Here is a 115,343-nt window from a genome sequence, read left to right as displayed (position 1 = left end):
GCTGTAAAAATGTTTTGAGCGAAGATCGGCAGCGAACACGCAAGCATCAGGCACAACAGGGTAAGTTTCTTTTTCATTAATAATCAATTGTTTAGTGGCCGAAGCCGGTTAATAAATCTTCGCAATTAACGAAAAAAACATTACCACGATTTTAACTGAAGACCTTGGAATCGGACGCAAAAAAACATCAGAAAAATGGCCATTTTCTTAGCATTTAAATTTACAACATCATAATTTCCAGAAAAAATGAACGAAATGAACTGGAATAAATTACCGGCAATTAAGCCACTAAACAAACAGTTAAAAAGGGAGTTAATTATTAGTTTAGTGCCATAAATCTTTAAAGAATATTAGCTGACATTTTAATGACACTACAATATTAAAAAGATTAAACAAGATAGCTCTAAAGCATAAATCAGCGCGTAAATTCACCTGCTTTTATCATTTAACAAATGAAATTAATCCTCTCCATATTATTAATAGGCCTGTCAGCCGCTGGTATTGCCCAGGAGTTACCTGCAACTCACTATAAAATTTACAGCATATCGGCTCAAAAGATAGTCTCACCTAATGATATTATTAATGACATGGCCAATGCCGACGTTCTTTTTTTTGGCGAAGAGCATAACGATTCAACGGCACATTACCTTGAATTGAGCTTGTTCAAAAAGCTATCTGAAAAATACCCGCAAAAAATCGCACTGTCAATGGAGATGTTTCAAACCGACTGCCAACTTGTGTTAAATGAATACCTTGCCGGACTTATCCGCGAAAAAAACCTGATTACCGATGCGCGTACCTGGCCCAACTACAAGGATTACAAACCAATGGTTGAACTGGCTAAAAGCAACCACCTGCCTGTAATAGCTGCCAATGCCCCTACCCGTTACACTAATATGGTTACGCGTGGAGGCCTTGATATTTTAAAGCAGCTGGATACCCAGGCCAAAGGCTATCTTGCCCCCTTACCTATTGATACTGCCACGGGCGCTTACTATGATAAATTTGCTAAAATAATGGGAGGCCATGCGTCGATGCCAGGCATGCAGATCTATCAGTCACAAAATTTATGGGATGCTACGATGGGTTGGTCAATAGCAAAATTTATGAAAAGCCATTCGGGCTTCAAAATTCTACAACTAAACGGCGGCTTTCACAGCGAGGAGAAACTGGGCGCTGTAGCCCAATTAAAAAGATATGCACCGAAAGCACGCATACTTAATATTGCCACCTATGCCGATGACAGCTTTGACAATCCCGATTGGAGTAAATTTGCAGACATGGCCGACTATATTATCCTAACCGATCCTAAATTGCCAAAAACCTTTTAGTAGTTCATGGTTGATAGTTCATGGATCATAGCCACATAGAGCGAAAAACTATGATCCATGAACTAAATTGCATTAGGCTTTTTTAGCCAGCAAATCGCGGATTTCTGTAAGTAATACTTCCTCCTTAGTTGGTTCCGGTGGTGCTGCGGGAGCGGCTTCTTCGTTTTTCTTCAGTGAATTGATACCCTTTACAATTAAAAAGATACAGAATGCCACAATGATAAAATCAATTATGTTATTGATAAACAAACCGTAATTGATAGCCGTTTCCGGAGTTTTATCAACCGCGGGCTTAAGTACATATTTAAGGTCTTTAAAATCGATACCACCGGTTAGCATCCCTATTGGTGGCATAATGATATCATTTACTAACGATGTAACAATTTTGCCGAACGCAGCGCCGATGATAACACCTACAGCAAGGTCAACCACGTTGCCCCGCATTGCAAATTCTTTAAACTCTTTTACTATTGCCATAAATTAAAGTTTGGTTACTTAAAGTTAATAATATTACACAAACAATCTATTTATATAGTTTTTTTGTTGCGAGCAAAACAATTGGCATGCCTAAAACATTTAACAACTTTATAGCAGATACCTCAAGTAATTTTTAGTTAATATTAATTTGATGTATTTTTGGCTACATCTTAAATATGCTTAAACAGAACCTTCAACAAAAACTTTTACAAAAACTTTCACCGCAGCAAATACAATTTATAAAATTGCTGCAGGTACCTACTGTATCCCTCGATACCCGGATAAAAGAAGAACTGGAAGAAAATCCGGCACTTGAAGATCTGAGCCTTACCAACCTGAACGAACCCGAAGAACAATATCCCGACCGTGATCCCGACGATGACAACTTCAACAGCGACGAGGAAAAGGGCGAGATGGATGAATTTAATATAGACGACTACCTGCAGGAGGATAACCTTAATGATTATGGCTCGCGCTATGATCAAAACGGCGATGACGAGGATGAGCGCAAAGAAATTCCCATTGCTGTACAAAGTTCATTTTTTGAAAGCCTGCAGGCCCAGTTAGATTTGCTGCCCCTGAGTGATAAAGATTTCATGATTGGCAAGCAAATTATAGGTAGCCTTGATGATGACGGCTATCTGCGCCGCCCTATTATGTCACTTACCGATGATCTGGCATTTTCGCAAAACGTACTTGCCGAAGATGATGAAGTGGAGGACATGCTGAAAGTGATACAGGGTTTTGATCCTCCGGGCGTAGGCGCACGCAGCTTACAGGAGTGCCTGTTGATCCAGCTTCGCAAAAAAGACGTGAACGATCCAATCATCAAAAAAGCGATACAGGTTGTTGAGCACTATCTGGATGAGTTTACCCGTAAACATTATGATAAGCTTGAAAAATCGCTGAACATGAACTCAACCGAGCTGCGTGGCGTGGTTAATGAAATACTAAAACTTAACCCAAAGCCTGGCGACTCAAACGAGATCAACACCAAGCAAATGCAGGTGATACCTGATTTCCATATCACCAATAACGATGGTACGCTTATACTTACCCTTAACTCAAAAAACGCACCGGAGCTTAGGGTAAGCCGCTCTTACCAGGAAATGTTTCAGCATTATGATAAGGCATCGCAAAAAGATAAAAAACTGAAAGAAGCAGTTCAGTTTGTAAAACAAAAGCTTGATTCGGCCAAGTGGTTCATTGATGCCATTAAACAGCGTCAACAAACGCTGCTTAAAACCATGAATGCCATAATGCAATATCAGTACGAGTTTTTCCTCTCCGGCGATGATAAAAATCTGAAACCGATGATCCTGAAAGATATCGCCGACCGTATTGGCATGGATATCTCGACAGTATCGCGCGTAGCCAACTCTAAATATGTACAAACTGAGTTTGGCACCTTCCTGTTAAAATCATTCTTCTCCGAAGCCATCCAAACCGAAAGCGGCGAAGAAGTATCCAACAAAGAGGTTAAAAAGATACTGGAAGAGCATATCGGCAAAGAAGATAAACGCCACCCGCTTGCCGACGAAAAATTGACCGAGATCCTTAAAGATGCCGGCTATAACATAGCCCGCCGCACCGTAGCAAAATACCGCGAGCAAATGAATATCCCGGTAGCGAGGTTAAGGAAGGAGTTGTAGGTTAGAGATTGGAGGTTAGTAATTAGAGGTTAGAAGCTCATTCTTTTAAAAAGCAAAAGCCTTACGAGATAAACTTGTAAGGCTTTTGCTTTAACATTTCTTCTAAACCGTCATTGCGAGGCACGAAGCAATCCCCGACTTACAGAGTAGCTATTCAAGTCCGCCCTGTATAGTTCGCGATTGCTTCGTTCCTCGCAATGACGATTTTCATTAAAAAATAAAAAGCTTTAAAAACTGAGTTTTTAAAGCTTTTTATTTTTAGTGCTTTTTAAACTTAAACATTCACAGCACAAAGTTCACGAACCTTGGCTACTACAAAATCAACTTCTTCTTTAGTGTTATACTTTGAAAACGAGAAACGAACAGATGGCCTCGATGAGCTTGCGCCAATGGCAGTTAACACATGCGAGCCAATATCACTGCCCGAGCTGCAAGCACTACCACCAGAAGCCGAGATACCGGCAATATCAAGGTTAAATAACAGCATATCGCTCATTTCCATTTCGGGGAACGAAACGTTTAATACCGTATATAAACTTTTGTCAGCATCGGTTTCACCGTTAAAGCTTACACCCGGAACATTAGCAATCATTTGTTCCATCATATAAGATTTTAAGCCCTGGATATGATTTTGATGCTGCTCCATTTCGCTGTAAGCCATTTCGAGCGCTTTAGCTAATCCAACTATACCGTAAATATTTTCGGTACCACCGCGCATATTGCGCTCCTGGGCTCCGCCATAAATAAACGGTTTTATCTTTATTTTATGGTTAATGTGCAGGAAACCAACTCCTTTAGGACCATGCAATTTATGAGCGGCGCAAACCAGGAAATGAGCTTTAAGTTTGCTCAGGTCATGCTGATAATGCCCCATGGTTTGCACAGTATCACAATGATAAATAGCGTTGTATGTTTCACACAGATCGCCCACGCGTTCCATATCTGATAACGTACCTATTTCGTTATTGGCATGCATTAATGAAACAAAACTGCGTTCGTTTTCTTTCAATAACGTTTCCAGGTGATCATAATCAATTGTACCCTTGCTATCAATATTTACAAAACTCAGTTTAATCAAACCCGATTTCTCCATGGCTTCCAGTGTATGGAGCACTGCGTGATGCTCGGTATGGCTGGTGATGGCATGAGTAATGTTATGATCAATGATACCACACCTGATGGCCGTATTATCGGCTTCGGTACCACTCGATGTAAAAAAGATTTCGGCCGGCGAGGTATGCAGTAAACCAGCAATGGTTTTACGCGAACGCTCAATTAAGGTACGGGCTTCCCTGCCGTGAGCATGTATTGACGACGGATTACCAAACTGGTTTTCCATCACCTTATACATCTCCTTCATTACATCAGGGTCAAGGGGTGTAGTGGCGGCATTATCAAAATAAACGCGCATTCTTTTTAAATTTATAAATTAATGGATCAGTAACTTTAAAACACATGCCCGGTATTATTATACAAGCAAGCAACCAACGGTATTTACCGCCGGTTGCCTGTTATTTTTTAATACCAGTAAAAATTAACCTTTCAGTTGTAAGATCTCCTTAATATCAGCGATGATCTTATTGGCCAAACCGTTTGCCACGGTTTCAGAATTGCCTTCGGAGTAGATCCTGATAATGGGCTCGGTGTTTGACCTCCGCAAATGTACCCATTCTTTATCAAATTCTATTTTTAAGCCGTCAATTGTTGAGTGCGGCTGTTTGCTGTATTTCTGTTCTACCTTGCTCAAAAGGGCGTCTATGTCCATTTCGGGCGTTAAAGTGATCTTGTTTTTTGAAATAAAATAACCCGGATATGACGCACGCAAACTTGAAACCGACTTGCCGTATTTTGCCAAATGGGTTAAAAACAACGCAATACCAACTAAAGCGTCACGACCGTAATGTGACTCGGGATAAATAACACCACCGTTGCCTTCACCGCCAATGATAGCGTTAACTGCTTTCATCTGGTTTACAACGTTCACCTCTCCTACCGCAGCTGCATGGTATTCGCCGCCTGCTTTTTCAGTAACATCGCGCAGTGCACGGGTTGATGAAAGATTAGAAACAGTATTGCCTACATTGTTTTTTAATACATAGTCGGCTACAGCAACAAGGGTATATTCTTCGCCAAACATGTTGCCATCTTCACAAACAAAACAAAGACGGTCAACATCAGGATCAACAGCTATACCTAAATCTGCGCGTTTGCTTACCACTTCTTTTGATAATGCAATCAGGTTTTCGGGAAGCGGTTCTGGATTGTGAGGAAAATTTCCATCTGGTTCACAATATAATTCATGAACGGTTTCAACACCTAAAGCTTTCAACAAGGCAGGCACAAAAATACCGCCTGTAGAGTTTACACAATCTATTACTATTTTAAAGTCGGCTTTTTTGATGGCTTCAACATCAACCAACGGCAACGCCAATACAAGGTCAACATGTTTTTGTAGCCAGGTATCATCGTGGGTAACTTTACCCAGATCATTTACATCGGCATATTTAAAATCACTGTTCTCGGCAATTTCAAGTACCTCTTTGCCATCGGCATCACTTATAAACTCACCATTGGCATTCAGGAGCTTAAGGGCATTCCATTGTTTTGGGTTATGACTTGCAGTAAGGATAATACCCCCAGCAGCCTTTTCGCCGGTAACAGCAACCTCAACAGTTGGTGTGGTTGATAAACCAAGATCAACAACATCAATACCCAAACCCTGTAGTGTACCAATAACCAGGTTATTTACCATGGCACCCGATAAACGGGCATCACGGCCAACTACAATCTTTTTAATCCCTGATTTCTTTACAGCCCATGAACCGTAGGCCGAAGTAAATTTTACAATATCAAGCGGGGTTAAACCGTCGCCAACAGCGCCACCTATTGTGCCGCGTATACCTGAAATAGATTTAATTAAAGTCAAAATGCGATGTTTTTGGTGTGGTAAAAGTAAAAAATATAAGATACAAATGATATTGTTTTAAGTAATTGCGCAAACGCTTGCACACAAGGTTGTAGTTAGTTTATTGTTTGTTGCCACTGAATATCGCTGTTTCAATTGTCATTCCAACGCATTATTTTATGCTTAACGGGATAATACACGACCTAAGTATTAAAACTCGCAAGGTTTTTTTAACCGATTTAATAACTTTGAAAATTAAGTAAACAAACACCTATAGTAAAAACAATGCCCGACTACCTTTTAAATCTCGACCGGCATTTATTTTATTTCATTAACCACGACCTGTCCAATTCGTTTTTCGACTGGATAATGCCTTTGCTGCGCAATCCCAAATTCTGGATCCCGCTTTATATTTTCATTATCGCTTTTTGTTTATGGCGATACAGAAAAATTGGCGCTATCATTATTTTACTATTGGCAGCATCAGCAGGTGTAGCTGATTTTAGCAGCGGCGTTCTCATAAAACATACTGTACAACGCCTCCGCCCCTGCCGTGATCCGATAGTATCAGTTACCGACATCAGTCGCGTACCCTGTGGTAGCGGCTACAGTTTTCCGTCCACCCATGCCTCTGATCATTTTGCCATGGCCATATTTTTATGTTTTGTATTTGGCCGTAAGTGGAAATGGATCTGGCTTTGGGCCATTTTGTGGGCAGGGAGTATCTGCTTTGCCCAGGTATACGTTGGTGTACACTTCCCGATAGATGTATTGTGTGGTGCTCTATATGGTGCTCTTGTGGGATGGCTGCTTTCATTATTGTTTAAAAAATTACAACCTGCCTTTTAATGGGATACTGGAAAATTCTGCTGCTGTTTTTTGCTGCCTTTTTTGGCGGTACTTCTGTATTTTTATTTAAGGGCGATAATCACAAAACGCTGAAACTGGTGCTATCATTCAGCGGCGCTTATCTATTTGGTATTACTGTTTTACACCTAATACCCGATGCTTATCATGGCAATGATAACTATGTAGGTGTATTCATATTAATCGGCTTCTTGTTTCAGATAGTACTTGAACAATTTTCGGACGGGATTGAACATGGCCACATGCACAAACATCCGCATGACTTGGCGGTTTTCCCTATCGGCATTATGGCCAGCCTTTGTCTGCATGCGTTTTTAGAAGGCATGCCACTTGCCCAGGGCAACCAGGATCAATTGGTTTACGGCATTGCCCTGCATCATATTCCTGCCGCTTTTGCATTAGCTACAGTTTTGCTCACCAACAAACAGGGCAAAAACAAAACTATTTTCTTTGTTGCCATCTTTGCGATAATGGCTCCTGCCGGATATTTTTTCAGTGATGCACTAAGCAGCGGAAACATCGGCAATCTGCAGCATTATTTTAACAGAATCATGGGCGTAGTTATCGGGATCTTCCTGCATATTTCAACCACGATACTTTTTGAATCAAGCGCCGATCATCGTTTTAATATGCGTAAGATGATGGCAGTGCTGGCCGGTGTTGCTATTGCATTGCTGGGATTTTTGAAGGAGTTGTAGCCCCCCGGCCCCCTAAAGGGGGAGTTACCGTCAAGACAGAGTCTAAATAATTGACGTTTTAAAATCCCCTCTTGAGAGGGGGGGGGCGGTGGAATACGAGCGAATGCTGAGGTGTGTTTCATCGGTATGCCTTCTAAACCATTAAACACACCCCTCCGCCCCTCTCTAGAGGGGAATCGCACTACCCCGGCTTTTTGTTATCCCTATTTATATATAATAAAAAAGGCGCGCCTGTATCTCACCCCAGGCGCACCGGTTACCAAATATTATGGTAATCATCAACTAAACACCGGATTCATGTTTGGAATGCTCCGGAATATTGTAGTTATGCCAACTCCAAACATCTGCGCATCTGAAATTTGCACATCTAATTATTTCACATAAAAGCTTCCTCCAAGCCTGATATCTTCAGATGAACTGCCTATCATCACCTTAAATTCACCAGGCTCAACAACCTGTTTCATCTGGCGGTTCCAAAGCATCAGCTCCTTGTTATCTATCTTAAACTGAACAGTACCACTCTCGCCGGGTTTAAGGCTAATTCGTTTAAACCCTTTGAGTGATTTTACAGGAGTAGTTACACTGGCTATTACATCGCGTAAATAAAGCTGCACTACTTCTTCCCCCTCAACTTTACCAGTGTTTTTAATATTAACGCTAACGTTTGCGGAACCATTAAGCGGAATCTGCGGTTGAGCAATTTTCAGGTTTGAATATTCAAATGAGGTATAACTTAAGCCGTGCCCAAATGGAAACAGCGCCGAAGTATCCTGATCAACATATACGTGTCTTGAGGTTGGCTTATGATCATAATAAAAAGGAACCTGTCCTACCGACCGCGGAAAGGTCATCGGTAGTTTACCAGAGGGATTTACTTTACCCAATAACACGTCGGCGATAGCGAATCCGCCCGTTTCGCCTAAAAACCATGATTCTATAATAGCAGGGATTTTTTTGGCGACCCAGTTAATGCATAGCGGTCTGCCGTTAAACAGCACCACTACCGTTGGCTTCCCGGTTTTATAAACGGCTTCAATCAGACGGCTTTGCTGTTTGTTGAGGTCGAGATTGGCGCGGTCTTTACCCTCGCCTACTTCGTTGATATCCTCGCCCAAAACAACCACTGCAACATCCGATTGCTTAACTGTACTTACAGCCTTTTCAAGGTATTCGTTTTGTTTTATGGTTGATGTATCCGATGTATAACCTATTTCAAATTTGATATTCAGGTTATTACCGGCTTTCTGCTTCAAGGCATCCAATATCGCTACGCCCTTACCCATTTTATTAGCATAACCACCCAGGTATGTGCTTTCGGCCAACGGCCCGACAACCGCCACAGAATGCACATCGGGCCCAAGTGGCAGTATGTTATTTTCATTTTTCAGCAGACAGATACCCTCCTGTGCCAATTTCAAGGCAATCGCACGGCTCTCTTCGGTATGATTTACTTTTTTCAGCAGATCGATATCAATATAAGGATGATCGAATAAACCCAGCATAAACTTTGCCCGCAACACGTTTGACACCGCCCGATTCAGATCTGCCATGGATAGTTTTTTGCTTGCCAGTGCTTTATTCATAGCCGCATGGAAAGGCACATGCGGAAAATCATAAAACTGCATATCCATCCCGGCAGTAAAGGTTTGGGCAAGTGCATCCGCCGCGTCTGTTGCTATCTGGTGGTTATTGAGCGACATTTTGATGGCGCCCAGGTCAGACAAAACAAAACCTTTAAAACCCCATTCACCGCGCAGCACATCTTTCAGTAACCATTTATTATCTACACAGGGAATACCATCAATTTCGCTGTAAGCGGCCATCATACCCATGGCGCCACCTTCTTTAACAGCTTTCTCAAATACATATAAAAAAGACGACCGGGCTTCCCTCTCACCCATATTAACCGGAGCAGTATTACTGCCTGCCTCAGGGATCCCGTGTACGGCAAAGTGTTTTGGTTCAGATAAAACGGTATTATGATCACTCAGCTTACTACCCTGCAAGCCTTTTACCATGGCCACACCATTAGCTGCCGATAGAAAAGGATCTTCGCCGTAGGTTTCTTCAACCCGACCCCAGCGCGGGTCGCGCGGGAGGCAAAGTACCGGGCCTAATACCATAGCTACACCATGAGCACGCATCTCCGTTGCTATGATACGGCCAGCCTTATGCACATTCGTGGTATCCCAGGCGCCGGCAAGCGCCATCGGGCTCGGGAAGGTTGTGCTGCCCAAACCTTCATAACCATGTAGCCCTTCTTCAATAAAAAGTACCGGGATACCCAAGCGTGTTTTCTCAACAGCATAGCGTTGGATCTGATTGCTTACGTCGGCGGTTAAAGGATACAGGTCATGAACAGAGCCAATACCTTCGGTGCCGATATTGATTTTTGCACTATCCGACATGGAAACCGCGTCATGGCCCTGCATATTGGCTACCTCGTGCCCCCAGTACATATCCAGCTGACGGATCTTCTCGGTAGTTGTCATCCGGCCAAGTAAATCGGCAACGCGCTTTTCAACCGGCAGCGATGCATCCTTGTATGGAGGCTTAGCAATAGGTTTAGGGGTATTAAATGAACATAAAATCGTTACTAAAAGAACCGATACATAGGCGTTCTTTTGCTTCATAAATTTATAATTGGTATGTTATTAATGCCGGGACAATCGATTGTTTATTTGAACAAACCAATCCGTCCCGGTTTGTCAGAAGCTAAAACTATGCGCGAAAAATAATAAGTGATTAATAAAACATTAACAGCAGGGGCAATCTGCCATTAATGTTAATTAAATTTGATGAAAGGGCTTAGAAAGCTGTTTAAATCGGCATGTCCTTCGGGAGACGCAATTATGCGTCTCTACAAAAAACAACAGTGCCGCTTTATAACGCTATTTTTTTACCGGTGGAGGCACATCGGCTGTCAAAGGCACTTGCTTACGCAACATTTTGGCTGCATAACCGGTTAAATATAAGTAATAATCATTTGGAATATCGTCCTCAAATGTAACAAAAGTGCTTAAGCCTACCGGTGGATTTTTTGATACTTTAAGGATAGCCGTTCCTTCGTCAACTTCGTCAAACATAGCTACATACAACATTTCGGCGCCGCTGTTGATGGCACCGTTTATCTGTTTCCAATAAAAGTGGCCTCGGTTGCGCGGAATCTGGTTTTGTTTGGCCCGCGGGTTCATATTGTGCCAGCTAAAGCCTGGAAAAACTGTAGGTACATAATCAACCTTATTTTCTTTACACCAGGCAATATCCTCGGCAATACGGTTCTGAAAGGCAGGATACGCCTCTTCATTAAAACGGCCTACAAACCAGGGGTGAACAATATCAACCTTACGCAGCAGATCATGCAGATGCGGATCATTTTCGGTGTCGTTACCAAAATCCCGCCAGTAGGTTGGCACGCCGAGCAATATAGCGCAACCACCATAAACCGGGTCATTCTTTAAAAAATCAATGATCTTTTCACCTTCAGTTAAACCATAACGGCGATGGTCATTAAAACCTATCCCCCATATAGCAACCAGTGGTTTGCCATTGTGATACAGCCAGGTTTGATTATTACCCCGGTTGGTAACTTTCATGCTATCGATAAGATGTTTCCAATCCTTGATCACCAGCGAATCGCCTCCCGCGTTCATGCCCGACAGATCATACATTACTGTAATTGCCCTGTGATATTTCTGCGCATATTTGAGCGCATTACCTAAAACCACATCATTATGATGTTTACCCGCACCACGTTGCACATCGCCAATAAAACGCTGTACAAAAACACCATCTACACCGTATTGCTGCATCCATTTAAAATGGGTTTCGGTTGACGAAGCATCATATGAACTGTATAGGTAAGCATCACTGCCATCGGCCAGTTTAAACGGCGATTTATAGGTTTTAGGATATTCGCTCACATCGGGCCACAGGTCGATATTGGTATAACCCGGCTCAAACTTACCATGCGAAACATAGTGGTTCCACCAGCGGTTGCCGCCATCGCCAGCCGCATTGAACCAGCCCTGGTAACCGGCCATAACCAAACCTTTATAACTTTTAAATGCCGATGTTTTACTGTGCCTTAGCTGCGCGTTGGCAACGGCGCACAGCAGTAGCAGCAAGATGCTAAAAACGTGTTTTTTCATCAGGATAGAATTTTAATATGTGTTGATTTTTTGCTTAGATCAGATGCCCCAGTTTTTATTTGGTTTAGGTCCCATTTCCAATTCAAGCGTACCGCCGGCCATAAGTTGCTCATGGGTAAAAAGCGGTATGTTAAGCACCTGACCGTTAAATTTAGCGCTTTGGATATATTTGTTTACTACCGAGCAATTGTTAGCTACCAGTTTAAACTGCTTGCCATTTTGCAGGTTAATGGTAACCTTGCTGAACACCGGGCTCCCTATGGTATAAACAGGTTTGCCGGGCGTAATAGGATAAAAACCCATTGACGAGAACACCACAAAGGCCGACATACCACCGCCATCCTCATCTCCTGGAATCCCAAAGATGTTATCCTTATACCAAACATCAAGCAGGAACCTTACACGTTTTTGTGTTTTCCATGGTGCGCCTGCGAAATTGTACAAATACGGTATATGGAAACTCGGCTCGTTACCCATCGAATATTGGCCAACTAAGCCCGTAGCATCAGGAAATTTTGCCCAAAACTGGTATTTACTGCGGTCGAGACTTTCGCGGAACAGTTGATCCAGGCGTGCCTGGAATTTATCCTGGCCCCCCATCAGGTTTGCCAGACCGGGAATATCATGCTGTACCTGCCACAGGTAAGTCCAGCCGTTGTTTTCGTCATAAAACTCGCGACCACCTAAGCCGCCATCAAACTTAGGATCGATATCAATCCAGTTACCGTCTTTGTCTTTAGGGATAAACATTTGCTTATCATTATTCCAAAGGTTTTTATAGTTAAGCGCGCGTTTGGCAAAGGTTTGCTCATCACTTGTTTTTTTCAGCTCACCTGCTAACTGACCAACAGCCCAATCGTCATAACTACCACCAAGAGTAACCGCTACAGCCTGGCGTTTTTCAAAACCATGTACCAGGCTTACAGTTTCTTTCTCGCCTTTTTTCAAAGCAGGAAAATATCCGTTGGTATGGTAAAAGTCATCCAGTTCGCATTTGGGGCCATTTTCCCATGGCAGCATGGTGGCTTCGTTGGCATTTTTCAGGATCCCTTCATAGGCCTTGTCTACATCAAAACCGCGGATGCCTTTGCGGTAATCATCCAAAAACATTACTGTAGAGTGAAAGCCATTCATACAAGGGTTATCACCAAATAATACAGGAAAAGTTGGCATCCAGCCGCTTTGCTCGTACTGGTTAACATACGAGTTCAGCATATCCGACTCCAGCTTAGGGTTCAGGATAGTGTGGAGCGGGTGCAGGGCCAAATAAGTATCCCAAACCCAATCATCAACATAAAACGGGCGACTACTTTCGTGTACTTTTTTGTCGTAACCGCTGTAATAGTGGCCATCCTCGTTAATATCAACCATACGCTCGTTACAACGATACAAAGCAGTATAAAACGAGCGGCGTTGTGCCACAGTACCGCCTTCGGTTTCAATTTGACCAACCACTTTTGCCCATGTTGCTTTGGCTGCCTGCTTGAGTGTTTCAAAATCGGCACTGCCAAATTCATCGTTAAAGTTTTGTTTAGCCTGTTGAGGGCTTACGTATGAAATGGCGTATTTAAACTCAATTACATCCGGAGTACCGGCGGCAAATGTAATGTATGATTTAAGGTCTTTCCCATCGGCGGTGCTTTGTTTAACCAGGGCATTATCTTTTACTGTGCCAGTGGTACCTTTAGCATTAAACTTACCGTATACATAAACTTTGATATCGTCATGATAGGTTTCAAAACCGGTTAATTCATTCCCACCGGTAAACGTAAAATTAGCTGCGCCATCGTTATACAATCCAAACAAAATGCTTTTAGCAGCACTTTTAGCCGGAAAAGTAAATTTATAATCCCCAACCTTTTTACCCGGCGCGAACTCTACGGTGATGTCCTTATCAATCAGGAAAGTTGAATAATACCACGGACGGGTAACTTCCAGATCATGATCATAGGTCATTCTTTCATTCCACGAAGCAGGGGTAATTGTGTTATTATCCGGCTTAACCGAAAACACCTCTCCCAAACGGTGCGATACCACATTGAGCGGAAAGCTGGAGATCTGATCGTCAATATAATCATGACGTACAGGCAGCATCCTGATCATCTGGTTAGGTAGATGCGTTGTTGGGCGGGTTGGCTCAAGCAGCGCTCCCACATTACCAATATGCGGATCGATGTATTGAAGGGCGCCTTCGTCTTTTGTTTGAGCAGATACTGTCACACTGACACACAAACTACTAATACCGAGTACCGTGGATAAAATCAGTGGTTTAAACAACCTGGGAAGTGGGCTTAACATGGATATTAATTTATATTGATATACTGATTAACGTTTTATGCTGACTCTGTAAAAATACAAGCGCCAGATTTATTAATTGGCAATACTCCCAGAAAAATCACCTTTGACATCGCCGACACGAGGCACCTACGGAGCCTTAATATTCTCTTTACATGATCTTCTATAAACACGAAACTCCTACGGAGTTGGATTTTTTTAACTCCGTAGGAGTTTCGTGTTTATAGCAAAAGGTAGTCCGACGTAAGGCTCCGTAGGTGCTTCGTGTTTATCAAATTGATTAACTGGTAATAACCCCAAAATTGCTTGTACAACTTAATTAATCATTAAAAATTGATTAATTACTCCAATAAACATCTATTGTAACAGATTTATTCAAGAATTGAATGAAAATCGCGTTCAAAAGCTTCGCCGTAAATTGCTTTATATTCCTTGTTAAAATTCTCGAACGTGTTTTTTGCTAAAGAGTGCTTACCGATATGCGCCAGCGATTTGCACTTCAATATCATGGCCTCCTCATTTACCGGGTCAAAATAAAAAATATCATTTGCCAGTTTGATCAAAAATTCAGGATCATCAGTAACCTTTATCGAATTAGCAAACTGGATGTATGAGTCGGTGATCTCATTAGACACTTCCGACTTGAAAACGTCGAGCCATTCGTACTCAATATTCGACAGGAAATTCCCCCGCTGGGTGATATATGTAAGCTGGATTATTCTCTGTTTATTGAGTTTACTTTTGTTAGATACAATATTGAGGTAATTATGATAATCAACTTGAATTTCGTTATAATCTATCTCTATTTTCCAGTAGCCGGTATCTTTTGACAAGTGACAATGGCCCATTTTATCCAACAGTGATTTTAACTTGGCTATGTTCACTGAACGGTTATTGCGTGCGCTTTTCTCTGATTTATCAAACCAAAGTATCTCATTTAACTTTTCAGAACTCACTCCCCTGTCAAACTTCACCGAATACATGAGGATTACCAGAAACAACTCTTTCAATAAAGGCGTAAAGTACTTGGTGATCTCGTTACCGTCGGGTGTAAACAATTGCAGATCGCCAAATAAAAATATGCCATTTTTATTGGCATGCAGGCGGCTTTCATTTTCCTCTTTAGTCTCGGATGCAACCAGTTCCTGCGTTTCATTAACAGGTGTTATTTCAGCTACAACTTTTTGAGGCTCCGGCAGCGTTTGTAAAGCGGCTTTTTTGCGGCGGTTAATAACAACCACCCATATTCCTAAACCTACAACACAACCGCCAACTATCCATAGCAAATAACCGATATGGCTCTCTGACAAAATATTGATAGCAATTGGCTCGGGCGGACTAAGCAGTGAGTAAACCTTGACACGGGTATGGTCATTTTCTTTAAACAGCGTTACCGATAAAAATTTTGCGCTATGCGGTAGATAATACAAATCGGCATAGGCGCTTACATCGTGGAATTGAAACGGGATGGTATCGCCAACCATTTCGTAGGCAGACCTATCTAACGAGCCTTTTATAAGCTGCAGGCTTGAGTTAAATTTATGTTGCGGGAAAATCAAGCCGTAATAACTTTTGTCTTTTGAGTTGATGACAAGCGAATTAGCGAAAACAAAATCCTCGCCTTTTACATCGATATTGAAAAGCTTTTTAAAGCTTCGGTCCTTAACCGTATAGCGAACCATATCATACAGGTTACGCGGGTTCACGATCTGCTGGCCCGACGCACTACCATAACCGCCAATTACATAAACGGTATCGCCGGTTGCATTAGCTCCTAACCCGGCCAAATAACGAGGAGTAAAAGTATCCCCTTTAAATTTTACCTTTTCCCATTGTTTAGTGTTCAGGCTAAACCTGCGAACGCTGTCTTTATAAATCAACTGCCCGTAGCCGCCTATGGTATAAATGGCTGTATCGGTTTTGTTAAAAAACTTATTAAGATGCCCGTTATTAGTTGCAATATTAGTATAACCTTTATCCCATTTGCCGGTAACAAAATCAAACGTTCCAACGGCTGTTTGATCCATAAACAGGTAGTACAGCTTGTTATTAGCATATAATGCCTGGTCGCCAGGAACAAGCTTTTGCCGACCGGAACTGTATGCTTTGCTTTTTAACTGAGGTATTTTGTTGATGGAATAGGTAACCAATGAATCAGCCGTGATGACAAATACGTCCTCGTTTGCAGCATCAAAAGCTAAACTGGCATCTCCCGGAACCGTAAACTCCTTTTCCAGCTGCCAGTTGCGGTGACGGGCCTTAATCCAAAGCGGGTTATTAACCGAACCATTGTTTTTGTTCTCGATTTCGTTGGCTACGCTCCCATCCCACTCATTAAGAGGCCAGTTAGCTATTTGCTCTGTATTTTGTAGTACGCGTACATCGCGCAATTTAAACGGCGGTACATCTGTAGTTTGAAACTGCTTATAAGCATTAGCACCAAATAGCAGCTTATAGTTTGAACTTGCTTTTAAATGAATACCCGTTTCACTTAAAGACTGATTACCAGACACAACGGATATCTTATCGTTTTTATAATCAATCTGGATCTTTAAATTATTCCAGTGTTCAAAAAGCAGTTTATCATCAATATTGAAAGATATTTTTGAAAGACGTTCGCCAACAATGATCTTAAAATGCCTGGTATTAGCCTGGTTATCATACACTAAGTCGACGTTTTGATTATCGTCACCTATCAGCCGTAAAATATAACCGAAATAAATAACCCTGTTAGGTAAAAAAGACAGATCAAAAGAAACCTCAAATTTATCTTTAGGCGATAGGTTTTTCAGCGCAAGATCCAGCCCGGTACGTTTATCCTGTACAACCTCATGACTATAGAACCCCAACCCGTACGATTGCGCACGAGCGGGCGACATGAACAGAAAATTCAATAAAACAGTAACAATTATCCCCGGTAAAAAAAATCTCATGTTGATAAGTACACCCAAAGCATTACAACTCACGTACCGCCCGGTATTTATAATTAGGCCCCAATCCAGTGCTTTTTAATTGGCTCGATTGGCTAAAATTACGATAAATACAGTTTAGTTTCAAGGATTATGACATTATAATCCTACGCTTCACAAAGCTATTTAAGCTTCAATCATTTAGTGAACTTATACTTAGTGTACAATACAATTTAATATTAATTTGGAAGCGGAATTTCGTAACCGGTTGCTTTCAAAATAAATTCAACAATGGGTGTTGGATTAGGTAAACTGTGTGGATGATGCTTAAAGCCCGGCTTATGAATTACCGTGATTGAACCTCCAAGCGCTTTCACCTTTTGCTCAAATAACAAGGTATTTTTTGAAGGATCAACAGCCTCATCATCATCTGCCGAAAGATGCAGCATAGGGAACTTCCCTTTCACAATTTGCGGTACTTTATCAATTGGGCTTGCTTTCAATGTGCTTATTTGATTCAAGGAAGTTAAATTGAAGTCCTTTTTTAAAATAGCCGAATCGGGCCAGTACTTCAAATCGAGCAAGGCATTATCGGCATAGGTGCAGGCTACTTTATCAGGATTGGCAGCCGCCCAATTGTATATGTAAATGCCTCCCCTGCTCATGCCCTCAAGCACAGCCTTTTTACCCAGGCCGGCTTTGGTAAGCATTTTATAAAAATCGTTCCAGTAACCTATTGCTTCGTTATTACCCAATAGCTCCGCCACGTCGCAATAAACAATGTGGAAGCCCCGCTCTAAAAGCGCGATATCGGTCTGCGGTTCATGTCCCCAAAAGCGCGCACGCCATACCCAAGGATGGCCTTTAGCAGCCCATTTTGGCTTTACAACTTTACAATCGCGGTTATCAAAAGTAAATTCGGCACAAGGGTAGCCGTAAAAATTGCTTTCCTTAAACTGCTGGTTCATGCTGCTAAAAACATCGTAGTTGCTATCGCGGGGCTGCACAACCGCATCATATAACCTTTTGGCGGTCATGGCAGTACCCTCCAAATTGGGGTGGATCTTATCGGGCATCCAGCTTTCGCGATTAACAAACATGGAGCGCATATCAATCACCTCTAAATGTTCGTCATAGGCTACGTTTCTAAGTTTGGGAATGATGTTGTTAACAATCACCTTATCATATATCTGATTAGTATCAGCCTGAAAAGATGGAATAGGCAACAACAACACAATACGCGGATGCGAAGGCAATTGAGCAAATGACCGGATCAGGTCGTGATAATCTTTTTCATATTCATCCAGATGTACCCGGTTCACAAGCTTGGCATCGTTACCTCCCAGGTCAATAAACACCACATCGGGTTTGCTTTGCAGGGCCTGTTGATAGGCCTTGGTGTTCCAATAAGAAAGATCACCTTTGCGCAAAAGCGTAGCGCTGCTTACCCCAAAGTTGCTAACCGAATAGTTTTTACCCAAAAGCCTTTGCAGTTCTGCCGGATATGATTGCGTAGCAGGATCGGGCAAGGTAGCTCCATAGGTAATACTTGCGCCTGTGCAGGTTATCCTTGTTATCGCATTCGCGCCGTTGATCAGGCAAAAAGCTATCAGTATAATCAGTATCCTTTTCATGATTTAGCGTTTTTTAGTCATATCGATAACATCAGCAAGGCGGCTTGCAGGCGTAACTTTCAGATTAGTAAGCTTTCCGCCAACCACTTTACCTTCAACCGTGGTTTTGTAAGGTGCATTCAATTTAAAATCGGCGTTCCAGCCTGCGGGCCACGCAGGCAACAGCATGATCTTTTTGCCTTCTACCTGCATCAGCATTAATTGCAGGCCATTTTCGCCGTTCCCGCCGTTATCTTCATCGGGCATATAATCATTACCTTTATCCCAAAACGCTGGGAATTTCAGGCCCGCATCTTTTCGGGTTAGGGCGAAGCTGGTATAATCCTTAGCCACTTCGGCATCGCCAATCATAGCAGCCTGTATCGGATCCTGCACCCAACAGCCTTTAGAACGTTGTTTACGGGCATTGAAGGTATTAACAGCCACATCCAAACCGGGCTTACCTAAACCATAAAGTCTGAACGGATAAATAGCATACAACTCCGGATTTTCACTATTGAATGATTTAGCGGTTTGCGGGCCGGTATATGGCAGCAAAACGGTTTTGCCATCATGATTGGCAGTTGGCAATGGCGGCAATTCATCGTAGAATTTGCGCCAGTGCTGTTTTGTCTGCTCATCTGCAATGGTTGGCGGCAGGGCTATCATCCGGCTTATTACGGCATGTAATCCGGCAATATCCGGCGCAGGGTTATGAACCTTCCAAAACATTTCTATCGAATTATCAGGATCGAGCAGGAGCTTACCTGTACTATCGCGCTTGAAATGTTCGTCAAAAAACTGTAACCCGGCCTTAGCAACCGGCAGCAGCATTTTTTTGGCAAAACCGGTATCGCCGGTGTATTCGTAATAATCAAGCATCATCATGCTTAGTTCCAGTATAGGGGTAAAATAGTGATTGGTGTAATTGGCCTTAACTTCGGGCCCCATGTAGTTTAAGCCACCCCAAAAAGGGGCTGTTTCGGCAAAGTAAGCACCGTTATGTTTATAAAATCCATTAACCTGTTTGGCATTGGCCGGTAAAATATTGGCATACATCCTGAACAGCGGCAACATCATATCAAAATCGCCGGCCATAAGGCGCGGCCAGTACATAGGCCGGGTATTTTGAAACCAATACTGTCCGCCCCATGACCGGTAATCGGCATTGGCATTTTTCGCCGGGGCATCTACTACGAAAATGGAGCCATTGAACTTAATGGGATAAGCCCCCCTTCCCGCGCAAGCGGTAACAAAACGTTGCAGAATGTATCCCTGTGTAACTTTCTCGGCCAGATCATCGCCGGTCACAAATACATTGCTCCGGCTCCAGAATTGCTGCCACCATTTTTGATGAGCTAAACGCGTTTGTTCAAGGTTTAACTCATCAATAGTATTTACTTTGGGCTCCAGTTTGCCAAGCCATTGGCTCCCGCTTCCGGCTATGGCTGTTAATGGATAAATAGAAATTACCTGAGAGGTTACTTTGCCCGACTTTAGGGTAATGTCATCCTGGTTGGATAACCCCTCCCCTTTAATTATCGCCCCAAAAGTTAGATTAGCCAGATGTGCATCGGTAGTTGGCGAATTATGGTGATACCAGGCTATCCGGTTTTTTTGTCTGTTCAGCACCGTATCTGTTTTACCAGCGCGCCAATTTTCGAGCTTTACATTAACTGTAGCAGCGCTGATACTTTTGGTTTCTACCCTGATAACCGGATGGTTTGCATCAACCCAGATCCTGTATTGTACGGCAGATTTTCCTTCCCCTAACTGTGCCTGGATTTCGCCACTGCGGAGTTTTAAGATCTGTTTAAATGGCTCGTTGTTTTTTAAAGTACCGGGGTTTACCGATACTCTTATTGCTCCAAGTTTCATCAGTACCCCACCCTGCTTCATCCAGTCGTCCTTTTCGGCATCAAGCTCGCCACCCCAAGCATCTGTTTTGCTAATGTAAAAAACCAGATCACCATTTTTCTCGAACCACACATTCAGGCCGATATCTCCGTTTCCTAAGGGCATCGACTGTGCCGACGTTGGGCCGGGTGTATCCCATTCAACATTGTAATGATCCAATTGCGTGTTAACTGCAGATTGCGCCCGGCATAGTGTAGTAGTAAAGGCAAGGAGCAGCGTTGTGAGTGTTAACCCAACTTTTTTTGTATTCATAGGTTTATTTAACAGATGATGTACACCTGCATTTATCGGTTAATTGATGATGCAAATAAATTACTGCAACTTAATAAAAGATTAAAAAAGCATTAACTGCAAAAAATTATTACAATCGATTGTGAAAAGCATCTGACAAACAAATTCTTGTATCTTAGTTAAATGCATATTGAACGCTTTGCACCGGGCGAAATATTGAAGCCATTTATAAGGCAGTACGTTTTTGTTGAAACAACAGAAGAACTTACCAATCGCATTTTACCAGATACAGCATTGGTTATGGCTATCAGGTACGGCGGAAATATCAGTGATGTTACCGGGTTAAACACCAATCAACTTCCCTCCTCGCTCATCACCGGATTGAAGAAATCGCCCAGGTTAATTAACTACGGTTCCGCTACAAGTAACATGCTTATCTTATTTAAAGCAGCCGGAGCAGCAGCCTTTTTTAAGCACCCTCTTCATGAATTATTTGAGGCGAGTGTGCCGCTCGATAATTTCATCGCTCCGGATAAATTAACCTTACTTCAGGAACAGCTTGCGCAAGTAGATGGAAATCAACAACGGGTAGCTATCGTTGAGCGATTTCTGGTTCAACATGTTCAAACTTACAAGCAGGATCAACTGATCATATCAGCCCTGCAAAAAATCCGGTTATCTAAAGGGCAGATCAGGATCAGGGAACTTGCCGATGCGCATTGCCTTAGCCAGGACGCATTCGAAAAACGCTTCAGGCGGGTTGTTGGCACCTCTCCTAAACAATTTGCGAGTATTGTTAAAATCAAATCGATAGTTGATAACAAGACACAAAACGGTTCCCTTACACAAGTAGCCCTGAATGCGGGTTACTTTGACCAGCCACATTTTAATAAGGAATTTAAATTGTTCACAGGCTTAAGCCCTGCCGATTTCTTCAAAATACCACGGGCATGGTAAATCAATGATTTTTTACAAGTATTAGGTTTTAATTGTCCTGATTTTTGAAGAAAAACAAGGATAATCATGAAACAGATATTTATTGACCAATTTATTGTTCCGGCAATTGCCCAACAGGAATTTAAAGAACGGATGAAGGTCAACCGGGATTTTATAAAAAAGCTCGACGGCTTTGTTGAAGACAAGGCGTATGAACGTCATGACGAGCGAGGCAATCTAATTTGCATCACAACTGCCATTTGGGAAAACGAATATGTTTTACAAAAAGCAAAAGAAGCTGTTCAGCAGCTATATCAGCAACAGGGTTTTGATATGAAAGCCATGCTTCAAAGGTTACACATCAGCATGGAAAGGAACACATATCAGGCAATTACTGATTAAGGTTACTCTTTTTCACAGCCAAGGTGCCACGCCTAACGCCAAAGTTGCCTTCGAGATCGGTTCCTTCAATAATGTAGGTATAACTTCCCGGATTATCGGCGGTGTAAAAGCTAACCCTGGCTTTGCCTTCTTTATCAGTAACAATATGCGGCGCCCAGTGTATCGTAGACCGGATATCGGTCATATCCGGCGTTGAAGCCGGCTTATATTTAGGAGTGTAAAATTGTATGGGCATAGAAAAAGGCATAGGACGATACACATAAGTCCCGACAGCTTTTTTAACAAAAGGTCCGCGACCGCCACGTGTGGTTATCTCAATAAATGCATTTTCATCTGGCTCTGCCATAGGATTTTTAATGTATTGATGAGTATAGCTAAAAGTATTTCTCATACTTTTCATAACTTCTATGCCCTTAATCTCCTCAGCATCGTAATAGTCAAAATACTCTTTAAAATATAAATACGGAGAAAGGACATCGGGCTTAAAAAACTCAATATCCATACCATCAATAATCAAATGCAATGTCATAGTATTTAGCCTGTAATAAGATAAACCGGTTTTATCGGTATACAAATTAAAGCCTTTTACATTTTTAGTGATTAGATCGCCAAGCGAGGTACGCCCAGCCTTCTGAAGTGCCTCTTCATCAATGATCACGTCTGCCTCACCCGGCCCATTCAGGTTTTTGGAATCTTTGATGATCCGTTTATTTTTTATTACTACCTCCTTTAACACATTACCGCCCGTGATTTTAGCCATTTCATCTTTTAGGCTAATTTGTTTTTTTACCCTTAGCATGTTGTCGGTATCAATATTCAGAAACCATGGCTTTGTCCTATCATTTACAGCGGCGAATACAGGTGGTTTAAATTCGTCCATTTCAATACCCACGTTAAAGCTTTTGCCTTTCTTATTCCTGGCCTGAATAAAAAAAACAGCAGTATCCCCCGGGACGATGTCTTTAAAAACAAACTCGCCCTGTTTGTTAGTCACTGTATCAGTAATTATCAGTGGCTTTTTTGAATACAAAGTTATTCCCGAATTGGCAACCGGCTTATTAAACATATTGGTTACATGCCCGGTTATCAAAAATTGCTTTTCGGCAGCATAACCAGCTGAGGTTGAAGATGGCCATAACTCCTTCCAATCATATCCAACCCAACCCTGCGTTAAAAGTAACTGATCCAAATGTATCCATTTACTTTCTTCGTTTTCAGCCTCTTCATAATAGCCAGGTTCTTCAATTGTACCTTTTAATTCTGAGGTAAGGAGCATATAACCTCTTATCGAATTATTAGCTAAGCTATCCGTTTTCACCTGCGCGTTGTCTGTCACGGCCAGTGAAAAGCTGCCTTGTACCGGTGTGCCGTTTACCCCCTTAACTTCAATATCAAGGGCAACACTATCGCGCTGGACATATGCTGCTTTATTACTGTTGATACTAATCTTAAGATTATCATTATGATCAATAAACACCTTCCGTTCATTAAATATTTTTTTATCGGCCCCAATCAGCAGGAAACGAATAACACCATCCGGAAACAGGCTTTTATTTATCTGCATTTTAACACCTCCATTTTTAAAATGCAGCGAAGCGCCATAGGTTATCAAACCGTGAGCCTGCCCTAATAGATAGTAAATATTACCGGCAGCAATAATATCTGGAGTGGCGTTCAACAAGGCTTCCACAGAACCGGCATTTAACGAGTTATTAACCTGCAGTGTAATACCCGAGTTTTTGACAACAGGCAAAAGGAATGTCTTGAATGAGCCGTCAGGCAATTTTATTTTTGCCGAATAAACTTCGCCCCATTGCGGCAGCAGGTTAAATACCCCCATGCCTTTATGTGTTGCGGTAAAAGCCGAAACTTCCTGTTGTTTGCTGTTATATACTTTCCCCGAAATGTTAATACCGTACCCATCTTCATTTAGAGCTTTAAAAGCGATTCGGGCGGGCAGTCCGCCTACGAGTTCACCGCCTTCGGGCATAAATTGTAAATCTATGCGATCGGGGCGGTTAAGGATCAAGGGCATCATCAATCTGCGTTTCTCTTCTCCTTTTCGCAAATCCTGCATTACCAATGACAAGTTTGCGGCATTGGCCTTTTCGGACAGGTCAAAATTTGCAACAATAGTTCCGTCAAGATCTGTACTCATGTTGTTTTTAAGCAAAGTACGTTTACCATCTGTTAAGCGTAGTTGCATTTCACGAACGCCAACGGGAAAGGTATCAAACTTAGTAACACGCAAATTGAGCTGCACTTTCTCCTTATCTGCACTTTTTTGCGTTGATGCTTTATAGTTCACCAGCCAATCGTTGTAGGCTGTATTACCTATGTAAAGGTGCTTTTTGAAAACATATGATTCACCAAAATTGCGCATCCAGTTTGTATAAGCCCGCAAAAAATAGCCTCCCTGGGGTATCTCTTCTTCGTTCAATGTTATATTACCAAAAGCGAGTCCGGCAAAAAGCGGCAACATAACACGTTTCATTACCCGGTTGCTGTCATTTGCTATCTCTACATACAAAACACCACTTTTTCCAGCGGCGTGCAAACTGGGTTCTTCAAGCAAATAACCCTTAAACCATATGGTATCTCCAGCCTCATAGTTTGGCTTATCGGTTTGCAAATATATTTTTTCAATAGCCCTGCTTCTGGCAACGGTATCGGCTGTTGAAATTATATTATTTAAAAATGACCTTGGGGATTCCTGCCCGAAAAGGCGCACTGAACATAGGAGTGTTAACATGCAACATGATAAACACTTGAAAATATACAATATGGCAGACTTAGGCATAGGCAGGAAATAAGAGGTTAGGCTACAGAAATAAAATTAAAACAAATTACACTGCTTTCATAAGATAAATTTCAACGAATATTTATTATAACAACTTTTGTCTGTGTTGAAGCATTCCCTAAATTTACTTTCAGCTACCTGCTTTGTAATTTAATTTCTGATAGATTTGTGTTACGATTATAGTGCTTTATGACAATAACCAACTCCGATTTTAAAATAGATGTAACCTCCGAAATTGGCACACTACGCACATTGCTTATTCACAGTCCGGATAGCGGTTTGGGCAAAGTTGTGCCTTCAAAGGCTCAGGACTGGCTTTTTGAAGACATAATCCACCTGGATACCGTGCGCAGGAATGAATACGATTATTATGTAAAACTCCTGCTCTATTTTCTTGACCCCGGCAAAATAAAAGGCAAGCTGGATCAAATTGATGATGAAGGCACGCGCCGATCGTTTTTTAAGCCAGATAATGCAGGCTTCTACTCTTCGGACAAAGTTATCGAAATCCAAACCCTGCTTGCTGATATTTTACAGCAGCCAGATATCCGTGAAAAACTGGTAGCTGCCGTATGCGCCATTGAAAGCTGTAATTATCGCTTGCAGCAGCAGCTTACAGATACCAACCCAACTGAACTGGCCAAGATCTTTATTTCGGGTTCGTTAACAACCGAAGAGATGATCTTTGCCCCTATTCCGAATCTGATCTTTTCGAGGGATTTGGGCATAGCGGTAAATAACCACATGCTGCTCAATAAACCTGCAAAAAAGGCACGCTTCCGCGAAACGTTGCTGATGCGGTATATACTTTTCAACCATCCGCTGTTTGAAGCCTACCGCGATAATATTTTGGAAATCCCTGAAACTGCACAGCATTTTTTACGCCCCGGCGAAGACGCGGAAGGCCGTACCACTTTAGAAGGCGGTGATGTTATGATGGTTAGTCCCGATCATTTGGTGATTGGTTGCAGCGAACGTACTTCTGTCAGCGGCGCCAATGAAGCCATCAGGCTATTATTTGAGCATAATGTTGTAAAAAAGGTAACCATCGTAAAAATCCCGAACAAGCGTGATTATATGCATATCGACACTGTTTTTACGCAGGTTAAACGTGATACATGGGTGCTGCTCCGTTCGCTTGCTAAAGCCGAGGCGCCTATTGAGGAACGAGAACCGATATCATGGTTTGCTGATAAAAAACAAAAAGAACGGCCGGAAATTGTTCAATTTGAAAAAGACGAAAAGCCAAGGTTGTTCGGCTGCATTGAAGACCTGCTAACTGATATTAGTGAGAACGACCTCAAAAGCGGCGTAAAAACAAAATTCATCTATTCGGGTAATAACACCTTCCCATTTGATGCCCGCGAACAGTGGACAGACTCCTGTAACCTCCTCGCACTAAAAGAAGGCGTGGTTGTTGGGTACGACCGTAATGACAAAACCGTTGAAGCGTTTAAAGAAGGCGGCTTTAATGTGATCAGGGTAGCCGAGCTGCTTCAAAAATTTGAGAATAACGAACTTGATCCGCAAAGCATGACCGATACATTAATATTAATGCCTTCGGCCGAACTTTCCCGTGCCCGTGGTGGTTTCCATTGTATGAGCATGCCGATATTAAGGGATAATATTCTGAACCGGGATTAAAGGGATTTATCTGATTTATTGGATTTGACTAGAAAATCAGATAAATAAAATTCAGGTATTCTATAAATCCCGCTCAAAGCAAAATCCTAAATCCTGTTCAAACAAAAATCCTGTTAATCCATTAATCCCATAAATCAAGGTTCAGACATCATGAGTCAGTCAACATCGCATATATTAATGATCCGCCCGGTTAATTTCGGGTTTAATGAAGAAACTGCTGCAAGCAATGCTTTTCAGAACCCCGATGCCGAAAAAAATGGCGTACAGGAAAAAGCATTAAGCGAGTTTAATAGTATGGTTAACATTTTGCGCCATAATGGTGTAGATGTCACCGTTGTAGATGATACCCCACAGCCCTACACGCCCGATTCGATATTCCCGAACAACTGGGTATCATTCCATAATGATGGCGGTGTTTTCCTGTACCCTATGCAGGCAGAAAACCGCCGGCTTGAGCGCAGGGAAGATATCATAACCGATTTGGAGGATAAATTCAAAGTTGCCCATGTAATAGATCTGAGCCGCTTTGAGCATGATCACCGCTTTTTAGAAGGTACCGGCAGTATGGTGCTTGACAGGGATAACAAAATAGCATATGCATGCCTGTCGCCCCGTACAGATAAAGAGGTACTTAGTTATTTTTGTGAGCAGTCGGGTTACCAACCTGTCAGCTTTGATGCCGTTGATGAAAAAGGTAAGGCAATTTATCATACCAATGTGTTGATGTGTATCGGCAGTGGGTTTGCGGTGATCTGTTTGGATAGCATCCCCAATCCGCACGAAAAAATAACGGTTACAGCGTCATTAAAATCATCGCACAAAGAAATTATTGAAATCACTTTTGAGCAGATGAACCGGTTTGCGGGCAATATGCTCGAGGTGAAAAATAAAGCTGGCGAAACGTTGATCGTGATGTCGCAAAATGCTTATAACACTTTAAACGATACTCAGCGTTCGGCTTTGCAGAAATATGGAAAGTTAGTTTATGCAGATATCAATACCATTGAAACCAACGGTGGTGGCAGCGCAAGATGCATGATGGCCGAGGTGCATTTGCCAGCTAAATAGTTAACCGGCTACCGAATATTTGACGGTAAAGCTAACAAAGCGATGCGAAGAAATGCCTCAATAGTCACCGCCGTTATCGGCAAAAAACCACAGAAACAAAGCTTTATTTGCCATATATTTGCCGGTAACGGCAATAATATCAAATCATGAGCTATACTTCGGTAAACGAATTTGCAAAAAAATGGAATGTTCCGGAAAGGACTATACGAAATTACTGTGCTACAGGGAAAATTAAAGGAGCTTTTCTAACCGGTAAAACCTGGAATATTCCGGAAGATGCAGCATTGCCGAAAAAAGAAAACAAGAAAAGATTTAGTGATAATGTCTTGCTAAATAATCTGAAAGAGCAAAAGGACATGAAACTTAAAGGTGGTATATACCACCGTACACAGATTGACCTAACCTATAATTCGAACCGCATTGAAGGAAGCAAACTAACTCTGGACCAAACCAGATATATTTTTGAAACTAATACTATTGGAGCCACTAAAGAAAGTGTTAACGTAGATGATATTATTGAGACGAGCAATCACTTTCGTTGTATCGATCTGATCATCGATAAAGCCATGGCCAAGCTAACGGAAGCGCTTATAAAGGAATTGCATTTTTTGCTAAAATCGGGAACTTCCGACAGCAGAAAAGATTGGTTTAATGTGGGTGAATACAAAAAACTCCCAAACGAGGTTGGGGGTAACGAAACGTGCCATCCAAAGGGCGTTCCGGCAAAAATGAAAGAAATACTCTCTGACTATCACAATATCGAAAAGAAAAACTTTCAGGATATCATTAACTTCCACTATCAGTTTGAAATTGTTCATCCTTTTCAGGACGGCAACGGACGTGTGGGACGATTGATCATGTTTAAAGAATGCCTTGCTAATAATATTGTACCATTTATTATAGATGAAGACTTAAAGCTTTTTTATTATAGGGGATTGCAGGAATGGAATCACATAAAAGAGTATCTGTTAGACACCTGCCTTACAGCTCAGGATAATTATAAAGCTTTACTTCGGTATTTTGAAATAGAGTGGATAAATTAAGGATAGGCTCTGCACACTTTTCACAAAAATTGTATGCTGATTGTATAACAGCAACTTACATTAATAATGTATCTTTAAACATACGTTATTAATTAGGATTTTTTTACTAACGAATAAGCCCCTTAGCAGGGGCCTATTCGTTAAGTATCCGATTAGTACCTGTTCAGGTTTATTCGGTAATGAAATAGGTGTAAGCCTGTTTCTGTTTCATTTTTAAGCGTACGCGTTTGAGGCTGTCCTCTATGTCTTTACGCTCATCTTTTTCGGTCACGTCCATAAAAGCTTCCTGATAGTAACCTAAAGCTTTATTCCAGTCTTTTTGCTTTTCGTAAAACAAACCCAGCAAATCAAAAATGCGGGCCTTATTTACACCGGGAGTCATTAAAGCCTGGGCCGAAATAGCTGAAACCGATTTTTCCATACCCAGGAACACCACCAAATCGAGATAATGCGTATAATTATCAGGAAACGATGGCTCCAGTTCCATACAGGTTTTAAAATGATAGCCCGCAGTTTGATAATCCTGAATCTTGTAATAGTGTATCATTCCCAACTGGTAATGTGCCCTTGCAAAAAAAGGTTCATCCGTAATGATCTGGTTTAATATATTTAAGCCCTTAGGTGTTTCACCGAACGATAGTTCATCTACAGCCTGGAGGTACTTTTCTTCTATTGAATAATAATTGTCCATATAAAATTTCAAATTCAGTTAAGCTTACGATTAAGTAATGCTTAATGTTAAACTAATGTGGTAAATGTAGGATCGGTTTGGGTACTTCGAAACCGCTATACCGGAGTTGAGAAGAGAATTATCGATGCAAAACCCTTCTGCTGCGGCACCATGGGCCACATTACTATTGAGCAGAATGATTTATTAAATAACATCGGTTTGTACTTTATATGTGCAAACCTACAATTATTGGATGAGAAAAGCAAGAAGTGTAGCCCCTTGCACAAAGCGAAAACATTGTGCATGAGGTTTATGGCCTTTGTATGACTTGTAAAAGCAGCAAATAAAAATAGCAGCCCTAAGTTAAGCTGCTATCGCATTTTGTTTAACTGCCTCAATCAGGAAGTTAGTTTTTAATTCTTTTTCGGATATCATAACACTAAAGTCATCAAACTTAATACCGTGCTCAAGCGGGTAAAGTACATAGCCGCGTTTAAGCGCATCATATGCCCCAAGTTCAAATATCTCGTCGTGTTTTTTGCCTTTTATTTTCGCGCCGCTCACCAACTGGTAAGCATCGAATATGGATTCAAAATTATTGTTTTTCATGGTACAGGTGTCTATACAATTACTCTGCCAATTTTTAGGCAAACCAGTCGAATAAATCGTTTTGTTTTAAAGAAGCTCTCTCTGTACCCGATAAATCGTTAATAATCCCCCCCTCGCCCATTTGTATTATTCGTGTGCCATAATTAAAAGCGTCCTTTAAATTATGCGTAATGAATACAGCAGTCAGATTAAAATCACGGATCAGTGTATCAGCTGTCCGCATTACCACATCGGCAGAGCGGGGATCAAGCGCTGCCGTAGGTTCATCAAGCAGTAAAACCTTACAGCTATCCATAACGCTCATTAGCAAGGTAAGTGCCTGTCGTTGCCCGCCCGATAATGTACCCATAGGCTGATCTATCTTATCCTGCAACCCCATCCCAAGACTGGCTACCTTTTCCTGAACCTGTTTTTTAAAGACGTCATTTACCCCAACCGATAAACCTTTTGTTTTGGTGCGGAGCGATGCCAGGCGAAAATTATCTAAGATGCTCAAATCAGGTGCAGTGCCGCTTAGTGGATTTTGGAATACCCTCGCAATCCACTGGCCGCGCTTATAATCAGGCAATTTGGTAACATCGGCATTATCAATACTTATCGTTCCCTTATCGGGCAACACACTGCCGGCAATTAAATTTAACATGGTAGTTTTACCAGAGCCGTTTGAGCCTACAATCACCAAAAACTCACCGTTTTTGATTTCCAGCGAAATGCCATTAACCGCGTTTACCTGGTTGGCTTTACCTTTATTAAATATTTTATGTACGTCGGTTATCGTTATCATGATGATTTCAATAAAGATAAACGCGGCAGACTTACAATAACCAGTACAAAACCTGCTGTAACTATTTTAAGTAATTTAGGGTCAACACCTACCGACAGCGTAAATGCAAGTACCAACTGGAATATCACAGCCCCCGTCAACACCAATACCAGGCTTAACCATACTGATGTGAGTTTAAGCCAATTGATTAATGTTTCGGCTATAATTACCGAGCCCAAGCCTACTATCACAATACCAATCCCCATGCTGATATCCGCAAAGCCCTGAAACTGCGCTACCAGATATCCACTCAAAGCTGTAAGTGCATTAGCCAAAGCCAAACCGGTGATCTTCATTCTATCGGTATTTACACCTAACGAACGGATCATGGATTCACTATTACCTGTAGCACGCATGGCAATTCCAAAATCCGTTTTAAGCAAATACCCAATCATAAAAGCAATCACAACAACAAAAACAGCAAGGATCCAAAAGGTATTTTGATTTGGATCACTCACGATATTGAGTAATGTAAACAATGAAGGCAAATTGATAAGCGGCAGGTTTGAACGGCCTAAAATGGATAAGTTAACAGAGTAAAGCGCCGTCATGACGAGAATCCCGGCCAGCAGCGCATTGATCTTTAATTTGGTATGGATAATACCGGTAACAGCCCCCGCTGTTGCACCTGCCAAAATCACAGCAGGCAAAATAACATAAGTAGGTTGATGATTGGTCAACAATACCGCCGTCACCACACCACCCAATGTATAACTGCCATCTGTTGTGATATCCGGAATGTTGAAAATCTTCATGGATATATAGATCCCCAGCGCTATGGCCGAAAAGCACAGGCCTTGCAGTAAAGCGGTAAGGTAAAAATCCATTTATTTTACAGGCTCAAAATTTGGCGGAATGGTGATGTTATATTTTTTAGCCGCTGCCGGGTTATATACCCTCTTCCTGATCTTCACCATTTCGGGCTGCAAACCATCCGTTTTATGGGTTTTAAGATATTGGGCTGCCTGTTCGCCGGCCTGGTAGCCCCACTGGTAAATATCGGCGCCAAAAGCAGCTACAGCGCCGCGTTGCACCAAACCTGCTTCGCTGGTAAAAATTGGGATATTTTTTTGGTTGCAGTTTTTCAGGATGGTTTCAAAAGATGCAAAAACGGTATTATCCGGATTGGCAAAAAAAGCGTCAATATTTTTATTTAGCAGCGATTGCGTAACCAGCTGCGCATCGGCGGATGTATTTAACGGAAGCGCTACAATATCAACATTTAAGCCCGCAGCCAATGTTTTAATACGGTTCAGGGCATCCGCCGACTGTGGCTCCGACTGGTTATAGATCATCCCGATAACCAGCTTTGAACCTTTAGGTTTAAGCAGCTTGGGAATAATGCTGAATGAGGTATCGATATAATTAAGATCTTCTACCGTGCCAAAAAGGTTGGCCGGAGCTTTGCCGCCTGCATCAACAACCTTCATACGCTCGGCAGTTGGCGATACCATAGCAAAAACAGGAATGCTTTTTGTTTTTTGAAGCGCTGTCACCGTTGATAACGTTGTGCAGGTTGCCAGCAGGTTAACACTATCAGTAACAAAGTGGTTTACGATCTGTGTAAGCGTTGGGATATCGCCCTGTGCGTTGCTATATTCAATCTGAACGGTTTTCTTTTCTTCGCTAAAGCCGTTCTTAGCCAAAGCATCGGTGAAACCTTTGCGGGCCTGAGATATGGTGGCATCTTCAAAAGCATCAACAAAACCAACTACAGGCACCTGCATTGATTTGGTTTTCGGTTTACAGGACGCAAAAAGGATAAAAGCTAAGGCTACCGGCAGATATTTGATGAACTTCATTTTACTAAATTAATTTTTTAGCTGTAAAGCTGAAAGTACAATGGCAAAAGCTGAAAATTGTTTTACAATAGGATTATAACATTGCGATAAGTTACAGCACAAGTTAGGGTAGCAGGTTAGCTGCTCCCATTAAATAAATCCAACAGACCTGCTACTTAAACAAGTTCTTTAAGTTCGGCAAAATTACTGATAGTTGCTACCATACCATCGGGTACTACACCAAAACCATAGTTTGCAAAAATGAATGGTACACCGGCTTGTTTTGCGGCGCTATAATCGCCCATAGTGTCACCCACATAAACCGGCGCTTTCAATTGATGATCATTAACTACGTCTTTAATATTATCAGCCTTAGGGTTTCCTTTCGTTCCAAAACACTGGTGACCAAGAAAATGGCCATGCAATTGGTTCAGATCCAAAAACAGTTCGATATAACCATTCTGGCAATTGCTCACTATATAAAGTTTGTAATTTGCAGCAAGATATTTAAGGGTGTCTTCCAGCTGCGGGTACAGTTCCCCTCCTTTGGTGTACAGGATCTCCAACTCGCTAACAGCGCAAAGGGCTTGTACCTCTTTACGTTGCTCTGCATTAAGTTCGGGGAATAATTTATCAAAAATGGCATCATAGGTCATCCCTGTGATAGAACGCACTCGTTCTTGCGTCATTTCCTCTTTAATATATTCTACCTTACTGATAGCTGCCTGCCACGCCAGGGCAACAGTAGCCGTACTATCCCAAAGGGTGCCGTCAAGGTCAAAAATTATGCTGTCGTATTTATTTTTTAGCGAATTATTCATATTGCCGGCAAAAATAATGTTTTTTACTCCTGCCGGCTATCACATTGCTGTTAATTTATGAAGGAAAAAAGGTTATTGAGCTGTAATTACCCGTATCATATTATTAAAAGTGTCGGCAACATAAACTTTACCTACACCAACAGCCAGGCCGTAAGGAACAGAGAAACTTGCTTTAGAACCTTCTCCATCTGCCAGGCCCGAAAAACCGGTACCTGCAACTGCAGAAACATTACCGTATGCATCAACAGCTCTTATAAAGTGGGCCGAGTCGCCTTCATAGATAACACCCTGATTATCGGCGGTTAAGCCAACAGGCGCTGTAAAGGTAGCGGTATTACCGGTACCATTTGTTGAGCCCTCGGCACCGCTGCCGGCCAACGTAGAAACAACGCCATCAGAGGTGATCTTTCTGATCATATTATTACCCGAATCCGTTACATAAAGGCTACCCGATAAATCGATCACAATGCCTTTAACCTGTGAAAAGCTTGCGGCAGTACCTGTTCCGTTTGCAGAACCACTTACACCCGACCCCGCAAAGGTAGTTACAACACCGGCCGAAGTTACTTTGCGGATCTTATAAACGTCGGCAACAAATAAATTTCCATTTCCGTCAACCGCTATTCCGGTTGGCGCGGTAAAGCCTGCAGCTGTACCTGTACCGTCGGCACCTCCTGCTCCACCTCCTGCCAGTGTAGTAACTATGCCTGCCGAAGTTATCTTCCTGATTACTTTACCTGTAGTTTCCACAACGTACAGGTTGCCGCTACCATCCAGTGTTACATCCTGCGGATTATTAAAACTGGCGTCGGTACCTGTTCCGTCGGTGTCTCCCTGCTCACCGCTCCCAGCAAAAGTAGTGACCACACCGGCCGATGTTATTTTACGGATCAGGTTATTGCCTGCATCGGCTAAATAAATATTGCCTGCTGCATCTGTAATCATGCCAGCCGGATGATTGAATGAGGCAGCAGTTCCGGTGCCATCAGCGTTGCCCGGATTTATGCTGCCGGCAAATGTGCTTACAACAACCGATAGTGTTTGAGAAGTGACATTACTCTTTTTTGAACATCCTGAAATAATAAGCAAAAGCATTAGGCATGGCACTGCTTTAAAAATGGCTAATTCATTTTTCTTCATAACGTAATTTTAAACAGAATACTTTAATTGGTTTTTATAGCTGATCAGTGCAGGAGGTGCGCTAATTTAATTAAAATTAAAGCTTAATCAAATTAAAACGCTATAGCCTAAGTAATATCTGAAAATTACCTTATAATCTTGATTGTTGCCCGGTAAAAGGTTTTAATTTTTTTTATAGAAATATCAACGTTATATCAAATTTTCTTTCTACATTTAACTATTCACTCATATCTATTAATAATTGCGTAAAACTACGTACGCAAAACGGTGAAATCCCTGATTACTTTTTATAGAGCGTTGGTTACTTTTGGAGTATAATTTGTTTCTGCACACACAGAGGCTCTGTTAAAAACTTACACCTTGCTTATGAAATTATTCTACCATTTTCTTGTACTGGTTGCGGCATCCCTCATTTTAATAGCATGTGCCAACATGTTTGCCTCAACACCCGAAAAGACACTTGACATGCCCCCGCAACGAAGCGGTAACTATTTAGATAAAGATTCGCTGTTAAATTCAGGGATAAACACCCGGCTCGTAATTCCGGATCATCATTATGATGATGTTTTGAATAGATATACCAGCGGCAGGCACCAAACGGAATATAAAATACGCTCGTTTAATAATTTACTTATTGCAGCAAATGACTTTGGCCTAAACCAAATTGAAAAATAATTTAGTTTAATAGTTAGTTAATTAGTTAGGAACAGTTGTAAACAGTCGTTACAGAGATGTACCGACTGTTTTTTTATGATTAGAACTTGGGAAACGAGCCCAACCCGAAAAATATAGCAAACAAAGGGATAGCTAACAGTAAATACGCTTTTGCCAATTGCCTGTCATCGGCATTACCAACTACAAATACATTATATAAATCGGTTTTCAATGATTGAAGTTTTGCTTTCATGATAAAATGGTTTTAAGTAATATAAAAAGCTTAATTTCAAATGCTTATTTAAATTATATAAATCAAGCTTGTTACTATTATGACTGTGGCCGCATCGTTTGGTTTAAATAAAAATGCCCTTAATTTTTCAGTTAAGGGCATCGCTGTGTATTTCAATCAATTAAATTATTTTGCTTTATCCTCGCTCATCTCCGGGTGATAGTGCAAACCCGGTGTAAGCCAATGTAAAAGCATCACCCTTGAGTACCTGTAATTAAATGGAGCCAAAGCTACTGCAACCCCTAAAATAATAGTAACATACAACCAGGGGTTACTGCTACCGGTTAAAACACTGATAGCAACTGCCAGCGTAACCATTTCGGCAACGTTAAGTGCATAACTGGCAAACATGGCTACATAAAAATAGCCTGGCTCACGCTCATATACAAGGCCGCAGTGCGAACAGTTTTTATGCATCTCCTGTCCTTTAAATTCATACATGCCGGTAATAAACAGGTCTCCCCTCCTGCAACGCGGACATTTGGCGTTTGCAAAGGCAGACCATGCTGATAATTTATATTTAGGGGTTTCCATAACGTTATGATTTATTGTTTAAGGTTTTTTTTCTGAACTCTTCGGGTGTGATGCCCTCTATTTTTTTAAAGAACTTGGTAAAATATGAGTTATCGCTAAAATTAAGGTTAAAAGCTATTTCACTTATGTTAAGTCTCGGATTAGTCAATAACCTTTTAGCTTCAAGTAATGTCCTGTTGCGGATCACCTCACCTGCCGACAGGCCAAGCACATCCTTACATACAGCATTTAAATGATTAGGAGTGATATAGAGCAATTCGGCATAATCTTTAGGGAGCTTTACATCGATATAATGCTGCTCGATCAGCTTTTGAAAATTGCGGATCAGGGTTTGATTATACCCCTGTTTCCCGAAGTTATCACCTTTGCCCTGGCAGCGGTTTATAAGGATGAAAATTTGGAGCATAAGCACCCTTACCATATCGCTGCCTAAAACTGCAGGTTTCTCTACTTCGGTTACAATTTTTTCAAAAAGGGCAATAATTTCGGGTAACTGGCTGGCAGGTAAATCAACCACCTCATCTTTTGGATTGCCGTTCAAAAAGTTAAAATTATCGAAATAGCCCGAACGTAATAAAAACGACTGGATAAATGAACTTGAGAAATTGACGATATAACCATCGGTAAAACCTTCAAATTCCCACGAGTGCACCTGGCCGGGAATCATAAAGTAAATCTGGCCCGGCCTCACAGCAAAGCTTTCAAAGTCAATGGTATGCGTTCCTCCACCATCGGTAAACAATACCAGGTGGTAAAATGAATGCCGGTGCGGAAAGAAAAGGTTTTTATGTACATCCAGATAATGTGCAAACCTGCTGATCAGGATTTCGTCCTGCTTTATATCATCAGCCAGCGTACAAATGTCAATAGTTGGAATGCTTTGTAACATGACACAAAACTACACACAATAGCTTTGCCCATAATGGTACTATTTTTATTTTGTATGGTACTATTCAACGATTATTGCTTTTCGCGTACAAATCATGTCCATTTTTGGATGATATCTTCCACGCGCTCAAAAGTGAAAGGCTTGCTCACAAAATCTTTCATTCCGGCCTGGGCGCATTCGCGCTCATTTTCGCTCAGCACATTGGCCGTCATGGCAATAATTGGTGGGGCACCATCTCCATGCTTTTTTAAAATATGACGTGTGGCCTGTAAGCCGTCCATTTCAGGCATCTGGATATCCATAAATATCAGATCATAATTACACTGCTCAACCATGTTCACTGCTGCCAGCCCGTTTTCGGCGATATCAATGCTATAGCCAACTTTTTTAAATATCTTACTGGCTATCAACTGGTTCATTTTATTATCCTCAGCTAATAAAATACGTAAAGGACGGTATTGAAATACCTCTTTTTCCCCTGCATGTATCTCGAGCTCGGTAGTGCTGTAAGTAACCGGTAATGGCAGGGTAAAACTAAACAATGAACCTTCCGCTTCCTTACTTTCAACCCAGATGCGGCCGTGCATCATTTCAACAAGCTTTTTACAGATAGATAAACCCAGTCCTGTACCACCATACTTACGCAACGCGGTGGTATTTACCTGTGTAAATGGCTTAAATAATTGGGCTAATGCTTCTTCACTTATTCCAATACCGTCGTCTTTTACACTGAAAGTAATTTCCTGCATGTTGTTGCTGATCTCAGATGCGCTGACCCGCAACTTTACCGAACCTTCATCTGTAAACTTGATGGCATTCCCTATTAAGTTAACCAGGATCTGCTGAAGCCTGCCCTGATCTGCTATTACGTGATTGGCTACATTATCGTCAACATGATACGTTAAGCTTAAGGGTTTATGGAGTGTTGTGATGGCAGGCTCGGTAATTTCAATAACAGTTTTTATGCAGTTACGCAGATGCGTTGAAACCGGGTGAAGGATCAGTTTATCAGCCTCGATCTTTGAGATATCCAGGATATCGCTAATAATATTGATGAGCAAATTACTGCTCGATTGTAAGGTTTGAAGCAACTCCTGCTGCTCGGGCTGCAAATTGGTGCGCGATAGCAATTGCGCCGTGCCGATGATACCGTTAAGCGGAGTACGGATTTCGTGGCTCATATTGGCCAGAAAATTCGACTTGGCAAATGTAGCCGCTTCTGCCTGATCGCGCGAGGCCGAAAGTTCAATTTGTGAGGCTTGCAGCTCTTCGCTCTTCCGTATCAGGTCGCGTTTATCAGTTTCATGGCTCTTTTTAATAAAACCCACCAACAACCCAACAATTAAAACGTTTGTTACTGAAGATGTTATCAGATCTGATTCTTTTGAGCTAAGACTACTGTAGGGTTGCACCAGATACGGAAAACGCTTTTCGGCATAATAACAACCTAAAAAGATAGCTATCAGGGCCCCGATAAAAATATAATGGTATCGTTTTTTTACAAGCAGGGTTATAAGCACTATGAAGAAAACACCCGAAAGTGTTGTTGAGCCGCCAATCCCGCCGTTGTAAAACCAGCCCGGGATAATCGCAGCCAAGCCTATACCGATGTAAATTACTGCAACATCCTCCTTATACCTTACAAACCGGCTCCGGTAAAAGGCCCAACCCGACATCAGGATCACGAAAAGCTGAACAAGCTCCAATTTGTAACTTAAACCCAGGAATAAATTACAGATCAGCGAAAAAATGCTGCTAACACAAATGAACAACGTGAGTGCATTAAACAGCTTATTCTCCAGCGACAAATCAGGCTCGCCATAGCCAATAATCCGCTTCAGCTTTTCCATTTAAAATAAAAAATTAATTAGAGAGAACCCTTTATACTCTAAAACGGAGAGTTCGGTTTAGTAAATAAAGTATTTTTCAGGAAATGTTTAAAACTTTAGTGTTTAAAAAAAGCAAAAAACAAGACATTGTTGTTTAATAATTAATTTAAAAATTTCATGTAATTATTAAGCAATCAAAAATCAGCTTTTACCTTACCAATCAGGCTGCTAAAAACAAACGGCACGCCTCTGGTTGAAAGCGTGCCGTTAAATTATAAAAGAATATTTAATAAGCGCTGGCAGTATTCAGGGCTTCGATAGTTTCATCGCTCAGCTTCAAATTGGCAGCTGCAACAAACTCTTTAAGCTGATCAAGATTGGTAGCGCTTACAATAGGCGCCGTTACACTTGGCCGTGCAATTAACCAGGCCAAAGCAATTGCCGACTGGCTTATGTTGTATTGAGCGGCCGCCTCATCAAGTGCTTTCAATATTTTAAAACCACGCTCATTAAGATATTTTTTAACCGAACGGGCCCGGCTACGCCCATGCAAGTCACTTTCCGAACGGTATTTACCGCTTAAAAAACCGCTGGCTAATGAAAAGTAGTTAATCACACCTATGTTTTTTTCCTTCAGAAAGGGCTCATAGGTGGTTTCATATTTTTCCCTGTCAAACAGGTTGTACTCCGGCTGTAGGGTTTGGTACGCGATGAGCCCTTGTTCAACACTTACCTTTAAAGACTCATGTAACCGCTCCACCGACATATTGGATGTGCCAATAGCGCGAACTTTACCTTCCTGCAATAACTGATCGTAAGCGCGCAGGGTTTCTTCAACGGGCGTTGAAGGGTCATCATAATGGCTCTGGTACAGATCAATATAATCTGTTTGCAGTCTTTTTAATGAGTCTTCGGCAGATTTGATAATGTAATCCTTTTTCAAACCCTTTCTTTCCGAATCCATTTCCGCACCCACCTTTGTGGCAATAATGACCTGGTCGCGCTTACCGCTTTGCTTTAACCAATTGCCTATCTCCGTTTCCGATTCTCCTCCTTTATTGCCCTCAACCCATCTGGTGTATACATCGGCGGTATCAATTGTGTTAAAACCGGCATCTAAAAACGCATCCAGTAAAACAGCGGTATCATTGCCTTTAACAGTCCAACCAAAAACGTTACCGCCAAAAACCAGTGGCGCTGTATATAGTTCAGATTTGCCTAATTCACGCTTTTCCATATGTTGTTATTTTTTATAAAAAGATGAATTAAGCCGCATTTGTTTGTCAGCTAAATGAAATAACCCGGTGCTTATTTGTAACAAAACTGAATTAAAAACGACAATGCATCGCTTAAAACTAAGTACATTTGCCCTTTGTTAAATTAATATAATGGCTAAAGTTTCTATCAACCTGGCAACAGGCTCATTACAAAAAGAAGAGATCATTGTAGGTATCGATCTTGGCACCACCAACTCGCTGGTAGCATTTATCAATCCTGATAAAAACCCGCAGGTAATTAATGACGCAGGTAAAGGTGTGTTGGTGCCCTCTGTAGTGCATTTTGGTAATACCGGCGATGTGCTGGTTGGTAATGAGGCAAAAGAGTATCTGATAACCGATCCGCAAAACACCATATTTTCGGTTAAGCGTTTATTGGGCCGCAGTTATCACGATATTGAAAACTATAAAGACTTTTTTAGCTATAAAGTAATTGACGACGATACCGAAAGCCTGGTAAAGATCAAAGTAGGCGATAAATTCTACACTCCTATTGAGCTATCGGCCCAGATATTGAAAGAGCTTAAGGCCCGCGCCGAACATGCCCTTAAAACCCCAGTTAACCGTGCTGTGATCACCGTACCTGCCTACTTCAATGATTCGCAGCGCCAGGCCACCCGAGATGCAGGTAAACTTGCAGGGCTTGATGTTTTGCGTATCGTGAATGAGCCTACAGCCGCAAGCTTGGCGTATGGTATAGGCCTTAACCCCGAAGAAACAAAAACTATAGCAGTTTATGACCTTGGTGGTGGTACTTTTGATGTATCCATCCTGCAGATCCAAAACGGCATTTTTGAAGTGCTGTCAACCAATGGCGATACCTTTTTAGGCGGTGATGACTTTGACCGCATTATTGTTGATTACTGGATTCAGAAAAACCAGCTTAATAAAGCTGAGGTGCTTGCCAATACCGAACTTGCCCAGCAATTACGCTTAAAAGCCGAAGAAGCCAAAAAAGCCTTCGCGCATCAAAGCCTGGTTAATGATAAAATAGGCGATATCTGGTGTACACTTGATCGTACTACCTTTGAAGAACTGATATTACCTAAAGTACAACAAACCATCACCAGCTGCCAAAACGCGCTTAATGATGCCAAACTAACCATCGACCAGATTGATGAAGTGGTTATGGTTGGCGGTTCAACCCGCACGGCTTTGGTGAAACGTATGGTTGCCGAGTTTTTCGGTCGCCCGGTGCATGATGATGTAAATCCGGATGAAGTAGTTGCTTTAGGCGCTGCTATACAGGCCGATATTTTGGCCGGTAACCGTAAAGATATTTTATTATTGGATGTTACCCCCCTATCCTTAGGGATTGAAACTATGGGCGGCCTGATGGACGTGATCATCCCCCGAAATTCTAAAGTACCAACTAAAGGCGGCAGACAATACACCACCTCTATAGATGGACAGGTGAACATGAAAATTGCTGTTTACCAGGGAGAGCGCGATCTTATTAAAGAAAACCGTAAACTGGCCGAATTTGATTTAAAAGGTATTCCTTCGATGCCTGCCGGCTTCCCTAAAGTTGATATTAACTTTTTATTGAATGCTGATGGTATCCTTACTATTCAGGCTATTGAACTTCGGTCGGGCGTAAAACAGGAAGTTGAAGTAAAACCAACCTATGGCATTACCGACGAGCAGGTGGAGCAAATGCTGATGGACAGCATTACCCACGCTAAAGATGATGTGAGCCAGCGTATGCTTATTGAGGCACGTACAGAAGGCGAGCAAATGGTTTATACCGTTGAACGCTTTCTGCAAAAAAATGCCGACTATGTTTCCGTTACAGAAATAGCTGATACTACCAAACTTGTTCAGAAACTGAAAGAGGCCCTAACAAGCGGTGATAAAGACCTGATTTTAAAAACAATTGATGAGGTTAACGAGTTCACCAGACCTTTTGCCGAACGCTTGATGGATCAGGCTATAAGTACAGCCATGAAGGGCAAGAGTATAGAATAGGCACAGATATTGCTAATTAAGTCAAAATCTTAAAATTTGAAAAGGACAATTTCTGCTTTAGCCCTGTTTATTTCTATTGCCGTTACTAATTCGGCTTGTGCCTCAACCCGTAAACACTTCCGTGATACGGCTGCAAAATCGTCAATGCTGGATACTTTAAAGTACGATTCATTGATGAAAAAACTGGCCAACGGTGATAAAAGTGGTCGCTGGCCGGTAAAAACAAAAGAATATCCCCTGCCCGGCGCTATTTTGCCGTTTAACCGCATTGTGGCGTTTTATGGCAATCTTTATTCTAAAAACATGGGCGTACTGGGCCAATACCCACGCAAAACCATGCTCAATAAATTAAAGGAAGAGGTAAAAAACTGGGAAAAAGCCGATACCGCTACCAATGTGGTACCGGCTCTCCACTATATCTGCGTAACTGCACAGGCTGATGCAGGTCGTAATGGTTTACATAACCTGCGCATGCCCTTTAGCCAGATAGATACCGTGATCAGCTGGGCAAAAAGCATCAACGCGCTTGTATTTCTGGATATACAGGTTGGCTTCAGCACGGTACAAACCGAATTGCCTTTGCTGGAGAAATACATGAAGATGCCAAACGTACATTTAGGTATCGACCCGGAATTTTCTATGAAAGAAGGCAGTGTACCCGGAAAACGTATAGGCACATTTGATGCCGATGATATTAATTACGTAACGGGTTATTTAGCCAAGCTGGTAAAAAAGAACGACCTGCCGCCCAAAATATTTGTGGTTCATCGCTTTACCAAACGCATGGTAACCAATTATAAGGATATTAAATTAAGGCCCGAAGTTCAGGTAGTAATGGATATGGATGGGTGGGGTGGCCCGGAACTAAAAAAAGGGACTTACAAATACTTCATTTCTGAAGAGCCTGTTCAGTTTACAGGCTTTAAATTGTTCTATAAAAACGACATTAAGAATGAGCCGCACCGGATGCTTACTCCGAAAGAGGTGTTGAGTTTGAAGCCTGCTCCTATTTATATTCAGTACCAGTAAATAAATCTTTCATTCACTATATTAGTATTATGAAAGATGAAATGGAGGAAATAGATTATGATGAGCAATTAACCACTGCCGACCAAGAGATTGCGATGGGAGATTTCATTAAACACGAAGACGTCGAAAATCTATTTCAGCTGAGAAAAGAAAATCGTTGATTTAAATTTTGAAGATAACTTCAAAAAGAAAACTCCCCGGTTCCCGGGGAGTTTTCTTTTTTATTTCCCTAAAGCTTCCTGTTCTTTCAGTGCTGCTATGTTATTGCTATTGCTGTAGCTGGCAGTCTGATTGGCAAAATCTTCGAGGATGGCTGTAATAGTATCCAGGTTGTCTGATACCCGCTGGTGCATATCTGGCAGGTCCTTTTCAAGGCGTTTGTCACCGAGCTCGATATTATCAACTTCTATTTTAGTTAACTTAGCAATGATAGCCTGTTGGCTATTCTTGAGGTCTTCCAATTCATGGACAATTTTTTCCATCAGTCCAAATTTCTTTAACTTATCCATAATGTGTGGTTTTAAGTATTACTTATAAATCTAACCACCCTAATAAAAAATTGTTTCAGATTTGGAATTCCCACCCATAACTAATAACTTAGTTTAACTAAATAATTAGTTATGAAAAACCTATTAACAACCTTATTCCTTATCTTTTCAGTATTGCAGTTATGTGCTCAACAGCCGCCCAATGATTCGCTCCTGCTCGATTATTATCAAGACCAACGTTTTGCAGACGCTGCCGATTATCTCAAAAAAACATATCCTGAACCCGTTACGGATCTAAAAGTATTAGCCAAACTGGCTTATACATCAAAAATGGCCTCACGCCTGCCTGATGCCGAAAATTACTATCAACGAATTTATGATGCCGATACCACAAGCCTTACTAACTTATATAACATGAGCGAGATCATAAAAAGGCGTGGCAATAATAAAAAAGCGCTGATATATGTAAATAAGATTTTGTTGAAGGATACTACTAACTTTGATGTATATAAACAGCTGGCAGATCTGTCGCAAAACATAGGTGATATAGAAGGGAGTACGGTATACCTTCAAAAAGCCAACAAAATCAATCCGCTTAATCCTGATGTTGCTTATGATTTGTCTTCCTTTTACATCAACCTTAAACTATATAGTAATGCCGAAAATATTATTGATAAAGCCTTGGTTGCCGACACGGCCAACCTGTTGCTCCTGAAAGGCAAGGCACAAGCATCATACGCCTTAAAAAGATACCTGGTAACTGTTACCATTGCCAAAAAACTAATGGATGCAGGAGAACAAGCCACCAGTATTGTGTTTATGCTGGGCACCTCCTATTACATGACTGCTAACTATCAGGAATCCATCAAAACTTTCAAGATAATGGAAGATGCCAATCTGGGTACAGAATCATCCTTCTATTACACGGCCATGAGCTACAAAGCCTTGCATAACAATACAAAAGCTATTATATATTTAGATAGAGCAATTGAACAAGCTATATCTACCGGTGTAAGCTCCTATTACAGCGAAAAAGGTGATTCGTACGACCACCTGCATCAGCTTAAAAGCGCTATTGAAGCATATCAGAAAAGCTTACTGTATAAGCCCGATGCTATCACTTATTATGCGCTTGCCACGCTGTATGATACCGAATTGAAGAATAAACGAATAGCCATTAAGTATTATAAAAAATACCTGGCAAGCAAACCAAAGGATTCACAAAAAACTTATATCGCCTACTCAAAAGAGCGAATTAAATCGTTAGGGATTTAGCGTTGCATTAAGCGGGCAACGTATTTGCCTATGATATCAAACTCAAGGTTAACCTGGCTACCAACTTGCACATTGTGCAGGTTGGTGTGCTCAAACGTGTATGGAATAATAGCTACCGAGAAACTGTTAGCATGTGAATTAACAACAGTAAGACTGATGCCATTTACGCAGATAGAGCCTTTCTCTACGGTTACGTTACCGCTTGCTGCATCATATTCAAAGGTATACTCCCAACTGCCGTCGAGTTCTTTAAAGGCTGTGCAAATGGCTACCTGGTCAACATGGCCCTGAACAATATGGCCGTCAAGCCGGGCGTTCATTTGCATACAGCGCTCCAGGTTTACCGGATCGCCAACTTTGAGATGGGAAAGATTGGTTTTATTTAGAGTTTCTTCAATAGCGGTCACTACGTGCAAGCCATCGGCCAAAGCAACTACAGTAAGACAAACGCCATTGTGCGCTACCGATTGATCAATCTTAAGCTCATGCGATATAGCTGATTCGACAGTAATATTAAGGTTCCCTTTTTCCTGTTGCAGATCGGTGATCTTACCTAAAGTTTCTATAATTCCTGTAAACATATGCCTCCCGGCCCATTGAAAGGGCTATTTTGATTGCCACCAAAGCTATAACATTTTATAGTATGGTTTGTCAGCAGTAAATGAAATTATTTGAAACTCGAGAACAGATCTTTACGCTTATTGCGAAGATCCTTGCCGCCTTCCAACACCGATTTGAGGTTGGCCAGATAAAATGTCCAGCCAAGCTGGCATTGTACATAAAGATTTTTTTCGGGATCAGCTTCTTCCGGGATATTTTCCTGCAGCAGTTCAACAATAACAATACCCAATTTGCAGGTTATGGAAACGCTAACTACAGTACCTCCCGTGAAAGTAAATTTTACAACATCCACACCGTTGGCTTCCAATACCTGGCCACTTTCAATAGTAGTATCATCATATCCATGCCAATACCATGTATAAGTATCCTCTTTTTTGATAAACTCCTGTGGCTCGCGCTGGCGACCAGCTATGGCAAAAAAGTCTGCTTTGCGTAAAAACCATGTTTCCAGGCCTTCGGGAGTAGCCCAGGCTTCATACATACTGCGTACATCTGTGTCAACATCAGCTGTTACTTTGAATTTGCTCCATCTGTCGTCTGCCATAATAAAATTGTATATCGGTTTGGGGTGTTTGTAACCAAAAATAACAATTATAATTAAGGCTTTCATTAACTTGCCTTTAAATCTTAAACATGCCAAAGCAAAGTGCCGGGATCTTATTGCATCGAAAATCAGCTCAGGATTTACAGGTATTTCTTGTGCATCCGGGCGGACCATTTTTTAAAAACAAAGACGACGGCTCATGGTCGGTACCCAAAGGCGAATACGAAATAGATGAAGATCCCCTCGCAGCAGCAAAACGTGAATTTCAGGAAGAAACCGGGCATGAAATAACAGGAGATTTTGTAGCGTTGAGCCCAATCAAACAAAAGGGAGGTAAAACAGTACAGGCCTGGGCGGTAGAGGGCAACATCAATTCTGAAGACATCAAAAGCAATACATTTGAAATAGAATGGCCGCCACGCTCAGGCAAAAAACAAACTTTTGATGAAATTGACCGCGGCGAATGGTTTGATATAGCAACTGCAAAAATAAAAATCAACCCGGCACAGGCAGCCTTTATAGATGAATTGGCTGATATGAATAATTATTAAATCTGTTTCCTGTTCTTAATCCAGTTGCTGGCCTCAACTGTCTCGGCCGGCGCAGTAATGGAAACCTTCTTTTTACTCAGCAGCAGTTCCATTACCATTGCAGCTATTATCGCTTCATCCTCGTAGCTTTCCTGCAGTACTTCGGGGGTAAAATATTTTTTTACAAAATGAGTGTCAAAATTGCCCGAAGTAAAAGCCTCATGTTCCATCACAAAGCGCCCGAAACCAAGCGTGGTTGTAATACCGGTGATTTGATATTCGTCAATAGCCCTTACCATACGGTCAATAGCTTCGGCACGCGTATCTGCATAAGTTATGAGCTTGGCTATCATCGGGTCGTAATAAATTGGAATTTCCATACCTTGCTCAAAGCCATCGTCAACCCGTACACCGGGCCCCTTGGGTGTTACGTATGTTTGCAGGGTGCCGATATCCGGCAAAAAATTATTAGCAGGATCTTCGGCATAAACACGAAGTTCAACAGCATGACCGCGAATCGTTAAATCCTCCTGCTTAAAGCTGATAGCCTCGCCCCTGGCTATTTTGATTTGCTCTTTTACCAGGTCAATACCGGTTATCATTTCAGTTACAGGGTGTTCAACTTGTAAGCGGGTATTCATCTCCAGGAAATAAAAATTCAGCGCCTCATCCATGATAAACTCAACAGTACCGGCCCCGGTATAGTTAACAGAGCGGGCCACATCAACTGCGCAACGCCCCATTTTTTCCCTTATTTCAGGCGTTAATATTGATGACGGCGCCTCTTCAATTACTTTTTGATGCCTTCGTTGTACCGAACAGTCGCGCTCAAACAGGTGCACAATATTACCATGTGTATCGCCAAGAACCTGGATCTCGATATGCTTGGGGGATGAAACATAGCGCTCAATGAAAACGGAACCATCACCAAAGGCAGATGTAGCTTCAGAAACCGCCAACTGCATCTGTTCTTCAAAGTCTCCGGCGCTTTCAACAATGCGCATCCCTTTACCACCACCACCTGCAGCTGCTTTGATCAATATCGGGAACCCCACTTCAATGGCCCGCCTCTTGGCTTCATTCACGTCGGTAATGGCTTCCTCCGTTCCGGGTACCATGGGGATATTGTATTTAAGCGCCGCACTTTTAGCAGATAGCTTGTTACCCATTATTTCCATAGCTTCTGGCGAAGGGCCGATAAGAATAAGTCCCGAATCCCTCACCAGTCGGGCGAAACCGGCGTTTTCACTTAAAAATCCATATCCGGGATGTATCCCTTCTGCGCCGGTTTGCTTGCAGGCATTTATGATCTTTTCACCAACAAGATAAGATTGACTGGAAGGAGCCGCTCCTATGTTTATAGCCTCATCGGCATAGCGCACATGTAAAGCATCTCTATCCGCATCTGAATACACAGCAACGGTTTTAATACCCATTTCGCGCGCAGAGCGCATAATCCGCAAGGCAATTTCACCCCGGTTGGCAACCAATATTTTCTGCATAAAACAAATGTAATTGATTTATCCAAAAACTTATCATATGCCAGATGCTTATAAAAGCGGCAGGAAATATTAAATGTTATTTAGAAACCCACCTGTAAGTTTTACGGGAACATTTATAACAGATGTATTTTTTGAGAGGTAAGCCAAACAGGAAAAATTTAGCAAGTTCGCTCCGCTTAATACGGCTTAAGCGGGTTTTGCAGTTCCGACACATTAATTCGCTGGAACTTGTTGATGTAGTAGTATCTTCCTGTGGCTTGATTCGGAACTCCGCAGTCATTTGTTAATTATGATAATTATTAAAGGTTATAATAATTAATCCATCAGGCTATAATAAACTAACAAAAAATGTTTTTTTATATAAAACCAACGAATTATTATTTTGTATAAAAATAGTTACAATGGATGAATTTTCCATGAACTCACCTTAAAATTATTCCTAAAAAGAATACCCAATTAGCTATTAATCTCATAATTTGTTAAATCATTTCGTCATTAAAGTAAAACGAATAGATATTAAGCCTGTATAAAACACAAATGCCTTTGGTTTTACCAAAGGCATTTGTGTTTTATGGATAATGTGATTACAATTATGGTTTAGTTGGTGCAGGTGCGCCTGGAGCAGGGCCACCCGGCGGCGGACCTGGCTGACCACCCGGACCAGGGCCCATTCCTGGGCCACCCGGGCCTTTTCCATCAGGTACCATCACTTCAGGGTGAGCTGTACCGCGGTGGCAGGTATTGCAATTAACACCGCTCTGCATAATCATGCCCAATGAGTCTTTTTTAGCATGAAAATACTTCTGGTTAATTTTGTTCATCATTTTATACATGTCACGCGCCATTTGCTTTTCAGGTTTGGCATCGCTTGTCCAATCCATCTTTTTAGTTTCCTCGTTACGGGCATGGCAAAAGTTGCAATGTACACCCAACGAATGCGACCAGTCTTCCATTACCTTATGCAGGTTTTCGCCCGAAATGTTTTTAGGCAATACTTTAAGGTTTTTAAAACCTTCATCCTGTGGTTTACTTGTGGTCATGGCGCCAAACACTACTATGGATAGCAGCCCGAGTGTAACTAATAGTTTTTTGTTAACAAGCATAATTGTCATGTTTAAGTCATCTAAATTAACTTATAGATTTTAATGTTGCAACATTTTCAAACAAATGATTGAATTATTCACGGTAAATTCATGATTACAAAGCCATGTACAAAAACTAAACAACTGATTTACTGATCAATTTCTCACTTATCTGCCAGAGTTTTTCCTGTGCGGCAACATCTTTTGCAATAACAGCTGTTTTAGCAACCTTCTTCTTTTTAAAATAGCTGCCATTAAATTTATCCAATTGGGGTGCTGTGGCCAGGTAGATAGATGTTTCCGCCCCTTGTTCGGACGTGATCATGAATGGCCGGGCCAGTTTCATTAATATTTTTTCAAATCCTCTAAGTTTATCGGCAAAGCTGCTGTTAACTACGCCGGGATGCAGGGAAAACGCAAGGATCCCTTTATCGCCAAACTTTTGTGCAAGCGACCGGGCAAAATAAACGTTAAAAAGCTTGGCCATTCCGTAAGCCTTAACAGACGAGTACTTTTGCACCGATTGCAGATCATCGAAATTGGGTTTCCCAAGCTTATGCCCCTCGGAGCTTACATTGATAATACGCGCCTGTCCGCGCTCAAGCAATGGCATCAAACTGAGGGTCAATAAAAAGTGTCCAAGGTGATTAGCAGCAAAGGTCATTTCAAACCCGTCTTTACTTACCTGCCTTTCGCTGAAACCCGCGCCGGCATTATTAATAAGCGTATTAACCGACATCAACTTTTGCGAAAGCCCGGCTGCCGCCTCGCGAACGCTTTGCAGATCGGCCAGGTCGCATTTAATTACATAGACATGTTTGTTACCTGTTTTATCAATTATTTCCTGTTTAACAGCCTCGCCCCTGATGATATTACGAACCAGCAGGTAAACCGCATGATCCTGTGCAGCAAGGGCCGTTGCCGTTGCTTTACCAATACCGGAGGTAGCCCCGGTAATAACCGTTGTTTTTATTGGCATAAGTGCTGATGCAGATTATTTTGAACAAACAAGATAGTAATTTACTTTCCCGATGCGGCCAGGTAATGGCGTTTTACCTTGAAGTTAACGCCCTTGTCCAAACTTACGAAGTTTAAAAAACTTCGTAAGTTTTAGCTGAAGATCATAAAGCAGGTTATTTCTGCATTACCATTACACCATTCATGAGCAGCGTGCTGCCACCATCGGCAACAATGTTATACACTTTTTGTACGCCGCCGGCATGTTCTGTTTTTTGCAGCACGGTGAAAGCTTCGTATTTACCGGTTTGTTCATTAAGGCAAAGTACCTCCTGCCCGGTTGTGACCTCTCCTATTTTGATATTACCCCGTTTGGTTAACATAGGATGATTAGGGGTAGCTTGCAAAACTTTGCTGTTCAGTTTAACCTCTTTACCCCCCGTTGTATTTTTTGTTTGGGCCGATATCAGTACCAGTTGGGTAATAGCGTAGTTTTTTGCTTCGTGAGTAGTAAGTTCTTTCACCTTAACTACCATGTTCTTTTTAGTAGCGGGATCAACCGAGATCACCTCATCGCCGCTTTTCACGGCTTTCAGCATCTTTTTATCACCATTAGCCATGGTTACCAGTTCTTCACCCGGGAAACAGATATCATTACCATAGGTAGCCGCTTCCTCTTTCAGATCCTTGCCGCCATTAAGTACCTTATACTGTTGAAAGCTGACTTCTTTCGACAGCACATAAGATAGTTTTAGGATAAAGTTTTGCTCCACTTTGTTGATATTATCAATATCCAGAAAATACTGTTCCCAAACTTTGGCATCGGCAGTAAAATCAGGAACAAGCGCTTTGTATAGTTTACCTTTTTCGTTGGTGTAAAATACCATCAGGCCTATTTCCTGCATACCTTCTTTGGCTACGAGTTTATACAGGTCGATGCGCTTTTTTAACCCGTCAGATCCGGTTATAAAATAGGGCTTACGGCTTTCATACCTGTCAAGCACGTATGTATTTTCAAATTTAATATAAGTGTCATTATCCAGGTTGGCAATAGTGAATGATTGCGCCTTTTTATACTCATCCATAGTAAGCGGACGAGGGTTTACTGTTTGCCCCTTGGCAAAATAAAGTAATGAGCTAAGTAGTAGTGTTAATGTGAGTTTACGCATTTTAGAAAAGATTCAAGATATCAGGATTCAAGAGCCAAGAAGTAGTAAATGATTTTCAAAGTCGGGAGCAAGAAGCATTTCTTCTTGTCTCCTGACTCTTGATTTCGTACTTCTTAAACTTAAGATAATTGTTTAAACGCATCAGCAAAGGCTTCCATTTCGTCCATACGGCCAATGCTTACCCGGCACCACTCCTTGCTGTTAAATTGCCAGTTACGAACACCTACGCCGCGTTTCATCATTTCATTAACAAACTTTTTTCCGTCCATTTTAAGCGGAAACATTACAAAGTTTGCCGATGAAGGGATGTATTCATAGCCTTCTTTTTTAAGTACCGAATACAGGTATTCTTTGGAAGCATTTGTTTTCTGGAGTGCGTCTTTTAAAAAATCCTCTTCCCGATACGCCGCAATTGCGCCTGCAATTGTGGTTGCAGCAAGCGAAAAGCCTGTTGTATACATAGATAAGGTTTTAATAGTATCAGGCTGGGCTATTACATAACCGCAGCGCAAACCGGCAAAGCCATATAACTTTGAAAAGGTGCGGGCGACAATAACATTGTTTCCGGTTTTCACAGTACTGATCATGGTGCTGGCCTGTGGGTCGGGCAGGTAATCAATATAGGCCTCGTCAACAAATACCGTTGTTTTTTTCGACACGCGTTCGCAAAAAGCTTTCAATTTAGCTGTATCTAATATCGTAGCTGTTGGATTGTTGGGGTTACAGATATATACCAAACCAGTATTATCATCAACCTTTGCCTCCATGGCGTCAAGATCAAGCTTGTAATCGACCGTAAGCGGCACTTTGATCCACTTACCTTCCAGCTGCTGCGCGTGCGATGGCAGGTCATCATATGATGGATCACCGGTGATGATACTTTTACCTCCTTTGCTGTAATGTATAGCTGCTGCCAGTAATAGCGGCGACGAGCCCGATTCCATCAGGATATTATTGTAGTTGATGCCCTCATACTGAGCTATTTTATTATAAAGGGTCCCCTGCGTCATAAAAGGATATTGATAGCTTTTATCAATAGCATCCTGAATAGCCTTTTTTGCGGCCGGTGACGGGCCGAAGGGGTTTTCATTGGCCAGCAGCCTTGCCTTTAATTCAAAGCCTGCATTAGTAACAGCCTCCTCATCAGTTAAAGCCCTGCTTAATGGTTTAAATACACGGGCCGGCATGGCTGCCAGCTTACCAATTGTTCCTGAAAAAAAGGCCAGTCCCCCGGCCATAAATGCACTGGATTTGATCCAGTTTCTGCGGTTAATTGTGCTTGACATGGTGTGGTGGTATTTAATGTTTTGTAACGTCGTTTTATTTTTGAACCGGGTATTGGGTACGCTGATTAGTAACCCTGGCATGTATAGCAGCAACCGTACTCCTGGCCGATTCAAATGCTCCGGCCATCCAGGCATTGAGGTAAGTTAAATGCTCGCCTGCAAAATATACCTGCTTATCGGGTTTTAATAGTACCGGGTATTGTGTTTTACGGGTTTCGGTGGTATAAACCGCCCATCCGCCTAAATTGTATTTGGTTTTATGCCAGCTTACCGAAAACGAGTTTTCAAATTCCTTGTCATATTGCGGGTGGATAAGCCTGCCTTTTTCCAGTGCGAACTTCTCCCTCTCGGCGTAGCCTAAAGCGCCGATCTTTTGCGCTTTTTCGTTAAAGTTGTAATATCCAATCAAGATACCTTTTTTTCCTAAATAATCATAAGATGGATAAAAAATCTGCGTTAAATCATTGTTAGTGTGCGTTATACCTCCATAGATATGCTCATCCTCTTCCCAAAACCTGCGCTTAAACTGCAAGCCGATCTTCCCGGTTTGGTTATAGCTGATATAATCAATAGCGCGACTAACATCACCGCTAAAATTATTGCTGATATTACTCAAAACCGGCAATGGGATAGTGCAGATACACAGGTCGCCAGTTAACACATGCTCGCCTGTGGCATCTTTATAAGTGATCTTAACGCCATCAGTTACATTATTAATAGCAGTAACCTCCGCACCCATTTTTATGGATGGCGCCACCTTCTTTTCCAATGCTTTGGCTATCTGATCCATACCGCCAACGGCCTGGAACATGGTCATCTGCAGCTCATAGGTATATTCGGCTACATTATAAAAATCAGGGTCCATCAAACCCGAATGCAGCAGGTCGGCCAGTTTATGCGGATCAGCTATTTTGCCGGGCTTGTCGCCGGCACCGGGGCTTTCAGTATACCCACGTCGTGCCGATGCTTTGTACAACTTATCAATATCCAGCCCACCTTCGGCCTGCAGGTATTCGATGATCTTTTCGCCATCCTCTTTGGTAAAACTGCTGTCGAGACTGCCATGATCAATGCTTTTGGCCAACATTTCGGTCATGTAGCCGCGGATGTCATTATGAACTTCCCTAACCTTTATCTTTTTGTTCGATAATGGCCCCTTACCTTCAGCAAAGTAGTATGCCCCCTCGTTTACGTTATTATAAACCTGGATAGGCACGCCCAATTCTTTACAATAATGCAGGGTAAGTTCATGATTGTGCGGAATGCGCGAAGGGCCGGCGTTAAAATATTGCCCGGCATCAAAATGGGCTGTTGCGGTGGGCTTGTCAATTTCGGTATTGGTGCTTCCGTTGCGGATACTGAAACAGCGACCACCTGCGCGTTGCCGTGCCTCCAGAATGGTGCACTGATAGCCGAGTTTACCGAGTTCGTAGGCACTGGTCATGCCGGCCAAACCAGCGCCTAAAATAACAATGTGTTTTCCTTTGCCATTGCCTTCGAGATTAAAGGCATGAGCCGGCGATGGTTTTAATAAGCCAAGGGCAAGCATAGCGGGATATGCCCCACCAGCCAGCATGGCACCTTTTCCTAAAAAGTCCCTGCGGGTAATAGTTTTCAATAAGCGCGTATTTATGTTTTACAATCAACTCTGCTTTAAATATAGTTTTTTGTTTGTTTCTATGTTAAGCTCAGATCAACTTTTGTTATGATTTTTATAAAATTAACAGCGTTGGTTTGGTAGCTAATGAATTTGCGTTAAGATATGGTTGATAGCTGTCTGAATCAGAATTTTAGTCTGAACTCGAATTAAACGAATCATAAGAATTTATTGAATTTGTCTGCCATTCCGTTAATTCATTTTATTCGTTTAATTCGAGTTCAGACAATCCTCTAATCTCTACCGCCAAACGTTAAATTCTGTTAAAAAGTGAAAATAAATTTGCTTTACTACGAATAGTTCGTAGATTTACGAAACAATCGTAAATGTAATGGAAAAATTATCGCAACAAGAGGAAGAAGCAATGCAGGCAGTGTGGCAATCGGGCCCGGGATTTATCAAGGATTTTTTAGATCAGCTGGCCGAACCAAAGCCCCCCTACACTACTCTCGCTTCAACCGTAAAGAACCTGGAACGCAAAGGATTTTTGAAAAGCGAAAAAATGGGTAACTCGTTTCGTTACCTGCCGGTGATACAGGAAGAGGAATATAAAAAGCGATTTATGAGCGGTTTTGTAAGCAACTACTTCCAAAACTCCTATAAAGACCTGGTCACGTTTTTCGCCAACGAAAAAAAAATCAGCGCTACCGACCTGAAAGAGATCATTAAACTTATTGAAAAACAATAAACCTTACGATCATGCCGGCAACATTTGTTTTTTTATTAAAAGTAAACATAGCCCTGTTGTTGTTTTGTACGGGCTATTACCTGGTGCTGAGGCCCCTCACCTTTTATACGCTTAACCGCATCTATTTGCTTGCAGCTATCCTGTTTGCAAGTATCTACCCGCAGATCAACTTTTTGGCCTTTGTGCAGCGACACGAAGAACTGGCCAAACCTATGGAGCAGATCGCCATCAACTGGCAGTCGCACGTACAACTGACAGGCCAGCCGGTTCAAACATTTGATTACTGGTATTGGCTGGGCATTATTTTCTGGACGGGTGCAGGCCTGCTGTTCATCCGCCTGGCCCTGCAGCTTTTATCCCTGTTACGATTGTATAAAAACTCCAAACCTCAATATATAGGCGAACACCTTGTAAGGGTAATGGACAAAGATGCGGCACCATTTTCTTTTTGGCGAAGCATTTATGTAAACCCGGCCAAACATGAACCCGCGGATTTAAAATCGATCCTGCTGCATGAGCAGGTACATGTAAACCAATGGCATACGGCTGATATTTTGCTGGCAGAGCTTAGTAGCATTTTTTACTGGTTTAACCCAGGTATCTGGCTTATAAAAAGGGCGGTAAGGGAAAACATTGAGTTTATTACCGACCGCAAAATTCTTAAAAACGGTATCGACAGTAGAACTTACCAATACAGTTTGGTGAACGTGAGTTTTAATAATACCCAACCCAGCATTGTAAACCATTTCAATATTTCAACCATAAAAAAACGGATAATCATGATGAACGCGAAAAGATCGTCAAAACTTAACCTCACCCGCTACGCTTTTGTAGTGCCGGCCGTTATGGCCCTGTTACTGGTATTCAGCATTTCAAAGGCTGATTTTGCCAAACCTGTGAGGATCACCCTTGCCGCCGCAGTACAGCCGCTGGCCAGGATCGTTAACATCAATCCCGACGAAGATGTTAAACAAGCTGCCAAAACTGCCAAAACTCCAAAAGCACCTTTAAAAACAAAGTCGCCTAAAGCTGCTATAGCTGCTGCACCGGTCGCGCTTCCAAAGTTAGGCTTAGCTCCGCTTACCCCTTCTGCTCCCTTAGCCGCATCAAATGACACCAGCAAAAAGCTCAGGATAATAAGCGACATTAACAGAGATTCATTGGTATTTGTTGTAAATGGCGTGGTATCTACCGGTAAAAACCTCGACCCAACAAAAATCGAAAACATGTATATACTAACAGGCGACAACGCACGGAAGTTTGTAAAAACTGAAGAGGACAAGCCAGTTAAAGTGGCCTATATAATTACTAAAGATGCCCCCAATAAGGACGAGCTCGAAAAAAGCGTACCAAGCACTACCTTTAAAAAGGTTGGCTCAAGCCTAAGCGGCTATACTCCGCTAAATGATAATGATAACATTAATGTAATGGCTGTAGGGCCGGGTGATAAAAGCATTCATAAAAACCTGCGCATCAAAACAGCACTTGTTAATAAAGCGACCGGAGAAGAGCTGCCGCTGAATGACGACGTTAGCTTTGTTATAACGCCAGATGACAAAAACGTTGATGTTAAAAACGTAAAAAACGTGGTTGTTGTAAAAGGCCGCAACTCAACAAGCACCAGTGCCAGCGGTAGCAGTACAGTAACCATTAACGGGGTAAAATCAAAACCAACATCGTACACCTATTCTATAACATCCGACAATGATGCAGTGGTAGCAAACGGCGGTGATGTTGTTGTTACCGGTTACGGCAAAAAAGCAAACGTTAAAGCAATAAAGGTGAATGGGATGAGCATTGTAACTAATGGCGACAAAGACCCTTTTGTTGTGATAGATGGGAAAAACAGCACCATAGATGCACTAAAAAAACTTGATCCCGATAGAATAGAGAGCATCTCCATACTCAAAGGCGATGATGCCACAAAAAAATATGGCGATAAAGCTAAAGACGGTGTAGTAGTGATTACCACCCGCAAAAAGTAAAGTAATTGGTTGATTAGGTTGGATTAGGTGAGTAGTTTTATTTCGATAAGATCAGTTAATAGTTAAGTAGAAATAACCACTCTCTTAAGTAACCTCAAACACAATCAACCTTCAACTGGCCTCGGCCAGTTTTTCCGTTTCCAGCAGGTTGAGTAATGCTTTCTCAGCAATATTAAGTTCGGCAGCTTTTACATCTTCGCGTTCATCAAGCTGGCCGATGTACTTAAAAATGGTTCCCTCCTCATAACTTTTAATAACCGTTGGGTGCACGTAGTACTTTTTACAAACAGTACGCGTGTTCCCAAGGTTTATGGCTACCTCATCCAAAACACTCACTATCTTCTTTTTACACTCGGTAATGCTGTCAAACTCTCCGGCTTCTTTAAAAGCGTATAATGCACTTACACTGCCAGCCCAGGTACGGAAATCTTTGGCAGTAAAATCTTCGCCGGTAATTTCATGCAGGTAGCTGTTGATATCCCCGGAGCCTACGCTGCACCTTGTACCATCCTCGTTATAATATTGAAAAAGCTCCTTACCGGGGATATCCCTGCATTGTTTCACCAATCGGGCCAGTTTGCGGCTTTGTAACTGCACTTTGTGAAATACCCCTTTCTTACCCTTAAACTCAAACCTGAGATTAGAGCCTTCAACCTTCACGTGCCTGTTTTGCAGGGTAGTTAAACCAAATGAGCCATAAAGTTTTTTGTATGATTCGTTGCCAACCCTGATACTGGTAAGTTCCATTAAACGTACTACCAGCGCCACCACCTTTTCATGATCGAGATTACGCCTCGCCAGATCTTTATCTACCTGTTCACGAATAGCAGGCAAATGTGCCGCAAAGGTTTGCATCCGGTGATATTTGGATTGGTTCCGGATCTGGTTCCAATGAGCATGATACCGGTATTGCTTGCGCCCGGCAGCATCTGTACCGGTAAATTGCAAGTGACCATTCTCATAAGGTGAGATCCAAACATGGGTATAAGCCGGGGGGATCACCAGCTTATTGAACCTTGCTATCAAATCTTTGTCTTTCACAAGACCGCCGTCTGCATCGTAATAGCTCCAGCCTTTACCCGATTTTTTACGGGTATAACCCGGCGATGAATCAGATACATAACGCAGGCCAACTGCCTTTGCAGTGATCTTAGGGTCACGGCCAATTTTTTCGAGCTTTTTGAGGAGACGGTTCATGTGGAGATAACATACGGAGGAGAGATTAAGTTTTAATTAGGGATTTATAGTATGAAGATATTTTAGATTATTGCCTTAAGTCTCTTTAATGAAAAAAGGGATGCCCGACGGGCATCCCTTTTTTCATTAATATAATTATGTCATTGCGAGGTACGAAGCAATCGCATGCGATACGGGGCGGCTGTACAGAGCGGCTCGGTTTCCGTGCGATTGCCACGCTGCGCTCGCAATGACATATCAGAAAGATTACTTCAACACCGAAACCGCTTTATTAGCCTCACCAACGCCCCAAACAGTGCCGGGCTTATCGCCCATGGTAATAACTAACTCGCCGCCTGCCATCACATCAGTATGTTTGATGTAAGTTTTGGTGTAGTTGGCGCCGTTTAACGTCATGGCCTGAATGTATTTATTTTTAGGGCCATTATTTTTAACCACTACGTGGAATTTCTTATTTCCCTGCAATTGCAAAGTAGCTTCATTTACTACCGGGCTGCCAAATACATACAAACCATTAGCCGGATTAACCGGGTAAAAGCCCACAGCCGACAACACATACCAGGCCGACATCTGCCCTACATCCTCATTGCCGATAATACCATCCGGTTTATCAGTATAAAAATCATCTAAAATGAACCGTACCTTTTCGGCAGTTTTCCATGGTTTGCCAGAGTAAGCATAGTAGTAGCTCATTGGGTGGCTTGGTTCATTTCCGTGTGCATACTGGCCTATCAAACCTGACACATCAGGCGATTTAAATTTGCCCATATCACCTTGCGCAATAAACAATGAATCAAGCTTGGTATTGAACTTATCAACCCCGCCCAACATATCTATCAAACCTTCCACATCCTGCGGAACAAGGAAGGTATATTGCCAGCCATTGCCTTCGGTAAAGTCACCAGTTTCATGGATAGAAATGAAGGGGCTATACGGAGTACGCCATGCATCCTGCGATAAACGGCCACGCATGAAGCCGGCTTTCGCGTCGTAATAGTTCTTGTAATAGGCACCGCGTTTGCTGAAATAAGCATAATCTTCAGTTTTGCCCAACTTTTTGGCTACCTGCGCCAGGCTCCAGTCGTCAATAGCATATTCAAGGCCCATTGAAACCGATTCGCGGCTGCTGTCGGCAGGGATATAGCCGTATTTTTTAACGTATTTGATACCGCGATCGTCACCCATCGCTGTGGTTTTCATGGCTTCATAAGCTAAATTAGCATCAAAACCTTTATAACCCTTTAACAAAGCATCTGCAACAACAGGTACTGCGCTGTAACCCACCATACAATTGGTTTCATTAGCCATTAAATGCCAAACCGGTAAACTGCCCTGCTGCTGATAAATAGCCAGCATTGAATTGATCATGTCATTAACATGCTCAGGGTGGATAATGGTTGACAGCGGATTGTTTGAACGGTAAGTATCCCACAACGAAAACGTGGTTACGTTATTGAAACCTTCGTTTTTGTGTACCTTTTTGTCGGTTCCCCAGTATTCGCCATTCACATCGTTAAAAATAGATGGCGCTATCATGGTATGATAAAAAGCAGTATAAAACTTCTTCATCTGTGATAATGAATCGGCCTTGATCACAATTTTCTGAAACTGTTTGTTCCAGGCAGCATCAGCATCGGCAACCACTTTATTGAAATCCCATCCTGGTATCTCAGTTTCGATATTAAGCAGGGCATTCTTCGCGCTCACCGGTGAGATACCAACTTTAGCATAAACAACTTCGCCTTTGGTGGTAGCAAAGCTGATAACACCTTTTACTTTTACACCTTTAAGCTCGGTACCTTTTGCGCTGGCGGTACTATCATAAACATTAAATGTTTTAATAGGCTTTGAAAACACCGCTGTAAAATAAATACGTTGATCATTTGCCCAGCCTTTTGAAAAACGATAACCACAAATGGTATTTTGATCTACCTGTTTAATATAGGTTTCCATTGGCCTGTCCCAGCCAATACCCTCCTGCAAATCAATCAGGATGTGTGCATCTTTTGATGCCGGGAAGGTGTATTTGTGCATCCCAACGCGGGTACTGGCAGTAAGCTCAACACCGATATCGTATTTTTTAAGCTTTACTTTGTAGTAGCCAGGCTTTACAACCTCATCCTTGTGACTGAACAAGGATACATAACCGCTTTTTAAATTTTTGTTGCTGCCTTTGTATACGTTGATTGGCCCGGTTGTAGGCATAAAGGAGATATCGCCCAGATCACCAATACCGGTACCGCTCAGATGTGTATGCTGGAAACCGATGATGGTAGAATCAGAAATATGATAGCCCGAACACCAGTCCCAACCCTCAGAAATATTGGTTGGGCCTAACTGCACTGCTCCAAACGGAACACTGGCACCCACAAAAACGTGACCATGAAAACCGGTGCCAATATATGGGTCGACATATTGTGTTAAACCGCCGGCCTTTTTCATGGGCTGCGATTGGTGCCTTTGTGCCTGGGCGCTTAAATTAACCAGGGCCAGTAAACCGGCCAAAACGAGTTGTTTTTTCATTCTTTACTTAAATGATAGTATTGAGGTTTATATTGCTGCCAAAGTAAACCCCAATACTTAATAGATTATTAATAAACGCTTAATTCGGCAACAGTGATACCATTGCCTGCAATTACATGCGTGGCTTCAAATTTAAAATAACGAGCGCTAAATGCCTGCTTTAACGCTACAGGTTGCTCAATTGGGTTCGATTTGATATTAGAGAACTCGCCAGATGCCACCTTTTCCCAGGTTTTGCCATCATTACTTACGTAGAAAACATAACTATCAACAATGCCTTCAGATTGTTTATCCTGCCTTGGTAAATAACCAAATGCTTTTATCTTTTGTTCCTTACCCAAATCAACGCTGATTTGCTGCGGGAATTGCGCATCTTCTTTTTTAAGGGTACTGTAAACACTGCCGGTATTTTCGTCGAAAGCATTTTCTGCTTTCCCCCATCCTCCGTTAGCGGCTGTTGCGTCCAGTACTTTCCAATCTGTTTTGGCATAGCCGAATGATACATAAGCGCTTTCGCTTTGCTGATCTTTACCTTCAAAACTACGGGCCTTTACTACACCACCATCATTAAGCGCAAATGGTTTGCTATAAACCGGCGAACTGAGCGTTGGCTCGTGCCCATCAACCGTATAGCGGATGGCGCTCACCGGAGCTTCGGTAGTAATGCTTACTTCACCACTTTTATTGCGGGATATTTTTGGTGCAGTTAAATGAACTGGCTCTTTATAAATCCCGAAATCGCTCAAAGCAATAGCCACCGGCGACGCAGTAACCCTCAGCCTTAATTTACTTGCAGTGATATTTTGCGTTAAACGGATCAACCTGTTACCGCCAATACTGGTAGCCTCGCCTATTTGCTCCCATTTGCCGTTTAAATAAGCATCTACGGCAACAGCCTCTATACGCTGACCAAGCTTGATATTTTCACGCAGACGGATCACGTTAAACGTTTTTGGCGAATGCAGATCGATAGTTAATTCGGGAGTAGTTACGTTATCATCAGTAGCCCAATAGCTGTAGCGGTTATCATCCAACAAAAATTGCGGGCCGAATTTGGCTTTGTTACCACCGCGTACATTGCTTGCCGTTAGTGTTGCGCCTTTTGCCAAATTAACAGCAAAGGTTTGTTTAAGCAAGTTGCCAAACTCTGTTAACGATTTAACGTCAATCTCGTTAATAATACCACGCGGATCAGGAGATAAACCCAGATCAAGCGCCGCACCACGGCCTACGCTTTTGTAATACAGATCGAGCAAGGTATAAGGCGATTTTACACCTTCGTCCTGCACTTTGTGATAAAACCATCCCGGACGTAAAGACACATCACACTCGGCCGGCATCCAGTATTTACCATTGCGGGTACCTTCGGTGCCTTCATAATCTTTTACATAACCATTAGCTGGGATTTTTCCTTCATCCGGCGCATGGGGCGTATAGGTAGCCCAGCAGGTTTCTCCCGCATGGCCTTCCTCATTACCTACCCAACGCACATCGGGGCCAACGTCGCCAAACAGCACCGCGTTAGGTTGCAGCTTACGGGTAATAGCCCAAGTCGTATCCCAACCATAATAAGTTGAGCGGTCAATTTTCCTCACTTCGCGCTTGCCTCCATAATAGCCATCACCACCGTTGGCTCCGTCATGCCATGAAATAAACAACGGGCCGTAATTGGTATACAATTCTTTCAGTTGCTCACGGTAAATCTTTACATATTCGGCGGTTCCGTAGTAAGGATTGTTTCTGTCCCATGGTGAGCAGTAAACACCCAGTTTCATACCAAGCTTATCGCAAGCCTCACGATATTCTTTCAGCATATCGCCCTTGCCGTTTTTATATGGGCTTTGGGTAATATTGTGTTCCGTAGTTTTAGTTGGCCAAATGCAAAAACCATCATGGTGTTTGGCTACCACAACCACACCTTTAAAACCACCGGCTTTTGCGGCGGCAACTATCTGCAAGGCGCTAAACTGCGATGGGTTAAAAATCTTCGGATCTTCATCGCCAAATCCCCACTCTTTGTTGGTATAAGTATCCACCCCGTAATGGATAATGCAATACATACCTGTTTCCTGCCAGTTAAGCTGCCCTTGTGTAGGCAATACGCCATAAGGCTTAGGAGCAGTTTGACCGAAACCATTTAAACCGACCGTAAGTAACAATAAGGCTATGCCTGTAAACTTCTTCATAATTGGTATTAGGTTATTAGTTTTTGAACCATGATGCTGGCACATCCTGTGGGGCCGAGCCATTAACACTATATTTTAGCAACAGCTTAAAGCCGCCGCCTCCTTCAATAAAATCAAGCTTAAACGGATGCGCACCCATTTTTAACGCAACCTGTCCGCTCCGTTCCTGCGCCGAGTGGTTACCATCGTTATCAACAACAGTTTTATCGCCAATGTAAAGCACTCCGCCATCATCGCAGGTTAAATAAAAGCTGTAAATACCGTCGGTCGGCACATCGATATAGCCTTTATAGGTAATCCCGAATGATGGGGCCTTAACCGACGCAGGCACCTCGATTTTATCAGTACTGAAAGTGCTGTCAACTTTTGCGTTTTGCATTAAAGCAGTCTTTTTAAAGAAAGCCTTGTAATAAGTAGCAGTAAGTCCAGGTTTGGGTGGAGCAATTTTTACCGGCCCAAGCATTTGTTGTTGCGTATAATTCAGGTTGTAAACATCACCGCGGGTACCTGTTGGTGTAAACGCAGCAACCCTCACCAATTCTGATTTAGAGACAGTTAATGGCGATGGCAATACTGGCGATTTGGTATCGGGCAATGAGCCATCAGTAGTATAGCGAATAGTAAGGCTCGGCAATGGAGATGTAATGCTTAGCTTGCCTTCGTTAGTGAAAACATACTGATTAAGCAGATTAGGAAGATCGGGCAAGCGATAGTTGATCTTCATCGCGTCCATCCTTTTGTATTGTTGAGTTAAACGCTCCAGGTATGAATCATATTCACTTTCCTTGTGTGTCCACAGCATTTCAGACAGTGCGGTTAACCGCGGCATATACATATAATCGGCGCGTTTTTCAGAGGGGATCATTTCCGACCAGAGATTGGCCTGCGCACCAATAATTGATTTCGCTTCTTCGGCATTCAATACTTTAGGCACCGGGTTAAAATGATACACTTTGCTAACAGAATACTGATCGGGCTGATTGTCAAAATAAAGCGGCTCGCCTGGTGTCATAATCACGGTATTGCCATTCTTCACAGCTTTAACCGGTGCATCAGGAACCCATGTGCGCCAGTACATAATAATAGCTGTTGGGCTAATGCCTCCTTCAATTACCTCGTCCCAACCAATCAGTTTGCGGCCTTTGGAGTTGAAGAATTTCTCCATGCGGTTGATGAAATAACTATGCAATCCGGCAAGGTCTTTAATACCTTCTTTGGCCATTAAAGCTTTACAGGCGTCTAATTTACCCCAATTGGTACGGTCAACTTCATCGCCACCAATGTGGATATATTTAGAGGGGAAGATCTGCATGATCTCGGTAAATACATTTTCGGCAAACTCAAAGGTACTTTCATTACACGGGCAGATTGGTTTGGTGAACAGCTCGCCCCATTTATTTTCACCATCGCAGGTTAAAAACGGATACGAGTTAATGGCAGCCATCATGTGCCCCGGCATATCAATTTCCGGAACAATGTCGATATGACGTGCAGCAGCATAAGCTACTACGCCTTTCATTTCATCCTGCGTGTAAAAACCACCGTACATGGCTTTACCGTTTTTTTGAATGATATGCTCTTTATCGATCACAAAATCAGGATTATCCTTAGCCTTTTTCATGCAGGCCGAATCCTGGTTGTTGAAGGTGCGCCATGCACCGGCTTCGGTAAGCAGGGGATATTTTTTTATTTCGATACGCCAGCCCTGATCATCGGTTAAATGCAGGTGCAGCTTGTTCATCTTGTACAAAGCCATCCTGTCGATAAATTTTTTCAGGTAGCTTACCGAAAAGAAATGCCTCGATACATCCAGGTGCATACCACGCCATTCGTAAACAGGTGCGTCTTCAATAGCCACAACGGGTAAAGACAATTGCTTTTGCACAACGCCCGCTTCAATGCCAACAGGCAATAACTGACGAATAGTTTCTACCGCGTGAAACACACCGGCAGGATCTTTTGCACGAATAACAATCTGCTCCTTAGTAACACTCATGCGGTACGCTTCGGGAGTGGTTATACTTGCGTCATAAACAAGGTTAATAGCATGAGCTTTCTTTATCTTGCTTACTTCAATAGGCTTGCCTAAACCTTTACGCAACAGGTCTTTCAAGGCGTAAGCCTCGGTGTTGAAAGCATTGGAAGTTACTATGCCGGTTTTAGATGTTATAGTAAATGAACCTTCACCCGCCGTTAATTGAGCCGGGTAAGGGATCAAAGGAAATTTTGCTGCTGTTTCCTGGGCATTAACAGCACCGGTACAGATAAGCGCGAATGCCGCTGCTGACAAATATTTTGAAATGATCTTCATTGTTTCTGTTTGTTATTTGTCGATAGATATGGTTCTTTCTGTTACGTTCCAGCCGCCAATAGTTACCGCAAGGTTTTTATCAGCGCCAGGGTTATGGTCAATAACAACTTTTTTAGTTTGTCCCGGCAATACGGTTACATAGTTATCGCTGTAAAAGGCCGGAAGGATGCGTTGTTTGGTATCAGCATTAACTAATGACAGGCGGTTGAAAAATGCCAGCGCACCATTACCTTCGTTAGTAAGGGTTACTTCGACCTTGCCGTTCTTTAAATATTTAGCTGTTGCACCTAAATCACCTTTAGGCATTTTTTGTAAACCGGAGAAATCACCGTTAGCATCAGGCAGCCAGTAAATGTTTTCACTGATCACTTCGTTATCTGATTTAAGCAATTGCAGGCAAAGGAAAATACCTTTGTCTTTTGCTTCTTTCTCAATCTCTCTTTTCAGTGATAAATAGCGTTTGGTAGTAGTTGGTGTCACATCGGCAAAAACCTTTGTTAACACTTTCTCCTTGCCATCCATATCATAAGTTTTGGCTACCAGCAGCATATTGCTATGCGTTTTAAAGGTATTGTTGGCTACCATCACCATACCATCTGTTTGGTTATACATGATATGTAAAGGCTCACTACCGTTATGCAGGCCATACAAACAAGCGTTAGGATCAAGGTAATAATCATACATCTGGCCACGCATGGCTGTCCAAGGGTTTTGAGTTTTCCAGATGATGGTACCGGTATACCAATCCCACATATGTGAACTAAAACCTTCCATCAAAGCACGGTATTGATCATAATTTACCAACTGTGCTTTAGTTGCAAAATCTTCAACGTTTTTAGCCTTGCCATATTTATCAATAAACCCATCATAACCAATATATTTATGATACTCCCAAACCGGGTCTGTTTTGGTTTTGCCGGTAGAGGCATCAAATTCAGGCACAACCATATTTTCGGCGGGGATAAAGCGTTTTAATGATTCGTAATCACTTACACCAACTGAGCCTACTTCCGAATTGAACGGATAAGTTTGATGATCCCAGAAAGTTGTAAGGCTTTGGATGCCGTAAGGCCCATCGCCGTTGCCACCCTGTACATTGCGCGACATTTCTTCGGAGTTTGAATACGGAATAAACCAGCGGGTATTATCCAGCTTAGGCATAATGGTATCGCGCAGAGCTGCAAAAATATCCTCAGGCGGAGTGATCTCATTACCACCGCACCAAATAGCAAGCGATGGGAAGTTACGCACCAGTTTAACCTGATCGGCAACCGATTTTAAATACAAGTCATGATCATCAGGATATTTACGGCGGGTCCATTGATCATCAGCCTTCATCGGATCTATCCAGCGGCCATTGCAATCGCCGGATCCCCACATATCCTGAAAAACCAGCATACCGTATTTATCACAAGCTTCATAAAATTCTGGGCGTTCAATCAGTGCGCCACCCCAAACCCGGATCAGGTTCAGGTTCATATCACGGTGAAAACGAACTTCGGCATCGTAACGGGCGTCGCTGAAACGCAACATCTGATCAGAGATGATCCAGTTACCGCCTTTAATAAATACCTTTTGGCCGTTCACATTAACCTGGCGGCTTTCGGTTTTATTGTTCCACTCGGTAGTGATCTGGCGTACGCCAACTTCAATGCTTTTTTGATCGGATACCTTGCCACCTGCTACAAACTGCAAATTAAGCTTATACAAATTTTGCGGACCGTAGCCACTTGGCCACCAAAGCTTAGGGTTTTTAAGGCTGTAATCGGTCAATTTAACTTCCTGTTTTGAATTGGCTTTCAGGGTAACCGGCTGCGACACCAACTTGCCATCTAAATTATATTGTAAAGTCCCGCTCACCGCTGCACCTGTAGCGTTTTCAACCTCGGCAGATACCTGTATAATAGCAGGCTGCTGTGCACCTTCTGGCTTGCGAACACCCGGAACCAGCGTAACCACATGCGGATCTTTGATAGCCACAGCGCCGGTATGCTCAATGGTCACTTTATCCCAGATACCGGTATTGCGGTCACGAATGGGTTGGATCCAGTCCCACCCTGCTGTATATTGGATCCCTACACCGCGGGCAATGGTACCATCGCCGCCCTGGCCTCCGTTGGGGTTACCAACAACGTCGGGAGGATAAACAACTACCGCTAAACGGTTATTACCATTTTTATTAAGCCATTTGGTAATATTATAGCTCTGGCGCAAAAACATGCCTTTATGTAGTTTGCTGTTCAGTTTATGGCCATTCAGGAAAACATCGCAACTATAATTTACACCTCTGAAGTTAAGATAGGTTTGATTACTGCCGGTTGGCGCGGCCTCTTTAAAATCTTTGGCAAACCAATAGGTATAGAAATCGCGGCCTACTTTATAGATATCAGGGATCTTTTCATTGTTCATCCCATAAAATGGATCCGGAACCTGTTTATTAGCCACTTGTGTTGTAAGCACAGTTCCCGGCACTACCGCAGCATTCCATGCAGCCAGATCATAATTAGTTTGAGAAATAATTGTGCCATTATCCTTAACACTATTCAGAGAAGTGCATTTCCAGCCACTGTTGAGTTCATAACTGGTTTGCGCCTCTGCGTTTTGATAAACGCCTGAAGCAAGGACGGATAACACTAATGAAAATTTAAACAATGCAGATCTGCCTGCAGAACGGGTTGTTGTCATTTATTTAGATTGGATGAATGTCAAAATTAAAAACTGCCAAATCATTTTAGCTGTAAAAACTTGGCTATATGATGTGGGATTTTGTCGGTATAATTGTCATTCAGACGAGTATGCAGGGGTGTGGATACGGAACGAAGGGAAATCTTATACACTCTTCAAAGTTTGCTTATTGCTTGTATAAGATTTCTCCTCACTCCTATTACTCAACCCCGCCCGTTCGTCGAAATGACATGATATTTTGGCTACTTAATTAATAAACTATTTTAAAACCAGCCGCTTCATTTAGCCCGCTTGCCTGTTGCAATTTTGCCGGGATACTGATATCGATACCATCGGCTACCTGTTTCCACTTAAGACTTTGGGTACTGCCGAGAAGGGTTACTTTCTTCACCTTTTTTATATCTTTTAATTTTACAGATACGGTAGCCGGCAAAACCACTTTTTCCTGATCGCTTAAGGCAAATGCATAAATGGTGTTGCTGTTTTTGGCTTTTGTATAGTATATATTACCTGTTGAATATGGAGCAACCGACTGGCTGGCATAAATACCTTCGCCGTTGATCTTCATCCACTGGCTGATACCCTGCAGGCGTTCATAAGCAACGGGGTCCCAATCACCATCCGGGCCGGGGCCAATGTTCATAAGCAAGTTGCCGCCGCGCGATACTATTTTCACCAATAGTTGCACAATTTGCTGTACAGATTTATAATGATCGCCCGGAACGTAGCTCCATGAATTGCCCATGGTTATGCAGCTTTCCCAGGGATGACCAAGCGGTACCTCAGGTACTTCCTGCTCAGGAGTTGTGTAGTTTTCATATTTGCCGGCTACAGTACGGTCAACCACTATTAATCCTGGTTGTTTTTGCCTGCCCATGGCGGCTATCTTAGGCATATCAATATCCTGATCAAATTTGATTCCGCGCTGCCATTCTACAGTGGTATCAACACTCCTTTTCGGACGTACCCATCCCCCGTCGAGCCATAAAATATCAACTTTACCATAATCGCTCATTAACTCGCTTATCTGGTTATAGGTAAAATCTTTAAACTTTTGCCAGCGTTCAGGATATTTTTTAGGATCGTAGTTTACATTACGATCTTTTGGCGGGAAATATGGCCACCAGTAATTTTCGGTATGCCAGTCGGGCTTTGAAAAGTAAGCCCCTATCATAAAGTTATCTTTACGGAAAGCGTTGAAGATTTCTTTAGTTACGTTGCTCCTTGGATTGCTTGAAAAAGGCGTTTTGTTGCTTGTGATCTTATAATCGGTTTCTTTGGTATCAAACATGCAAAAACCATCGTGATGCTTGGTAGTAAAAATTACGTATTTCATACCGGCATCCTTGGCTGCCTTTACCCATTTTTCGGGATTGAATTTGGTTGGGTTAAAAGTGGTTTGCAAATTTTCATAAGCAGCTTTATAACCATTATAAGTTGCACCGTACGGGCCGCGTCGTTGTGTCCAGCCCTCATCTTCCGGACAAATGCTCCAGCTTTCAACTACCCCCCACTGGCTGTAAGTACCCCAGTGCATAAACAAACCAAACTTAAGATCCTGCCAATTTGCGATTTTTTGCTCAACTGCAGGGTCGCCAGCAGGAACATATTGCTTTGACATATTGTGCTGTTGCCCAAAGGTTTTGTAACAGCTTAAAACCAAAAGAAATGCTGTAAATAATCGTTTCATCAAGCTTTTATTTTATAAATTACTGACAATTTTATATAGTGTATTGCCTACACACTTTTTAAAATTTTTTAAAAAACATCGCAACTTACATCATAAAATTTTATTTTTCGATATTAATATGTTATTATTGTTACACCATTATTAAGTTTTAAATTTAGTTGATTAATTAAAAAATCTTCGGTTTGAGAGACAGAAAAGTTGATACGCTGAAATTATGGAAACTCATTTGCAATAATGACGATGAGAATGCCTTTGAGCTGTTTTTCCATATTCTTAACAACTCGCTCATTAAATTTTGTGTGCTATACGTACACCAACGGGAGATTGCCGAAGAAATAGTTTCGGATGTATTTGTAAAGTGTTGGATTAACCGTAAAAACCTCACCGAAATCCAAAACCCCGAAACCTACTTGTTTGTAGCGGTAAAAAACCAATCGCTAAACCACATCAAAAAATTCTCGACCATTCATCTTGTACAAATTGAAGAAACCAACTCGGTTGAATTTGTAAATACCTATAACCCCCAAAAGGAAATAGAAAACAAAGAGTTGATTTTCAGAATGGACCAGGCCATAGCCGGTTTACCGCAACAATGCCGTATAGTTTTCAGACTGATAAAAGAAGATGGCATGAAATACAAAGAGGTAGCCGAAATTCTTAATATTTCGCCCCGTACCGTGCAGACCCAGTTATTCAGGGCAATCAAGAAACTTAGTGTCGTTTTGACACAATACAATAAACATAACGATATCCAACCTAAACCAAACGCTGTCAACATTTTAGGCTCTGTAATTGTGATTTTACAATTATTTTTTTTACACTTGTAAGTAATTTACCTAAATAAGTTGTCCTATCAATAAAAAGGATGCAATTAAAAGATGGGCAATGATAAATTTATAGAGCTGACGGGCAAAAAACTGTCAAATGAAATCAGCTCTGATGAAAATACCGAACTTCAGCATTGCTTAGCTAATGATGCTTCCCTTCGTGAACAATATGAGGCGCTTTCTGCCTATTGGAAACACAGTGATACCGTATACGCCGATAATGCCCTTGCCTTTCAAAAAATAAAATCAAAAATTAAGGCCCAGGAGGTTACGGAACCTTCTACTATTGTTGCTGCTGCAAAAAAAGGTGTTATATATTATCTTTGGAGGGTTGCTGCTGCAGTTGTTTTAATTGCAGGATGCTCTTATCTCTTTTATTCAAAAATGGTTACCTCAGGGCATGAAATTGCTACCGCAGTACCCAAAGCGTGGCAAAATAAAAATACGTTTGTACGCGAAAAATCTACAGTTGTATTAGCTGATGGCACCCGCATTACCCTTAACTCACAAAGCTCTTTAAAGTATCCAACAAGCTTTACCGGTAAAACCCGCGAAGTTTATTTAAGCGGCGAGGCATTCTTTGATGTACATAAGGACCATGAACATCCGTTCATTATCCATACCGAAAAAATGAACATTAAGGTATTGGGTACCGCTTTCAATGTCAAATCATATCCTAACGAACCATCAAGTGAAACAACGCTGATCAGAGGAGCTATTGAAGTTACACTTGATGACCGCCCATCTGACAGGATTATCTTAAAACCGAGCGAAAAGCTGATTGTTAAAAAAGGCTCGTTTACCACTGTACGCAAAAAACAGGATAAACTTTCGCCCGCTACTGACAGCAGCGAAGGCCCGCAATATGTTTTAACAAGCTTTACCCGCCTTCATCAGGACAACGGTGCCGTTTTAGAAACTTCGTGGACACAAAACAAACTCATTTTCAGAGATGAAAGCTTTGCCGATCTCGCCATGCGTATGGAACGCTGGTATGGTGTTGAGATCAAGTTTAAAAATGATGACATGAAAAAGTACCGTTTTACTGGCACTTATGAAAAAGAAACCATTACCCAGGCGCTTGATGCATTACGCATTACCGAAGACTTCCACTATAAAGTAAAAAACTCGGCCATTTATATTTACTAACTACTGATTTCCTTTCAATAAACGTAGTCGGGCTTTACAATATTCATAATTGTTACACACCAATCCGTTCATTTTACACTATTACCTGTTCTAATTATAAAATTTATGTAAATTTAGGCATCCCCAATGGATGTTGGCGACAGGTTTAGGTTATCGGTATAAATGAAAATACGGTTTACGTTAATATTATTCTTCAATTTACTGGCTATATTAACTGTATATTCACAAACCCGTGTCACTTTCAATTTAAAATCGGCCGATTTTAAAAAGGTAATATCAACAATCGAACATCAAAGTATTTATCATTTTGTTTACAGCGAAAGGAAGATCCCCGTCTTAAATAAAACCGACATTAGATTTGATAATGAGGATGTTAAATCTGTACTGGATAAAGTTTTAGCGAATTCTGGTTTTTCTTATACCGAACTTGCCAACCACCTCATAGTAATTGCTCCGGTTGATGAAATTGTTAACGTGGTTAAGGTGACAGGTACCGTAGTTGATGAAAACGGAGCACCGCTTGCCGGTGCTACTGTTAGGGTAAGAGGTTCTACAATGGGAGCCCCTACAGACCAAAATGGCTCCTTTTCTTTTGAAGCGCCCGACCAGTCAACACTAATTATCAGTTTTGTAGGCTACGTTACCAAAGATGTAAAACTGTCGGGCACGGCTCCGCTTAAAATAACACTTACTGTAAGCAACGTTTTAAGCGAAGTTGTAGTAACCGCACTTGGCATAAAAAAAGAAGAGAAAAAAGTTGGCTATTCGGTAACAACCGTAGGCGGCGAAGTGCTTGATAAAGCCAAAGAATCAAACGTGGCCTATTCATTAGAAGGCCGCGTGGCAGGTTTAAGTATCAATGGTGTTAACGGAGGGCCTGCGTCATCCGCACGCATTTTACTCAGGGGGGTTACCAGTTTTGGAGCAAGTGCGCCTCTTTTTATCATCAACGGCGTCCCTATTGATAATACCCAGCGCGGGGCGGCCAACGAGTGGGGCGGCGCCGATTTTGGCGACGGCATTAGCAATATCAACCCTGACGATGTTGAAAGCATGACCGTGTTAAAAGGCCAGGCAGCGTCAGCGCTATACGGGGCGAGGGCAGCTAACGGCGTAATTTTGATCACTACCAAAACGGCAAAAAAAAATTCGGGTTTTGGTGTTGAATTTAATACCAATTACCAAACAGATAAAGCCATTAATACCTTTGATTATCAAACGGTTTACGGGCAGGGCCTGTATGGTATCAGGCCCGCATCTGTGAATAACGCCATAACATCGGGCAATTTTGGCTGGGGTGAAAAGCTTGACGGTAAGCCTACTATACAGTTTGACGGCAAATACTACCCCTACTCGGCCGTTACAGATAATATTGATAAGTTTTACCGCCGTGGTTATACATATACCAATACCGTAGCTTTTAATGGTGGTAATGAAACGGGGGCTTTTCGCCTGTCGGTTTCCGATCTACGGAATGGCTCAATCATCCGTAACAGCGGTCTCAACCGCAAAACAGTAAACCTTACTGCAACCCAGGGAATTACCGATAAATTCAACGTAAATGTTATTGCTAACTATATAGATGAGTCATCAAACCTGAAACCCAATTTGAGTGATGGGCCTCTTAATCCAAATAACATTCAATACCTTGCCGCCAACGAAAATCAGGCGGCCCTGGCACCCGGATATGACTCAAGCGGTAACGAACTGAGATGGACCGGCGATACATTTGTGACCAATCCATATTTTGCTGTAAACAAATTTGTTAATAACATAAGCCGGAACCGTTTGATATCTGCCATTACCGCCCGCTATAATATTCAAAGCTGGCTGTATGCCCAGGCCCGCTTAGGTGACGATGTGCTATACGATAAAAGGCTAACCATTACCCCTACCGGTACTGCTTACTCACCCGGCGATGCAGGCTCCATGGATGAACAATCATCAACAGAACGCTCGGAACTTAATGCCGATGTTTTGATTGGCGCTAAGCGTGATATTATAAGAAACCTGCTTAGTTTTGACTTATCGGCCGGAGCAAACCTTCGTAAAAACAGCTATGAATTTACGCGCCTTTTCGGGGGGCCGTTCATCATACCTAACTTTTACAGTTATAGCAACCTGGCAACCAAAAGCAGCACTTATGATTATAAAAGCTCTGAAACGCACTCAACTTATTATTCAGTCGATCTTTCATTAAAAGACTTTTTAACATTAACCACAACCGGGCGTTACGACACTTACTCGACCCTACCGGTTGATAACCGGAGTATTTTTACGCCATCGGTGTCGGCGAGTGTCCTGTTTTCGGACCTTGTACACATCCTCGGTCTTGATTTTGGCAAACTCCGGTTATCATATGCGCAAACCAGCGGCGAGCCTACAGATGTATACATCACATCTCAATATTATACCATTAATAATCCTGTAAATGGCATACCTACGGGAGGTTTCAGCGATAGCTTGCCAAACTTGTTTTTAAAGCCATATACACTTACAGAAATGGAAGTGGGTACAGACCTGAAATTTTTTAACGGGAGACTGGGACTTGATGTGGCCTATTTCCATCGAAAAACGAGGAACGAGATCATTAAAGGAGATCTTGACCTGGCAACAGGCTTTGCACGCCGGTTTATTCCTACAGGCTCAACCCAAAACAATGGCATTGAAGTTTCAATAAACGGTACACCTTTTAAAACTGTCGATTTTAACTGGTCGCCATCGTTTAACTTCACTTATGTACAAAACAAGATCCTCCAAACAGATGGTACGCCCGAATCAGCTAACATTAGTTTTGGTACCTATCGCCCGCTAAACGCGGCCACAGCGCTGGTTAAAGGTTTGCCAGGTCCCCAGATTATGGCCAACGACTATCTCAGGAACAGCAAAGGGCAGGTCATTTTTGATGGCAATGGTCTGCCACAAGCCGGTCCGCGGGTGCCAATGGGCAGCGCAGTACCTAACATTTACGGTGGGTTCAATAACAATTTTACCTATAAAAAATTCAGTCTTTCTTTCCTGATCGATTACCGGTTTGGCAACAAGATACTATCAGCCACAAATTATAATAGTATTTACCGCGGCTTTAATAAACTTACATTGCCAGGGCGTGAAACAGGCGTTGTTGGCGATGGTGTAAACGCCAATGGCGATAAAAATACGATTGTTGTTCCGGCACAAACCTATTACCAGGCACTTGCCCAAAGCGTTTCGGCCCTGAATGTTTTAGATGGTAGGTTTATTAAATTGCGACAAGTTACTTTTGGTTATACATTTTCAAAAGGCTTTCTTGATAAAACGCCATTTGAAGGCATAACTTTTTCATTAGTAGGCCGAAACCTGTGGACGATCATGAAACGATCTGACAATATTGACCCCGAATCGGGCTTTTCGCCGGATATAAAATACGCCGGAATTGAGGGTGCGAGCCTTCCGCCAACGCATACTTACGGAATAAATGTTAACTTTAAACTCAAAAAATAAATTACCCTAAAATGGCATCCACCATAAAACACAAACTCCTATCCTGTTTAGTAATGCTTGCGGCGTTACTAAAATTTTCTACCGCAAATGCGCAGGTCCCTTTTTACAAAGACGCTTCGCAATCGATTGATTTACGTGTTAAAGACCTTTTATCAAAATTAACCCTTGAAGAAAAGATCTCCTTACTGGGCTACCGCAGCCAGGCTGTCCCTCGTTTAGGCATCCCTGCCTACAACTGGTGGAACGAAGCTTTACACGGTGTGGCCCGTGCCGGCGAGGCAACTATATTCCCGCAAGCCATTGGCATGGCTGCTACCTTTAACGACGATCTGTTAAAGCAGGTATCAACTGCTATTTCAACCGAAGCCCGTGCAAAATACAACCTGGCTATTGCCCAGGACAGGCACTTGCAATACATGGGCCTCACCTTTTGGACACCCAACATCAACATTTTCCGCGACCCACGCTGGGGACGTGGGCAGGAAACTTACGGCGAAGATCCTTTCCTAACAGGCCGCATGGGTTCTGCCTTTGTTAAAGGTTTGCAGGGCGACGATCCTAAATATCTGAAAGCATCGGCAACAGCCAAACACTTCGCCGTACATAGCGGCCCGGAAGCTACCCGCGATAAGTTTGACGCCAAAGTTGATGAAAAAGACCTTCGCGAAACTTACCTGTATGCTTTTCATGAACTGGTTAAAAACCATGTAGAATCGGTAATGAGCGCATATAACCGAGTTAACGGCGTACCTAACTCTATTAATAAAGTGTTGCTTACCGATATCCTGCGGAAAGAATGGGGCTTTAACGGCCACGTAGTTACTGATTGCGGCGCTTTGGATGATGTTTACCTTACCCACAAAACCCTGCCTACTGCTGTTGAAGTAGCTGCCGCAGCAATTAAAGCAGGTGTTGACCTGGATTGCTCTTCTATTTTACAAAACGACGGTATTAAAGCCATTAAACAAGGCTTGCTTACCGAAAAGGATGTTGACCAGGCATTGAGCGCCATTTTGCGTACTGAATTTAAGCTCGGATTTTATGACGACCAAACCGCCAATCCATACCATGGTTACGGCGCCGACAGCGTTCATAACGACCAGCATTTAGCATTGGCCCGTAAAGTGGCCCAGCAAAGCATGGTATTGCTAAAAAATAACAACAACGTTCTTCCATTCAAAAAAAGCAATTATTCGAGCATTATGGTAGTTGGGCCAAACGCGGCCTCGCTTGATGCTATGATAGCTAACTACCATGGTACCAGCAGCAAAGTGATCAACTTTGTTGAAGGTATTACCGGCGCTGTTGATAAAGCTACCCGCGTTGAATATGATTTAGGTTGCGACTATAAAGACACCACCCACTTTGGCGGCACCTGGGCTGCAGGTAATGCCGATGCAACTATTGCGGTCATTGGCCTCTCCCCCGTTTTAGAAGGCGAAGCCGGTGATGCATTCCTGTCAGAAAGTGGAGGCGATAAAAAGACTTTAAGTTTGCCTGCCAGCGAAATTGCCTTTATGAAAGAGTTACGTAAAAGCGTAAAAAACAAACCGCTTGTTGCCGTAATCACCGCAGGCAGCGATATTGATGTATCGGCCATTGAACCTTATGCAGATGCCATCATCTTTGCATGGTACCCTGGCGAACAGGGTGGTAATGCCCTGGCTGATATTATTTTTGGCGAAGTTTCGCCATCTGGTCACCTGCCGCTTACTTTTTATAAGGATATGAGCGATCTGCCTGATTACAGCGATTATAATATGAAAAACCGCACCTACCGTTACTATACCGGCCCGGTGCAATACCCTTTTGGTTTCGGTTTAAGCTATACCACGTTTAACTATACTTTAGGCAGCAAATTGAAAACTACCTATAAAAAGACTGATACTGTTGCAGTAACTGTAAATGTTAAAAATACCGGCAAATTCAACGGCGACGAGGTAGTACAAGCTTATATAAAGTATCCAAACATCGACAGGATGCCGGTTAAGGAACTGAAAAGCTTTAAACGCATTAGCCTGGAGCAGGACAAAGAAGGTGTGGTTACACTGAAAATCCCGGTTCAGGATTTACAGAAATGGGACCTTGCTACCCACAAATGGAAACTTTACCCAGGCAGCTATAAACTGGTATTGGGCAGCAGCTCGACCGATGAAAAGCTGACGGCTGATTTTAAAATATCTAACTAAAAGAGCAGTATTATATAAAAGCATCATTGCGAGGTACGAAGCAATCCCAAACTATACAGGGCAAACCTGCTAATCGGGGATTGCTTCGTGCCTCGCAATGACGCTTTTTTGTTTTTCTCCCTATAAATAGAATATAAATCCAAGCTTCGGCTACTTACACTCATTTGATAACAAGCTGTCCAGATCCTTCCTTATCCTACTCCTGTCCCCCGGAGTCTTTGCCAGTTTTAGTGCAGTTTGTAAATGCGATACTGCCTTTTCACGATCCACACCTGTATACAAATAGCCAAGCAACACATGGTACAGATGATTGGTATCCAGCTTTAATTTCTCGGCTTCAATAATAGCTTTCTCCTTCCCTTTTACTTTTGCCAAAGCGTATGCCCGGTTCAGCGCAGCCGCGGGTGAATAAGCAGCAATAAGCAGCCTGTTGTATAGCATCAATATATTTTCCCACTTTTCGGCAGTGTCTGCTTTAACAGTATGCCAATAGGCTATAGCAGCTTCAATATGATATTTGCCCGCCTCATTCCCTTTTGAGGCCAGGTTAAGATAGTGTCTTCCCTTCGCTATCAGTTCGTCATTCCAAAGCGTCCTGTCCTGATCGTCATAGCGGATCATTTCGCCGCTTTCATCTATCCGGGCATCAAACCTTGAAGCATGAAAACACATCAGTGATAACAAGGCATTTACTTCAGGCAAATTGGTTTGTTTATTTTCTATCAGGAGATAGTTAAGGCGCATGGCCTCTAAACAAAGGTCTTTACGCAATGTAGTGCTCTGACAGCTGGAATAATATCCTTCATTAAAAAGTAGGTATAAGGTTTTCAATACAATGCCCAAACGGTTAACGATATCAGATGCTTCCGGAAAAATGATCTTTACTTTTTGTTCGCGCAGTTTTTCTTTGGCCCTGAACAGGCGTTTATTAATGGTTTCTTTGTTTGATAAAAAAGCTTCCGCAATTTCGTCAATCCCAAAGCCGCAAAGAATGCGCAGGGCAAGACCAATCTGCGCCTCGGCAGGAAGTACCGGGTGGCAAATGGCAAACATCATTTGCAGCTGGCTATCACTGATATTTTGGTCAGACAGGTCTATCTCTACTTCATAATTATCTTCCTTATCAAACCCTTCAACTATTTTTTGCTTAAACCTTGCACCACGCCTTACATAATCAGTTGCTTTGTTGCGCGCGACGGTATATAGCCATGCTTTAGGATTATCGGGCAGGCCCTTAATACCCCATGTTTCGGCGGCGGTGAGAAAAGTATCGCTGGCAATATCCTCCGCAGCTTCAATATGTTCAAAGCCAAAATAATGGCATAATACGGCAATTATCTTCTGATATTCGGAACGGAACAAATGTGGTAAAAGCTGATCCTGCTGCATAGTAAAACAAGCAGCCTCCCGTAAATGGGAGGCTGCAAAAACAATTATACTTCCATCGGGATAATAGGCCGAACTTCAACGCTACCTCCTACCGATAATATCGGGCATCCTTTTGATAGTTCGGTTGCCTCTGCTAAGGTTGATGCTTTGATAATGGTGTAACCGCCAATGGCTTCCTTAACCTCAACATATGGGCCATCTGTTACTACATTATCGGGTTTAATTACGCTGCCTGCGGTATCCAGCCTGTTGCCAACGGCTACCAGTTTGTTTTGCGCAGCAATGCCGCCAATCCACTCGCGCCAGTAGTTCATCATGGTTTGCATTTGCTCGGGTGATCGTTTTGCTGCTGTGGCTTCTGCATCTCTTCTGAAAATCAATAAGAACTCGTTCATGTTTTTTGAATTTAATGGTTAAAAACCAAAAGACGATCAGGTTTGGTTGAATTGGACAACTGCACATTTTTTTTTTCAAAGTAATCAGAAAAAGCTTAATCTGCCTAATACTATTTCAGTGCCTGCAATCTATAACATTACATAACACTTATAAATTGAGGTTGATATGCTTTTGTTATTTCACGTACTTTGATATGTAACAACACTACCAAACAATGAAATACAGAAAATTAGGAAACACAGGAGTTGAACTTTCGGCCATCGGACTGGGCTGTATGGGCATGAACCATGCTTACGGCCAGCCGGATGATAATGAATCGATAGCAACACTTGAAAAATCAATAGAAATAGGCATCAACTTTTGGGATACAGCCGATGTGTACGCCAATGGCCGAAATGAGGAACTGGTATCAAAAGTATTGGTGCCTAATCGTGATAAAATTTTCATCGCCACTAAATTCGGGTTCAGGGCCGGTGCAGATGGCAGGCTTACAGAATTTGATGGCTCGCCTGCCTATATCAAAACCGCCGTTGAGCAAAGTTTGAAACGCTTAAAAACAGATGTGATAGACCTGTATTACGCTCACCGTATCGATCCTAACGTGCCCGTGGAGGACATGGTAGGCGCTATGGCCGAGTTGGTAAAAGAAGGCAAAGTAAAATATCTTGGTTTATCTGAAGCTTCGGCCAATTCTATCCGCCGTGCCCATGCGGTACATCCAATCAGCGCCTTGCAAAGCGAGTACTCATTATTGACCCGCGATGTTGAAGCCGAAATACTGCCGGTTTGTAAAGAATTAGGGATTTCATTTGTTCCGTTTAGTCCGCTGGTACGAGGATTGGTGACCAACGCATTAGATGTAACCAAACTTGCCGATAACGATTTCAGGAAAAGCCTGCCACGTTATCAGAGCGAAAATGCCGAAAATAACATGGGTCTTGCTCACGAATTTGCCCAGCTTGCAGCTCAAAAACAGTGTACACCTGCTCAACTGGCGCTTGCCTGGGTACTGGCGCAGGGCGATAATATTATCCCCATCCCCGGTACAAAAAGAAGAAAATATTTGCTGGATAATGCAGGATCGGTTGATGTGGAATTAACTTCTGCCGATCTGCAGGATATTGAAGCAGTTTTAGCAAAATACCCAGATACCGGCGACAGGTATAACGAGGCCAATTACAAATTCGTTGATAAAAATTAACAATCATCATCATTCACGCAGAGAAGCTGTAGTCACGAACTTAAGCAATTTAATTGAACAAAGGATTTTAAAAATCCCCTCTTGAGAAGGGCGCGGTGGAGAGAGCGGTAGCAGGGGTGTGTTTCGGCAATCGATAAGCAAGCGTAGGAACACACCCCTCCACCCCTCTCAAGAGGGGAATCGCACAGACCCACACTTTTTTCCTTAAGTTGCCAGCCATACCATAAATCGATTAATCTTTGCGACTTAAAGCAACTTTGCGTAAAAATTTAATTAAACAACATGGCTTACAACCAACAAATGGCCGATCGCATCCGCGAAGCATTAATGGACTTACCCATAGTAGAGGAAAAGAAAATGTTTCAGGGAGTTTGTTTTATGGTTAATGACAAACTGTGTGTTTGCGTTCGTAACAACGATATATTGTGCCGTATAGGTGAACAACAGGCCGAACTTGAACTCGAAAAAGGCAATTGCAATCAAATGTTAAGTGGTGACCGGGTAATGAAAGGCTATGTTTATGTTGAAGATTTCAATCTGCAAACCAATAAAGATCTAAAGTACTGGATAAACCTGTGCCTTGAATTTAACCCGCTTGCCGAAGCCTCTAAAAAGAAGAAACCTAAAAAATAGCCCCCCTCACGTTTATTAAAATTTCGCAATATTATGTTTCAATGCAAATATCACAAGCCCGGTTCTTGATTTAAGGTCGAACTTTTGAAACAGGGCATCGCGATAATTATCAATCGTATGCGGACTGAGGCACATATTGCCTGCAATTTCTTTATAAGTTAACTCAGAACAGCAGAGTTCTAAAAACCGGATCTCGTTAGCCGTTAAGCCGGCAACCGGATCGGGGGTTTTCACCTCGTCCTGGATAGAGCGCAACAACTTGCCCGACACCAGGTCATTTAAGAAATAGTTGTGCTGAGCAATGGTTTTAATAGCATACATCAGGTCTGAAGCATTAGATTCTTTCAATACATACCCGCCAGCTCCACATTTCAGCATTTTGATAATAGGTTCATCATCCTCAAACATACTCAGGGCAAGCACCCTAACCGAGGGGTAATTTTGTTTGAGCCATGCAGTTGCCTCATAACCATTAACCAGCGGCATGGTGATATCCATCAACACTACATCGGGTAATGGATATTTGCTTATTTTCTCCTTCATTACAGCGCCGTTTGACGCATCGAACATGATCTTGATTTCTTCGTTTTCGGAAAGCAGGCTGCTGATCCCCTGGCGGAACAGGGTATGATCATCCACTACAGCTATCCTGATCTCTTTGTTTTCCATATTTCAGGGGTAAGGTACTACAATTTTAATTTCGGTGCCATTTTGAATTAAAATGCGCACTTCGCCCCCAATCAGGGCCACCCGCTTGCGGATATTGAACAAACCCATCCCCCTCTTCTCTTTCATCACTTCTTCTTCAACAAAACCCTTTCCGTTGTCTTTTATCCTTACCTCCAAACTTTGCTCATCTTGCTGAATTGCTACATCAATGGCCGTGGCTTCGGCGTGGCGTACTGCGTTATTCAATATTTCCTGAAAAATGCGGAACAGTATAATTTCCTTGTCATGCTGTCCTTCTTTGGGTTTATAATTGCTATCGAAAGTTATAACATGCAGATCTGCCGTTTTTAAGTAGTCAAGCTCAAAAGCAATAGCCTTATCGAGCCCCATGCGGGTTAGTTCCTGCCCGTAAATCAGCCTGGAAAGCTGCCGAAGCTCCTTAATCGCGCGTTTTGCCAGTTGTGAGGCCGAATCTACTTTTTCACGAACACGCAACGGATCGTCGGGCTTGATAGTGCTGAGGGTAACCGCCGTTAAGCTTAGTAACTGGCCGATATTATCATGCAGGTGGCCGGCCAGGGTTTGCATGGTTTGCTCCTGTACTTCCATCTGGCTTTTCAGCAACTCGTTTTCGAAGCTGGTTTTTAGCCATGCTTTTTCCTGTTCATGCCGTTTTTTCCTGTTGTTGTACAGCATCACATAAGTAATAAGTGATACCGGCGCAATGAGGAAAATAACAGACGCTAATCCAATGAGGAGGATAAGATCCTTTGACGATATCTGCATATAAAAGCGTATGACCAGCTTAAATACAAAATGATGTTTATAATGCTAAATACAATGTACCTTGCCGAGTGGCCAATGCCTGGTGTCCGGTCCTGTACCAGGTAACTAAAAAAAAGATTGCAGGCAATGCCGGCAAAGTAAAAACAGATGGTACCATTAACCCACCAAAACGGCGCATAGGTAAACAATGGCCTCGATTTTTCTTCTTTAAGCAATAAATAATAAAAGTAAACTGACGCCAAAATTAATGCTACCGACAGGGTTGTGGATGATGCTGAAACATAAGCACCAAAATGGCTTTTCAGGAGCTCGGCAAAGTAAAAACAGGCAAAAATAGTTAGCCAGCCAATAAGCAGCTTTTGAGTGTTGTGGTACGTTTTATATAGATAATAAAAAAAATAGCTCTGCATCAGGCATTCTACCAGCAGAAAAACATTATATATCATAAAATTAGGCCGGTGCAGTTCTGTACGCAAATAAATGCCGCAAACTTCAACCACTACGGTTAACAGCAAAAAGCAGATAAAGAGCCGCCAGGCAGGCTCTTTATCCTTGTATAAACAAAATAAACTTACCACGAAGCAAAGTGCTTCACCTGTTGTATTTACCGTTATATAGGCTGACATAAGGATGATTTATTTATGGCAGTAAGGTAGCGCCAGACTTTGCGCAAGTGGCCGGCGGCGGGCATAATTCTCCTTGATTTTCGGGTATAGCCATAATAATGCCGCCGTTTTTTCCGTCTGCGCCTTTAAGGTTTTTATAATAATCTGCATGCACCTGGTTCAAAGAATCGTAGCGGGTTGAAACCATGATCAGCGTGGCATAGTTCATATAAGCATCTTTGATATTTTTGGTATCCGACTTTTTAACAGAATCATAAGCAGCCAGGTAAAAACGAATACCGTCGCCTTTTTCACTATCTATGCGGTTTATCAGGGCTTTTAACTGCTCTTTGCTGAACCATACAGTGCGTGTATCAGGGCGTATTATCCCGCCATGTTTAAAACTATGGGCACGCCCTCCGAAATTTTTCACGAGCCTGCGTGCGGTAGAGTCGTTAATAGTGCCCTTCAACAATTCCGCATCGGCAGAGGTTTGTACATTTCCATTGTTTTGAGGTTTACATGCGCCTATAGCCAGGGCGGCGAAGACTGTAATTAAGAATAGATTAGGTGTTTTCATCATTAAAAGGTTCGGTAACCGGGGATAATTAATTGTGATTTAATTTTTAAATATAGAAGAAATATCTCCCCACAAAGCAATTAATTATTGATTAACCCGGCAAACCTGAAACCCGCTTTACGCCTGCCTTAAATCCGCTTTTTACACAGGTGTTCTGAGCCTTTAACAAAACATTAAAACCGCTTGTAATAACCCTTTTTCCCGTCTATCCCTGCTTCAACGCCCCATCTACCTTAGCTGCCGTGGATCACCATCCACTTTTAAGCAAAATCATCATCATTTAAAAACAAAAAAAGACACCCAATTAAACACTTAAAAAAATGAAAAACACAGATGTATTCAAGGATTTTGACATGGTTGTAAGCATCACCGAAAAAACCATTAACGACCAGCTTACCCACCTGCTAAGGATGGGTACCATTCATCCCGAACTGATAATTACCCAGGAACTGGATGATGACACCGGCGAGTATAAATTTAAAGTGTACGATTCGCCGGATGATATCCCCCGCAATGCCCAGGGTGAACCCGAATTAGCTACTATAGACGTAGAGATACATCCCCAGGTTACTATCAACAGCAGCGGTGAAATCATCACCTTCATATTAAAATTTGTGGGAGGAAATGTTTGGTTTTGGAAGGGACAAGGGCCGAAAGCTAAACTGGTGCAATATGATGCAACAGACTGGCAATATGCAGTTGCCATAAATATGGACCTGAAACAACTACAAAAGGATGATTTGGCAAAGGGTATAAAAGTGCCTGGCTTTGTTGAAGACCAACTAAATAACTTCATGACCAATATGTTTGATATAAACCATTTGTTCATGAATTTCCAATCGACCGACCTGATGAAATTTGACCCTGATAAAACCAAGGCTGGCGCAGCAAAAGACCTGGGTGTAGAGCAGTTGGTGATTTTCATGAACTTTTATCTGAAATGGTTAACCTCAACAGGCAATCCATTTATACTGGGATATAGCATAACACAAAATGATGGAACAAAAATTCCGGATGAAGAGAAGGTTCCCGACAGCATTAAACCAACCGGTACAACCTACACCATGTTTCATGATAATACTTATCAGCATTTAAGTACGCTAAACTTTGCACTGGTTACCAAAGGCGGTTATAAAACCATAAAAACCAGCGTTGATAAATTTGAAACCAACTGGATCTCGCCCGACGACCAGTGCGACGCCAAAATGATCTATGCTGCATCGCGCTTCAGCGAAGAATTTATCCTCAAACCACTATACGAAAGGCTACGCGACCAAACCTATGAAAAAATAAAAAACGATGTGAGCGTTGGTCCCCAGAAGGAATATAATGAGGCTAAACAAGCTACCACAACAGGCTATAAATTCGTAATATCCGACTGGAATCGCGATACAGACATCTACCAAAACGCCTTTGAAGTAAATATCAGCAATCATCCCACGGAAATACATTACGATGTTAAAGGAAGCTTGTTTGTTTACAAAAGGCATGAAAAGGATATGGTGGTATGTACAGCCAGGGCATCGGCAGAAGCGCGAACCGAGTGGAGCGCAAAATTCATCATCAGGGTGGCCAAAGACAAGGATGGTCAACCTACTCTTGAATTTGACCAAAGCTGTACCGTAGACAAATATGAGCCAAGTAACAGCCAAAATACATGCGCCGACATCTGGGATGGCATCGGGGATATACTCAGCTTTTTAACGAGCATTTTCAGTTTTCTTGGTCTTAACCTCTCGTCGATGTTGCAAGACATTTTTAAAACACAGGTACCGGGATTGGGCAACATTGCTATCGCCTTAGGCAATATGAACGATAGCTTTAACAGCGCTGTTATGCTCCCCGCCGGTGGCGTGTTCTTTTTCAAAAACCCTGTTGCAGATACGCCGGGTAACGTAGCGCTTTCACTTACTTACAAAACAGACTCACAAGTGGAAGTAGAATCAAGAAAATTTGCCCAAAAATTAGCGGAGTTAAGAAGCAGGCGCAAGGTTAATCTCGTTTCGGTTAGCTAACAGGAAGGTTCATTACCCATTTTCTCACCTAAAAAATCAACTCAAAATGTTTTTTCCTAATAATAATGAGGTATTAAATGATACCGACGTCATAAAGCTTGCCGCCAATGGCAAAGCCTTTTCAAATACAGAAGTAACTGTTGCCGCCGAACTGATGAAAAATCAGCAGCACACCTCTCCGCTCGACCCCACCGGCAATATTGAGGTTGCGCAGGACGACCAGGGATGGCCAATGATTTTCACCATCGGTACCGATAAAAAATTCTCCCTGATGAAGCTTGACAGTTCTGTGCAGGGTGGCTACGAAATCATCAACTTAAGCGATAGTTTGGGGGCAGACCTCGAAGCTGTAACCTTTTCAATGACCCAGGACAGCAAGGGGAAGATTTCTATCGCGCTTGCCGTGGCTAAAAAATCAGGGGGAGACACAATGATTTTCGCTGCGTCGCGCCTTCCAAACAACTATACGGAAACCACCTGGTCAAACTTTTCATCTGTATGCCGCAAAATTGAAGGTGTAGATGCAGCATTTAAAGTTGAGCAAATGCTGATGAATATAAGTGACGATGGCAAGGCACCCGTAAGCATAGTTGCAGGTAACCTTAAAGGTTATAAATACTACTATCTGCTGGACGGATCGGCCAGTGCACGGAAGTATGAGTTTCCTGAAGATGTAAAACAACACCCGGATAGTCTGAAGGACATTGCCATTGGTTATGCCTTTGGTCAAACAGGTATCTTCTTCATATACGATATAGGCGAAAGTCAGACCCTTGCCTGTACAACACTTGCCGATGCCAGCTTAGGATCATTAAGTTATGATTATAGCCCGGGCAATGCCAAAATACCAGAACGGTTTCGTCATCTTACCTACAACTGTATCAGCACGCCTACGGGTTCAAAAAACAAAGCCATCTCCATATGCTCCGACATTTTTGTGGGCTCTCCAACCGGCGTATATTGTTTTAAAAACGCTGCGATAAATAAATGCGAATTGGTGACTGATAAAATAAAAGATGTTCATGAACTAACAGTAAGGCAGGATAAAGACAATATAGTAGTATGGGCGTCAACCGCAGGCAACAAGCTGTATTACATATACGGTAAAAAAGAGGCAAAAGGCGAAAAGTATGTATGGAATGATCCGGTGCTGTTTAAGGAAGATGTACTGCATATTGCCCCAATACGCAATACCGGCAAACAGGGCAATGAGCTGTTTCTGATAACCCAGGACAAAAGCATCCAGCATTACTGGCAGGATAGCAGTTCGACATTGTGGCGGCAGCAGGTAATTAATGTACCCGACCAAAATGATGTTATCGAATTTAATTCCTACACCACACATTTACATTTTGAAGATGATAAAGGCAAGGTATTGGTTGAAGAAACCGTAAAGATTACCGCATCGGAATGGGTGTATGTTACCATTAATGGCTTTGTTTATAGCCTTGACAAGGGCAGCTGCGCAGAAGTAAGCACCGACATTATGGGCAACGTTACCATTATCACCATGACCGAGGATATTGCCTGCCCTATTTATCACCTAACTGCCGACTGGATGGATAAAACGCTTAACATTTATCCAAACGGTAAAATAACCAAAGGGCTGGCAAACATTAAATCGGCGGCTGATTTAAAGGGGGCAAAAACCGAAGAAGGTAAGCCGGTATTATCCAACAGTAGTTATGATGATGAAACATTAAACGCTGTAGCCGGTAATATTTCACAACTTGCAGATAAGGGGCACGAGCTGAAGAGCGGTAACCGCAACGCCTTCAATCCGTACACATTTACAGCAGTTGAAAATAAAGGCGTATTGCATACAGGTCGGTTTAGCATTAACAGCCTGCCCGAAAATTTTGTATTGAGCTATGGAGCTTCGGGAACATTGGCGCTTACTGCCGCACCTGGCGATATTTTTAGCGATATCATCAATTTTGCCGGAGATGCCTTGCATTACCTGTCAGAGTTTGTTAATACATCGATAGCGGCTATCAGGCAGGGATTGATCGTACTTGAAAACGGGATCCAGTTTGTATTGAAGAAAATTGACGAGGGCTTACAATTTGTACTGGCCCTAGGCGATAAAATACTCAACATCGTACTGGATACGCTCGGCGCTGTATTTAAAGCCCTTAACTGGGTATTGAAGCTGATAGGTATCGACCTTGAAAAAATACTGGAATGGTTGGGTAAGTTATTAGGATGGACCGACATTCTTGAAACCAGCGATAAGATCTGCGATATGATCAATAACGGGTTCGATGTTATTGCAGGCACTGCGGATGTTGTGAGCGATAAGATTGCAGGGCTGTTCCGCGATATTGAAGTTGCAATTGGAGGCGAAGATCTTGTTAACAAGATTGGCAATACCGGAAAAACCAACAAAACCGACGGGCGAAGCGGGCCTTTGCAAAACCCGGCCGTCAACTGGACTACCTACCACATGGTTCACGGTAAGTCATCGCCAACATTGTCGGCCGGTAATAACAGTTTTACCGAGGAGCTTGAACGCGTTTTTAAAGATCTGCTCGAGAAGGAAATTTTCACCGCGGGCAGAGCCATTGAAATGATTGGCGATCTGCTTAGCCATATCTCAACCGATTCCATAGGCGAAACAATAACCCGGTTACTACAAATCATAGCCGTTACCGTGCTTGAAGAAGTAAAACATGGCATATTAGCTTTAATTAGCCTTTTGAAACTGCTCATCAATGCTATTAAAGCTGCAGTGAATGCCCAAATGAATATTCCGATACTGAGCGGGCTTTTAAAACTGATCCTTGGCGGCCGCGAACTTACCGTACTTCGTGTTGTTTCTATAATGATTGCTATACCTGTACGGATTATTTACAGAATAGCAACCGGCGACGCGTTTCCGCACGAGCAGATGTCGGTTATGGATGTAAACGTCGTAAACACCATGCTTAAAGAGCATGTAGGCGTACAGTCAATGGTTCTTGCAGGCGAAATGGATCAGGCCGTGGCAGAACCGGCGGACGAACAGGTACATCAAAGCCCTTATTGGCTGATGGTAATTTACGAAGTGGCCCATTCGCTTGAAATAACGGTAGGATCATTTGAACTGTTTGCCTATTTAACAAGTGGGACACCTGCTCCGGGGGGCTGGCAACAAAACCTGCAAAATTGGAGGGAAAGGCTTGGAGGAATTAAGACCTGCCTTTCTACATTTAGTACTACATTAAGTATGATCAATTTGGTGGATCTCCAACTTCAAAAAAACAAAGGAGGGTCAATTACAGTTACCGATGTTACAGATTATGAATGGACTCATTTAGCCTTCTCTTTGTTTAAGTCGATGTGTGGTTTTGCAGGAGCGGTATCATCGTCAGCAACTACAAAGAAGTGGGCCCGTGGACTTTCTTCTGCAAGTTCGGTTGGTTTGATCGCGGTTCTGGTTGGGCAATTTATTAATGAAGAAAAAATAAGGCCCAATAATCTTCGTTTTACGTCAAATCTCTTTTTAAATCTGTACAAGATGGTACTGGATTGCCCTTTCAAGGTAGGAAATCCGAAAGCTGCTGCCATTATTAGCGGTGGTAATGCCTTAATAGGGTTTACCCACGTTGGCCTGGTAGCCGGGCGATGGTATACTGACAATGATGACAATGTGAGTTTTAAAATTGTATAGGTAATTGACGAACAGTAGATTGTTTAAAGCCTATTTACCTGTTTTACCTACGATAACTCAAATGCTTTTTAAAAGTCCCGGATTGGAAAATCCGGGACTTTTTTGCTTCGGGCGTTTGCATAAGCTTAAGGGAATTAGTAGGAAAATCACTATTGGAATCTGTAATCCATTGAAATGCTTTATTATATTTGGATACAGGTGTGAATACACTATACTTTGTTTTTACAGTAAAAAAGAGTAAACCTAAACGTGAAAAACCGCAAAACCAACAGTCTCATCCTGATATTTTTGTTTTTTGTACTTAGCAGCCCAATAGCTAAGGGCCAAAAAGCAACAACCCCTCATGTAGATGTGTGCGTTTACGGTGGAACATCAGCAGGGGTTATTGCAGCCTATACAGCCAAAAAAATGGGAAAAACCGTGCTGCTAATCGAACCCGGGAACCATCTCGGCGGGTTGAGCTCAGGAGGCTTAGGCTTTACAGATATCGGAAATAAGTATGTGGTAACCGGCCTGGCAAAAGACTTTTACCGCAGGATAGGAACACATTACGGCCAATTGGAGCAATGGATCTTTGAGCCGCACGTGGCAGAAAACACCTTTCAAAGGTATATCAGCCAGGCGCATATTGATGTATTATATGGTTACCGGCTTTCAAATGTGATCAGAAAAGGCAATACCATTAAGTCAATCATAGTAGAATCATCAGCTTCAGCTACTCAAACTAAACTTATCTCGGCCAAAATATTTATTGATTGCAGTTACGAGGGTGATTTGATGGCCAAATCCGGGGTTAGCTATACCATTGGCAGGGAAGCAAATACTATCTATAATGAAACCTACAATGGTGTGCAACTGCTGGATGGGCACCAGTTTCCCGACCATATCGATCCCTATCGTGTTAAGGGGGATTCAACAAGCGGCCTGATCTGGGGAATAAGCTCCAATAAATTGATGCCGCAGGGAAGTGGCGACAAAAAAGTTCAGGCATACAATTATCGTATCTGCTTAACTAATAATCCAGCCAACCGCATAGCTATCAGCCGGCCGGAAGGGTATGATTCAACACGTTACGAATTGCTTGTCAGGCTAATTGAAGCACAAAAGGATAAGCTAAGCCTAAACGATTATTTTATCTTGAGCGCAATGCCTGGCCAGAAAACAGATATCAATAACCGTAATGGATTTTCAACCGACCTGATAGGTACAAATTACTCATACCCAGATGGCAGTTATCAGGTTAGAAACCAGTATATCAATGACCTGAAATTATATACGCAAGGTTTGCTGTACTTTTTTGGGCATGATGAGCGGGTCCCTCTGCCCCTACGCAAACAAATGCTGCAATGGGGATACCCTAAAGATGAATTTAAGGACAATAATAACTGGTCGTTTCAACCTTATATCCGGGAGGCCCGGCGCATGATCGGTGCTTATGTCATGACCCAGGCAAACTGCACCGGGAAGGTAAAAGTTGCCGATAGTATTGCAATGGCTGCTTATACCATGGATTCTCATAATTGTGACCGCCTGGTTGTAAATCATATGGTGAAGAACGAAGGGAATGTAGAAATCCCCGGTTTTCCTCCGTATCCTTTATCGTACAGGGCTTTGTTACCAAAACAGCAGGAGTGCAATAACCTGCTGGTGCCTGTTTGTTTATCGGCCAGTCACATTGCTTATGGTTCGATACGAATGGAGCCGATATTCATGGTTTTAGCGCAGGTGGCCGGTGTTGCTGCAGGGATAGCCATTGATAACAACATAGCAGTTCAAAAGGTTAATTATCAAAATATCAACAGCATAATTAAAAACAACCCTTTATTAAATGGGCAAAAACCTGAACAGGTAATCGATAATCAAAGCAAGGATATCGCAATAAAAGGGAATTGGGCAACCAAAAAGGGCAATGCTTACGGGCCGGATATGCTTTATTTAGATAGCCATGGTAAAAGCACTGCTGCTGTTAGGTTTTATCCTAAAAAATCAACAAACGGTACGTTTAAACTGTACAGTTATTATACTGCCTTACCCACAGGTGCCGATACCATCAGCATTAAAATTTTTGACGGCCTGAAAGTACATCTTCAAACACTTATTAAATCGGATATCAAAGTTCAGGGACAAACCTCCGGCGAATGGGTGTTTTTAGGAACTTTTGTACTATCCGAAAAAAAACGACCTTATGTAGAGATCGGCAACAACGGATCGCCGGGCGCTATTACAGCCGATGCGGTATTATTTAAACCCAGCAAGTAATAAAACCTATCAAATTATTATTAGCAAAACGCATTGAGCTTTTTTTAAGATAATTACTTACTTTCAGCATCATAACCTCAGCACCAAAACAAGCTTATGAACCTGAATATAAAACGCTTATCCATGCGCATAAGCGAATATGCTGTTGCTCTTCTACTATTGAGTTGTATCCACAACAATGCAGTTGCACAAAGCTCTTATCAGCCAGTACGGCCGCGTATTGTAATCACTGCCGATCCGGAACTGGATGACAACAACTCACTTATCCGTTTCCTGCTTTACAGCAGCGATGTGGAGGTTGAAGGGCTGATATACGCGAGTAGCGCCTTCCATTGGAAGGGCGACGGAAAGGGCGGCAAATGGTTTGTCCCCGGCAGGGAGTATGCACGCTTTGGGTTGAATTTATGCCCCTGCGAGTCCTGGCGCTGGGCAAAAGATGAACATTTTATTCATGATGCGGTAGAGGCCTACGCAAAAGTATACCTGAACCTGAAGGTGCATAATTCCGGCTACCCTTCGCCTGATGAGCTCCGGTCAAAGATCCGTTTTGGAAATATTGAATTTGACGGGGATATTTCGAAAGATTCACCAGGATCAGATCTTATTAAATCATTAATACTCGACAATAAACCGGGACAGTTATATATCACTGCCTGGGGAGGGCAAAGTACCATTGCCCGCGCCCTCAAATCTATCCAGGAGCAATATGAATACACCACTCAATGGGAACAGATCAAAGCAAAAATTTCCAGAAAAGTTGTATTGCTCCCCTCCGGCGACCAGGATGACACTTACGCAAAATATATCCAACCAAATTGGCCTGGCGTTGAGTACCGGCAATTTCAGGGCGGTCCCAACTATGGTTATGGTGCACAATTAAAGGCCAGGGCTGAGGATTCGGTTTACATGACATCATCATGGATGAAAGAAAACGTATCAGGTCGTGGCCCGTTAGGCTCGTTATACCGTGTTTGGGGCGATGGCAAACAGATGGTAAAAGGCGATATCATGGATTACTTCGGTTTAACAGGCCACACTGATGATGAGCTAAGAAAAATGGGATATGTTGTTTGGATGCCTGTGCAGGAAAAAGACTCGTGGCTTGGGGAAGGTGATGACCCTACTTTTATGGATATGCTTGGAAACGGGCTGCGCGCCTACGAAGCCGGTTCTTTTGGTGGCTGGGGAGGCCGTGAGATAATCAACCCGAATACCAAAAACATCTTCTTTCAACCGGGCGATACTTCTTCACGTGCTATGGCAGCTACACTCAGCACCGCCGCCGCTCAAGCCAACAAAGCTGCAGATGTTGCCGCGTATCCCAACTTTTTCCCGGCGGCCCAGCAGGATTTTGCTGCCCGCCTCAAATGGTCCGTTACACCTAAATACTCAGGTGCCAATCATGAACCCGTAGTTAAAATAGAAGGCCCCTTAAATATTATGGCCTCCGCCGGAGAAAAGATACGCCTTAACGGCAAGGTATCTGACCCGGATGGAAACGCAGTTTCAATTAAATGGTGGCAGTTTCGGGTTGGCACCTATCAAAAGAAAGTGAATATAGTCAACGCTGCTTCTGAGCAGGCCATAGTGGAGATTCCTGCCGATGCACTGTCAGGCCAAACCATTCACATTATTCTTGAAGCAACGGACAATGGTTCGCCTTCACTCACAAGGTATCAGCGGGTAGTTATTACTGTGCGGTAATGTAACCTTTACTATAGCTACAAACGACCATTTTTACTATTTGCCCCTTGGAATTTCAAACCGATCTCCCTTCCTGAAGTTATCGTGTGGACACATTTTTTAAAATAAAAGAAAATGTCATTTCCTTTAGATTGAAATGGGGCTGGGTTGAGTGGTGGAGCGAAAGAGAAATCTTATACACCTTGTAGAGCGGCATGGATGGTTTAAAACATGATGTATAAGATTTCTCCTCACTCCTGCTACGCAATCCCCCCTGGTTCGTTCGTGACATTCGATTTTATTGATCAATTTTCGTTGACCAGGATAAGTCCACACAATAGTTCCAGAGAGAGTGATTTACGCGATTTACTTCAGCTTTTTTACCAGCACATTAAAATCAACACCAACAACCGGGATCTTTTTCCATGGCTCGGCTTCAGTGTCTTTGTGAAAAGTGCCGCCATTAAACAAGCCACAGGCAAAGCCAATATTTGAACCGGGTTTAGTTGTCAAAAACTCAATGGAAACTACGATATCTCCGGCTACCTTAATATTATATGGAGATAAATCTACAGTGGTTAGCTGATGTGTTTCCTGGTTATCATATTTTTTTATATATCCTTTAATTTCGTCTTTAACCAAATTAGCTTCGTTTGGAAACTTTCCGGCCATTTGGTAAACATTTACTTTAAAGGGAATGCTGTCATTTGAGCGGTTTTGCGTATGAAAATTCAGCCTGAGCAGTTGTACTTGTTTTTTACCGGCACTCATTTCAATGCCAACTTGTCTGCCTTTAACAGCATCAAAAGAAGTGTTTGATGAGCCCGTACGCGGCTTATTGCCTATAGCTTTGGTTTTATCCTGGGCGGATACGTTAACCGCAACAAAGCAAAAAAAACATAGGGCAATGAGTTTTACAAAATTTCGGGGGAATATCGATTTGAACATAACAATAAGTTTTAGATGGATTTATAAGGTAGACGATGGTGATAAACAAATGGTTGCAAGGTCAATCTGATTTTTTCAGGATCTATTTATGAAGAGGGACACTATATCCGTCTTCCGCCATTTTTCTTTAAGGCATATTCGGAGACGCATGTAATGCGTCTCTACGCTGTAACACTCACTCCTTTTTAATCGCATTGTTCCTGATAAAAATAACCGACATCAGCGCTCCCAAAAAGCCAAGCCCGGCGCAGATCCGCATAATATTGCCATACGCCGAAATAAACCCATTGTGATAGGCAGTCTCAATTGCCTTTTTATCCGGCTCATTAATACCGGCGGGTACTTTGGCGTTGCCTAAATTGGCAGATTGTTCTATAACTGCTTTTCTATCTTTTTCATTCAGGGTTAGCTTCTTCAACTCGCCCTGCATAGCCCCCGAAAAAAACAATACTGCCAGCGCACCAAAAATGGCATTGGCAAAAACATTAGCTATCCGGGTCATGGCATTGTTAATGCCCGATGCTGTTCCCGAAAAATGATCGCTCACCGAGCCCATTACCGTAGCTGTAAGCGGTGCAACTGTTAACGACATACCAAAGCCAAAAACAAGTACCCCGGGAAAAAAGCTTGTCCAATAATCAGACGGCCCTGAAGTTTGTTTTATGAATGATAAAATCAACAAACCTGCCCCCGCCAAAGCAGGACCGATGATAAGCAATAAACGCGGACCTTTTTTATCGGCAACAGCACCTGCATAACGTGCTATAGAGATCATGAGCACAGTAAAGGGTAAAAACGTTAAGCCCGATTGCAATTGGCTGTAGCCCTGCACCTGTACCATATTTAACGACATGAACAGCATCCCACCGCCTAAACCCGCGTATAGGAAAAATGTAAGCAGGTTTATGCCGCTAAATGTTTTATTGTTAAACATGCTTAATGGCATCATGGGGTGCTTGCTCGTACTTTCGATATATAGAAAAACTATCAGCAATAATATTCCCGCTCCTAATGAGCCATAAACCTGCCAGTTAACAAAGCCTACTGCAGGCATCCGCAAAAAGCCAAAAGTAAGCAACGCAAGCCCCAGTGCAATAGAAATAGCGCCGGGAAAATCAATGGACTGATCAGCGCTGTCATCCTTGCTTTCGGCAACCTTACCCCAAAGTATAAATAATGCAACTACCCCAATCGGCACATTGATAAAAAATATGTATCGCCACAAACCAGCGTCGGCCAAAGCCCCGCCAAGCACCGGGCCGCCCATAGTTACCACCGTTGTAATGGCCGACCACGTACCTATTGCCTTCCCCCGTTCTTTTGCATCTATGGATGACGAAATAAGCGAAAGGCTACCGGGAATCATTAATGCCCCCCCAACGCCTTGCACTATCCTGAAAACAATCAGGTAAAACACTCCTGGTGAAAGGCCACAAAGTGTCGAACCTATTATAAAAATAAAGATGCCTGTCATGAAAATCCGCTTTCGGCCCAACTTATCGCCAAGCGAACCGCCTACCAAAATAAGGGAGGCCAGCATGAGCAGATAAGCGTTCAGGATCCAGAACAGGTCGGCCCCCTTGGCATTAAGGCTTTGCTGCAAAGCTGGGAGTACCACGTTAAGCGCAGTACCATCGATAAACGCCATAGCCGAAGCCAGTATAGCCGAAACCATGATCCATTTGCCGGCAGGGCTGCCTAACGAAACTGTAGCCATATTTTACAAGGTTGTATTTGGAAGGTTTACTACAAAGTTGCAGTAAATGATCGGATTAACCCGGCCGAAAAGAAACAAATTACAGCATGGCCAAAAAATATGACTATCGCCTGAAAACACCGATATTTTCCGGACAAAGCAGTATCAGCAAAAATATAGCGGAGAGATCAAGCGGCAAAACTTCCGATTCATTTACTGCCGAAAATAGCGTCATTAAAATAGCTAATGTAATTATTGCGATAACATGGTTGCGATGCGGAATGGGGATCCCAATTTTATCAATAAATCGTTTGGCCTTAAAGTTACTCCTGTATATCAAAGGCAGTATAAAAAAGTAAAAAACGCCGGCAGCTATCAAAATCCAATAAAGAGCAATTTTTCCAACTTCATTAATCTTCATTATCCCGCTTGCGTTTTCATGCAATATTGTAGTATTCACTTTAAAAAGCGTATGGGTTGATGCGTGAAAAATATCAGGTAAACCGCTCATTTTTTCGGTGATAAAAAACAGGCTTACTATTCCCGCCAAAATCAGAACAATACAAAACTGGATGCTGCGGTAACGGGAAAGCCTTATGATATATACTACTGAAACCCCAAGAATGTTAAGCAGCAACAACACGGTGATGTATCCGATAAATCCTCCGGCAGGGTTGTACATCATGTCAAAATATACTTTAGCGGCAAAGAAAAGCACAATAGCCCCTATAGTGAACATGATCATTAATCCGAATATCAATGTCTCAAACTTTGTTAAGCTGTTCTTTTTACGGGCAGTATTATAGGTATTGAGCACGGCAATTATTTTATAGATGATGTAACGACTAACAAAAACTTACCAAAACATGTTTCGGTATTCTTTAAAACGAAAACATACTCCGAATTATTTCCGTCACATCAACAGCTGCATTCATCACATTTACTTCTGAAGGGCATATTGTTGCTGTATCATTGAATCATAAATCAACAGCCACATGAAAAAGCTTATCCTGATACTCATTCATCTTACCATTGCATACTTTTTAAAGGCCCAGCCACCGCAACAACCCATAGTTTTGGGACGGATAGATACGGTTTACTCCAACATACTGAAAGAAAACCGGCCGCTCTGGGTTTATACGCCTGGATACGATACCAACTATTTTTCAAAACCGGAGTTTCCGGTTTTGTACGTTTTAGATGCCGATGATCATTTCATGTCGCTGGTTACCATGATCAAAGAACTTAGTGCTACCGCCGGTAATACCGTATTGCCACAAATGATCATAGTTGGCGTGCTCAATACGCCAGGCCACCGTACCCGCGATTTTACGCCTACCAACAGTACTATGGATAAATCATCAGGAGGAGGTGAAAACTTTGCAGCTTTTATGGAGAAAGAATTAATTCCATATATAGATAAAACATATCCAGCTGCCCCCTACCGTACTATGATCGGTCATTCATTGGGCGGATTAACTGCGATCAATATGTTATTAAAACATACGCAAGTCTTTAATGCCTATGTAGCTATTGACCCAAGCATGTTTTATGATAATGATAACCTGCTTAAACAGGCAAACGCTATACTCAAACAAAAGAGCTTCGACGGTAAAAAACTTTTCCTTGGCTTTGCCAATACCATGCCAACTGGGACAGACACGTTACAGGTAAAAAAGGATACGTCCGAAATATCACACCATATCCGGTCGATCATGAAGCTGGCTGATAATCTTGCCGCCAATAAAACCAACAAACTGTTATGGGTAAAAAAATACTATCCCGATGATGATCATAATTCGGTTCCGTTCAATGCCGAATATGATGCGTTGCGGTTCATTTTTAAAAACAATCGTTTCCCGGGTAACCAACCTTATAACCAGTATTTTAATAAGCAGTATAGCGCTGCACAATTAAGACAAATGATAGATGAACATTACAAAGCAGTATCGACCGAAAGAGGCTACACCGTACGTCCGCCCGAAGCCGATATGAATGGCATAGGCTATGCTTTTTTACAACAAAAAGATTATGAAAAAGCCACTATGTTTTTCCAGGTGAACATTGATAATTATCCAAAAAACTTTAATGTTTACGATAGCATGGGCGATTGTTTTTTGGCCCGCGATGACAAGGCCAATGCCGAAAAGTATTTTAAGAAAGCCTTATCAATAAAATATACCAAAGAAATTATGGATAAACTGGATAAGGTGCAGGCAGGAAAGTAACTGAAGAAAAGACTTACGAAGTTTTAAAAACTTTGTAAGTATGATAAGTAAAAGCCATTGCGCGAAGCAATCACCGATGAGCAGATTCCGGCTTGATCGGTTCGGGATTGCTTCATTATCTGCAATGACAATATTTTTAAACCTTGAGGTTATCAATCCTCAATAAAACTCACGGGCTCCAAATCCTTTAACTCCTCATCGGTGAACAACCGGGAGTGGATCATAAACCTAAACCCCGTCGGGATTTCAATTGAAAAGCTTGAGCCACGGCCTTTGGTAATATCAAGCTGCAGCTGGGTATGTTGCCAGTATTCAAACTGATCTTTACTCATCCAAAATTCGCAGCCATCTACCTCCCCTATTTTCACATCGCTGCCGCCAAGTTTAAACTCTCCTTTTTCAAAGCACATAGGCGATGAGCCGTCGCAGCAACCACCGCTTTGGTGAAACATCAATTCACCGAAACGGGATTTGAGCTCGGCTATGAGCGCGGAGGCTTCCGGTGTTATGGTTACTCTTTTGATCATGTTTCGTCGATTGATAATAAGAGTTAATTAAAAACATATCATTGCAAGGAATCTGTCAGGCCTTTTGAGCAAGGCGCGACGCGGCAATTTCGTAGCCATACCTCTTAGCCCTGTATAGCTACGAGATTGCCACGCTTCGCTCGCAATGACATTACAGGGAATTGCTAATAAATAAAGACTTACGAAGTTTTGAAAACTTCGTAAGTCTCGGGGAACGGGGATCAAATTTTAGAAAAAACCTAATTTGTTCTTGTTATATGAGATCAGCATGTTTTTAGTTTGACGGTAATGCCCAAGCATCATTTTATGATTTTCGCGGCCAAAACCCGACTTTTTATAACCGCCGAATGGCGCATGCGCCGGGTAAGCATGGTAATTATTTACCCAAACCCTACCGGCCAGTATGGCACGCGGCACCTGGTAAAGCTCATGCGCATCGCGTGTCCACACACCGGCACCTAAACCGTATAAGGTATCATTAGCTATCGCGATGGCTTCTTCGGTAGTTTTGAAAGTAGTTACACAGGCTACCGGGCCAAAAATCTCTTCCTGGAAGATGCGCATCTTGTTATTTCCTTTAAATAACGTAGGCTGAATATAATAGCCTCCCTCCAGTTCCCCTTCCTGTTTTTTTACATCACCACCGCAAAGTACCTCAGCACCTTCTTCCTTACCAATTTTCAGGTATGATTGAATTTTTTCGTACTGATCGTTGGAGGCCTGTGCCCCCATCATAGTGCTTCCATCAAGAGGGTTCCCCATAATGATGGCATTAGTGCGCTCAATGACTTTCGACATAAACTTATCATAGATATTTTCATGCACCAGTATCCTCGACGGACAGGTACAAACCTCGCCCTGGTTAAGGGCAAACAATACTGCACCTTCCACAGCTTTGTCAAAAAACTCATCATCGGCATCGGCAACCGATTCAAAGAAAATATTGGGCGACTTACCACCCAACTCCATCGTAACCGGTATCAGGTTTTCTGACGCATACTGCATAATAAGACGGCCCGTTGTGGTTTCGCCGGTGAAAGAAACTTTGGCAACCCTTGGCGATGAAGCCAGCGGCTTGCCTGCCTCCGGACCAAAGCCTGTGATTATATTTAAAACACCCGGCGGCAAAATATCCTGGATCAGTTCCATCAATACCATGATGGATGTTGGGGTTTGCTCGGCCGGTTTAACCACACAGCAATTACCAGCAGCAAGCGCAGGGGCAATTTTCCAGGTAGCCATCAACAGCGGAAAATTCCAGGGAATGATCTGCCCTACCACACCCAGCGGCTCGTTTAAACAAATGCTTACAGTATATTCGTCATGTTCGGAAATACCTCCCTCTTCTGCCCGGATCACGCCTGCAAAATAACGGAAGTGATCAATCACTAAAGGTAAATCGGCAGCACGGCATTCACGGATGGCTTTGCCATTATCAATACATTCTACAACAGCCAAAAACTCCAGGTTAGCTTCAATAACGTCGGCTATTTTATTTAACAGAGATGCCCGGTGTGCGGCCGAGGTTTTGCCCCATGTTGGGAATGCGGCATGAGCGGCATCCAAAGCCAGTTCAACATCTTCCTTTCCTGACCGTGCAGCTTTAGTGAACACCTTGCCATCAATGGGCGAAATGTTATCAAAATATTCGCCCTTAACAGGCGGAACAAACTTACCGCCGATAAAATTGTCGTACTTTTCCTTAAAGGATGGTTTAGAAACAGCGCTCATAATTTTTATGTTTTTTGGTAACACTAATGTAGAGCTGTCTCGCTGTAAGGCATTTGCATTATGCTCTCAAATGGTAGCACAATGGTCGCATTTTTATTGCCCGCTTGTTAATCATAATAAGTATGCCTAATTTGGTATAAATTATAAACGGCTATGAATAACAAAACCCTGTTATCTCCACTAAGCCTTTCACACGGAAAAGAACTGAATACACTGATTGAAAACCGCAAGGCTTACACCATGAATCATTGTGAGCTCAACGTTTTTGAAACCTTTCAGCGCAGCGAACTCGTGCCCCTGACTTTTAGCGACCTGGTAATAACCAGCATGCTGAGAGGTAAAAAAGTGATGCACCTGTTTGATAAACCCGGCTTCGATTACCTACCCGGCGAAACAGTTATTGTTCCGCCCAACATTACCATGAAAATTGACTTCCCGGAAGCCACCATCAACCAACCATCGCAATGCACCGCTTTGGCTATTAACCACCAGGAGATTGCCAATACGCTTGATTTTTTAAATGAAAATTATCCGAGGGAAGACAAACGGATATGGCAGCTTAATTATAACCAGTTCCACTTTTTTAACAATTATGAACTGGCCCAACTCATCAACAAACTTATTCGCATCAGCACCGGCGACGCCTTAACCAAAGATGTGCTGGCCAACCTCACTTTAAAGGAATTGCTGATCCGCATTATGCAGATGCAGAACCTCAACGAGATTAGCGATAACTTGCATGAGTTATCAAGCGGTAGCCGTTTTGCTTATGTGCTTGAATATATCAGGGTTCATCTAAGCGAAAAACTTAATATTGATGCTTTGAGCCAGATGGCCTTCATGAGTAAAGCCAGTTTTTTCCGGGCGTTTAAACATGAACTGGGGATATCACCGGTAGATTATATCATTAAGGAGCGCCTGCAATTAGCCAAGCAGCTCATGAACAATCCACATAACAGCATCTCCGAAGCTTGTTTTAAAGCAGGGTTCAATAACCTTAACTACTTTAGCCGGGCGTTTAAAAAGATAGAGGGCACTACGCCGAGCTATTACAAAGCCAGGCTACGGGGAGGGCATTTAAATTAGAAAAAGCAAATAGATGGTGATCATTTCAACGCAAAAAAGACATCTCATATGTGATTGTTAAGCTATACACTTGAGATGCCTTTTACCCAATAATTAACTTTCTGAATGTTTATGCTGATTTGCGGCTGTTGCTGATCAATGCCGACTCATAAACTGCGCTGATAATCTCCTCTGAAGAAAAAGTACCCAGGAAATCCCAATCGATATGACTGTAGATAACCTGCTTTGATGGCTCAATAATATAAGTTGCCAGTAAAGGCGCATTTTCGTCGATGCCCGAAAACCTGTCCCATACCGGGTATTCATCAGCGTATACCCTAAATTGTTGTGCTATTTCTTTATTGGCGTCATGATAAAAATTAAGGGTAAGGCTTTGCTCCCATGCCCATTTCTCAAGTTCTTCAGTGCGTTCATCACTAATGATAAGCAGGTTGCCTCCGCTTGCTTTAACTTCATGATGCAGATTGTTTAGTTGCTTAAGCTGCGCTAAACCTTGCTGGCCCCAGTGACGCGAATAAAAAGAGATAACCAATGGTTTGCTCAACAAATTCCTTTGCGAAATTGGGCCATGTGTTTCCGCCCCATTATAAAATAACTGCCAGCGACTGTAATCATTACTTAACTTAAACTCAGGGACTAAATTCCCCGCTTTAACAGGATGCAATGATTTTAGCTTACGAAAATTAAGATCAGGTTCGGCAACAACTTCAAGCAGATCAAAAAAAGGATATTTATTGTTATTTGTGGTTTGCATTTTAAAATAGATTTATGATGTTATGGATAATGTTTTAAGGTAATTGTGGTTGAGTTTTATTGTTCAACAACAACGGCATAATCCATAAATTACCCGGTAACGCATGAGCAAGCCCGGCAGGATGGCGCTGCTTATTTGTTTATTGCTGGATGTGTTCATAAAAATATATTAATTGAGGTCAGTAAATTTAAAGGAGTGTAACAGCGTGTATGTTGTGGAGATAATTTCAACAACAGCAACACATGGGCATATACACACCACCCCTGTTTTCGGCTGGTATATATCTATCGCTGGTGATTAAACTGTTGCCCGTCATCTATTTTTGAATGTTACACGACAAATATACTATAATATCTATAAACTTAGTAGAATTTATTAAAAAAACATTTACACCTTTTTCAATATCAGGATTTCCCGTTCTATACGGGCATTTTCTATTGGTTAACATTCGATACCCTTTCCCTTTCTGAAAAACAAAACCTTGTAATTTACGTTCCGTATAACTAATAAATTAACTATGCAGAACAGGCTGAAACCACAATATATTATCGTACTTGCTTTAAGTGTTTTAGTCCTTTCCAACTGTAAAAACAACACAAAAAAACAGCTCGTTTCTAAAGCCGATTCCTTAAAAAAGAAAATGACCAGGGAATGGACAAAAACCATTCCGGGCAACTTCAGTGATCAAACCGAACTTGTATTTGACAGCACGCGCATTGCCGCCTTTCTACAAAGCCACCCTGCTTTGGTGCCTTATGAACAAGATCTGCGAAGCTTTTACCGCAAGCGCAAATTTGCCTACGCCTGGTATGAAAAAGGCGCATTAATTGAACAGGCAGGAAACCTGAACGACAGGTTGATGAACCTGCAAAATGAAGGTATATATAAAGGTATCCCCTATCAAAAAGATTTGGATTCGCTGATATTTGACAGCCATGCCAAAACAAAAGTTAAAAAGCCGGATATTGGTACCGAGCTAATGCTTACAGCACAATATTTCGCTTTTTCAAAAGTAGCTTTCCGGGGCATGAGCGATTCGGTAAGCCGGGCAGTAAACTGGTACTTACCGCGCAAAAAAATAGCTTACGATGATTTTCTGGATACGCTCTTGAAAAAACCATCGAAACAAGCATCTACTTTAAGCGAACCCGTATACCGTCAGTATGATTTACTAAAAAACTTTCTTGCCAAATACCGCCAGCTCGATGCTCATGAAAGCTGGGGGCCGATCAAGCTAAGCACCAAATTAAAAGCAGGCGATTCATCTGCAATAATTGCCCGTATAAAAACCCGCTTATACAAACTGGAAGATTTTAAGGGAGATACTTTAAACAATAAGTTTGATGATGAGCTTAAGGCTGCCATAACTCAATTTCAGGCCAGGCACGGGCTTACAGCTGATGGTTTGCCTGGTCCCGGCACTATGGCCGAAATGAATATTCCGCTTAAATCGAGGATCAAACAGATCATTGTAAACATGGAGCGCTGCCGCTGGCTGCCTGTAAGTTTAAATACCGACTATCTTGCCGTAAACATTCCTGAATTTAAGCTGCATGTTTACCACGCCGACAGCTTACTGTGGAGCTGCAATGTGGTAGTAGGTCAAAAAGTGCATCAAACGGTTATTTTTTATGGCGAAATGCAGTACGTGGTATTCAGCCCTTACTGGAACCTCCCCGAAAGCATTGTACGCAATGAAGTGCTGCCTGCTATGCGCAGCAACCGTAATTATCTTAACGAACACAATATGGTAATAACCGGAAAGGAAAACGGGCTTCCGGTAATTCAGCAAAAGCCAGGGCCGGCCAACTCTTTGGGGCTGGTTAAATTCCTGTTTCCGAATAGTTACAGTATTTATTTACATGATACGCCGTCACGCTCACTATTCGGCGAATCATCGAGGGCATTCAGCCATGGTTGTATCCGTGTAGGTGAACCTGCAAAACTGGCTTCATTTCTTTTAAAATATGATAGCACATGGACTGCCTCACGCATCAATAAAGCTATGCATCTCGGTAAAGAGCAGCAGGTTACGCTCAAACAAAAAATGCCTGTATTTATAGCTTATTTTACCGCTTTCACCGATAGGAATAATCTTCTCAACTTCCGCAAGGATATCTATGACCGTGATGATCAACTCGCATCCATGATCATGTCAGGCACCGGGCAGTATTAATGCCTGTCACTCTCTTAAGTTTTACAGCAGCAATTTAAAATACTGGTAAATAATATTTATAAAATATTTTTTACGGGTTTGTAGGCAATCGCTAAAATTTAATTGTCCTCACTTTAAATCACTATGGTGCGTCCCTACATGAGGATACTTTTTCCTTTAGCACAGTGATCATTAACCAAACTATATGACATTATTGATAAACTCAGGAAAACGGATGCCTATGTAAAAAAAGCTTACTCTCCCCACTACAGGCAATAATTACCCGGAGGGAATTTACTGCCCCGAAAAAGATTTTTGAATGTTTATAACTGCGCGGTGCTTTCCAGGGCACTCCGCTATTAACTCCCTTTAAATTCAATAAAATATGAAATTTTTCAAACACCCGGTGGGTGTACACAGGCCATGGGTATCACAATCCCTCAACCTGTGTAAATTTGCCCTTGCAGGTATGGTGCTTTTGAACATGCAGGCTTCGGCTGCTGAGGCACCTAAAGCAAATGCCAAATCAAACATCAATTTTAACTTAAACATCGCCAAACTTACCGGTAAGGTAGTTGACGAAAAAGGCGAACCGCTTGTAGGCGTAAGTATCAGGATCAAAGGCTCCACCACAGGTACCCAAACAGATGCCAATGGTAACTTTACACTTGATGTGCAGCCCAATACCGTGTTAACGGTTAGCTACATTGGCTATGCTACTAAAGATGTTGCCGTGGGAGGCAAATCATCAATAACGATTACTTTAAGTGCCAACACAAACTTAAATGAAGTTGTGGTAACGGCATTAGGTATTAAAAAAGAACAGAAAAAATTAGGTTACGCCGTAACTACAGTTAAAGGCGACCTGCTTGATAAAGCAAAAGAATCAAACATTGCTTATTCATTAGAAGGTCGTATTGCCGGTGTAAGTATCAATGGCGTAAATGGTGGTCCAGGCTCTTCTGCACGTATCCTGTTACGTGGTATAACCAGCAGCACTTCGGGCTCTCCGCTATTTGTAATTAACGGTGTACCAATGGATAACTCATCACGCGGTACATCTGGCGAGTGGGGCGGCGCGGATTATGGTGACGGTATCTCTAACATCAACCCCGATGATGTTGAAACCATGACTGTATTGAAAGGTCAGTCTGCATCAGCGCTATACGGTGCACGTGCTGCTAACGGTGTTATCTTGATCACAACCAAAAGCGGCAAGAAAAATTCTGGTTTTGGCGTTGAATTTAACAGCAACTTCCAGGCCGATCAACCTGTTAACTACGAAGATTTTCAAACCGTTTACGGTCAGGGTGAACATGGTGTAAGGCCGGTAAGCGTTGCCTCGGCTGTATCAAGTGGTAACTTAGGCTGGGGTGAGAAATTGGACGGAAAACAAACTATCCAGTTTGATGGTAAAATGTACCCTTACTCGAACAAAAGCAACTACCTTGACTTTTACCGTACAGGTACCACCTTTACCAATACCGTATCATTTGATGGTGGTAATGAAACAGGCGCTTTCAGGTTATCAGTATCAGACGCGCATGCCAATTCAATTGTACCAAATAGCAACTTAGACAGAAAAACCTTCAACTTAAACGCTAACCAAAATGTTACTGACAAGTTGAATATTGCTGTTGTTGCCAATTATCTGGTTGAAAATTCAAAAAACAGACCAAGCTTAAGCGACGGTCCGGGTAACCCGAACAACATTTTGTTCCTGGCAGCGAATGAAGATCAGATAGCGCTGAAACCTGGCAGCACATCCTCTGGCGCTGAGCAACAATGGAATAACGATATCTACGTTACCAACCCTTACTTTGCAGCTAACAACTTCATTAACAACACAGGCAGAAAACGTTTAATTTCATCATTAACAGCTCGTTATGATTTCACTAAATGGATCTATGCTCAAGCCCGTATTGGTTATGACAACATTAACGACAGCCGTTTTAAAGTAACTCCAACAGGTACAGCTTATTCAAGCAATGCCGCAGGTGGTTTGGATGAACAATCAACGGCACAACAATATGAGTTAAACTATGATGCATTGGTTGGTGTAAAACATGATATCGTAAAAGACTTGTTATCGTTTGATTTTACAGGTGGTGGTAACATCCGCAAAAACAGCTATAATTACACCAGCTTAAGCGGCGGTCCTTTTATTTTGCCATACTTCTATAGTTACTCAAACCTGCAAACCAAAAATGCAGCAAGCTATACCTTTAATCAATCAGAAGTTCATTCAGCTTATTACACAGCCGACTTCTCACTTAAAAACTATTTAGTGTTAAGTACTACCGGTCGTTACGATACTTATTCAACACTGTATCCTGTAGTAGTAAAAGGTAATGGTCAAATCTTCACGCCATCAGTTGCAGGCAGCTTCATTTTCTCTGAATTTACTCATATACCATGGCTTGATTTTGGTAAACTGCGTGTATCTTACGCTAAAACCAGCGGTGAGCCAAATGATAAATATATTACTCAGCAGTATTATAACATCAACAACCCCGTAAATGGTACTGTAACTGGTGGTTTCTCAACCGATCTACCTAACTACTTCCTGAAACCGTTTACTTTAACTGAGACTGAAGTTGGTACCGAATTGAAATTCTTTGGTGGCCGCGCAGGCTTGGATTTTGCATATTTCCATCGTAAAACCAAAGATGATATCTTAAAAGGTACATTAGATTACGCCGCAGGTTATCACACCCGTTACATCGGTACTCAATCAATCCAAAACAACGGTGTAGAAGTTGAGTTAAAAGGTACAGTGTTCCAAACACCAACTTTCAGCTGGTCACCTTCATTTAACTTTACCTATGTGAAAAATAAGGTATTGAAAACTGATGATTTAGCTACTACTCAAACATTAGGTACCTACAGGCCATTAAACGCCAACCTTGCTTTCGTTGTAGGCTTGCCAGGCCCTCAGGTAATGGCTACCGAGTATAAACGTAATGCTTCAGGCCAAATCATATTTGATTCAAACGGCTTACCTGAATCTGACGGTGTTCGCAGGGCACAAGGATCAACTGCTCCAAAAATTTACGGTGGTTTTAATAACGATTTCAGCTACAAACACATTAACTTATCGTTCCTGGTTGATTACAGGTTCGGTAATAAAATTTTGTCGGCAACCAACTATTACAGTATGTACCGCGGTTTAAACAAGGCAACGCTGCCTGGTCGTGAAGGTGGTGTTGTAGGTGATGGTGTAACTGAAGATGGCCAGAAAAACACCAAATCAGTTGAGGCCGAAGTTTACTATCAGGCTTTAGCTCAAAGGGTATCTGCAATAAACGTGCTTGACGGCAGCTTTATTAAACTGCGCCAGGTAACACTGGGTTATACCTTTACAAAAGGGATGCTTGCTGGTTCTCCGTTTAGCGGCATAACTGTATCTGCAGTTGGTCGTAACCTTTGGACAATCATGAAACGTAGCGATAATATCGATCCTGAATCAGGCTTCGCTAACAGCGTTAGCTACGCTGGTATTGAAGGTACAAGCTTACCAAGCGCCCGTACATACGGTATAAATGTTAACTTTAAATTTAAAAAATAACAGTGATGAAAAAACGACTCATATATAGCGGCTTTTGCTTAGCCGCAGCGCTTGTTTCGGGCTGTACAAAAGATTTCACCAAGATAAACACAAACCCTAATGCTACATCGGCAGCCGTGTTTAATCCTAACTTTCTTTTAGCACAAGCCCAGATCCAGTATTCACAAACTGGTTACGATCAATTGCTTTATCAAAGCATGTGGTCACAATCGTTAGCTTCAACTTACGACTACTACGGTAACGGTGATAAGTACATATACAAAGGTTCATTTAATGATTACAAGGCAAGGGTATATAACAGCGGTTATGATGCCGAAAGCCTTGTGCAGGAAATGAAAAACCTTACCGATGGAAAAGCAGAATACGCCAACCTGAATAAAATTGCCTCTATTATGAAGGTATTCATTTTACAGCGCGTAACTGATGCTTATGGTGACGTTCCTTATTCAGAGGCTGGTATGGCAAAGCAAGGTATCTTTACCCCAAAGTTTGATAAACAACAGGACATTTACAATGCCATGCTTACCGAACTTGATGCCGCTTTAACCGGACTCGATGCTGCAAAAGACAAACCAAGTTCTGATCTTTTCTACACCGGTGATATCACCAAATGGAAAAAGTTAGGTTATTCATTAATGGTACGTGTTGCAATGCGTTTAACTAAAGTTGATGCTGCTACAGCTCAAAAATATGTAGAAAAAGCTTACGCTGCCGGTACCATGACCAGCATTGATGACAATGCTAAAGTAAAAACAGATAATGCAAATGGTAATGCTAACAGCACCATCAACGCATTAACTGTTCCTGATGATTTCAGGGAAGTACGATGGTCAAAAACCTTGATCGACTATATGCAAACCACTGCCGACCCAAGGATTTCGGCTATTGCAGAAATTTCATCAGGAACCGGTAAGGCCGCCAACTCAAACGAAACTGTACCCGGCAATAACGATGCATCTGTTCAACATGGTATGCCGAATGGTTACGATCTTAACGGTGGAGCTACTGATATTAGCAAAGCTCCGGGTTATCCGGGTACTTCGCCTGCAGATCCATCTGTAAAAGACGACGCGCCTGCTCCTGACGGTAAATATTCCCGCCCGAGATTGCAGGTTTATTACACATCTACAACAAGCGTTAACCCCGTTGATAAAAGTGGCATCAATATGTTGCTAACTTATGGTGAAACAGAATTGTTGTTGGCCGAAGCTGCTACAAGAGGCTGGAATACCGGTAGTGCTGCAACACATTACGCAAACGCTTTGGTAGCCAATCAGCTTGAGCTCGCGCAGTTTAATGGCTCTGCGGCTGTAATTAGCAATACTACGGCAGCCACTTACGCTGCGGCTCATCCGCTTGTACCTGCTACAGCATTGCAGCAAATCAATATGGAATATTATGTTGAAACATCATCAACATTTATCCATAACGAAACATGGGCAAACTGGAGAAGGACAGGTATTCCTGTACTTACACCGGTTAAATATGTTGGCCAGTTCACTGATGGCTCTATTCCCCGCCGTATTGTATATCCGGTTTCCTTGACTACGACCAACGCTACAAATTATAATGCAGCGGTTAAAAATCTATCTGGTGGTGATAGCTTCACGTCACGAATATGGTGGGATAAATAATACCCCTATAAATTCCTTAAAAAACAAGGCTATGGCTTCATAGCCTTGTTTTTTAGTTTTACAACAAAAAGGATTAGTAATCCGGTAGCATTTCTCAATTCAAATAATTAATTTTAAGTCCCCTGCAACCCGGAATAATAAAAATCTGTTGATAATGTGTTGTTCTTCTCCTCTCTTTAATTTGACTATTAAAAGTTCAAAAACTTTAGCTGTTATTGTTGCTTTAGGCCTTTCAGCATTCAGGGCAAATGCGCAGCAACCGCTTTTCAAGCTACTCCGTCCTGAAGAAACCGGCGTTAAATTCCGCAATGATTTGGTTGAGGATGAAAAGCTCAATGTACTTTCATATGAATACCTGTACAATGGTGGTGGTGTTGCCGTTGGCGATATCAATAATGATGGACTTGAAGACCTTTTTTTTACAAGTAACCTCGGCCCCAATAAACTATACCTTAATTTAGGGAACCTTAAGTTCAAAGACATTACCCAGCAAGCCGGCGATGGCCTTGCAGGCAGGCCCGGCGACTGGAAAACAGGCGTTACCATGGCCGATGTTAACGGCGATGGCCTGTTGGATATTTACGTATGCTACTCGGGCCTTGGCGATAATGCCAAACGCCGCAACCAGCTCTTCATTAATAAAGGCAACAACAAATTTGTTGAAATGGCCAAACAGTACGGCCTTGATGATCCGGGCTATAGCACCCAGGCTGTATTTTTTGATTATAACAACGATGGTAAGCTGGATATGTTCCTGCTTAACCATAACGTAAAAAAGATCAGTAACCTTGAACTTGCACAAGCCAAAGGCGAAACCGATGAGCTTGCCAGCAATAAACTTTTTGAAAACCAGGGAGGCCATTTTGTTGATGTATCCAAAAAAGCGGGCATCATTCAAAATCCCCTCACCTTTGGCCTTGGTGTTGCTATTGCCGATATAAACAAAGATGGTTTACAGGACATTTATGTAACCAACGATTACAACGAACCCGACTACCTATACATAAACAACGGAAACGGAACTTTTACTGAGGATAGTAAAAAGTGCTTCAAACATCTGTCGCAATTTTCGATGGGGGTTGATATAGCCGATATCAATAACGATGGCCTCCCCGATATGATGACGCTTGATATGTTGCCGCCCGATAACCGCCGGCAAAAGTTACTGCAGTTACAGGAAAACTATGAGTCGTTTGAGCTAATGCTGAACCAAAACCTGTATAAACAATACATGCGCAATATGCTGCAGGTTAATAATGGCGATGGTACTTTCAGCGAAATTGGCCAGCTGGCAGGCATTTCCAATACTGATTGGAGCTGGTGCCCGCTCATTGCCGATTTTGATAATGATGGCTATAAGGACATCTTTATTTCCAACGGCTATTTCCGCGATTATACCAACAAAGATTTTTTGCGTTACTGGGGCGATTACAAGCTCAAAAAGGCTATGGACCGCGAGCCATTCCGGCTCATGGACCTGGTTAAAGCTATGCCCTCTACTACCCTGTCAAACTATATTTTCCAGAATAATCATAACCTCACCTTTACTGATAAAAAACAGGATTGGGGAATCAACAAAGGCGGCATCTCCAGCGGATCGGTTTATGCCGATCTTGATAATGATGGCGACCTTGACCTGGTTACCAATAACATCAACAGCGAGGCTTCCATATTACAGAATATCACTATGGAAACCGGTAAAAAGAATTACCTGGCCGTAAACCTTAAGCAACCGGAGGGCAATACAAATGCCATAGGCTCAAAAGTATTTGTGTACAACGGTAAGCAGGTACAATATCAGGAGGTAAATCCTAACAGGGGCTACCTTTCATGTGTATCAACTGTTTTGAATTTTGGTTTAGGCGATCAGCAGCAGGTAGATTCTGTACGAATTATCTGGCCCGACCAAACGTCGCAATTGCTTACAGGCGTTAAAGCTAATCAACGTTTAAACATCACCTATAAAACAGGTAACCCAATATTTAAAACTGATGGCAAAATTGTAGCCAAATCAGTTTTCAGTTTAGCTAAACCGGCTATTGATTATACCCATACCGAAAACACCATTAACGATTTTAAGCGCCAACCTTTGATGCTGTTCATGAGCTCAAAAACGGGCCCTGTGATTGCTAAGGCTGATGTGAACAAAGATGGACTTGAAGACTTATTTATAGCCGGAGATCAAAATACACCTGGCAAAATCTTCATCCAAAAAACAGGCGGCACTTACGCCGTTCAGGAAATATCAGACCTTAACAAAGAAAACACATCAGCGGCAGCATTTTTTGATGCTAATGGCGATGGTTTTCCTGATCTGTATATCGCTAAGGGAGGTTATTCCCTGTTAGAACCCGGCGCTAACGAGCTTCAGGACAAACTGTACATAAACGATGGCAAGGGTAATTTCAGCTTTTCAAGTACTTCGCTACCGGTGTTAACCGGCAGCAGTAAATCATGCGTGCGCCCTTGTGATTATAATGGTGATGGCAAAACCGACCTGTTTGTAGGCTCAAACATTACACCAGGCTATTACCCATCGGCTCCCAAAAGTTACCTGCTCACCAATAGCGGTGACGGTCATTTTGAAATTACCGACGCTCCATTTGCCAATATTGGCATGATCAAAGATGCACAATGGGCAGATCTGAACGGCGATGGCCGTAAAGACCTTGTAATATGTGGCGAGTTTATGCCTATCATGGTGTTTGCCAATACAAAAACTGGCTTTGTTGACGAAACTGCCAAATATTTTGATCACCCGGTAAGCGGCTTTTGGAACACAATAACCATTACCGATGTAGATGGCGACGGCAAACCCGATATTATTGCAGGTAATCTTGGCCAAAATACACAGATCCATGCCAGCCAGGCCGAACCTGCTGAAATGTATTTTGCCGATTTTGACGGCAATGGCTCTATCGATCCGTTCTTTAACTTTTACATACAAGGTGTAAGCTATCCATTTGTAAGCCGTGATGAACTGAACGATCAGATTTATCCAATGCGCAAACGCTTTGCTTCATACAAAGCTTATTGTGATGCTACCATGAAGGATATTTTTACGCCGGAAGAGCTTGCAAAAGCCACTAAACTCACTGCTAACGAAGATGAAACATGCCTTTTCCTGAACCGTGGTGGTAAGTTTGTAAAAGGCCAGCTGCCTTTACAGGCCCAATATTCATCGGTATCAGAAATCCTTACCGGTGATTTTAATCACGACGGTAAAACCGACCTGCTGCTGTTGGGCAACCACTCAGATAATCGCCTTAAACTGGGCAGTTTTGATGCTAATTACGGCTGCCTGCTTACCGGCGATGGTAAAGGCAATTTCACCTACCAAACTCAGCCACTGGCCGGGCTATCTGTAAACGGTGATGTAAAATCGGCAACTGAAATAAAAATAAACGGTGCCAATTACGTACTGATAGGCGCATCGGGCCAGGCATTGCAGTTTTATAAATATTGAGTAGTTAAAAAGTGATTATGATATAAAATCTTCATTGCGAGGAACGGAGCAATCCCAAACTATACAGAGCATACCTGCAAATCGAGATTGCTCCGTTCCTCACAATGACGCTTCTTTCAAACAGTTTTTCAGAAGAGAAAAAGATGATCAAACGAATATCCATATTATTTTTAGCGCTGATGGGTACAACAGCCTACGCGCAAAAGAGTAAAAAGCCCATCCTCCCGTACCTGCATATTGACAAGGCTGTAAACGCTATTTCGGCCGTTATGATCCACGATGTGGTAAACCCACCCGCTGCCTCACGGTATTATGCTTATGTAACCCTGGGGGCTTATAACCTGGTTAGCATCAACAATAAACAAATAGTACCTGTGGGTAATTTCATCAAAAGCTACACACAGGATAACCAGCTCAGCATCCCGGCCGATAAATATGATTACCGCATTGCTGCTATGTACTGCATGCTGGAAACAGGTAAGCAAATGCTGCCATCGGGCTTTATGCTGCAGGGTGACGAGGACAAATATGTAGCCTTGCTTAAAGACAACGGCATTAGCGACGAAGTGATCAAACAATCAATAGCCGCTGCCACCGAAATGACGGCTAAGGTTATTAAATATTCAAAATCAGATAACTATAACAAACTAAGCGGCCGGCTTAGGTATTCGCCTATTAAAGGCGGCAAAAACTGGTTCCCTACCCCGCCAATGTATATGGAAGCAGTTGAACCCAACTGGAAAACCATTCGCCCGATGTTTATTGACTCATCCGATCAGTTTGTGCCGGTTAGGCCTGCCGCTTTCAGCACCGATAGCACCAGCGAGTTTTACAAAGAGGCTTATGCTGTATACAAGGTGTCCAAAAACATGTCGGCCGAGCAGATCATGATTGCCAACTTTTGGGATTGTAACCCCTTTGCTGTTACCACATCAGGCCACATGATGATCGGCTTTAAAAAGATCAGCCCGGGCGGGCACTGGATGAATATTGTTGGTATTGCCGTAAAAAAAGCTGGGCTAAGTTTTGACAAATCGATACAAGTAGCAACGCTGGTGGCCATGACCGAAATGGACGCTTTTATAAGTTGCTGGGACGAGAAATACCGCAGCAACGGCATCCGCCCTGAAACTTATATCAACAAGTACATAGATATTAAATGGGTGCCTATGTTGCAAACTCCGCCCTTTCCAGAATATCCAAGCGGCCATGCTGTATTGTCAAATTCATCGGCAGGTGTGTTAAGTTACTTATTGGGCGATAAGTTTAGTTATACAGATGATTCTGAGATCCCATATGGCGTTGGCCCACGCGATTTTAAATCATTTAAACAGGCAGCCGAGGAAGCTTCTTTATCCCGTTTTTATGGTGGTATTCATTTCAATGATGCCATTGTTAACGGCAATCAACAGGGCCGTGACGTGGCCACAGCCGTTATAAAAAAATTAAAAGCAGCCGGAGTAAACTATTTAGGCAATTAGAACGTAGTTAAAAGCAAACAGCCTTTAGCTATGCAGATCAGGGGAACGGTTTTATTATTGCTTTTTGTTATTACCGGACTCCTCGGCCTTAACTCGTTCACCGTAAAAACAAAAGCCGCAGCCTCCTCAACAGACGAGGAAGGTCGCATATTGTTTTTGCGGCATTGTACTGTTTGTCATTTAGCACCCGATCCGGCAGGGCTTACAAAAAATATCTGGGCTACCCATGTGCTGCCTGTTATGGCGGCGCGCATGGGGATCATTTATCCAAATTATGACCCACTAAGGGGATTATCTGACGAAGAACGGGCTATTGTTAAAAAACATAATATCATCCCCGAAGAACCCGCTTGTACCGAGGCTGATTGGGCTAAGATCAGGAACTATATCATCGACAATGCTCCGGATAGTGTAAGTATCGATGAAAAACGGCTCACCCGAAACAGTCCGCTTACTCAATTCATCAGGCAGGATATACAAATTGATGATAAAACGCCTTCACTCATTACCGGGCTTAAGTATAACACTACAACTAAAACCCTTTGGATAGGCAACTTTTACAACCAGGTATTGAACTGGCAGTATAGTAAAGGAGTTATCAAAACTGCAAAAACAGCCAGCCCCGTTGTTGACTTTAATTTTTATCAAAACAACGTTTACTTAACAGAAATAGGCAAGCTATACCCTACCGAATTAAGTACCGGTATGTATGCACAACTTAACGATACCACGAGCACTCCGTTAATTACATCACTGCACAGACCTGTAAATACACGAATAGCAGATTTGAATAACGACGGTGTACCCGAAATTGTAGTATGTAACTTTGGTAATAAAACCGGCGGCTTATCGCTGTTTAAAAAGGACAAAGCAGGCAAATACATTGAGGATGTATTGTTACCGCTGCCCGGCGCCATTAAGT

Annotated in this window: 85 protein-coding genes (2 of these 85 cut by a window edge); 35 read left to right on the top strand and 50 right to left on the bottom strand. The window is 42.3% G+C overall.

The features are described from left to right. A protein-coding gene (locus BMX50_RS16510) for an ankyrin repeat domain-containing protein (RefSeq protein WP_091211632.1) crosses the window boundary here: on the bottom strand, positions 1-77 show its start. It extends 499 nt beyond the left edge of the window; 77 of the gene's 576 nt are visible here — the first part of the coding sequence; the start codon lies at positions 75-77; the stop codon falls past the left edge of the window. A gap of 375 nt (positions 78-452) precedes the next feature. On the opposite strand from BMX50_RS16510, the gene BMX50_RS16505 reads away from it, so the two are divergent. Beyond that, a complete protein-coding gene (locus BMX50_RS16505; protein WP_091211631.1) occupies positions 453-1,331 on the top strand; it encodes a ChaN family lipoprotein in 879 nt (292 codons plus the stop codon). A 72-nt stretch (positions 1,332-1,403) separates the two neighbouring features. Here BMX50_RS16505 and mscL read toward each other — a convergent pair whose 3' ends face one another. Beyond that, complete coding sequence (gene mscL / locus BMX50_RS16500) at positions 1,404-1,808, bottom strand: large-conductance mechanosensitive channel protein MscL (RefSeq protein ID WP_091211630.1); 405 nt, start codon at positions 1,806-1,808, stop codon at positions 1,404-1,406. Positions 1,809-1,984: 176 nt separating this feature from the next. Here mscL and rpoN point away from each other — a divergent pair, with 176 nt between their 5' ends. Next, entirely contained in the window at positions 1,985-3,460 is a 1,476-nt protein-coding gene (gene rpoN, locus BMX50_RS16495; protein ID WP_091211629.1) for an RNA polymerase factor sigma-54, read from the top strand. A gap of 274 nt (positions 3,461-3,734) precedes the next feature. Here rpoN and BMX50_RS16490 read toward each other — a convergent pair whose 3' ends face one another. Next, positions 3,735-4,871, bottom strand: a complete 1,137-nt coding sequence (locus tag BMX50_RS16490) for a cysteine desulfurase family protein (RefSeq protein ID WP_091211628.1) — start codon at positions 4,869-4,871, stop codon at positions 3,735-3,737. 123 nt (positions 4,872-4,994) lie between these two features. Further along, positions 4,995-6,386 (bottom strand): phosphoglucosamine mutase, encoded by a 1,392-nt coding sequence (gene glmM, locus BMX50_RS16485; protein WP_091211627.1) that lies wholly within the window; start codon positions 6,384-6,386, stop codon positions 4,995-4,997. A gap of 264 nt (positions 6,387-6,650) precedes the next feature. Here glmM and BMX50_RS16480 point away from each other — a divergent pair, with 264 nt between their 5' ends. Further along, the gene (locus BMX50_RS16480) at positions 6,651-7,214 is read left to right on the top strand and encodes a phosphatase PAP2 family protein (protein ID WP_091211626.1); all 564 of its coding nucleotides are present in this window, start codon (positions 6,651-6,653) and stop codon (positions 7,212-7,214) included. Further along, entirely contained in the window at positions 7,214-7,930 is a 717-nt protein-coding gene (locus BMX50_RS16475) for a ZIP family metal transporter (RefSeq protein ID WP_091211625.1), read from the top strand. The genes BMX50_RS16480 and BMX50_RS16475 overlap by 1 nt, the downstream gene beginning before the upstream one ends. A gap of 371 nt (positions 7,931-8,301) precedes the next feature. On the opposite strand, the gene BMX50_RS16470 is transcribed toward BMX50_RS16475, so the two are convergent. From BMX50_RS16470 to BMX50_RS16445, 6 genes are all read right to left on the bottom strand, one after another. Then, a complete protein-coding gene (locus BMX50_RS16470) occupies positions 8,302-10,563 on the bottom strand; it encodes a glycoside hydrolase family 3 N-terminal domain-containing protein (RefSeq protein ID WP_091211624.1) in 2,262 nt (753 codons plus the stop codon). A gap of 258 nt (positions 10,564-10,821) precedes the next feature. After that, on the bottom strand, positions 10,822-12,081 hold the full coding sequence (locus BMX50_RS16465) for a glycoside hydrolase family 99 protein (RefSeq protein WP_091211623.1): 1,260 nt from the start codon (positions 12,079-12,081) through the stop codon (positions 10,822-10,824). A 39-nt stretch (positions 12,082-12,120) separates the two neighbouring features. Then, complete coding sequence (locus BMX50_RS16460; RefSeq protein WP_091211622.1) at positions 12,121-14,379, bottom strand: GH92 family glycosyl hydrolase; 2,259 nt, start codon at positions 14,377-14,379, stop codon at positions 12,121-12,123. Between the two features lie 368 nt (positions 14,380-14,747). Further along, the gene (locus tag BMX50_RS16455; RefSeq protein WP_143065197.1) at positions 14,748-17,309 is read right to left on the bottom strand and encodes a Kelch repeat-containing protein; all 2,562 of its coding nucleotides are present in this window, start codon (positions 17,307-17,309) and stop codon (positions 14,748-14,750) included. Between the two features lie 215 nt (positions 17,310-17,524). After that, entirely contained in the window at positions 17,525-18,919 is a 1,395-nt protein-coding gene (locus BMX50_RS16450; protein WP_091211620.1) for a GDSL-type esterase/lipase family protein, read from the bottom strand. A 3-nt stretch (positions 18,920-18,922) separates the two neighbouring features. Beyond that, positions 18,923-21,067 (bottom strand): DUF5703 domain-containing protein, encoded by a 2,145-nt coding sequence (locus tag BMX50_RS16445; RefSeq protein WP_091211619.1) that lies wholly within the window; start codon positions 21,065-21,067, stop codon positions 18,923-18,925. 162 nt (positions 21,068-21,229) lie between these two features. On the opposite strand from BMX50_RS16445, the gene BMX50_RS16440 reads away from it, so the two are divergent. Both BMX50_RS16440 and BMX50_RS16435 read left to right on the top strand, forming a co-directional pair. Continuing rightward, on the top strand, positions 21,230-22,003 hold the full coding sequence (locus BMX50_RS16440; protein ID WP_091211618.1) for a helix-turn-helix domain-containing protein: 774 nt from the start codon (positions 21,230-21,232) through the stop codon (positions 22,001-22,003). Between the two features lie 66 nt (positions 22,004-22,069). Beyond that, positions 22,070-22,384 carry a hypothetical protein gene (locus BMX50_RS16435; protein WP_091211617.1) on the top strand — a complete coding sequence of 105 codons (315 nt, stop codon included), beginning with the start codon at positions 22,070-22,072 and terminating at the stop codon, positions 22,382-22,384. Here the strand turns inward: BMX50_RS16435 and BMX50_RS16430 are convergent. Continuing rightward, positions 22,374-25,136, bottom strand: a complete 2,763-nt coding sequence (locus BMX50_RS16430) for a hypothetical protein (protein WP_143065196.1) — start codon at positions 25,134-25,136, stop codon at positions 22,374-22,376. The genes BMX50_RS16435 and BMX50_RS16430 overlap by 11 nt on opposite strands. Positions 25,137-25,373: 237 nt before the next feature. On the opposite strand from BMX50_RS16430, the gene BMX50_RS16425 reads away from it, so the two are divergent. From BMX50_RS16425 to BMX50_RS16415, 3 genes are all read left to right on the top strand, one after another. Continuing rightward, a complete protein-coding gene (locus BMX50_RS16425; RefSeq protein ID WP_091211615.1) occupies positions 25,374-26,828 on the top strand; it encodes an arginine deiminase family protein in 1,455 nt (484 codons plus the stop codon). A 150-nt stretch (positions 26,829-26,978) separates the two neighbouring features. Beyond that, positions 26,979-27,896, top strand: a complete 918-nt coding sequence (ctlX, locus tag BMX50_RS16420; RefSeq protein ID WP_091211614.1) for a citrulline utilization hydrolase CtlX — start codon at positions 26,979-26,981, stop codon at positions 27,894-27,896. 146 nt (positions 27,897-28,042) lie between these two features. Then, a complete protein-coding gene (locus tag BMX50_RS16415; protein WP_091211613.1) occupies positions 28,043-28,939 on the top strand; it encodes a Fic family protein in 897 nt (298 codons plus the stop codon). Positions 28,940-29,108: 169 nt separating this feature from the next. Here BMX50_RS16415 and BMX50_RS16410 read toward each other — a convergent pair whose 3' ends face one another. The 7 genes from BMX50_RS16410 to BMX50_RS16380 all read right to left on the bottom strand — a co-directional run bounded on the left by BMX50_RS16410 (position 29,109) and on the right by BMX50_RS16380 (position 34,783). Continuing rightward, on the bottom strand, positions 29,109-29,630 hold the full coding sequence (locus BMX50_RS16410) for a tetratricopeptide repeat protein (protein ID WP_091211612.1): 522 nt from the start codon (positions 29,628-29,630) through the stop codon (positions 29,109-29,111). A gap of 342 nt (positions 29,631-29,972) precedes the next feature. After that, positions 29,973-30,218, bottom strand: a complete 246-nt coding sequence (locus BMX50_RS16405) for a hypothetical protein (protein ID WP_091211611.1) — start codon at positions 30,216-30,218, stop codon at positions 29,973-29,975. 34 nt (positions 30,219-30,252) lie between these two features. After that, positions 30,253-31,002: an ABC transporter ATP-binding protein gene (locus tag BMX50_RS16400; protein ID WP_091211610.1), complete on the bottom strand. Its 750-nt coding sequence runs from the start codon at positions 31,000-31,002 to the stop codon at positions 30,253-30,255. Next, positions 30,999-31,868, bottom strand: coding sequence for an ABC transporter permease (locus BMX50_RS16395; protein ID WP_091211609.1), 870 nt, complete (start codon positions 31,866-31,868; stop codon positions 30,999-31,001). Before BMX50_RS16395 ends, BMX50_RS16400 begins: the two co-directional genes overlap by 4 nt. Then, complete coding sequence (locus BMX50_RS16390) at positions 31,869-32,843, bottom strand: ABC transporter substrate-binding protein (protein ID WP_091211608.1); 975 nt, start codon at positions 32,841-32,843, stop codon at positions 31,869-31,871. It lies immediately after the preceding gene. 155 nt (positions 32,844-32,998) lie between these two features. Next, positions 32,999-33,643 carry an HAD family hydrolase gene (locus BMX50_RS16385; RefSeq protein WP_091211607.1) on the bottom strand — a complete coding sequence of 215 codons (645 nt, stop codon included), beginning with the start codon at positions 33,641-33,643 and terminating at the stop codon, positions 32,999-33,001. A gap of 72 nt (positions 33,644-33,715) precedes the next feature. After that, positions 33,716-34,783 carry an NHL domain-containing protein gene (locus tag BMX50_RS16380; RefSeq protein WP_091211606.1) on the bottom strand — a complete coding sequence of 356 codons (1,068 nt, stop codon included), beginning with the start codon at positions 34,781-34,783 and terminating at the stop codon, positions 33,716-33,718. A 366-nt stretch (positions 34,784-35,149) separates the two neighbouring features. Here BMX50_RS16380 and BMX50_RS16375 point away from each other — a divergent pair, with 366 nt between their 5' ends. After that, on the top strand, positions 35,150-35,458 hold the full coding sequence (locus tag BMX50_RS16375) for a hypothetical protein (RefSeq protein ID WP_143065195.1): 309 nt from the start codon (positions 35,150-35,152) through the stop codon (positions 35,456-35,458). Positions 35,459-35,537: 79 nt separating this feature from the next. On the opposite strand, the gene BMX50_RS34570 is transcribed toward BMX50_RS16375, so the two are convergent. The 5 genes from BMX50_RS34570 to BMX50_RS16355 form a co-directional block, all read right to left on the bottom strand. Next, entirely contained in the window at positions 35,538-35,690 is a 153-nt protein-coding gene (locus tag BMX50_RS34570) for a hypothetical protein (RefSeq protein ID WP_167667965.1), read from the bottom strand. Positions 35,691-35,855: 165 nt separating this feature from the next. Further along, positions 35,856-36,263, bottom strand: a complete 408-nt coding sequence (locus BMX50_RS16370) for a DUF983 domain-containing protein (RefSeq protein ID WP_091211604.1) — start codon at positions 36,261-36,263, stop codon at positions 35,856-35,858. Positions 36,264-36,267: 4 nt separating this feature from the next. Beyond that, on the bottom strand, positions 36,268-37,152 hold the full coding sequence (locus tag BMX50_RS16365; protein WP_091211603.1) for a helix-turn-helix domain-containing protein: 885 nt from the start codon (positions 37,150-37,152) through the stop codon (positions 36,268-36,270). Positions 37,153-37,244: 92 nt separating this feature from the next. Next, the gene (locus tag BMX50_RS16360; protein ID WP_091211602.1) at positions 37,245-39,002 is read right to left on the bottom strand and encodes an ATP-binding protein; all 1,758 of its coding nucleotides are present in this window, start codon (positions 39,000-39,002) and stop codon (positions 37,245-37,247) included. Positions 39,003-39,267: 265 nt separating this feature from the next. Further along, complete coding sequence (locus BMX50_RS16355) at positions 39,268-40,218, bottom strand: aldo/keto reductase (RefSeq protein WP_091211601.1); 951 nt, start codon at positions 40,216-40,218, stop codon at positions 39,268-39,270. 151 nt (positions 40,219-40,369) lie between these two features. Between BMX50_RS16355 and hscA the strand changes: the two genes are divergently transcribed. The 3 genes from hscA to BMX50_RS35060 are packed head-to-tail and all read left to right on the top strand — an operon-like array spanning position 40,370 to position 43,416. Then, the gene (gene hscA / locus BMX50_RS16350; protein WP_091211600.1) at positions 40,370-42,226 is read left to right on the top strand and encodes a Fe-S protein assembly chaperone HscA; all 1,857 of its coding nucleotides are present in this window, start codon (positions 40,370-40,372) and stop codon (positions 42,224-42,226) included. Positions 42,227-42,262: 36 nt separating this feature from the next. Beyond that, positions 42,263-43,255, top strand: a complete 993-nt coding sequence (locus BMX50_RS16345) for a hypothetical protein (RefSeq protein ID WP_091211599.1) — start codon at positions 42,263-42,265, stop codon at positions 43,253-43,255. A 29-nt stretch (positions 43,256-43,284) separates the two neighbouring features. Continuing rightward, positions 43,285-43,416 (top strand): hypothetical protein, encoded by a 132-nt coding sequence (locus BMX50_RS35060; RefSeq protein WP_262494038.1) that lies wholly within the window; start codon positions 43,285-43,287, stop codon positions 43,414-43,416. A 60-nt stretch (positions 43,417-43,476) separates the two neighbouring features. Here the strand turns inward: BMX50_RS35060 and BMX50_RS16340 are convergent, their stop codons facing one another. Further along, positions 43,477-43,764 carry a hypothetical protein gene (locus BMX50_RS16340; RefSeq protein WP_091211598.1) on the bottom strand — a complete coding sequence of 96 codons (288 nt, stop codon included), beginning with the start codon at positions 43,762-43,764 and terminating at the stop codon, positions 43,477-43,479. Positions 43,765-43,875: 111 nt separating this feature from the next. Between BMX50_RS16340 and BMX50_RS16335 the strand changes: the two genes are divergently transcribed. Then, a complete protein-coding gene (locus BMX50_RS16335; protein WP_091211597.1) occupies positions 43,876-45,018 on the top strand; it encodes a tetratricopeptide repeat protein in 1,143 nt (380 codons plus the stop codon). Here the strand turns inward: BMX50_RS16335 and BMX50_RS16330 are convergent. Next, entirely contained in the window at positions 45,015-45,599 is a 585-nt protein-coding gene (locus tag BMX50_RS16330; RefSeq protein ID WP_091211596.1) for a riboflavin synthase, read from the bottom strand. The two genes, BMX50_RS16335 and BMX50_RS16330, sit on opposite strands and share 4 nt — an antisense overlap. A gap of 86 nt (positions 45,600-45,685) precedes the next feature. Then, the gene (locus BMX50_RS16325) at positions 45,686-46,183 is read right to left on the bottom strand and encodes an SRPBCC family protein (RefSeq protein ID WP_143065194.1); all 498 of its coding nucleotides are present in this window, start codon (positions 46,181-46,183) and stop codon (positions 45,686-45,688) included. Between the two features lie 89 nt (positions 46,184-46,272). Between BMX50_RS16325 and BMX50_RS16320 the strand changes: the two genes are divergently transcribed. Beyond that, positions 46,273-46,734 carry an NUDIX hydrolase gene (locus tag BMX50_RS16320; RefSeq protein WP_091211594.1) on the top strand — a complete coding sequence of 154 codons (462 nt, stop codon included), beginning with the start codon at positions 46,273-46,275 and terminating at the stop codon, positions 46,732-46,734. On the opposite strand, the gene accC is transcribed toward BMX50_RS16320, so the two are convergent. The 6 genes from accC to BMX50_RS16290 form a co-directional block, all read right to left on the bottom strand. Beyond that, positions 46,731-48,215: an acetyl-CoA carboxylase biotin carboxylase subunit gene (accC, locus tag BMX50_RS16315; RefSeq protein WP_091211593.1), complete on the bottom strand. Its 1,485-nt coding sequence runs from the start codon at positions 48,213-48,215 to the stop codon at positions 46,731-46,733. The two genes, BMX50_RS16320 and accC, sit on opposite strands and share 4 nt — an antisense overlap. 590 nt (positions 48,216-48,805) lie before the next feature. Further along, positions 48,806-49,318, bottom strand: coding sequence for a c-type cytochrome (locus BMX50_RS16310; RefSeq protein ID WP_091211855.1), 513 nt, complete (start codon positions 49,316-49,318; stop codon positions 48,806-48,808). A gap of 115 nt (positions 49,319-49,433) precedes the next feature. Beyond that, entirely contained in the window at positions 49,434-50,276 is an 843-nt protein-coding gene (locus tag BMX50_RS16305) for an SDR family NAD(P)-dependent oxidoreductase (protein WP_091211592.1), read from the bottom strand. 154 nt (positions 50,277-50,430) lie between these two features. Further along, complete coding sequence (locus BMX50_RS16300; RefSeq protein WP_091211591.1) at positions 50,431-51,423, bottom strand: Hint domain-containing protein; 993 nt, start codon at positions 51,421-51,423, stop codon at positions 50,431-50,433. Between the two features lie 119 nt (positions 51,424-51,542). Beyond that, positions 51,543-52,709, bottom strand: a complete 1,167-nt coding sequence (locus BMX50_RS16295; protein ID WP_167667963.1) for a pyridoxal phosphate-dependent aminotransferase — start codon at positions 52,707-52,709, stop codon at positions 51,543-51,545. Between the two features lie 34 nt (positions 52,710-52,743). Beyond that, a complete protein-coding gene (locus BMX50_RS16290) occupies positions 52,744-54,327 on the bottom strand; it encodes an FAD-dependent oxidoreductase (RefSeq protein WP_208864728.1) in 1,584 nt (527 codons plus the stop codon). Positions 54,328-54,697: 370 nt separating this feature from the next. Here BMX50_RS16290 and BMX50_RS16285 point away from each other — a divergent pair, with 370 nt between their 5' ends. Together BMX50_RS16285 and BMX50_RS16280 are read left to right on the top strand one after the other, a co-directional pair. Next, positions 54,698-55,054: a BlaI/MecI/CopY family transcriptional regulator gene (locus BMX50_RS16285; RefSeq protein ID WP_091211589.1), complete on the top strand. Its 357-nt coding sequence runs from the start codon at positions 54,698-54,700 to the stop codon at positions 55,052-55,054. 11 nt (positions 55,055-55,065) lie between these two features. Then, positions 55,066-57,039 (top strand): M56 family metallopeptidase, encoded by a 1,974-nt coding sequence (locus tag BMX50_RS16280; protein WP_091211588.1) that lies wholly within the window; start codon positions 55,066-55,068, stop codon positions 57,037-57,039. A 111-nt stretch (positions 57,040-57,150) separates the two neighbouring features. Here BMX50_RS16280 and BMX50_RS16275 read toward each other — a convergent pair whose 3' ends face one another. The 6 genes from BMX50_RS16275 to BMX50_RS16250 all read right to left on the bottom strand — a co-directional run bounded on the left by BMX50_RS16275 (position 57,151) and on the right by BMX50_RS16250 (position 69,631). Then, positions 57,151-58,236, bottom strand: coding sequence for a DNA topoisomerase IB (locus BMX50_RS16275; protein WP_091211587.1), 1,086 nt, complete (start codon positions 58,234-58,236; stop codon positions 57,151-57,153). Positions 58,237-58,482: 246 nt separating this feature from the next. Beyond that, the gene (locus tag BMX50_RS16270; protein ID WP_091211586.1) at positions 58,483-60,759 is read right to left on the bottom strand and encodes a GH92 family glycosyl hydrolase; all 2,277 of its coding nucleotides are present in this window, start codon (positions 60,757-60,759) and stop codon (positions 58,483-58,485) included. A 68-nt stretch (positions 60,760-60,827) separates the two neighbouring features. After that, positions 60,828-62,945 (bottom strand): discoidin domain-containing protein, encoded by a 2,118-nt coding sequence (locus BMX50_RS16265; protein WP_091211853.1) that lies wholly within the window; start codon positions 62,943-62,945, stop codon positions 60,828-60,830. Between the two features lie 16 nt (positions 62,946-62,961). Then, entirely contained in the window at positions 62,962-65,256 is a 2,295-nt protein-coding gene (locus BMX50_RS16260) for a family 20 glycosylhydrolase (RefSeq protein ID WP_091211585.1), read from the bottom strand. Between the two features lie 12 nt (positions 65,257-65,268). Next, positions 65,269-67,941, bottom strand: a complete 2,673-nt coding sequence (locus BMX50_RS16255; RefSeq protein WP_091211584.1) for a glycoside hydrolase family 2 protein — start codon at positions 67,939-67,941, stop codon at positions 65,269-65,271. A gap of 250 nt (positions 67,942-68,191) precedes the next feature. Beyond that, positions 68,192-69,631: an alpha-L-fucosidase gene (locus tag BMX50_RS16250; protein WP_091211583.1), complete on the bottom strand. Its 1,440-nt coding sequence runs from the start codon at positions 69,629-69,631 to the stop codon at positions 68,192-68,194. A gap of 182 nt (positions 69,632-69,813) precedes the next feature. Between BMX50_RS16250 and BMX50_RS16245 the strand changes: the two genes are divergently transcribed. From BMX50_RS16245 to BMX50_RS16230, 4 genes are all read left to right on the top strand, one after another. Further along, positions 69,814-70,458 (top strand): RNA polymerase sigma-70 factor, encoded by a 645-nt coding sequence (locus tag BMX50_RS16245; RefSeq protein WP_167667962.1) that lies wholly within the window; start codon positions 69,814-69,816, stop codon positions 70,456-70,458. Between the two features lie 51 nt (positions 70,459-70,509). Further along, positions 70,510-71,607, top strand: coding sequence for a FecR family protein (locus BMX50_RS16240; RefSeq protein ID WP_091211581.1), 1,098 nt, complete (start codon positions 70,510-70,512; stop codon positions 71,605-71,607). 162 nt (positions 71,608-71,769) lie between these two features. Continuing rightward, a complete protein-coding gene (locus tag BMX50_RS16235; protein ID WP_091211580.1) occupies positions 71,770-75,090 on the top strand; it encodes a SusC/RagA family TonB-linked outer membrane protein in 3,321 nt (1,106 codons plus the stop codon). A gap of 11 nt (positions 75,091-75,101) precedes the next feature. Continuing rightward, positions 75,102-77,279, top strand: a complete 2,178-nt coding sequence (locus BMX50_RS16230) for a glycoside hydrolase family 3 protein (RefSeq protein WP_244281011.1) — start codon at positions 75,102-75,104, stop codon at positions 77,277-77,279. Between the two features lie 150 nt (positions 77,280-77,429). Here BMX50_RS16230 and BMX50_RS16225 read toward each other — a convergent pair whose 3' ends face one another. Both BMX50_RS16225 and BMX50_RS16220 read right to left on the bottom strand, forming a co-directional pair. After that, positions 77,430-78,668, bottom strand: coding sequence for an RNA polymerase sigma factor (locus BMX50_RS16225; RefSeq protein WP_091211578.1), 1,239 nt, complete (start codon positions 78,666-78,668; stop codon positions 77,430-77,432). 44 nt (positions 78,669-78,712) lie between these two features. Continuing rightward, positions 78,713-79,063, bottom strand: coding sequence for a YciI family protein (locus BMX50_RS16220; protein WP_091211577.1), 351 nt, complete (start codon positions 79,061-79,063; stop codon positions 78,713-78,715). Between the two features lie 215 nt (positions 79,064-79,278). Between BMX50_RS16220 and BMX50_RS16215 the strand changes: the two genes are divergently transcribed. After that, positions 79,279-80,265: an aldo/keto reductase gene (locus BMX50_RS16215; RefSeq protein ID WP_091211576.1), complete on the top strand. Its 987-nt coding sequence runs from the start codon at positions 79,279-79,281 to the stop codon at positions 80,263-80,265. A 282-nt stretch (positions 80,266-80,547) separates the two neighbouring features. Further along, complete coding sequence (locus tag BMX50_RS16210) at positions 80,548-80,898, top strand: TfoX/Sxy family protein (protein WP_091211575.1); 351 nt, start codon at positions 80,548-80,550, stop codon at positions 80,896-80,898. Positions 80,899-80,913: 15 nt separating this feature from the next. Here the strand turns inward: BMX50_RS16210 and BMX50_RS16205 are convergent, their stop codons facing one another. The 4 genes from BMX50_RS16205 to BMX50_RS16190 are packed head-to-tail and all read right to left on the bottom strand — an operon-like array spanning position 80,914 to position 83,541. Continuing rightward, a complete protein-coding gene (locus BMX50_RS16205; RefSeq protein WP_091211574.1) occupies positions 80,914-81,567 on the bottom strand; it encodes a response regulator transcription factor in 654 nt (217 codons plus the stop codon). 3 nt (positions 81,568-81,570) lie between these two features. Then, positions 81,571-82,353: a sensor histidine kinase gene (locus BMX50_RS16200; RefSeq protein WP_091211573.1), complete on the bottom strand. Its 783-nt coding sequence runs from the start codon at positions 82,351-82,353 to the stop codon at positions 81,571-81,573. Then, positions 82,311-82,979 (bottom strand): hypothetical protein, encoded by a 669-nt coding sequence (locus BMX50_RS16195; RefSeq protein ID WP_091211572.1) that lies wholly within the window; start codon positions 82,977-82,979, stop codon positions 82,311-82,313. The genes BMX50_RS16200 and BMX50_RS16195 overlap by 43 nt, the downstream gene beginning before the upstream one ends. A 13-nt stretch (positions 82,980-82,992) precedes the next feature. Further along, complete coding sequence (locus tag BMX50_RS16190) at positions 82,993-83,541, bottom strand: hypothetical protein (protein ID WP_143065193.1); 549 nt, start codon at positions 83,539-83,541, stop codon at positions 82,993-82,995. A 317-nt stretch (positions 83,542-83,858) separates the two neighbouring features. Here BMX50_RS16190 and BMX50_RS16185 point away from each other — a divergent pair, with 317 nt between their 5' ends. From BMX50_RS16185 to BMX50_RS16170, 4 genes are all read left to right on the top strand, one after another. After that, positions 83,859-85,553: a hypothetical protein gene (locus BMX50_RS16185; RefSeq protein WP_091211570.1), complete on the top strand. Its 1,695-nt coding sequence runs from the start codon at positions 83,859-83,861 to the stop codon at positions 85,551-85,553. A gap of 46 nt (positions 85,554-85,599) precedes the next feature. Then, positions 85,600-89,205 (top strand): hypothetical protein, encoded by a 3,606-nt coding sequence (locus tag BMX50_RS16180; RefSeq protein ID WP_091211569.1) that lies wholly within the window; start codon positions 85,600-85,602, stop codon positions 89,203-89,205. A gap of 249 nt (positions 89,206-89,454) precedes the next feature. Continuing rightward, positions 89,455-91,464 carry an FAD-dependent oxidoreductase gene (locus tag BMX50_RS16175; protein ID WP_208864727.1) on the top strand — a complete coding sequence of 670 codons (2,010 nt, stop codon included), beginning with the start codon at positions 89,455-89,457 and terminating at the stop codon, positions 91,462-91,464. A gap of 96 nt (positions 91,465-91,560) precedes the next feature. Then, on the top strand, positions 91,561-93,168 hold the full coding sequence (locus tag BMX50_RS16170) for a DUF1593 domain-containing protein (RefSeq protein ID WP_091211568.1): 1,608 nt from the start codon (positions 91,561-91,563) through the stop codon (positions 93,166-93,168). Between the two features lie 345 nt (positions 93,169-93,513). Here the strand turns inward: BMX50_RS16170 and BMX50_RS16165 are convergent, their stop codons facing one another. The 3 genes from BMX50_RS16165 to BMX50_RS16155 form a co-directional block, all read right to left on the bottom strand. Beyond that, positions 93,514-94,095, bottom strand: a complete 582-nt coding sequence (locus BMX50_RS16165) for a hypothetical protein (protein ID WP_091211567.1) — start codon at positions 94,093-94,095, stop codon at positions 93,514-93,516. 175 nt (positions 94,096-94,270) lie between these two features. After that, positions 94,271-95,812, bottom strand: a complete 1,542-nt coding sequence (locus tag BMX50_RS16160) for an MFS transporter (RefSeq protein ID WP_091211566.1) — start codon at positions 95,810-95,812, stop codon at positions 94,271-94,273. Positions 95,813-95,915: 103 nt separating this feature from the next. Then, entirely contained in the window at positions 95,916-96,608 is a 693-nt protein-coding gene (locus BMX50_RS16155) for a hypothetical protein (RefSeq protein ID WP_091211565.1), read from the bottom strand. Between the two features lie 178 nt (positions 96,609-96,786). On the opposite strand from BMX50_RS16155, the gene BMX50_RS16150 reads away from it, so the two are divergent. Next, positions 96,787-98,019: an alpha/beta hydrolase-fold protein gene (locus BMX50_RS16150; RefSeq protein ID WP_091211564.1), complete on the top strand. Its 1,233-nt coding sequence runs from the start codon at positions 96,787-96,789 to the stop codon at positions 98,017-98,019. Between the two features lie 152 nt (positions 98,020-98,171). On the opposite strand, the gene BMX50_RS16145 is transcribed toward BMX50_RS16150, so the two are convergent. Continuing rightward, positions 98,172-98,546 (bottom strand): DUF779 domain-containing protein, encoded by a 375-nt coding sequence (locus BMX50_RS16145; RefSeq protein ID WP_091211563.1) that lies wholly within the window; start codon positions 98,544-98,546, stop codon positions 98,172-98,174. A 228-nt stretch (positions 98,547-98,774) separates the two neighbouring features. Continuing rightward, positions 98,775-100,277 carry an aldehyde dehydrogenase family protein gene (locus BMX50_RS16140; protein WP_091211562.1) on the bottom strand — a complete coding sequence of 501 codons (1,503 nt, stop codon included), beginning with the start codon at positions 100,275-100,277 and terminating at the stop codon, positions 98,775-98,777. 153 nt (positions 100,278-100,430) lie between these two features. On the opposite strand from BMX50_RS16140, the gene BMX50_RS16135 reads away from it, so the two are divergent. Continuing rightward, positions 100,431-101,363 (top strand): AraC family transcriptional regulator, encoded by a 933-nt coding sequence (locus BMX50_RS16135; RefSeq protein ID WP_091211561.1) that lies wholly within the window; start codon positions 100,431-100,433, stop codon positions 101,361-101,363. A gap of 109 nt (positions 101,364-101,472) precedes the next feature. Here the strand turns inward: BMX50_RS16135 and BMX50_RS16130 are convergent, their stop codons facing one another. Continuing rightward, the gene (locus BMX50_RS16130) at positions 101,473-102,117 is read right to left on the bottom strand and encodes a redoxin domain-containing protein (RefSeq protein WP_091211560.1); all 645 of its coding nucleotides are present in this window, start codon (positions 102,115-102,117) and stop codon (positions 101,473-101,475) included. Between the two features lie 517 nt (positions 102,118-102,634). On the opposite strand from BMX50_RS16130, the gene BMX50_RS16125 reads away from it, so the two are divergent. The 6 genes from BMX50_RS16125 to BMX50_RS16100 form a co-directional block, all read left to right on the top strand. Beyond that, a complete protein-coding gene (locus tag BMX50_RS16125) occupies positions 102,635-104,293 on the top strand; it encodes a L,D-transpeptidase family protein (protein ID WP_091211559.1) in 1,659 nt (552 codons plus the stop codon). A 364-nt stretch (positions 104,294-104,657) separates the two neighbouring features. Continuing rightward, entirely contained in the window at positions 104,658-107,840 is a 3,183-nt protein-coding gene (locus tag BMX50_RS16120; protein WP_208864726.1) for a SusC/RagA family TonB-linked outer membrane protein, read from the top strand. 5 nt (positions 107,841-107,845) lie between these two features. Continuing rightward, a complete protein-coding gene (locus BMX50_RS16115; RefSeq protein WP_091211558.1) occupies positions 107,846-109,474 on the top strand; it encodes a SusD/RagB family nutrient-binding outer membrane lipoprotein in 1,629 nt (542 codons plus the stop codon). 181 nt (positions 109,475-109,655) lie between these two features. After that, positions 109,656-112,940, top strand: coding sequence for a VCBS repeat-containing protein (locus BMX50_RS16110; protein ID WP_208864725.1), 3,285 nt, complete (start codon positions 109,656-109,658; stop codon positions 112,938-112,940). A 143-nt stretch (positions 112,941-113,083) separates the two neighbouring features. Beyond that, entirely contained in the window at positions 113,084-114,421 is a 1,338-nt protein-coding gene (locus BMX50_RS16105; protein WP_208864724.1) for a vanadium-dependent haloperoxidase, read from the top strand. A gap of 30 nt (positions 114,422-114,451) precedes the next feature. Then, positions 114,452-115,343 carry the 5' portion of an FG-GAP repeat domain-containing protein gene (locus tag BMX50_RS16100; RefSeq protein WP_091211556.1) on the top strand. Its footprint extends 668 nt past the window's final position, so only the first 892 of its 1,560 coding nucleotides appear in the window; the start codon lies at positions 114,452-114,454; its stop codon lies beyond the right edge, outside the window.

This window comes from Mucilaginibacter gossypiicola, from assembly GCF_900110105.1.
Classification (GTDB): Bacteria; Bacteroidota; Bacteroidia; order Sphingobacteriales; family Sphingobacteriaceae; genus Mucilaginibacter; species Mucilaginibacter gossypiicola.
The sequence above is the reverse complement of the archived record's forward strand: the minus strand, read 5'-3'. Positions and strand labels throughout refer to the sequence as shown.

What these genes read in the sequence shown, in the direction of transcription:
- BMX50_RS16470 (WP_091211624.1), bottom strand. Translation starts at nt 10,563, where the DNA reads ATGAAGCAAAAGAACGCCTATGTATCGGTTCTTTTAGTAACGATTTTA.
- BMX50_RS35060 (WP_262494038.1), top strand. Translation starts at nt 43,285, where the DNA reads ATGAAAGATGAAATGGAGGAAATAGATTATGATGAGCAATTAACCACT.
- BMX50_RS16305 (WP_091211592.1), bottom strand. Translation starts at nt 50,276, where the DNA reads ATGCCAATAAAAACAACGGTTATTACCGGGGCTACCTCCGGTATTGGT.
- BMX50_RS16180 (WP_091211569.1), top strand. Translation starts at nt 85,600, where the DNA reads ATGTTTTTTCCTAATAATAATGAGGTATTAAATGATACCGACGTCATA.
- BMX50_RS16125 (WP_091211559.1), top strand. Translation starts at nt 102,635, where the DNA reads ATGCAGAACAGGCTGAAACCACAATATATTATCGTACTTGCTTTAAGT.
- BMX50_RS16330 (WP_091211596.1), bottom strand. Translation starts at nt 45,599, where the DNA reads ATGTTTACAGGAATTATAGAAACTTTAGGTAAGATCACCGATCTGCAA.
- BMX50_RS16210 (WP_091211575.1), top strand. Translation starts at nt 80,548, where the DNA reads ATGGCTTACAACCAACAAATGGCCGATCGCATCCGCGAAGCATTAATG.
- BMX50_RS16465 (WP_091211623.1), bottom strand. Translation starts at nt 12,081, where the DNA reads ATGAAAAAACACGTTTTTAGCATCTTGCTGCTACTGCTGTGCGCCGTT.
- BMX50_RS16360 (WP_091211602.1), bottom strand. Translation starts at nt 39,002, where the DNA reads ATGGAAAAGCTGAAGCGGATTATTGGCTATGGCGAGCCTGATTTGTCG.
- BMX50_RS34570 (WP_167667965.1), bottom strand. Translation starts at nt 35,690, where the DNA reads ATGAAAGCAAAACTTCAATCATTGAAAACCGATTTATATAATGTATTT.
- BMX50_RS16380 (WP_091211606.1), bottom strand. Translation starts at nt 34,783, where the DNA reads ATGAAGAAAAATGAATTAGCCATTTTTAAAGCAGTGCCATGCCTAATG.
- BMX50_RS16260 (WP_091211585.1), bottom strand. Translation starts at nt 65,256, where the DNA reads ATGAAGATCATTTCAAAATATTTGTCAGCAGCGGCATTCGCGCTTATC.
- BMX50_RS16240 (WP_091211581.1), top strand. Translation starts at nt 70,510, where the DNA reads ATGGGCAATGATAAATTTATAGAGCTGACGGGCAAAAAACTGTCAAAT.
- BMX50_RS16410 (WP_091211612.1), bottom strand. Translation starts at nt 29,630, where the DNA reads ATGGACAATTATTATTCAATAGAAGAAAAGTACCTCCAGGCTGTAGAT.
- BMX50_RS16435 (WP_091211617.1), top strand. Translation starts at nt 22,070, where the DNA reads ATGAAACAGATATTTATTGACCAATTTATTGTTCCGGCAATTGCCCAA.
- BMX50_RS16490 (WP_091211628.1), bottom strand. Translation starts at nt 4,871, where the DNA reads ATGCGCGTTTATTTTGATAATGCCGCCACTACACCCCTTGACCCTGAT.
- BMX50_RS16130 (WP_091211560.1), bottom strand. Translation starts at nt 102,117, where the DNA reads ATGCAAACCACAAATAACAATAAATATCCTTTTTTTGATCTGCTTGAA.
- BMX50_RS16145 (WP_091211563.1), bottom strand. Translation starts at nt 98,546, where the DNA reads ATGATCAAAAGAGTAACCATAACACCGGAAGCCTCCGCGCTCATAGCC.
- BMX50_RS16165 (WP_091211567.1), bottom strand. Translation starts at nt 94,095, where the DNA reads ATGTTCAAATCGATATTCCCCCGAAATTTTGTAAAACTCATTGCCCTA.
- BMX50_RS16320 (WP_091211594.1), top strand. Translation starts at nt 46,273, where the DNA reads ATGCCAAAGCAAAGTGCCGGGATCTTATTGCATCGAAAATCAGCTCAG.
- BMX50_RS16385 (WP_091211607.1), bottom strand. Translation starts at nt 33,643, where the DNA reads ATGAATAATTCGCTAAAAAATAAATACGACAGCATAATTTTTGACCTT.
- BMX50_RS16190 (WP_143065193.1), bottom strand. Translation starts at nt 83,541, where the DNA reads ATGATGAAAACACCTAATCTATTCTTAATTACAGTCTTCGCCGCCCTG.
- BMX50_RS16195 (WP_091211572.1), bottom strand. Translation starts at nt 82,979, where the DNA reads ATGTCAGCCTATATAACGGTAAATACAACAGGTGAAGCACTTTGCTTC.
- BMX50_RS16160 (WP_091211566.1), bottom strand. Translation starts at nt 95,812, where the DNA reads ATGGCTACAGTTTCGTTAGGCAGCCCTGCCGGCAAATGGATCATGGTT.
- BMX50_RS16375 (WP_143065195.1), top strand. Translation starts at nt 35,150, where the DNA reads ATGAAATTATTCTACCATTTTCTTGTACTGGTTGCGGCATCCCTCATT.
- BMX50_RS16430 (WP_143065196.1), bottom strand. Translation starts at nt 25,136, where the DNA reads ATGTTAACACTCCTATGTTCAGTGCGCCTTTTCGGGCAGGAATCCCCA.
- hscA (WP_091211600.1), top strand. Translation starts at nt 40,370, where the DNA reads ATGGCTAAAGTTTCTATCAACCTGGCAACAGGCTCATTACAAAAAGAA.
- BMX50_RS16235 (WP_091211580.1), top strand. Translation starts at nt 71,770, where the DNA reads ATGAAAATACGGTTTACGTTAATATTATTCTTCAATTTACTGGCTATA.
- BMX50_RS16170 (WP_091211568.1), top strand. Translation starts at nt 91,561, where the DNA reads ATGAACCTGAATATAAAACGCTTATCCATGCGCATAAGCGAATATGCT.
- BMX50_RS16230 (WP_244281011.1), top strand. Translation starts at nt 75,102, where the DNA reads ATGGCATCCACCATAAAACACAAACTCCTATCCTGTTTAGTAATGCTT.
- BMX50_RS16365 (WP_091211603.1), bottom strand. Translation starts at nt 37,152, where the DNA reads ATGTTACAAAGCATTCCAACTATTGACATTTGTACGCTGGCTGATGAT.
- BMX50_RS16445 (WP_091211619.1), bottom strand. Translation starts at nt 21,067, where the DNA reads ATGAATACAAAAAAAGTTGGGTTAACACTCACAACGCTGCTCCTTGCC.
- BMX50_RS16475 (WP_091211625.1), top strand. Translation starts at nt 7,214, where the DNA reads ATGGGATACTGGAAAATTCTGCTGCTGTTTTTTGCTGCCTTTTTTGGC.
- BMX50_RS16460 (WP_091211622.1), bottom strand. Translation starts at nt 14,379, where the DNA reads ATGTTAAGCCCACTTCCCAGGTTGTTTAAACCACTGATTTTATCCACG.
- BMX50_RS16105 (WP_208864724.1), top strand. Translation starts at nt 113,084, where the DNA reads ATGATCAAACGAATATCCATATTATTTTTAGCGCTGATGGGTACAACA.
- BMX50_RS16255 (WP_091211584.1), bottom strand. Translation starts at nt 67,941, where the DNA reads ATGACAACAACCCGTTCTGCAGGCAGATCTGCATTGTTTAAATTTTCA.
- BMX50_RS16200 (WP_091211573.1), bottom strand. Translation starts at nt 82,353, where the DNA reads ATGCAGATATCGTCAAAGGATCTTATCCTCCTCATTGGATTAGCGTCT.
- accC (WP_091211593.1), bottom strand. Translation starts at nt 48,215, where the DNA reads ATGCAGAAAATATTGGTTGCCAACCGGGGTGAAATTGCCTTGCGGATT.
- BMX50_RS16285 (WP_091211589.1), top strand. Translation starts at nt 54,698, where the DNA reads ATGGAAAAATTATCGCAACAAGAGGAAGAAGCAATGCAGGCAGTGTGG.
- BMX50_RS16215 (WP_091211576.1), top strand. Translation starts at nt 79,279, where the DNA reads ATGAAATACAGAAAATTAGGAAACACAGGAGTTGAACTTTCGGCCATC.
- BMX50_RS16455 (WP_143065197.1), bottom strand. Translation starts at nt 17,309, where the DNA reads ATGAGATTTTTTTTACCGGGGATAATTGTTACTGTTTTATTGAATTTT.
- BMX50_RS16505 (WP_091211631.1), top strand. Translation starts at nt 453, where the DNA reads ATGAAATTAATCCTCTCCATATTATTAATAGGCCTGTCAGCCGCTGGT.
- BMX50_RS16400 (WP_091211610.1), bottom strand. Translation starts at nt 31,002, where the DNA reads ATGATAACGATAACCGACGTACATAAAATATTTAATAAAGGTAAAGCC.
- BMX50_RS16415 (WP_091211613.1), top strand. Translation starts at nt 28,043, where the DNA reads ATGAGCTATACTTCGGTAAACGAATTTGCAAAAAAATGGAATGTTCCG.
- BMX50_RS16225 (WP_091211578.1), bottom strand. Translation starts at nt 78,668, where the DNA reads ATGCAGCAGGATCAGCTTTTACCACATTTGTTCCGTTCCGAATATCAG.
- BMX50_RS16115 (WP_091211558.1), top strand. Translation starts at nt 107,846, where the DNA reads ATGAAAAAACGACTCATATATAGCGGCTTTTGCTTAGCCGCAGCGCTT.
- BMX50_RS16340 (WP_091211598.1), bottom strand. Translation starts at nt 43,764, where the DNA reads ATGGATAAGTTAAAGAAATTTGGACTGATGGAAAAAATTGTCCATGAA.
- BMX50_RS16300 (WP_091211591.1), bottom strand. Translation starts at nt 51,423, where the DNA reads ATGCGTAAACTCACATTAACACTACTACTTAGCTCATTACTTTATTTT.
- BMX50_RS16250 (WP_091211583.1), bottom strand. Translation starts at nt 69,631, where the DNA reads ATGAAACGATTATTTACAGCATTTCTTTTGGTTTTAAGCTGTTACAAA.
- BMX50_RS16205 (WP_091211574.1), bottom strand. Translation starts at nt 81,567, where the DNA reads ATGGAAAACAAAGAGATCAGGATAGCTGTAGTGGATGATCATACCCTG.
- BMX50_RS16370 (WP_091211604.1), bottom strand. Translation starts at nt 36,263, where the DNA reads ATGGAAACCCCTAAATATAAATTATCAGCATGGTCTGCCTTTGCAAAC.
- BMX50_RS16265 (WP_091211853.1), bottom strand. Translation starts at nt 62,945, where the DNA reads ATGAAGAAGTTTACAGGCATAGCCTTATTGTTACTTACGGTCGGTTTA.
- BMX50_RS16280 (WP_091211588.1), top strand. Translation starts at nt 55,066, where the DNA reads ATGCCGGCAACATTTGTTTTTTTATTAAAAGTAAACATAGCCCTGTTG.
- BMX50_RS16395 (WP_091211609.1), bottom strand. Translation starts at nt 31,868, where the DNA reads ATGGATTTTTACCTTACCGCTTTACTGCAAGGCCTGTGCTTTTCGGCC.
- BMX50_RS16310 (WP_091211855.1), bottom strand. Translation starts at nt 49,318, where the DNA reads ATGCTTGTTAACAAAAAACTATTAGTTACACTCGGGCTGCTATCCATA.
- BMX50_RS16355 (WP_091211601.1), bottom strand. Translation starts at nt 40,218, where the DNA reads ATGGAAAAGCGTGAATTAGGCAAATCTGAACTATATACAGCGCCACTG.
- BMX50_RS16295 (WP_167667963.1), bottom strand. Translation starts at nt 52,709, where the DNA reads ATGTCAAGCACAATTAACCGCAGAAACTGGATCAAATCCAGTGCATTT.
- BMX50_RS16275 (WP_091211587.1), bottom strand. Translation starts at nt 58,236, where the DNA reads ATGAACCGTCTCCTCAAAAAGCTCGAAAAAATTGGCCGTGACCCTAAG.
- BMX50_RS16425 (WP_091211615.1), top strand. Translation starts at nt 25,374, where the DNA reads ATGACAATAACCAACTCCGATTTTAAAATAGATGTAACCTCCGAAATT.
- ctlX (WP_091211614.1), top strand. Translation starts at nt 26,979, where the DNA reads ATGAGTCAGTCAACATCGCATATATTAATGATCCGCCCGGTTAATTTC.
- BMX50_RS16325 (WP_143065194.1), bottom strand. Translation starts at nt 46,183, where the DNA reads ATGGCAGACGACAGATGGAGCAAATTCAAAGTAACAGCTGATGTTGAC.
- BMX50_RS16405 (WP_091211611.1), bottom strand. Translation starts at nt 30,218, where the DNA reads ATGAAAAACAATAATTTTGAATCCATATTCGATGCTTACCAGTTGGTG.
- rpoN (WP_091211629.1), top strand. Translation starts at nt 1,985, where the DNA reads ATGCTTAAACAGAACCTTCAACAAAAACTTTTACAAAAACTTTCACCG.
- BMX50_RS16270 (WP_091211586.1), bottom strand. Translation starts at nt 60,759, where the DNA reads ATGAAAAAACAACTCGTTTTGGCCGGTTTACTGGCCCTGGTTAATTTA.
- BMX50_RS16335 (WP_091211597.1), top strand. Translation starts at nt 43,876, where the DNA reads ATGAAAAACCTATTAACAACCTTATTCCTTATCTTTTCAGTATTGCAG.
- BMX50_RS16220 (WP_091211577.1), bottom strand. Translation starts at nt 79,063, where the DNA reads ATGAACGAGTTCTTATTGATTTTCAGAAGAGATGCAGAAGCCACAGCA.
- BMX50_RS16140 (WP_091211562.1), bottom strand. Translation starts at nt 100,277, where the DNA reads ATGAGCGCTGTTTCTAAACCATCCTTTAAGGAAAAGTACGACAATTTT.
- BMX50_RS16120 (WP_208864726.1), top strand. Translation starts at nt 104,658, where the DNA reads ATGAAATTTTTCAAACACCCGGTGGGTGTACACAGGCCATGGGTATCA.
- BMX50_RS16390 (WP_091211608.1), bottom strand. Translation starts at nt 32,843, where the DNA reads ATGAAGTTCATCAAATATCTGCCGGTAGCCTTAGCTTTTATCCTTTTT.
- mscL (WP_091211630.1), bottom strand. Translation starts at nt 1,808, where the DNA reads ATGGCAATAGTAAAAGAGTTTAAAGAATTTGCAATGCGGGGCAACGTG.
- BMX50_RS16185 (WP_091211570.1), top strand. Translation starts at nt 83,859, where the DNA reads ATGAAAAACACAGATGTATTCAAGGATTTTGACATGGTTGTAAGCATC.
- BMX50_RS16440 (WP_091211618.1), top strand. Translation starts at nt 21,230, where the DNA reads ATGCATATTGAACGCTTTGCACCGGGCGAAATATTGAAGCCATTTATA.
- BMX50_RS16150 (WP_091211564.1), top strand. Translation starts at nt 96,787, where the DNA reads ATGAAAAAGCTTATCCTGATACTCATTCATCTTACCATTGCATACTTT.
- BMX50_RS16450 (WP_091211620.1), bottom strand. Translation starts at nt 18,919, where the DNA reads ATGAAAAGGATACTGATTATACTGATAGCTTTTTGCCTGATCAACGGC.
- BMX50_RS16135 (WP_091211561.1), top strand. Translation starts at nt 100,431, where the DNA reads ATGAATAACAAAACCCTGTTATCTCCACTAAGCCTTTCACACGGAAAA.
- BMX50_RS16480 (WP_091211626.1), top strand. Translation starts at nt 6,651, where the DNA reads ATGCCCGACTACCTTTTAAATCTCGACCGGCATTTATTTTATTTCATT.